Source organism: Sphingomonas sp. ASV193 (assembly GCF_040203355.1).
Lineage (GTDB): Bacteria > Pseudomonadota > Alphaproteobacteria > Sphingomonadales > Sphingomonadaceae > Sphingomicrobium.
Genome location: NZ_JBEHBW010000005.1, coordinates 55,085 through 167,407, shown reverse-complemented (window position 1 = coordinate 167,407; position 112,323 = coordinate 55,085). Strand labels below are relative to the sequence as shown.

The 112,323-nt window shown below is 70.0% G+C and carries 100 protein-coding genes, 1 tRNA gene and 1 pseudogene (2 of these 102 only partly in view); 46 read left to right on the top strand and 56 right to left on the bottom strand.

From position 1 onward, the window contains the following. Positions 1–731, bottom strand: partial view of a tryptophan halogenase family protein gene (locus tag ABDK56_RS10880; RefSeq protein WP_349808298.1) — the start only. Its footprint begins 778 nt before the window's first position; 731 of the gene's 1,509 nt are visible here — the first part of the coding sequence; its start codon is at positions 729–731; the stop codon falls past the left edge of the window. A gap of 123 nt (positions 732–854) precedes the next feature. On the opposite strand from ABDK56_RS10880, the gene ABDK56_RS10875 reads away from it, so the two are divergent. Continuing rightward, positions 855–1,853, top strand: a complete 999-nt coding sequence (locus ABDK56_RS10875; protein WP_349808297.1) for a glycoside hydrolase family 5 protein — start codon at positions 855–857, stop codon at positions 1,851–1,853. A gap of 6 nt (positions 1,854–1,859) precedes the next feature. Here ABDK56_RS10875 and ABDK56_RS10870 read toward each other — a convergent pair whose 3' ends face one another. The 4 genes from ABDK56_RS10870 to ABDK56_RS10855 all read right to left on the bottom strand — a co-directional run bounded on the left by ABDK56_RS10870 (position 1,860) and on the right by ABDK56_RS10855 (position 6,992). Further along, complete coding sequence (locus tag ABDK56_RS10870) at positions 1,860–2,705, bottom strand: aldose epimerase family protein (RefSeq protein ID WP_349808296.1); 846 nt, start codon at positions 2,703–2,705, stop codon at positions 1,860–1,862. A 14-nt stretch (positions 2,706–2,719) separates the two neighbouring features. Beyond that, positions 2,720–3,505 (bottom strand): IclR family transcriptional regulator, encoded by a 786-nt coding sequence (locus ABDK56_RS10865; RefSeq protein ID WP_349808295.1) that lies wholly within the window; start codon positions 3,503–3,505, stop codon positions 2,720–2,722. Positions 3,506–3,652: 147 nt separating this feature from the next. After that, positions 3,653–6,361, bottom strand: a complete 2,709-nt coding sequence (locus tag ABDK56_RS10860) for a TonB-dependent receptor (RefSeq protein ID WP_349808294.1) — start codon at positions 6,359–6,361, stop codon at positions 3,653–3,655. A 286-nt stretch (positions 6,362–6,647) separates the two neighbouring features. Then, the gene (locus ABDK56_RS10855; RefSeq protein WP_349808293.1) at positions 6,648–6,992 is read right to left on the bottom strand and encodes an L-rhamnose mutarotase; all 345 of its coding nucleotides are present in this window, start codon (positions 6,990–6,992) and stop codon (positions 6,648–6,650) included. 110 nt (positions 6,993–7,102) lie between these two features. Between ABDK56_RS10855 and lldD the strand changes: the two genes are divergently transcribed. After that, complete coding sequence (gene lldD, locus ABDK56_RS10850) at positions 7,103–8,236, top strand: FMN-dependent L-lactate dehydrogenase LldD (protein WP_349808292.1); 1,134 nt, start codon at positions 7,103–7,105, stop codon at positions 8,234–8,236. Between the two features lie 10 nt (positions 8,237–8,246). Here the strand turns inward: lldD and fucP are convergent, their stop codons facing one another. The 12 genes from fucP to ABDK56_RS10790 form a co-directional block, all read right to left on the bottom strand. Further along, entirely contained in the window at positions 8,247–9,512 is a 1,266-nt protein-coding gene (fucP, locus tag ABDK56_RS10845) for an L-fucose:H+ symporter permease (RefSeq protein ID WP_349808291.1), read from the bottom strand. A 25-nt stretch (positions 9,513–9,537) separates the two neighbouring features. After that, on the bottom strand, positions 9,538–10,290 hold the full coding sequence (locus ABDK56_RS10840; RefSeq protein ID WP_349808290.1) for an L-fucose dehydrogenase: 753 nt from the start codon (positions 10,288–10,290) through the stop codon (positions 9,538–9,540). Beyond that, a complete protein-coding gene (locus ABDK56_RS10835; protein ID WP_349808289.1) occupies positions 10,287–11,564 on the bottom strand; it encodes an L-fuconate dehydratase in 1,278 nt (425 codons plus the stop codon). The genes ABDK56_RS10840 and ABDK56_RS10835 overlap by 4 nt, the downstream gene beginning before the upstream one ends. Beyond that, positions 11,561–12,406 carry a fumarylacetoacetate hydrolase family protein gene (locus ABDK56_RS10830; RefSeq protein WP_349808288.1) on the bottom strand — a complete coding sequence of 282 codons (846 nt, stop codon included), beginning with the start codon at positions 12,404–12,406 and terminating at the stop codon, positions 11,561–11,563. Before ABDK56_RS10830 ends, ABDK56_RS10835 begins: the two co-directional genes overlap by 4 nt. A gap of 10 nt (positions 12,407–12,416) precedes the next feature. After that, entirely contained in the window at positions 12,417–13,157 is a 741-nt protein-coding gene (locus ABDK56_RS10825) for an SDR family oxidoreductase (protein WP_349808287.1), read from the bottom strand. A gap of 87 nt (positions 13,158–13,244) precedes the next feature. Further along, positions 13,245–15,167 carry an alpha-L-fucosidase gene (locus ABDK56_RS10820; RefSeq protein ID WP_349808286.1) on the bottom strand — a complete coding sequence of 641 codons (1,923 nt, stop codon included), beginning with the start codon at positions 15,165–15,167 and terminating at the stop codon, positions 13,245–13,247. Beyond that, on the bottom strand, positions 15,164–17,389 hold the full coding sequence (locus tag ABDK56_RS10815; protein WP_349808285.1) for a hypothetical protein: 2,226 nt from the start codon (positions 17,387–17,389) through the stop codon (positions 15,164–15,166). The genes ABDK56_RS10820 and ABDK56_RS10815 overlap by 4 nt, the downstream gene beginning before the upstream one ends. Before the next feature lie 26 nt (positions 17,390–17,415). Then, positions 17,416–19,743: a GH92 family glycosyl hydrolase gene (locus ABDK56_RS10810; protein WP_349808284.1), complete on the bottom strand. Its 2,328-nt coding sequence runs from the start codon at positions 19,741–19,743 to the stop codon at positions 17,416–17,418. After that, positions 19,740–21,176, bottom strand: a complete 1,437-nt coding sequence (locus ABDK56_RS10805) for a glycoside hydrolase family 125 protein (RefSeq protein WP_349808283.1) — start codon at positions 21,174–21,176, stop codon at positions 19,740–19,742. Before ABDK56_RS10805 ends, ABDK56_RS10810 begins: the two co-directional genes overlap by 4 nt. After that, entirely contained in the window at positions 21,173–23,668 is a 2,496-nt protein-coding gene (locus tag ABDK56_RS10800) for a glycoside hydrolase family 3 C-terminal domain-containing protein (protein WP_349808282.1), read from the bottom strand. The genes ABDK56_RS10805 and ABDK56_RS10800 overlap by 4 nt, the downstream gene beginning before the upstream one ends. Further along, a complete protein-coding gene (locus tag ABDK56_RS10795; RefSeq protein ID WP_502959295.1) occupies positions 23,665–26,250 on the bottom strand; it encodes a beta-mannosidase in 2,586 nt (861 codons plus the stop codon). The genes ABDK56_RS10800 and ABDK56_RS10795 overlap by 4 nt, the downstream gene beginning before the upstream one ends. Beyond that, entirely contained in the window at positions 26,247–28,499 is a 2,253-nt protein-coding gene (locus tag ABDK56_RS10790) for a beta-N-acetylhexosaminidase (RefSeq protein WP_349808281.1), read from the bottom strand. The genes ABDK56_RS10795 and ABDK56_RS10790 overlap by 4 nt, the downstream gene beginning before the upstream one ends. Before the next feature lie 116 nt (positions 28,500–28,615). On the opposite strand from ABDK56_RS10790, the gene ABDK56_RS10785 reads away from it, so the two are divergent. The 8 genes from ABDK56_RS10785 to ABDK56_RS10750 are packed head-to-tail and all read left to right on the top strand — an operon-like array spanning position 28,616 to position 40,062. Further along, on the top strand, positions 28,616–29,362 hold the full coding sequence (locus ABDK56_RS10785) for a copper homeostasis protein CutC (RefSeq protein WP_349808280.1): 747 nt from the start codon (positions 28,616–28,618) through the stop codon (positions 29,360–29,362). Then, entirely contained in the window at positions 29,359–30,390 is a 1,032-nt protein-coding gene (locus ABDK56_RS10780) for an SIS domain-containing protein (RefSeq protein ID WP_349808279.1), read from the top strand. Before ABDK56_RS10785 ends, ABDK56_RS10780 begins: the two co-directional genes overlap by 4 nt. Further along, positions 30,387–31,526: an N-acetylglucosamine-6-phosphate deacetylase gene (nagA, locus tag ABDK56_RS10775; protein WP_349808278.1), complete on the top strand. Its 1,140-nt coding sequence runs from the start codon at positions 30,387–30,389 to the stop codon at positions 31,524–31,526. Before ABDK56_RS10780 ends, nagA begins: the two co-directional genes overlap by 4 nt. Next, positions 31,523–34,048 carry a beta-galactosidase GalA gene (galA, locus tag ABDK56_RS10770; RefSeq protein WP_349808277.1) on the top strand — a complete coding sequence of 842 codons (2,526 nt, stop codon included), beginning with the start codon at positions 31,523–31,525 and terminating at the stop codon, positions 34,046–34,048. The genes nagA and galA overlap by 4 nt, the downstream gene beginning before the upstream one ends. After that, the gene (gene ptsP, locus ABDK56_RS10765; RefSeq protein ID WP_349808276.1) at positions 34,045–36,471 is read left to right on the top strand and encodes a phosphoenolpyruvate--protein phosphotransferase; all 2,427 of its coding nucleotides are present in this window, start codon (positions 34,045–34,047) and stop codon (positions 36,469–36,471) included. Before galA ends, ptsP begins: the two co-directional genes overlap by 4 nt. Continuing rightward, positions 36,468–38,168, top strand: a complete 1,701-nt coding sequence (nagE, locus tag ABDK56_RS10760; protein ID WP_502959300.1) for an N-acetylglucosamine-specific PTS transporter subunit IIBC — start codon at positions 36,468–36,470, stop codon at positions 38,166–38,168. The genes ptsP and nagE overlap by 4 nt, the downstream gene beginning before the upstream one ends. After that, positions 38,165–39,175, top strand: a complete 1,011-nt coding sequence (locus ABDK56_RS10755) for a glycosylasparaginase (protein WP_349808274.1) — start codon at positions 38,165–38,167, stop codon at positions 39,173–39,175. Before nagE ends, ABDK56_RS10755 begins: the two co-directional genes overlap by 4 nt. An 8-nt stretch (positions 39,176–39,183) precedes the next feature. Further along, complete coding sequence (locus ABDK56_RS10750) at positions 39,184–40,062, top strand: amidohydrolase family protein (protein WP_349808273.1); 879 nt, start codon at positions 39,184–39,186, stop codon at positions 40,060–40,062. Here ABDK56_RS10750 and ABDK56_RS10745 read toward each other — a convergent pair. Genes ABDK56_RS10745 through ABDK56_RS10735 form a run of 3 tightly spaced genes read right to left on the bottom strand, consistent with a single transcriptional unit; the run spans position 40,059 to position 43,371 of the window. Beyond that, the gene (locus ABDK56_RS10745; RefSeq protein WP_349808272.1) at positions 40,059–40,679 is read right to left on the bottom strand and encodes a 2-dehydro-3-deoxy-6-phosphogalactonate aldolase; all 621 of its coding nucleotides are present in this window, start codon (positions 40,677–40,679) and stop codon (positions 40,059–40,061) included. The genes ABDK56_RS10750 and ABDK56_RS10745 overlap by 4 nt on opposite strands. Continuing rightward, on the bottom strand, positions 40,676–41,566 hold the full coding sequence (locus tag ABDK56_RS10740; protein WP_349808271.1) for a 2-dehydro-3-deoxygalactonokinase: 891 nt from the start codon (positions 41,564–41,566) through the stop codon (positions 40,676–40,678). The genes ABDK56_RS10745 and ABDK56_RS10740 overlap by 4 nt, the downstream gene beginning before the upstream one ends. Before the next feature lie 8 nt (positions 41,567–41,574). Next, positions 41,575–43,371 carry an IlvD/Edd family dehydratase gene (locus ABDK56_RS10735; RefSeq protein ID WP_349808270.1) on the bottom strand — a complete coding sequence of 599 codons (1,797 nt, stop codon included), beginning with the start codon at positions 43,369–43,371 and terminating at the stop codon, positions 41,575–41,577. 66 nt (positions 43,372–43,437) lie between these two features. Here ABDK56_RS10735 and ABDK56_RS10730 point away from each other — a divergent pair, with 66 nt between their 5' ends. The 8 genes from ABDK56_RS10730 (at position 43,438) to ABDK56_RS10695 (ending at position 54,744) form a co-directional block, all read left to right on the top strand. Beyond that, positions 43,438–44,388: a Gfo/Idh/MocA family protein gene (locus ABDK56_RS10730; RefSeq protein ID WP_349808269.1), complete on the top strand. Its 951-nt coding sequence runs from the start codon at positions 43,438–43,440 to the stop codon at positions 44,386–44,388. A 207-nt stretch (positions 44,389–44,595) separates the two neighbouring features. Then, on the top strand, positions 44,596–47,619 hold the full coding sequence (locus tag ABDK56_RS10725; RefSeq protein WP_502959294.1) for a TonB-dependent receptor: 3,024 nt from the start codon (positions 44,596–44,598) through the stop codon (positions 47,617–47,619). A 108-nt stretch (positions 47,620–47,727) separates the two neighbouring features. Continuing rightward, positions 47,728–49,266 carry a tryptophan halogenase family protein gene (locus ABDK56_RS10720; protein ID WP_349808266.1) on the top strand — a complete coding sequence of 513 codons (1,539 nt, stop codon included), beginning with the start codon at positions 47,728–47,730 and terminating at the stop codon, positions 49,264–49,266. After that, on the top strand, positions 49,263–49,976 hold the full coding sequence (locus tag ABDK56_RS10715) for a SapC family protein (protein WP_349808265.1): 714 nt from the start codon (positions 49,263–49,265) through the stop codon (positions 49,974–49,976). Before ABDK56_RS10720 ends, ABDK56_RS10715 begins: the two co-directional genes overlap by 4 nt. Then, positions 49,969–50,991, top strand: coding sequence for a cupin-like domain-containing protein (locus tag ABDK56_RS10710; RefSeq protein WP_349808264.1), 1,023 nt, complete (start codon positions 49,969–49,971; stop codon positions 50,989–50,991). Before ABDK56_RS10715 ends, ABDK56_RS10710 begins: the two co-directional genes overlap by 8 nt. Further along, on the top strand, positions 50,988–52,469 hold the full coding sequence (locus ABDK56_RS10705) for a tryptophan halogenase family protein (protein ID WP_349808263.1): 1,482 nt from the start codon (positions 50,988–50,990) through the stop codon (positions 52,467–52,469). Before ABDK56_RS10710 ends, ABDK56_RS10705 begins: the two co-directional genes overlap by 4 nt. A gap of 8 nt (positions 52,470–52,477) precedes the next feature. Then, on the top strand, positions 52,478–53,530 hold the full coding sequence (locus ABDK56_RS10700; RefSeq protein ID WP_349808262.1) for a LacI family DNA-binding transcriptional regulator: 1,053 nt from the start codon (positions 52,478–52,480) through the stop codon (positions 53,528–53,530). After that, a complete protein-coding gene (locus tag ABDK56_RS10695) occupies positions 53,527–54,744 on the top strand; it encodes an MFS transporter (RefSeq protein ID WP_349808261.1) in 1,218 nt (405 codons plus the stop codon). Before ABDK56_RS10700 ends, ABDK56_RS10695 begins: the two co-directional genes overlap by 4 nt. Here ABDK56_RS10695 and acs read toward each other — a convergent pair. Continuing rightward, positions 54,730–56,679 carry an acetate--CoA ligase gene (gene acs, locus ABDK56_RS10690; RefSeq protein ID WP_349808260.1) on the bottom strand — a complete coding sequence of 650 codons (1,950 nt, stop codon included), beginning with the start codon at positions 56,677–56,679 and terminating at the stop codon, positions 54,730–54,732. The genes ABDK56_RS10695 and acs overlap by 15 nt on opposite strands. A gap of 60 nt (positions 56,680–56,739) precedes the next feature. On the opposite strand from acs, the gene ABDK56_RS10685 reads away from it, so the two are divergent. Together ABDK56_RS10685 and ABDK56_RS10680 are read left to right on the top strand one after the other, a co-directional pair. Continuing rightward, positions 56,740–58,143 (top strand): RNB domain-containing ribonuclease, encoded by a 1,404-nt coding sequence (locus ABDK56_RS10685; RefSeq protein WP_349808259.1) that lies wholly within the window; start codon positions 56,740–56,742, stop codon positions 58,141–58,143. Beyond that, a complete protein-coding gene (locus tag ABDK56_RS10680; RefSeq protein ID WP_349808258.1) occupies positions 58,130–58,654 on the top strand; it encodes a gamma carbonic anhydrase family protein in 525 nt (174 codons plus the stop codon). Before ABDK56_RS10685 ends, ABDK56_RS10680 begins: the two co-directional genes overlap by 14 nt. Here the strand turns inward: ABDK56_RS10680 and ABDK56_RS10675 are convergent. Further along, positions 58,651–59,010 (bottom strand): Rieske (2Fe-2S) protein, encoded by a 360-nt coding sequence (locus tag ABDK56_RS10675; RefSeq protein ID WP_349808257.1) that lies wholly within the window; start codon positions 59,008–59,010, stop codon positions 58,651–58,653. The two genes, ABDK56_RS10680 and ABDK56_RS10675, sit on opposite strands and share 4 nt — an antisense overlap. 101 nt (positions 59,011–59,111) lie before the next feature. Between ABDK56_RS10675 and ABDK56_RS10670 the strand changes: the two genes are divergently transcribed. After that, complete coding sequence (locus ABDK56_RS10670) at positions 59,112–59,831, top strand: CPBP family intramembrane glutamic endopeptidase (protein ID WP_349808256.1); 720 nt, start codon at positions 59,112–59,114, stop codon at positions 59,829–59,831. Here the strand turns inward: ABDK56_RS10670 and fahA are convergent. From fahA to hppD, 3 genes are read right to left on the bottom strand one after another with little or no spacing between them, the layout of a single operon-like run. Continuing rightward, a complete protein-coding gene (gene fahA, locus ABDK56_RS10665) occupies positions 59,828–61,129 on the bottom strand; it encodes a fumarylacetoacetase (protein ID WP_349808255.1) in 1,302 nt (433 codons plus the stop codon). The genes ABDK56_RS10670 and fahA overlap by 4 nt on opposite strands. After that, positions 61,126–62,400: a homogentisate 1,2-dioxygenase gene (gene hmgA, locus ABDK56_RS10660; RefSeq protein ID WP_349808254.1), complete on the bottom strand. Its 1,275-nt coding sequence runs from the start codon at positions 62,398–62,400 to the stop codon at positions 61,126–61,128. The genes fahA and hmgA overlap by 4 nt, the downstream gene beginning before the upstream one ends. After that, a complete protein-coding gene (gene hppD / locus ABDK56_RS10655; RefSeq protein WP_349808253.1) occupies positions 62,397–63,437 on the bottom strand; it encodes a 4-hydroxyphenylpyruvate dioxygenase in 1,041 nt (346 codons plus the stop codon). Before hppD ends, hmgA begins: the two co-directional genes overlap by 4 nt. A gap of 150 nt (positions 63,438–63,587) precedes the next feature. On the opposite strand from hppD, the gene ABDK56_RS10650 reads away from it, so the two are divergent. From ABDK56_RS10650 to pgl, 3 genes are read left to right on the top strand one after another with little or no spacing between them, the layout of a single operon-like run. Then, positions 63,588–64,334: an energy transducer TonB gene (locus tag ABDK56_RS10650; protein WP_349808252.1), complete on the top strand. Its 747-nt coding sequence runs from the start codon at positions 63,588–63,590 to the stop codon at positions 64,332–64,334. Between the two features lie 56 nt (positions 64,335–64,390). Further along, positions 64,391–65,848 carry a glucose-6-phosphate dehydrogenase gene (gene zwf / locus ABDK56_RS10645; RefSeq protein ID WP_349808251.1) on the top strand — a complete coding sequence of 486 codons (1,458 nt, stop codon included), beginning with the start codon at positions 64,391–64,393 and terminating at the stop codon, positions 65,846–65,848. 8 nt (positions 65,849–65,856) lie between these two features. After that, a complete protein-coding gene (gene pgl / locus ABDK56_RS10640; protein ID WP_349808250.1) occupies positions 65,857–66,558 on the top strand; it encodes a 6-phosphogluconolactonase in 702 nt (233 codons plus the stop codon). Positions 66,559–66,565: 7 nt separating this feature from the next. Here pgl and ABDK56_RS10635 read toward each other — a convergent pair whose 3' ends face one another. The 12 genes from ABDK56_RS10635 to ABDK56_RS10580 form a co-directional block, all read right to left on the bottom strand. Next, on the bottom strand, positions 66,566–68,566 hold the full coding sequence (locus ABDK56_RS10635) for a TonB-dependent receptor plug domain-containing protein (RefSeq protein ID WP_349808249.1): 2,001 nt from the start codon (positions 68,564–68,566) through the stop codon (positions 66,566–66,568). Positions 68,567–68,726: 160 nt separating this feature from the next. After that, positions 68,727–68,849: a hypothetical protein gene (locus tag ABDK56_RS10630; protein WP_349808248.1), complete on the bottom strand. Its 123-nt coding sequence runs from the start codon at positions 68,847–68,849 to the stop codon at positions 68,727–68,729. A gap of 73 nt (positions 68,850–68,922) precedes the next feature. After that, complete coding sequence (locus tag ABDK56_RS10625) at positions 68,923–70,560, bottom strand: M56 family metallopeptidase (RefSeq protein ID WP_349808247.1); 1,638 nt, start codon at positions 70,558–70,560, stop codon at positions 68,923–68,925. Next, positions 70,560–70,934 carry a BlaI/MecI/CopY family transcriptional regulator gene (locus tag ABDK56_RS10620; RefSeq protein WP_349808246.1) on the bottom strand — a complete coding sequence of 125 codons (375 nt, stop codon included), beginning with the start codon at positions 70,932–70,934 and terminating at the stop codon, positions 70,560–70,562. Before ABDK56_RS10620 ends, ABDK56_RS10625 begins: the two co-directional genes overlap by 1 nt. Positions 70,935–71,039: 105 nt before the next feature. Then, positions 71,040–72,671, bottom strand: coding sequence for an MFS transporter (locus ABDK56_RS10615; protein ID WP_349808245.1), 1,632 nt, complete (start codon positions 72,669–72,671; stop codon positions 71,040–71,042). 64 nt (positions 72,672–72,735) lie between these two features. Then, complete coding sequence (locus ABDK56_RS10610) at positions 72,736–73,191, bottom strand: DUF3833 family protein (RefSeq protein ID WP_349808244.1); 456 nt, start codon at positions 73,189–73,191, stop codon at positions 72,736–72,738. Beyond that, positions 73,188–74,237: an NAD(P)-dependent alcohol dehydrogenase gene (locus ABDK56_RS10605; RefSeq protein WP_349808243.1), complete on the bottom strand. Its 1,050-nt coding sequence runs from the start codon at positions 74,235–74,237 to the stop codon at positions 73,188–73,190. Before ABDK56_RS10605 ends, ABDK56_RS10610 begins: the two co-directional genes overlap by 4 nt. 18 nt (positions 74,238–74,255) lie before the next feature. Further along, positions 74,256–75,092, bottom strand: a complete 837-nt coding sequence (locus ABDK56_RS10600; RefSeq protein ID WP_349808242.1) for an HpcH/HpaI aldolase/citrate lyase family protein — start codon at positions 75,090–75,092, stop codon at positions 74,256–74,258. Then, complete coding sequence (locus tag ABDK56_RS10595; protein ID WP_349808241.1) at positions 75,089–75,541, bottom strand: MaoC family dehydratase; 453 nt, start codon at positions 75,539–75,541, stop codon at positions 75,089–75,091. The genes ABDK56_RS10600 and ABDK56_RS10595 overlap by 4 nt, the downstream gene beginning before the upstream one ends. Positions 75,542–75,572: 31 nt before the next feature. Next, positions 75,573–75,833: a hypothetical protein gene (locus tag ABDK56_RS10590; protein ID WP_349808240.1), complete on the bottom strand. Its 261-nt coding sequence runs from the start codon at positions 75,831–75,833 to the stop codon at positions 75,573–75,575. Between the two features lie 25 nt (positions 75,834–75,858). Continuing rightward, the gene (locus ABDK56_RS10585) at positions 75,859–78,162 is read right to left on the bottom strand and encodes a thiamine pyrophosphate-binding protein (RefSeq protein WP_349808239.1); all 2,304 of its coding nucleotides are present in this window, start codon (positions 78,160–78,162) and stop codon (positions 75,859–75,861) included. A 64-nt stretch (positions 78,163–78,226) separates the two neighbouring features. Next, the gene (locus ABDK56_RS10580) at positions 78,227–78,610 is read right to left on the bottom strand and encodes a winged helix-turn-helix transcriptional regulator (RefSeq protein ID WP_349808238.1); all 384 of its coding nucleotides are present in this window, start codon (positions 78,608–78,610) and stop codon (positions 78,227–78,229) included. Between the two features lie 99 nt (positions 78,611–78,709). Between ABDK56_RS10580 and ABDK56_RS10575 the strand changes: the two genes are divergently transcribed. Next, positions 78,710–79,252 carry an FMN-dependent NADH-azoreductase gene (locus tag ABDK56_RS10575; protein WP_349808237.1) on the top strand — a complete coding sequence of 181 codons (543 nt, stop codon included), beginning with the start codon at positions 78,710–78,712 and terminating at the stop codon, positions 79,250–79,252. 2 nt (positions 79,253–79,254) lie between these two features. Here the strand turns inward: ABDK56_RS10575 and ABDK56_RS10570 are convergent, their stop codons facing one another. From ABDK56_RS10570 to ABDK56_RS10555, 4 genes are all read right to left on the bottom strand, one after another. Further along, a complete protein-coding gene (locus tag ABDK56_RS10570; RefSeq protein WP_349808236.1) occupies positions 79,255–80,412 on the bottom strand; it encodes a GGDEF domain-containing protein in 1,158 nt (385 codons plus the stop codon). Positions 80,413–80,534: 122 nt separating this feature from the next. Continuing rightward, positions 80,535–81,818 carry a dihydrolipoamide acetyltransferase family protein gene (locus tag ABDK56_RS10565; protein ID WP_349808235.1) on the bottom strand — a complete coding sequence of 428 codons (1,284 nt, stop codon included), beginning with the start codon at positions 81,816–81,818 and terminating at the stop codon, positions 80,535–80,537. Continuing rightward, a complete protein-coding gene (locus ABDK56_RS10560; protein WP_349808234.1) occupies positions 81,815–82,843 on the bottom strand; it encodes an alpha-ketoacid dehydrogenase subunit beta in 1,029 nt (342 codons plus the stop codon). The genes ABDK56_RS10565 and ABDK56_RS10560 overlap by 4 nt, the downstream gene beginning before the upstream one ends. Then, positions 82,840–84,126: a thiamine pyrophosphate-dependent enzyme gene (locus ABDK56_RS10555; RefSeq protein ID WP_349808233.1), complete on the bottom strand. Its 1,287-nt coding sequence runs from the start codon at positions 84,124–84,126 to the stop codon at positions 82,840–82,842. Before ABDK56_RS10555 ends, ABDK56_RS10560 begins: the two co-directional genes overlap by 4 nt. A gap of 79 nt (positions 84,127–84,205) precedes the next feature. Between ABDK56_RS10555 and ABDK56_RS10550 the strand changes: the two genes are divergently transcribed. Next, a complete protein-coding gene (locus ABDK56_RS10550) occupies positions 84,206–84,475 on the top strand; it encodes a DUF3297 family protein (protein ID WP_349808232.1) in 270 nt (89 codons plus the stop codon). A gap of 11 nt (positions 84,476–84,486) precedes the next feature. On the opposite strand, the gene ABDK56_RS10545 is transcribed toward ABDK56_RS10550, so the two are convergent. Then, entirely contained in the window at positions 84,487–84,690 is a 204-nt protein-coding gene (locus ABDK56_RS10545; RefSeq protein ID WP_349808231.1) for a hypothetical protein, read from the bottom strand. A 236-nt stretch (positions 84,691–84,926) separates the two neighbouring features. On the opposite strand from ABDK56_RS10545, the gene ABDK56_RS10540 reads away from it, so the two are divergent. The 13 genes from ABDK56_RS10540 to hisIE all read left to right on the top strand — a co-directional run bounded on the left by ABDK56_RS10540 (position 84,927) and on the right by hisIE (position 94,585). Next, positions 84,927–85,067 carry a hypothetical protein gene (locus ABDK56_RS10540; protein WP_349808230.1) on the top strand — a complete coding sequence of 47 codons (141 nt, stop codon included), beginning with the start codon at positions 84,927–84,929 and terminating at the stop codon, positions 85,065–85,067. After that, positions 85,060–85,881 (top strand): PspA/IM30 family protein, encoded by an 822-nt coding sequence (locus tag ABDK56_RS10535; protein ID WP_349808229.1) that lies wholly within the window; start codon positions 85,060–85,062, stop codon positions 85,879–85,881. The genes ABDK56_RS10540 and ABDK56_RS10535 overlap by 8 nt, the downstream gene beginning before the upstream one ends. After that, positions 85,881–86,267 carry a PspC domain-containing protein gene (locus ABDK56_RS10530; protein WP_349808228.1) on the top strand — a complete coding sequence of 129 codons (387 nt, stop codon included), beginning with the start codon at positions 85,881–85,883 and terminating at the stop codon, positions 86,265–86,267. Before ABDK56_RS10535 ends, ABDK56_RS10530 begins: the two co-directional genes overlap by 1 nt. Continuing rightward, complete coding sequence (locus tag ABDK56_RS10525; protein ID WP_349808227.1) at positions 86,264–86,500, top strand: hypothetical protein; 237 nt, start codon at positions 86,264–86,266, stop codon at positions 86,498–86,500. Before ABDK56_RS10530 ends, ABDK56_RS10525 begins: the two co-directional genes overlap by 4 nt. Positions 86,501–86,583: 83 nt before the next feature. Continuing rightward, a complete protein-coding gene (locus tag ABDK56_RS10520) occupies positions 86,584–87,528 on the top strand; it encodes a cation diffusion facilitator family transporter (RefSeq protein ID WP_349808226.1) in 945 nt (314 codons plus the stop codon). A gap of 250 nt (positions 87,529–87,778) precedes the next feature. After that, positions 87,779–88,090, top strand: a complete 312-nt coding sequence (locus ABDK56_RS10515; RefSeq protein ID WP_349808225.1) for a YerC/YecD family TrpR-related protein — start codon at positions 87,779–87,781, stop codon at positions 88,088–88,090. Next, the gene (hisG, locus tag ABDK56_RS10510) at positions 88,080–88,970 is read left to right on the top strand and encodes an ATP phosphoribosyltransferase (protein ID WP_349808224.1); all 891 of its coding nucleotides are present in this window, start codon (positions 88,080–88,082) and stop codon (positions 88,968–88,970) included. Before ABDK56_RS10515 ends, hisG begins: the two co-directional genes overlap by 11 nt. Beyond that, entirely contained in the window at positions 88,967–90,262 is a 1,296-nt protein-coding gene (hisD, locus tag ABDK56_RS10505; protein ID WP_349808223.1) for a histidinol dehydrogenase, read from the top strand. The genes hisG and hisD overlap by 4 nt, the downstream gene beginning before the upstream one ends. Further along, positions 90,259–91,914 (top strand): histidinol-phosphate transaminase, encoded by a 1,656-nt coding sequence (gene hisC, locus ABDK56_RS10500; RefSeq protein WP_349808222.1) that lies wholly within the window; start codon positions 90,259–90,261, stop codon positions 91,912–91,914. The genes hisD and hisC overlap by 4 nt, the downstream gene beginning before the upstream one ends. Further along, positions 91,911–92,489: an imidazole glycerol phosphate synthase subunit HisH gene (gene hisH, locus ABDK56_RS10495; protein WP_349808221.1), complete on the top strand. Its 579-nt coding sequence runs from the start codon at positions 91,911–91,913 to the stop codon at positions 92,487–92,489. Before hisC ends, hisH begins: the two co-directional genes overlap by 4 nt. Next, entirely contained in the window at positions 92,486–93,205 is a 720-nt protein-coding gene (locus ABDK56_RS10490) for a 1-(5-phosphoribosyl)-5-[(5-phosphoribosylamino)methylideneamino]imidazole-4-carboxamide isomerase (RefSeq protein WP_349808220.1), read from the top strand. Before hisH ends, ABDK56_RS10490 begins: the two co-directional genes overlap by 4 nt. Continuing rightward, on the top strand, positions 93,192–93,956 hold the full coding sequence (gene hisF, locus ABDK56_RS10485) for an imidazole glycerol phosphate synthase subunit HisF (RefSeq protein WP_349808219.1): 765 nt from the start codon (positions 93,192–93,194) through the stop codon (positions 93,954–93,956). The genes ABDK56_RS10490 and hisF overlap by 14 nt, the downstream gene beginning before the upstream one ends. Further along, positions 93,932–94,585, top strand: coding sequence for a bifunctional phosphoribosyl-AMP cyclohydrolase/phosphoribosyl-ATP diphosphatase HisIE (gene hisIE / locus ABDK56_RS10480; RefSeq protein WP_349808218.1), 654 nt, complete (start codon positions 93,932–93,934; stop codon positions 94,583–94,585). The genes hisF and hisIE overlap by 25 nt, the downstream gene beginning before the upstream one ends. Here hisIE and ABDK56_RS10475 read toward each other — a convergent pair. The 6 genes from ABDK56_RS10475 to ABDK56_RS10450 all read right to left on the bottom strand — a co-directional run bounded on the left by ABDK56_RS10475 (position 94,555) and on the right by ABDK56_RS10450 (position 99,343). After that, positions 94,555–95,343, bottom strand: a complete 789-nt coding sequence (locus ABDK56_RS10475) for an inositol monophosphatase family protein (protein WP_349808217.1) — start codon at positions 95,341–95,343, stop codon at positions 94,555–94,557. The genes hisIE and ABDK56_RS10475 overlap by 31 nt on opposite strands. Before the next feature lie 22 nt (positions 95,344–95,365). Then, a tRNA-Thr gene (locus ABDK56_RS10470) sits at positions 95,366–95,441 on the bottom strand. Between the two features lie 17 nt (positions 95,442–95,458). Next, positions 95,459–96,307, bottom strand: coding sequence for a hypothetical protein (locus tag ABDK56_RS10465; RefSeq protein WP_349808216.1), 849 nt, complete (start codon positions 96,305–96,307; stop codon positions 95,459–95,461). Continuing rightward, on the bottom strand, positions 96,304–96,660 hold the full coding sequence (locus ABDK56_RS10460) for a hypothetical protein (RefSeq protein WP_349808215.1): 357 nt from the start codon (positions 96,658–96,660) through the stop codon (positions 96,304–96,306). The genes ABDK56_RS10465 and ABDK56_RS10460 overlap by 4 nt, the downstream gene beginning before the upstream one ends. Beyond that, on the bottom strand, positions 96,657–97,970 hold the full coding sequence (locus ABDK56_RS10455) for a mechanosensitive ion channel (RefSeq protein WP_349808214.1): 1,314 nt from the start codon (positions 97,968–97,970) through the stop codon (positions 96,657–96,659). The genes ABDK56_RS10460 and ABDK56_RS10455 overlap by 4 nt, the downstream gene beginning before the upstream one ends. 53 nt (positions 97,971–98,023) lie before the next feature. Beyond that, positions 98,024–99,343, bottom strand: a complete 1,320-nt coding sequence (locus ABDK56_RS10450) for a replication-associated recombination protein A (RefSeq protein ID WP_349808213.1) — start codon at positions 99,341–99,343, stop codon at positions 98,024–98,026. Between the two features lie 131 nt (positions 99,344–99,474). On the opposite strand from ABDK56_RS10450, the gene ABDK56_RS10445 reads away from it, so the two are divergent. Then, the gene (locus ABDK56_RS10445) at positions 99,475–100,077 is read left to right on the top strand and encodes a PadR family transcriptional regulator (protein ID WP_349808212.1); all 603 of its coding nucleotides are present in this window, start codon (positions 99,475–99,477) and stop codon (positions 100,075–100,077) included. Here ABDK56_RS10445 and ABDK56_RS10440 read toward each other — a convergent pair. Next, the gene (locus ABDK56_RS10440) at positions 100,074–101,264 is read right to left on the bottom strand and encodes a glycosyltransferase family 4 protein (protein ID WP_349808211.1); all 1,191 of its coding nucleotides are present in this window, start codon (positions 101,262–101,264) and stop codon (positions 100,074–100,076) included. The genes ABDK56_RS10445 and ABDK56_RS10440 overlap by 4 nt on opposite strands. 76 nt (positions 101,265–101,340) lie before the next feature. Between ABDK56_RS10440 and ABDK56_RS10435 the strand changes: the two genes are divergently transcribed. Genes ABDK56_RS10435 through ABDK56_RS10425 form a run of 3 tightly spaced genes read left to right on the top strand, consistent with a single transcriptional unit; the run spans position 101,341 to position 102,684 of the window. Beyond that, positions 101,341–101,853, top strand: coding sequence for a DNA-deoxyinosine glycosylase (locus tag ABDK56_RS10435; protein ID WP_349808210.1), 513 nt, complete (start codon positions 101,341–101,343; stop codon positions 101,851–101,853). Then, positions 101,850–102,146, top strand: a complete 297-nt coding sequence (locus ABDK56_RS10430; RefSeq protein ID WP_349808209.1) for a hypothetical protein — start codon at positions 101,850–101,852, stop codon at positions 102,144–102,146. The genes ABDK56_RS10435 and ABDK56_RS10430 overlap by 4 nt, the downstream gene beginning before the upstream one ends. Positions 102,147–102,198: 52 nt before the next feature. Next, the gene (locus ABDK56_RS10425) at positions 102,199–102,684 is read left to right on the top strand and encodes a sterol desaturase family protein (RefSeq protein WP_349808347.1); all 486 of its coding nucleotides are present in this window, start codon (positions 102,199–102,201) and stop codon (positions 102,682–102,684) included. 79 nt (positions 102,685–102,763) lie between these two features. Here ABDK56_RS10425 and ABDK56_RS10420 read toward each other — a convergent pair. The 3 genes and pseudogenes from ABDK56_RS10420 to crtY form a co-directional block, all read right to left on the bottom strand. Then, positions 102,764–103,576 (bottom strand): annotated as a pseudogene (locus ABDK56_RS10420) (phytoene/squalene synthase family protein); the annotation flags it as partial. Next, a complete protein-coding gene (locus tag ABDK56_RS10415) occupies positions 103,573–105,033 on the bottom strand; it encodes a phytoene desaturase (RefSeq protein WP_349808208.1) in 1,461 nt (486 codons plus the stop codon). The pseudogene ABDK56_RS10420 and the gene ABDK56_RS10415, both read right to left, overlap by 4 nt. Then, on the bottom strand, positions 105,030–106,172 hold the full coding sequence (crtY, locus tag ABDK56_RS10410) for a lycopene beta-cyclase CrtY (RefSeq protein WP_349808207.1): 1,143 nt from the start codon (positions 106,170–106,172) through the stop codon (positions 105,030–105,032). The genes ABDK56_RS10415 and crtY overlap by 4 nt, the downstream gene beginning before the upstream one ends. 47 nt (positions 106,173–106,219) lie before the next feature. Here crtY and ABDK56_RS10405 point away from each other — a divergent pair, with 47 nt between their 5' ends. Beyond that, entirely contained in the window at positions 106,220–107,020 is an 801-nt protein-coding gene (locus ABDK56_RS10405; protein ID WP_349808206.1) for a sterol desaturase family protein, read from the top strand. After that, positions 107,001–107,348, top strand: a complete 348-nt coding sequence (locus tag ABDK56_RS10400; protein WP_349808205.1) for a DUF2141 domain-containing protein — start codon at positions 107,001–107,003, stop codon at positions 107,346–107,348. Before ABDK56_RS10405 ends, ABDK56_RS10400 begins: the two co-directional genes overlap by 20 nt. Here the strand turns inward: ABDK56_RS10400 and bchO are convergent. Genes bchO through ABDK56_RS10380 form a run of 4 tightly spaced genes read right to left on the bottom strand, consistent with a single transcriptional unit; the run spans position 107,345 to position 112,071 of the window. After that, a complete protein-coding gene (gene bchO / locus ABDK56_RS10395) occupies positions 107,345–108,211 on the bottom strand; it encodes an alpha/beta fold hydrolase BchO (protein WP_349808204.1) in 867 nt (288 codons plus the stop codon). The two genes, ABDK56_RS10400 and bchO, sit on opposite strands and share 4 nt — an antisense overlap. Positions 108,212–108,213: 2 nt before the next feature. Then, positions 108,214–109,755, bottom strand: a complete 1,542-nt coding sequence (locus ABDK56_RS10390) for a VWA domain-containing protein (protein WP_349808203.1) — start codon at positions 109,753–109,755, stop codon at positions 108,214–108,216. Continuing rightward, positions 109,752–110,753: a magnesium chelatase ATPase subunit I gene (bchI, locus tag ABDK56_RS10385; RefSeq protein WP_349808202.1), complete on the bottom strand. Its 1,002-nt coding sequence runs from the start codon at positions 110,751–110,753 to the stop codon at positions 109,752–109,754. The genes ABDK56_RS10390 and bchI overlap by 4 nt, the downstream gene beginning before the upstream one ends. A gap of 46 nt (positions 110,754–110,799) precedes the next feature. Next, on the bottom strand, positions 110,800–112,071 hold the full coding sequence (locus tag ABDK56_RS10380; protein WP_349808201.1) for a DUF3422 family protein: 1,272 nt from the start codon (positions 112,069–112,071) through the stop codon (positions 110,800–110,802). A gap of 171 nt (positions 112,072–112,242) precedes the next feature. On the opposite strand from ABDK56_RS10380, the gene ABDK56_RS10375 reads away from it, so the two are divergent. Next, positions 112,243–112,323: the beginning of a c-type cytochrome gene (locus ABDK56_RS10375; protein ID WP_349808200.1), read on the top strand. The gene runs 468 nt beyond the window's last position; the window shows 81 of its 549 coding nt (coding positions 1–81); its start codon is at positions 112,243–112,245; the stop codon falls past the right edge of the window.

Genomic DNA, 112,323 nt, shown 5'->3' with positions numbered 1-112,323 from the left:
CGGTCGCACGGCAGCCAGCGGCTCCAATCCTCGAACGGGACCCCGAGCGCCTCGCCGAGCAACAGGCTGCGAAACCCCGAGCAGTCGACGAACAGGTCGCCGCGAAGCGCGCGTCCGTCGTCGAGCGTCACCGCGGTCACGTCGCCGCTCTCGCCGTCGCGCGCGACCTCGACGATCCGTCCTTCGATTCGCTCGACTCCGAGCGGGCTCGCATAGTCGCGCAGGAAGGCAGCGTAGAGCGCGGCGTCGAAGTGAAAGGCGTAGGCGATCGCGGCGAGCGGCGAGCCGGGGTCGGGCGCGGGATGCGAGAAGCGGTCGCGCGCGGCGGCGGCGGCCGACATGCTGTACGCCTCGAGCGGTCCGACGCCCGGATCGCGCTCGTGCTTGAGCCAATGCTGGTAGAGCGGCAGTCCCTCGAGCGGGTAGCCGATCTGGCCGAACTGGTGGAAGTAGCGCTCGCCCGGCCGGACCCAGCCATCGAACTCGATTCCCAGCTTGTAGCTCGCCTTGGTCGCGGCGAGGAAGGCGGGCTCGTCGATCCCGAGCGAGCGGTTGTATTCGAGGATCGGCGGGATCGTCCCTTCGCCGACGCCGACCGTGCCGATCGCGTCGGACTCAACCAGCACGATCCGCCGCCCGCGCCCGACGAACCGCGCCAGCGCGGCGGCGCTCATCCAGCCGGCGGTGCCCCCGCCGACGATGATGATGCGACGGATCGGATACTCGCTCATCGGCGGTTGCTGGGCAGGGGAGGGGTCGGCGGCGTCACGGCGTAAAGTCATGAAACGAGGCGGGGCTTGACGCAAGCGATTGCGATAGCGCTATCATGACAGCGCAAGAGGGAGCCCAACGTCATGCGTCGTTCGATCGTCAACCGCCTGTGGGTCGCGCTCGCCGCCGCGGCCGCGCTGCTGCCTGCCGTGCCGGCCGCCGCCGCGCCCGCCTCCTTTTCGCGCGGGGTCAACGTGCTCGGCTACGATCCCTATTGGGACGAGGGCGGCACGCCGCGATTCCAGTGGCGCCACTTCGCCGCGATCCGCCGCGCGGGGTTCGATCATGTGCGGGTCAATCTGCAGGCGTTCCGCCACATGGATGCCAAGGGGCAGCTATCGGCCGACTGGCTGCGCAAGCTCGACCGGGTGGTCGCCGAAGCGCGCAAGGCGGGGCTGTCGGTGATCCTCGACGAGCATGACTTCAACCGCTGCTCGGACGACATCGAGCAATGCCGGGCGCAACTGACGTCCTTCTGGGCGCAGGTCGCGCCGCGCTATCGCCGGCAGCCCGCCTCGGTCGCGTTCGAACTGCTCAACGAGCCGCACGACAAGCTCAACGGCGAGCCGTGGAACGCGTTGCTCGCCGATGCGCTCGCGGTGGTCCGCAAGACCAACCCGACCCGCACCGTGATCGTCGGCCCGACCCACTGGAACTCGCTTGCCGACCTTGACCTGCTGCGCCTGCCCGAACGGGACCGCCACCTTATGGTGACCTTCCACTATTACGAGCCGTTCCGCTTCACCCACCAGGGTGCGGGCTGGACCGACCTCAAGACGCTTCGCGGCGTGACGTGGGGCAGCGCCGAGGACCGCGCGGTGGTATCGCGCGACTTCGACAAGGTCGCGGCGTGGGCCAAGGCGCACGGGCGGTCGATCTACCTCGGCGAGTTCGGCGCGTACGACGGCAGCGGCACCCCGACCGATCTTCGCGTCGCCTACACTGCGACCGTCGCCCGCGCCGCCGAGGCGCATCGCTTTGGCTGGGCCTATTGGCAGTTCGACGGCGATTTCATCGTCTGGGACATGAAGCAAGACGGCTGGGTCGTGCCGATCCGCGACGCGCTGCTGCCGCCGCGCTGAGCGAAATCAGTCGAGCAGGTCGAACCGTGCCTCCCAGCGCGCGGTCGCGCCCGGCGACACGACCTCGTCGAAGTCGCCCTTGGCGAAGGCGTTGGGGCGGTGGCTCTGCGGCTCGACGCAAAAAAAGTCGCCGCCGACCGGGGCATAAAGCTGGAAACCCGCAAGCCGCGACGCGTCGATCCGCAGGCGTCGCCCGGTCTCCAGCCGCAGCGTCGCCGGACGCGACGTCGCGTAGAAATGGTCGGTGAAGGGAAGGGTCGACACCGCCACCGGGCGGCCGCCGCGGAAGCGGTCGTCGTCGACCATGCCGATCGGCAGCGCGTCGGCATCGATCTCGGTCCGCCGGTCGGCGTCCAATTCGACCGTCGCGTTGCCGCTCGGGAAATAGGGATGGACCCCGAAGCCGACGGGCATCGCCTGCTCGCCGAGATTGGTCAGTTCGAAGCCGATGCGAAGGCCGTGGTCCGACAGCGACACGGCCTCGGTCGCGATGAACGGCCACGGCCAGCCCGACCCGTCATGATCGAGCCGCAGCACGGCGCGATCGCCGGCCACCTCGACCGCCGTCCACGCCCGTCGCCACCCGACGCCGTGGAGCGCGTGCGGCGGCGAGACGGGGTCGTCGGGAACGACGATCTCGCGCCCTTCGAAGGCGAAGCGGCCGCGCGCGATGCGGTTGGCGAAGGGGAGGAGAGGGAAGCAGGCGGTGTCGAGGATTGCCGGCGTGGCGGGGGAGGGGCGGAGCACGGGTACGCCGTCGACGTCCCACGACAGGATGGTGCCGCCGTTGGCCGGGGAGAGCGACAGTCGCGCCGTCCCGCTGGCGAGGTCGATCCGGGCGGAGCCGCTCACCGGCCGAGCCGTCCTCAGATGCGGGCGTCGTTGAGCACGAGCTCGGCCGACAGCTTGCTCGCCGCCTCGCGCAGGTGGACGCCGACGTCTTCGATCGACATTTGCGCGACCTTCATCTTGACGAACGGGACGCTGAGCGACGCCGCGGCATGATCGCCGCGGAGCACCGGGGCGGCGAGGTCGGTGACGCCCTCGGCGAAATTGCTGAGCTGCTGGAGATAGCCGTCGCGGTGGACCTCCTTCGCGCGCTGCCGGAAGGCGGCGAGATCGGCCTTGGAGGGCTTCGGATCGAACCCTTCTTCCCACTTCTTCTGCAGGTCGGGTGATTGGAAGGCGTAGAGCATCAGCCCAGAGGCGGTCAGGTGGAGCGGGCGATGATGACCGACGCGGACCGAGAAGCCGATCTGTTCGCGCGATTCCATCCGCGCGACGACGACCATGTTGCTGCCCGACGGGATGACGAGATGGCACGACTGGCCGATCTTGCCGGTCAGCTCGCGCATCACCGGAAGCGACAGTTCGACCAGGTTGCGCACAACCGGGCGCCCGAGCCCCAGCTCAAACAGGCGCGTGGTCAGCGAATAGCCGTCCGAGCCCTGTGCGACCATGCCGCGCCGCTCGAGCACCTGGATCATCCGGAACAGCTCGCCGGTCGACCGGCCGAGCCGCTGGACGATCGCGCTGAGCGACAAAGGTTCGCTTTCGGCGGCGAGCAGCTCGAGCACGTCGAGCCCCTTTTCGAGCGCCGGTGCCCGGTAGAGTTCGCCGCCCTTTGCACCGCCGACGGCCTTACGACCCATGAACGTCTCCTGGTTTGCGCGACCCTTATCGCCTGCGCCGGTCGATGACCAGAAGGCGGTCCGATGCGGCGGTCGCCAAGGTTCGAAAAAAATGCCCCGCCATCACGTGGACGGCGGGGCAGTCGGAGGGACTTGTCGGCCCGGCGCCTACATCTTGATCGTGGCGCTGAGCGAGAAGACGCGGCCGTTCTTGTAGATCGAGGTCGGCGCGTTCGGGGTCGAGGAATATTGGTAATAGGTCTCGTCGAGCAGGTTCGACGCCGCCGCGGTCAGGCTGAGGTTGCCGTTGATCGCGTAGGACACCTGCGCGTCGAGCTGCTGGTAGGCCGCGGTATAATCCTCGGACTGCTGGCGCCCGAAGCGATAGAAATATTTCGAGCGACGGTTGTAGCTGACCCGAGCCTGGAACGGACCGCTCTCGTAGAAGGGCGAGATCTGGACCGTGTTGCGCGACAGGAACGGCAGGCCGGTCGCCGCCGGGGTCTGCGCATCGGCGAAGGTGTAGGACGCCTGGATGCCGAAGCCGGCGTAGATGTTGGCGTTGCCCGAGATCGAGAAGCCGGTGACCTTCGCCTTGCCGCCGTTGATCGGCCGCGAGATGGCATAGTTGAGCGTCTGCCCGGTGATCGGGTTGGTCAGCTCGGTATCGACCGTCTGGTTGCCGACGTAGTTCGAAATGTCGCGGTAGAAGACTTCGCCCGCCAGATAGCTCGACGGCGCGAAATACCATTCCGCCGACAGGCCGAAGTTGGTCGCGAGATAGGGCTTCAGGTCGGGATTGCCGCCGCCGCCGCTGAGCGTCGTGTCGTCGAGCGACAGATAGCCGGCAAGGTCCGAATAGCGCGGGCGCGCCATGACCTTCGCCGCGGAGGCGCGAAGCACGACGTTGGTCCCCGCGTCATAGGCGATGTTGACCGACGGCAGCAGGCGGGTGTCCGAGTGGTTGGACTGGACGAGGTCGACGATCGAACCGCTCTGCGCGTAATAGTTTGATTCGTCCTTGGTGTTGACCAGCCGCGCGCCGATGTTGCCGCGGATCTTCCCGGCCTTGAAATTGCCCTGGATATAGGCGGCTGCGACTTTTTCGCGGACGAGCCAGTAATCGCCCTTCGACAGGCCGCGGTCGTCGGTGAAGTTGCCGTACTTCTGCAACGTGGCGATGATCGCGTCCTTGTCGAGACCGACGAACGGCACCCCGTTGCCCGACGTTCCCAGCCCCGCGTAGAGGCTGCTTGGCCGGGTCGTGTAGCCGAGGTCGGCGACGGTGAAGTCCTGGTTGGTGAAGATCGCGTTGCTGTAGGTCGTGTTGCTGTTGTCGTGCGCACTGTAGCGCGCGCCGAACAGCAGCTTGTCGAACGGCCCGACCGCGATGTCCTTGGCGACGTTCGCCTCGCCGAACCATTCCTTGTCGACGGTGAAGCCCGACTGGGTCGGGATGCCGCCGATCTGGCGCCCGTAGAAGGTGCGGCCGTCGGTGGCGGTGATGTTCTCGCCGCCGTTTGCGGTATAGTTGCTGACGAATTGCGAGGCATCGCTCGCCGGGTTGGCCCAGTTGACCGTGGTCGACTGGCCGTTGGCCCCCGCGGTGAACCCCTGCTGGGTGCGGAAGTCGAGCAGATATTCGGGGTCCTTGCCGCCCGAGGCTCGGGTGTAGCCGACGTTGCCGGTGATGTCCCAGCCGTAGGGGTTGTACTGGTAAGCCAGCGAATAGGTGTCGTTCTTGATCCGCGTACGGCGGTAATAGGTGTCGAGCTCGCCGGTCGAGCCCTTCTGCCCGGCCGGGATTCCGGCGAAGGTGGCGCTGGTCACCAGCCCGCCGCCGAACTGCGCCGAGATGAGCCGCGAGCCCTCGTAGCCGTAGGTGTAGATCGAGTTTGAGATGTTGTCGTAGTTGCCGCGGATCAGCAGCGCAGTGCCGGTCAGCGTCAGATGATCGGCGGGCCGCACCTGGAGCGCGCCGTTGAAGCCGATCCGCTGGCGCTGCTGGCGGAAATATTCCCGCGCCAGGAACGAGGCGAAGCGTGACGAGGAGAGTTCGGCGCGCTCGGCATCGGTGAGCTGCGCGGCGGTCTTGCCGTTGAAGGTCGCGGTCGCCGGCGCGTTGGCGAGCAGCGCATCGCCGGTACGATACCAGTAAACCGCGACGCCCGCGCGGCTGAGCTGTTCCTTGTCGTAGTTCGCGGCGAGCAGGATGCCGATCGTGTCGTTGCTGTTCTTCCAGCTGTAGAGGCCGGCGCCGCGGATGCTGCCGCGCTTGGCGCGGTCGTTGTAGTCGTAGCCGAGGTTGAAGCGGACGGTGTTCGCCTTGAGGTCGAGTGGCTTGCGGGTGACGACGTCGACGCTCGCACCGATCGCGCCTTCCTGCAGGCGCGCCTCGGGGGTCTTGTAGACGATCGCCTGGCTGATGATCGCGGGCGAAAGCAGCGAATAGTTGAAGGTGCGGCTCGACCGGTCGGACGGGTTGCCGCCCCAGTCGGCCGAGGCGACCGAGTGGCCGTCGATGGTCAGCCGATTGAGCGCGGGCTCGACCCCCGCGATCGACAGCTGCTCGCCCTCGCCGAACTGGCGGTCGACGGTGACGCCGGGAAGGCGGGCGAGCGAGTCGGCGACGTTCGCGTCGGGCATCTTGCCGACGTCTTCGGCGCTGATCACGTCGACGATCGAATCGGCGCGGCGCTTGGTCGTCGCCGAATCGCGGAGGCTGCGGCGGATACCGGTGACGACGACTTCGTCGCCGCTGCTCGACTTGGCCGGATCGGTCGCCTGCGCGGCGGTGTCGCCGCCGGTCTGCGCGAGCGCCGGAACGCTCGTCAGCGTCAGCGCGGTCCCGATCAGCAAAGTGGTCCTGAAATTCATCGCGTGCCTCCCCCAAGGTTGTCGATCCGAGGGACGGCGGGCGGCCGGGCGACGGATCGCTGGCATCGAAATCTTCGAGCCTTCGCATGGGTTAATCCTAAAAATCATGCCATGCAAGCTTCATGAAAAAGATTTTGCATATAAAAAATCGGAACGCGAAATGCGTAATTTTATGCGCGCGTTGGCAGCGCCCCGCGACACGTGCGATGTCCCTTGTTGTGGCGTGCGGGATCAGGAGGGGAGGCGCCGCGGCGCGGCGCACTTCAGGCCGGTATGGCGGCCGCGCTTATTGCGCGTCGAGCGAGAAGATCTCGGTCGCGCGTTGCCACTTGCCGCGCGACGGGTCGGCCGCGATCGGCTGCTGGAAACGATCCATCAGCGCTTCCCATCGCTGCACGACCGGGTTCGCCGAATCGGCTGCGCCCTTCGCGGCGAAATCGAAATCGTCGTCGGCCTCGACCAGCATCACCAGCCGGGTGCCGAGCCGGTGGATCGTCATCGACTGGATCCCCGATTGGCGTATCGAATCGACGACCTCGGGCCAGACCTTTCCCGCGGCATGATGCGCCTCATATTCCGCGATCAGCGCCGGGTCGTCCTTGAGGTCGAGCAGCAGGACATGGCGTCGCATCGTGGTCTCGTCGTTCGTGCCGGTGAAAGTCGATTCACCTTGCCAGTGCCCGGCGGCTTCGCCAAGCCATCGCCCATGACGCATCGAGCGAGCGGCTGGGCATTTTCGCGATGAGCGCGGTCGCGCCCGGCGAATTTCGCGCCGCGGCGAAGCGCCGCCTGCCGCGCTTCCTGTTCGACTATCTCGACGGCGGCGCCTTCGCCGAGTCGACGCTCGCGCGCAACGTCGCCGACCTCGAGCGGATCGCGCTTCGCCAACGCGTTCTTCGCGACGTGTCCGACGTCGATCTGTCGGCCCGGTTTCTTGGCCAGTCGCTTGCTCTTCCGGTCGCGCTCGGCCCGGTCGGGATCGCCGGCATGTACCGGCGGCGCGGCGAGGTGCAGGCGGCGCGCGCGGCGCACGCGGCGGGCATTCCCTTTTCGCTGTCGACCGTGTCGCTCTGCCCGCTCCGCGAAGTGACCGCCGGGGCGCCGTCGGGACGGACCTGGTTCCAGCTCTACGTCATCCGCGACCGCGGCTTCATGCGCGAGCTACTCGGCGCGGCGAAGGATAGCGGCGCCTCGACCTTGCTGTTCACGGTCGACATGGCAGTCCCCGGATCGCGCTACCGCGACCGCCGCTCGGGACTGGCCGGGCGCGGCGCGGGCATGCGTCGCCTGCTCCAGGCGGCGAGCCACCCGGGCTGGGCGTGGGACGTCGGGTTGAACGGCCGCCCGCACCTGCTCGGCAACCTCGCGCCGGTGCTCGGCGAGGCGAGCGGGCTCGGCGACTACATGGGCTGGCTCGGGGCCAATTTCGATCCGAGCGTCCAGTGGCGCGACCTCGACTGGATCCGCGAGATCTGGGACGGACCGCTGGTAATCAAGGGCGTTCTCGACCCCGCCGACGCGCGTGACGCCGCCGCGTTCGGGGCCGACGGAATCGTCGTGTCGAACCATGGCGGTCGCCAGCTCGACGGCGCGCTGTCGAGCGCCGCCGCGCTTCCCGCGATCGCCGAGGCGGTCGGCGACCGGCTGACCGTGCTGGCCGACTCGGGGGTCCGCTCGGGGCTCGACGTGGTGCGGATGCTCGCGCTCGGCGCGAAGGGCGTGCTGCTCGGCCGGCTATGGGTCTATGCGTTGGCCGCGGAGGGCGAGCGCGGGGTTGCGCGAATGCTGTCGATGATCGCCGAGGAGATGCGGGTGGCGATGGCGCTGACCGGGGTGCGCACCGTCGGCGAGATCGACTCGCGCCTCCTCGCCTGACAACGCCCGCCTAGCGGCTCTCGCCGGCGACCTCGTCGATTCGGCGCGCGCCGAGTGCGAACGCGAGGATCACCAGGAACGCCGCCGCGGGCACCAGCATCGCCATGCCGATCCCCGCCGAGTCCGACACGCGTCCCATCAGCGCGGTCAGCGCCGCGCCGCCGATGATCGCCATCACCAGCAGCGACGCGCCCGCGCGGCGAAGCGGCCCCAGCCCGTCGATCCCGAGCGCGAAGATGGTCGGGAACTGGATCGACATGAAGAAACTCGCGGCGACCAGCATCAGCAATCCCGGCCGTCCCCCGACCAGCGCCGCGGCTAGCGCGAGCAGGAGGCTGATCGCGGCGAAGCCGGCGAGCAGCCGGCGCGGGGCGATCCGGCTCATCAGCGCGGTGCCCGCGAAGCGGCCGACGCTGAACAGGCAGAGGCTTGCGAAAAGATAGTTGGACGCGTCCTGTTCGAGCAGCCCGGGCACGTTGGCCTGCGCGTAACGGATCGTATAGCTCCAGATCCCGACCTGCGCGCCGACGTAAAAGAATTGGGCGAGCGTCGCGAACAGCAGGTGGCGATGGCGGAACACCTGCGCGAAAGGCACCGGCGCGGCTTCGGCCTCGGCCAGCGCGTGGCCGGGGAAGCGGATCAGCGCCGCCGCCAGCGCGAACGCCAGCACTACGAGGCCGATGACGAGGTAGGGCGTCTGCACCGCCATCACCGATTCACGGTAGAAGGCTTCGCGCGCGGCCGGGTCCATCGCCGCGACCGCCGCATCGTCGCGGGCGATGTGCGAGAGGATGAAATATTTGCCGACCAGCACGCCGACCAGCGTGCCGACCGGGTTGGCCGCCTGCGCGAAATTGAGCCGCCGGGTCGCCGTCTCTGGATCGCCGAGTTCGATCATCAGCGGGCTCGCCGAGGTCTCGAGAAACGCCAGCCCCGCCGCGATCACGAACAGCGCGACGAGGAAATAGGCATATTGGCCGAGGTGCGCCGCCGGATAGAATAGCAGCGCGCCCGCGGCGTAGAGCGTCAGCCCGATGACGATCGCCGCCTTGAACCCCCGCCCGCGCGTGACCATCGCGGCGGGAACCGCGAACAGGAAATAGCCGAGGTAGAAGGCCTGCTGGACGAAGCTGGTTTCGAAATCGGAGAGGGTGAACGCCTTCTTGAACTGCGCGATCAAGATGTCGTTGAGGTTGTTCGCCATCCCCCACAGGAAGAACAGCGACACGGTGAGCGCGATCGCCGGGGCGAAGCGGCGGGACGAACGGTCGGTCATCGGGCGCGTCTCCATCGACAGGCGATCAGCCGAGCGCGCGGTCGAGGTGGACGTAGCCGCCGTCGACGAACAGCCATTGGCCGGTGGTATGGCCGGCGCGCGCCGACAGCAGGAACAGGATGGTGTCGGCGACCTGCGCCGGGCTGGTCATCTCGCGGTGCAGCGGGATGTTCGCGGTGATCGCGCCGCGCTTGGCCTCGGGATCGGGGAAGCTGCCCAGCCAGCGCTCGTACAGCGGGGTCGCGACTTCGGCCGGGACGACCGCGTTGACTCGTACCCCGTCGGCGACGAGGTCGACCGCCCATTCGCGGGTGAGCGAGAGGATCGCGCCCTTGGCGGCGGCATAGGCGCTGGTCGATCCCTGCCCGGTCAGCGCGGTCTTCGACGCGACGTTGACGATCGCGCCCCGGCTGGCGCGCAGCGCATCGGCGGCGTGGTGCGCCATCGCAAAATAATGGACGAGGTTGCCATCGAGCGAACGGCGGAAGTCGGCCGGGCTGCGGTCGAGCCCGACTCGGTCGTTGGCGCCGGCATTGTTGACCAGCCCGTCGATCCGCCCGAACTTCTCCAGCGTCCGGCCGACCGCGTCGGCGCACAGCCGGTCGTCGGACAGCTCGCCGATGATCGTCAGTGCGGAGCGGTCCTCGCCCGCCGGCGGTTCGCGGCAGACGTTTACCGGCAGCGCGCCTTCGTCGGCCAGCCCGGCGATCGCCGCCGCCCCGATGCCAGAGCTTCCGCCGGTCACGATCACGACGTTGCCGGCGAGCTCGAGATTCACGCGACGTGCCTGAAGTCGTACAGCGTCTCGGGCCGCATCTCGATCGAATAGCCGGGCCTTTTGGGCGGCATGTAGGCGGCGTTTCGGATCACGCACGGCTCGAGGAAATGCTCGTGCAGATGGTCGACATATTCGATGACCCGTCCCTCCATCGTGCCAGAAAAGCAGATAAAGTCGATCATCGACAAGTGCTGGACATATTCGCACAGCCCGACCCCGCCCGCGTGCGGGCAAACCGGCAGGTCGAACCTGGCGGCGAGCAGCAGGATGGCGAGCGCTTCGTTGACCCCGCCCACCCGGCAGGCGTCGAGCTGGACGATGTCGACCGCGCCGCTCGCCATGAACTGCTTGAACATGATCCGGTTCTGGCACAGCTCGCCGGTCGCGACCTTTACCGGGGCAATCGCTTCGCGGACCGCCTTGTGGCCGAGGATGTCGTCGGGGCTGGTCGGCTCCTCGATGAACCACGGCTCGGCGAAGCGCAGCGCGTTGACCCATTCGATCGCCTGGTCGACGTCCCACACCTGGTTGGCGTCGATCATCAGCGTCCGGTCGGGGCCGATCACCTCGCGCGCGATGGTCACCCGGCGGATATCGTCGTCGAGGCTCTGCCCGACCTTGAGCTTGAGAAAGTTGAACCCTTGCCCGACCGCTTCGTGCGCGAGGCGGCGGAGCTTGTCGTCCGAATAGCCGAGCCACCCCGCCGAGGTGGTATAACAGGGGTAGCCCTCGGCCTCGAGCCGGGCGATCCGCTCGGCCTTGCCGGCCTCGCGACTACGGAGCAGCGCAAGCGCCTCGTCGCGCGTGATCGCGTCGGTCAGGTAGCGAAAGTCGATCGCGTCGACGATCTGTTCGGCGCTCATCTCGGCGACCAGCCGCCATACCGGCTTTCCCGCCGCCTTCGCCCACAGGTCCCAGATCGCGTTCACCACCGCGCCGGTGGCGAGCGCCATCACCCCCTTGTCGGGACCGACCCAGCGAAGCTGGCTGTCGCCGGTGAGGTGCGCCCACATCTTGCCCGGATTGTCGCGTATCCAGTCGAGGTCGAGCCCGACGACGAGGTGGCGCATCGCCTCGATCGCGGCGACGCACAGCTCGGTGCCGCGACCGATGGTAAAGGTCAGCCCGTGGCCCGACAGCCCCGGATGCTCGGTCTCGAGGATCACATAGGCGGCCGAATAGTCGGGATCGGGATTCATCGCGTCCGACCCGTCGCGATCGACGCTGGTCGGGAAGCGGAGGTCGAAGGTCCGGAGGGAAGTGATCGTGGTCATAGCGCCTGGACGATCCGTTGCCGTTGTTCGCCGAGCCCGTCGATTCCGAGCCGGACGGTCTGGCCTTCGCGAAGATAGGTCGGCGGCTTCTGCCCCAGCCCGACGCCCGGGGGCGTTCCGGTGGAGATGATGTCGCCGGGGTGAAGCGTGCAGAAGCGGCTGACGTAGGCCACCAGCTCGGCGACGGTGAAGACCATCGTCGCGGTGCTGCCGTCCTGGAAGCGATGGCCGTCGACCTCGAGCCACAGGTGGAGCGATTGCGGGTCGGGCACCTCGTCGCGGGTCACCAGCCACGGGCCGATCGGGCCAAAGGTGTCGCACCCCTTGCCCTTGTCCCAGGTGCCCCCGCGTTCGAGCTGATATTCACGTTCGGACACGTCGTTGACGACGCAATAGCCCGCGACATGGTCGAGCGCCGCCTCGACCGGCACGTTGCGCGCGGCATCGCCGATGATGACGCCAAGCTCGACCTCCCAGTCGGTCTTGTTCGATCCGACCGGGATCTCGATATCGTCGTCGGGGCCCTGGATCGCGCTGGTCCACTTGCCGAACACGACCGGTTCGGCGGGAACCTCGGCGCCGGTCTCGGCGGCGTGGTCCGAATAGTTGAGCCCGATACAGACGAACTTGCCGCTGCCCGCGACGCACGCGCCGATGCGCTCGGCGGCCGGGACGATGTCGAGCGAATCGAGGTCGAGCGCCGCGATCTCGGCAAGCCCGGCGCGGGTCAGGCGATCGCCCGCCAGGTCGCCGATCACGGCGGGGAGCGCACGCCGGGTCCCGTCGGGATGGACGATGCACGCGCGTTCCGCGCCCTTGCCGCCGCAGCGCATCAATTTCATCGCCGCCCCCTCAATTGACCCAGCCGCCGTCGACGACGTTGACCGAGCCGGTGGTGAACGCGGCTTCGTCGCTCGCGAGATAGGCGATCAGCGCGGCGACTTCCTCGGGCCGGCCGAGCCGCCCCATCGGCTGGCGCGCGACGAAGGCGTCGCGAGTCGCCTCAACGGTCTCGTGGCGCGCCTCGGCCTGCGCCGACACGCGTTCGCGCAGCGACGGCGTGTCGACCGTGCCGGGGCAGACGCAGTTGCAGCGCAGTCCCCTGGCGACGAAATCGGCCGCGATCGCCTTCGTCATCCCGATCACCGCGGCCTTCGATGCGCCATAGGCGAAACGGTCGGGAACGCCCTTCACGCTGGACGCGATCGACGACATGTTGACGATCGCGCCGCCGCCTCGTTCTAGCATCGCGGGGATGAATGCCCGGCACAGCCGGTACATCGCGGTGACGTTGAGGTCGAACGAGCGCGCCCAGTCGGCCTCGTCGCAGTCGAGGATCGACCCGGCCGCGACATAGCCGGCGATATTGGCGAGGACGTCGATCGGGCCGGTTTGCGCTGGCAGCGCGGCGATCGCGGCCGGGTCGGTCAGGTCCATCGCCAGCCGCTCGACCCCGCCGATCGAGGCGAGCGCACCCGCGTCGCGGTCGAGCGCCCAGACGGTCGCGCCCTCGTCGCGAAGCCGCTCGGCGAGCGCTCGGCCGATGCCGTTGCCCGCAGCCGTGACCAGCGCGATTTTCGACGTGAACCGCATGAACCTCCCCTTGCCGTGACCATCGACCGAAACTTTTCATCAGTCAACACGATTTTATATTTACGAATAGACGCTGCCGCTGGTGCCTCATCCGGCCCGGATTCCCGCGATCCCCGCAATCGCCAGCCGCGCCGCCGGGACCGCGGTCGCGTCGAATGCAAAGCGCAGGAAGCGCGCGTTGACGGGCGCGCCGAAGCGGATTCGCTGGGTCGCCAACGCATAGGCGATGTTGGCGAACTCGCCGCTCGCCACCGCATGCCAGCGCGTCCCGTCGACGCTCGCCTCGACCCGGTAGCCGCGCGGCGGGGCGGCGCCGTCCATCACGTGGCGCGACGGGGTCAGGCTGAACCCGTCGAGCGCTTCGACCCGCCCGAGGTCGAAGGCGACGGTCGCCGGGTGGCCCGGCGTCGGGGCCGGCGCGGCCCAGATCGTCCCCGCGTCGTCGTCGAGCAGCGCCTGTGCCCCCGGGGCGCTCGCCGCGACGATCCGCCAGTCGCGCGCGGCCAGCACCGTCGGGTCGCGCGTGACCACCGGCGCGACGGGGACGGGCGCGACCGAGCGGAACAGCGCGAACTCGCCGATCGCCGGGCAGGCGCTGCCCTCGACGATCCGCAGGCGGACCCGGCGCGGTGCGATCGGCGCGGGCAGGCGGATGATGCGCTGCGCCGAAATGCATTGCTTGTCGGCGAGCTGGGTCCAGCGCCCGTCGATCTGCGCCTCGAGGACGAACCGCGTCACCCGGATCCCGAGCGGAAGATATTCGCGCAGCCGGATCGTGTCGAACCGCGTCCCCGGCGCGAGCTCGAGCGTCAGCGTCGGCGTCACCACCGCGTCGGGAGTGGTCCAGTAGGTGTCGCGATTGCCGTCGAGCACCCTCGCTGGCGAATGCGCGGCGTCACGGACCGCGCTGGCGGTCGCCACCGCGCGCCGGGCGAGGTCGGTGGCGAAGGTGGCGCGGATTGAATCGCCGAAGCTTTTCAGCGTGGCGACGTCGTGGTCGGCGATCCGCCCGCGCTTGTCGGGGGGCAGGTTGAGGTTGAGGTTGGTGCCCCGTCCGACCGACTCGTCATACAGCCCCACCAGCCGTTCGGGCGACTTGACCTTCGAATCCTCGTCGGCGTGGTAGAACCAGCCGGGCCGGATCGACACGTCGGTTTCGGCGGGCCACCACAGCGCCGCGCCGCGCACGCCCGAATTGCCGTATTTCTCGTCATAGGGCTCGTTCGGCATGGTCGGCCAGCACGGGTCGCCCGCCACCCCGTCCTCGTTCCCAACCCAGCGGATGTCGGCGCCGAGCGGGTCGAAGGTGCACGCCATCGGCTGCAGCCGGTGGACCAGCGCGACGATCGAGGGCCAATCGTAATAGCGCGGCGCGTCGATCTTTCGCGTTTCGCGCGCGCCGCCATAATAGCCGTCGCCGCCGTTGGCGCCGTCGAACCAGACCTCGAACAGCTCGCCGTAGCGGGTCAGCAGCTCGGTCAGCTGCGCGCGGTAATAGGCGACATAGGCCGGACGGCCATAGTCGGGATGGTTGCGATCCCACGGCGAGAGATAGACGCCGAACGGAATTCCGCCGCGCCGGCACGCCGCCGCCATCTCGCCGACGATATCGCCCTTGCCGCCGCGGAACGGCGAGTTGCGGATGCAATGCTCGGTCAGCCGGGTCGGCCACAGGCAGAAGCCGTCATGGTGCTTGGCGACCAGGATCAGCCCGTTGAGGCCGCCCGCCTTGGCCGCCGCGACGATCTGGTCGGCGTCGAAATCGGTCGGGTTGAAGAGGCGCGGGTCCTCGTCGCCATAGCCCCATTCCTTGTCGGTAAAGGTGTTCATGGAAAAATGCATGAAGGCGTAGGCCTCGCGTCCGTGCCAGCGCCATTGGCGCGCCGACGGCACGGCGCCCGACGGCGCCGGATCGACCCCGCGGCGGCCCTTGCGGACCCGCGCGATCGACGGCGTCGCCGACAGCGCGAGGCTGGAGGCGACGAGGTGGCGGCGGCTGATATCGGTCACGGGGTTACTCCTTCGGGGATTAGCCAGACTTCGGCGACCTGGTGCCCGCGCCCGCTGCCGCCCATGCCGGGCGGGCGGGTCCAGGCGAGGTCGAGCGTGCCGCTCGCCGTCGCCGCGCGCGGCACCGCGACGGCGACGGTCTCGGGATTCGCGGCACGCGCGCGGAACGGGTGGAGCGCGATCCGGCCGTTGGCGACCAGCCGCATCGGCAGCGCGTAGTCCTCGCCCGCCCAGGTCGCTTCGAGCCGGTAGGCGCGGCGCGGGTCGAGCCCCTCGTAATGCAGCCGCAGCGGCGCGTCGTAGAGCGATTCGGCGTAGCTGATCTCGGACATCCGCCAGCCGTCGGCGGGGGTGCGGTCGGCGATCCCGTCGATCGCGGTGCGAAAGCCCTGCGGGTCGTCGTCCAGCCCGACGCCGCGCACGAGGTGCGGTTCGTGCTCGGGGTCGCCGAGGTCGTCGTACAGCGCGCCCTCGGCCAAGCGCGCGCGGTCGGCGAGGCGGGCGAGCGCGGCGCGATCGCCGCGGGCGGCGACGATTCGCGGGGTGAGCCACGCCCGGTCGTCGAGCGGCACGTCGACTCGGTCGAGGTTGGCGCCGCGCTCGACCGCCGAGGCGCCGTAGAGCGGGATGCTGAGCTGGAGCCGCGCCGTGTCGAACAGCCGCCGCGCGAGCGCGAACAGGCGGGCGCGGAGCGCGGCGGCGCGGGCGGGATCGGGGACTCGGTAGGCGGCGAGCGCGGCCTCGGCATCGCCGCGGCGAAGCGCCTCTGTCGCTGCCGCGTCGCGCGCGCGCGCCGCGACGAGCCGCGCGCGGACCAGCGCGTCGTAGACCGCGCGATAGCGCAGGCTGTCGGCCCGCCATCCCTCGCCGCCCAGCCGATCGATCGCCGCCAGCGTCGGGCCGATCGCCTCGTTCGCCGCGGGGTCGCCGATCCAGTTGCGTTCGAGCGCGAAGGTCGCCTCGCCTGCCGCGACGTCGCCGACCACCGACCGGCCGTAATCGGCCATGACGGCGTGCGGATCGGCGTCGGGGGTCCAGCCGAGCCGCATCCACAAATACTGGTTGGCGTCGTCGTTGACTCCTTCGGAGTAAGTGACGAAGCCGCTCGTCAGCGGGGCGAGGCGGCGGAAGATGCGGGTAAAGGCGGCCGGGCGCGGATCGATCGGCTCGCGCCCCTCGGTCAGCGCGAAGGCGGGGCTCCAGCGGTCGACCGGAAATTGCGCGTGCATCGTGTGCGCAATGTCGGGGTAGAGCTGGACTTTACAGGCGCGAGGGATGCGGGCGCGCTGGACGGGAAGCGGGTCGCGCGACTGCGGCCCGACGAAAATGCCCGACAGCCACGCCGGGCGGCGGTCGAGCTCGGCGTAAAAGGCGGTGTAGCCCGCCGCGTCGAATCCCTGCGTCGACAGCCACACCGTGCTCGCCGGGTTCGCCTGCCGCGCGACCGCTGCGGCGCGGCGCGCGACCGCGAACAACAGCGGCGGCGGCGTGTCTCCGGGATCGCCGCCGGGAATGTAGAGCGCGTCGACCCTCGGCAGCGCCTTGAGCAGCGCGCCGAGCCGCGCCATCTCCACCGTGACCGCCGGCGTCGCGCGATAATCGCCCAGCAGCGGGTAGTAGAGCGCGAAATCGATCCCGAGCCGGTGCGCGATCCGCCCGATCCCCGCCAGCGTCGGGACTGGCGGGGCGGGGAACAGCGGGCTGGTCGCCGCGTCGTCGGACAGCGGGGCGATGACCTGCACCCCGCTCGCGCCCCACAGCGCGAGGTCCTCGATCCGCCGCCGAAACATCGGCAGCGTCCACGCATCGTAGCTGTTGTTCTTCGCGCGGTAGCCGATCTGGGTCAGCCGCGCCGCATAGGTGGGGCTTGCATCAACCGGGCCCGCGATCGCCAGCGTCCCAGGCTCGCGCCACGCCCGAAGCGCCCAGCCCGAGCCATAAACGAGTCCTCGGGTCGAGCTTGCGGCGATCACCGTCGCCGGCCCGACGCGGCGCACGGCATACCCTTCGCGCGGCATCGCGCGCGGCCGCGTTGCGGGCCATCGTCCCCGAAGCGACGGCGGCAGCGCCGACGCGACGTTCGCGAGCGGGGCGACGACCAGCATGTTCACGCATCGCCGGCGCGGCATCGCTTGTCCCCGCCGCTCCGACAGGCGGGCGGCGAGCAGGTCGGCGGCGATCTCGCCGCCCGGGCCCGCGACGACGCACTCGACCCGTGCCATCGCCGCCGTCGGAGGCGCGGCGGCGATCACACCGGCGGGCGGTCGAACGAGGGCGGACGGTCGGCGGCCGCCCGGCCGAATTCGCGGTTGGGGGCGTCGCCCATGACGAAGCGCAGCGTCCCGCCCTTCACCAGCGTCGCATGGTCGATCCAGCTTCGACGCCACGGCTCGCCGTTCCAGTTGACGCTCTGGACGAAGGGCCGGTCGGGGGCATTGCCGACCGCCTCGACCACCAGCCGCTTGGTTCCAAGCCGCACCTCGGCGCGGTCGAACAGCGGGCTGCCGAAGACGTAGACGGTGCTGACCGGATCGACCGGGTAGAAGCCGAGCGCCGACAGGATGTACCAGGCGCTCATCTGCCCGCAGTCGTCGTTGCCGATGATCCCGTCGGGGTCGTTCTTGTAGAAGCTGGTGCACAGCCGCCGCACCAGCGCCTGCGTTTTCCACGGCGCGCCGACATAAGCGTAGAGGTAGGGCGCGTGCTGGTCGGGCTCGTTGCCGTGGGCATATTGGCCGAGCATGCCGCTGATGTCGGGGGGCGCATTGGCGGGCAGCGTCGAGGGCGCGCTGAACAGCGCGTCGAGCTTCGCCTCGAACTTCGCGTCGCCGCCGAAATGCGCGATCAGCCCGTAGATGTCGTGCTGGTTTAGGAAGGTCGCCTGCCAGCCGTTCGCCTCAGTGTAATCGCGCCACCAGGGTTTCGGCATATGCCCCAGCTGGATCGGGTCGTAGGGCGTCCACCAATGGCCGTCGTCGAACCGCGGCCGCGCGAAGCCGATCGAGGCGTCGATCACGTTGCGCCAGTTGCCCGACCGCGCGCGAAGCCGCCGCGCATCCTCGCTCGCGCCGAGCGCCGCGGCGATCGTCGCCGCGGCATAATCGTCATAGGCATATTCCTGGGTCCGGCTGACGCTCTCGAAAAAGAGGTCGGCCGGGACATAGCCCTTGCGATCATAAACCCCGCGTCCGAGCATGTTGTCCGAGCCCTCGTCGGCAAGGTCGAAGCTCTTGCGGCGGATCACCGGCCAGGCGGCGGCATAGTCGGCGGGGATTCCCTTGGCCTGCGCCTCGGCGAGCACCGCGACCCCGTGCCAGCCGATCATCGTGTTGGTTTCCTTGGCCTGCAGCGGCCACACCAGCGGGCCGAACGGCGACTGATGCGTCTGGCGGATCATGTCGTCGACCAGCAGCTTCGCGCGCTCGGGCGCGACCAGCGTGAACAGCGGGTGGAGCGCGCGGTAGGTGTCCCACAGCGACCAGGTGCTGTGCGCCGCGCCGCCCGCGGGAACCCGGTGGACCGACCCGTCCATCCCGACATAGCGCCCGTCGACGTCCGAAAAGAGCGTCGGCGACAGCATCGCGTGGTAGAGCGCCGAGGCCATGATGACCCGCTGGTCGGCGCTCGACCCCTCGACCCGGATGCGGTCCGACATGTCGGACCATTCGCGCCTGGCGGCGGCGCGAACCCGGTCGAAGTCCCAGTGCGACGCCTCGGCCTTCAGGTTCGCGCGCGCGCCCGCCACGTCGACCCCCGACAGGCCGCAGCGGACGAGGATCGGCGCGCCCCCCGCCTCGTCGAAATGGAGCACCATCTTGAGCCGGTTGCCCGCGACATGCCTCGTCCCGGCGGGCTGCTCGACATCGTCGTCGCCGTAGAAGGTAACGCGGTCGGGCCGGCGCGACAGCTGCATCGCGAAGAAGATCTTGCGGCCCTTCGCCCAGCGGAACACCTGCCGCCCGCCGGTGATCGTTCCGTCGGGGTGGAGGGTCAGCTCGGCGTTGCGGATCAGCGGCGGGTCGTCGGACTTGTCGAGCACGAGGTGCGACAGGTCGATCAGCAGGTGCCCCGGGCCGCGCGGATAGCGGTAGCGGTGCCAACCGGTGCGCGCTGTCGTCGTCAGCTCGGCGCGTACCCCAGACGAGAGGTCGACGCGGTAATAGCCGGGCTCGGCGTGTTCGCCGCTGTAGGTCTGGCGGTAGCCCTGGCCCGGGTCCTTGAGCGGACCCGGCAGCAGCTTGACCGGCCCGCCCGTCGGCACGACCAGCACGTCGAGCATGTCGCCGATCCCGGTCCCCGACAAATGGGTGTGCGAGAAACCCATGATCGAGCCGTCGCTGTGATAGTAGCCCGAACAGGTTTCCCACCGCTCGACGTCGGTGTCGGGACCGAGTTGCACCATCCCGAACGGTAGCGTCGGTCCCGGGTAGGTGTGGCCCTCGCCGCCGGTGCCAACGAACAGGTTGGGGCGCGCGGCGGGCGGCATCGGCTTCGCCCAGTCCGGGCGGGCGAGGGGCAGCGCCGCGATCGACGCCGACGCGGACGACAGCAGGCCCCGGCGCGTCAGGCGGATCATGCGAACGACTCCTGCAGCAGGTGCGGGCGCCTGGCGGCCAGTTCGACGACCAACTCGCCGAACAGGCCGTTGGCCCAGGCGAACCACGGGCGGGTGAAGGTAGCGGGCGAATCCTTGGCGTAGGTTTCGTGGATGAAGCCGGTGTCGGCGTCGGTGTCGCGGATCTGGCGAAGGCAGGCGCGGATCGTCGCCTCGTCGCCGGTCGAAAAGGCGCGAACCAGCACCGACATCGGCCAGATCAGCCCGAAACCGGCGTGCGGGCTGCCCAGCCCGTCGCCGTAGCGGCCGCGAATGTAATAGGGATTGCGATCGCTCCACGCCGCCGCCGCGCTGCGCTGCCACAGCCCCTCGTCGCCGTCGGGGACACAGCCGAGAAAGCGCAGGCCCGACAGCGACATCTCGCTCGAATCGTCCATGAAGATGGCGTTGCCGAAGCCGTCGACCTCATAGGCCCAGACGGTCTCGCCGCTGGCCAGCCGCATCGTCCCGTGCGCGCGCACCGCCGTCGCCACCTCGTCGGCCAGCGCGGCGGCATCGCGGGCGAGCGCGTCGTCGTGGCGGATCGCCGAAGCCATCGCCGCCAGCTCGCGAAGCGTCGTCACCGCGAACAGGTTGGCGGGGATCGACAGGCCGAACAGCGTCGCGTCGTCGGACGGGCGGAAGCCCGAGTTGATCAGCCCGACCGCGCGGGTCGGGTTGCCCGTGCCCCACAGCAGGGTCTCGGTCGGCTGGTTGGCGGTGCGCCGGAACCGGTACGGCCCGTCGCCCGCCTTGCGCTGCTGCTCGCGGAAAGTGCGGACGATCGCGCGCCCCGCCGCGGCCCAGGTCGAATCGAACGGCGCGGCATCGCCGGTGGCGCGCCAGTAGGCGGAGCCGAGCCGGATCGAGTAGCAAAGCGAATCGATCTCCCACTTCCGCTCGGCCACCCCGGGGCGCATCTCGGTCTCGTCGGTCTGCGCCCAGCCGAGCGAGGTCTTCGCCGACGGGTCTTCCATGAAGGCGTTGGCGTAGGGATCGATCAGCACCGAGCGCGCGTGGCGGCGGACCAGCCCGCGGAACAGCGCGGTCAGCGGCGCGTCGTTCTTCGCCAGCCCGAGATAGGGCCGCAGCTGCGCCGAGGAATCGCGCAGCCACAGGCACGGGATGTCGCCGGTGATGACGAACCCGTCGTCGGCGGTGACCCGCATCACGGTCGTGTCGAGCGTGTTGGGGAAGCAGTTGCCGAACATCCAGCGCAGCTTCGGGTCGGCGATCCGCGGCGACACGCGCGCGATCAGCCGCTCGACGGCCGGGCTGCGATAGCGGCGCTGGCCCGCGGGCGGACGCTTGCTGGCGAAGGCGGAAGGCTTCGCGAGGGCGGGCGCGGCGGCGAGGGCGGGCGCGGCAGCGATCGCTCCTCCGAGCGCGAGCAGGCTTCGCCGGTCGATCGTCATTTGGGTAGCTCCTGCGCGGCACCGGTGAGGGTGAATTCGCTCCACTGGCCCGGCCCGTCGCCGGGCGGTCCGTCGCCGACCCACAGCCGGTAGGTGCCGGGAACGACGCGGCGGACGCCCGCGCGGTCGACCGTGCTCATCATCCGCGGCGAAATCGCCAGCACGATGCGCGCGGCCTCGCCGGGGCCGAGCGAGCGGCGCGAAAAGGCGGCCAGCTGGCGCTGGAGCATCGGGTCGGTCATCGCCGGCGCCTCGGTCGACGCGGGCGGCACGAGATAGGCCTGCACCACGCGCTCGCCCTTGCGCGCGCCGGCGTTGCGAAGCGGGACCTCGACCGCCAGTGAAGCCCCGACCGGAAGGCGCGCGGCGTGGGTCGCGCCGCCGATCGCGATTTGTGCGAAGCTGAGGCCGTGCCCGAATGCCCACTCGGGCTTGCCGGTGAAGAAGCGGTAGGTGCGTTCCTTCATGCCATAATCGACGAAGGCGGGAAGGTCGGCGGTCGCGGCGTAGATCGTCACCGGCAGCCGCCCGCCCGGGTCCTCGTCGCCCGCCAGCACGTTGGCGATCGCGGTGCCGCCTTCCTCGCCCGGATACCAGGCGTAGAGGATCGCGTCGGCGCGCACGTCGCCGAGCGCGACCGCGCTTCCGGCGGTGACGACGACCACCAGCGGCTTGCCGGTCGCGGCGAGCCGGTCGAGCAGGCGGCGCTGCGCGGCGGGAAGCGCGACATCGGTGCGGTCGCCGCCCGCGAAGCCGGGCGCCTCAACGTGAAGCGCCTCGCCTTCGAGATCGGGCGACAGGCCGACCACGGCGACGGTGACGTCCGACGCGCGCGCCGCCGCCTCGGCCTCATTGAGCAGTGCGTCGGCGGGCGCGCGCCATTCGAGCCGCAGTCCCTCGTCGCCCCCGAAATGGTCGAGATCGACCGCGATCGGCAGCGGCCCGGTCGCATCGACGGTTAGCCTGAGCGGCTGGTCGCCGATCGTGCCGCCGACCAACTTTCCGCCGACCGACAGCGCGATCCGATCGTGCGGCGGGCAGGCGTGCCAACAGGCGGTACCCGACAGCAGTAGCTCGTAACGGCCGGGGGCGGGGGGTACGAAGCGCCCGCGCCACTGCTGGCGGAAAGGGGCGGTGCGGGTGAAGTCGAGGTCGATCGTCCGCGCGATCGTCGTCGCCCCAGCCTTGCCGTCGCGCGTGACGGTCGTCGCCAGTCCGCTCGCCCCGTCGCCCTGAAGCGCGGTTTCGGGAAGCAGCACCGGCACCCCGTCGACCAGCGCCGACCCCTGCGCATAGCGCACCGCGCCGAACCGCTTGCGGATTCCCGCCAGCGGGGTCACCGGGTCGATCGCGGTGCCGTGGTAATTGGCCTCGAGGATGTTGAGGTCGTCGGCATCGGCCCCGACCACCGCGACCCGCTGTGCCTTGAGCGGCAGGATCGCGCGGTCGTTTTTCAGCAGCACCAGCGATTCGACCGCGGCGCGACGCGCGAGCGCGCGGTGCGCGGGCGAGTCGATCGCCTCGGCGCCGATCCGGTCCCATGCCGAGGGCGCGAGTAGCGCGCGCCGCATCGCCACCGCGCGCCCGAGCGCAGCGTCGATCCGGCGCTCGCTCACCAGCCCGAGCCGAACCGCCCGCGGCAGCGCCGCATAGGCCGAGCCGCAGTTGAGGTCGGTCCCGCCGTTGAGCGCGGCGGCGGCGGCGTGCGCCGCGTCGGGCTGGCTATGGTGGAACAGCCAGATGTTCGACACCGCGTCGCAGTCGGACACGGTCAGCCCGGTAAAGCCCCAGTCGCGCCGTAGCCGGCCGGTCCACAACGACTCATTCGCGCACACCGGCGTGCCGTGGATCGCGTTGTAGGCGCACATGACCGACCGCGCCTTGCCCTCGGTAACCGCCATGCGGAAGGCGGGAAGGTAGGTCTGTTCGAGATCGCGCGGGCTGACGTCGACCGAGAAGCTGTCGCGCCCCGCCTCGGGGCCCGAGTGGACGACGAAATGCTTGGCGGTCGCGATCGTCTTCGGATGGAGCGGGTCGGGGCCCTGAAGCCCGCGGATGAAGCCGACCGCGAGGCTGCCGGTGAGGAATGGGTCCTCGCCATAGGTTTCCTGCCCGCGCCCCCAGCGCGGGTCGCGGAAGATGTTGATGTTGGGCGACCAGATAGTGAGCCCGCCGAACAGCGGCGCCCCGTCGCGCCCGTGCCCGATGTTCCACTTGGCGCGTGCCTCGGTCGCGACCGCGTCGCCGACCTGTTCGAGCAGCGCCGGGTCCCACGTCGCCGCCAGCCCGATCGCCTGCGGGAAGACCGTCGCCGCGCCGTTGCGCGCGATCCCGTGCAGCCCCTCGCTCCACCAGTCGTAGGCGGCAAGCCCGAGCTTGGGGGAGGCCGGCGCCTCGTTCTGGAGCTGCGCCGCCTTTTCATCCAGCGTCATCGGCGGCAGCGGCGGGCTCGCCGCGCCCAGCAGCAGGCTCGCGGCGAGCGGCCCGATCATTGCGGCCCCAGCGTCGAGACGCGAAGCGCGCGCGCCAGCGCGGCGGCGTCGGCGGCGCTGTCGACCGCGATCGTCCGCGTTTCGCCGGGCAACAGGTCGAAGCCATTGTCCGACGGGTGCGCGGGAACCGTCCCGAACGACAGCCCGACCGCGCGGGCTAGCCGCTGCGCGGTCAGCGTCACCGACTTGCCCTGCCAGCGTACCGTCAGCCCCGGGGAGGGATAGGCCATCTGGCGCGGGCGAAGCCGTTCGACCACGAGGCGGCTGACGGTCCTCCCGTCGATCTCGAGCGCGGCGACGGCATAGCTCGATTGGGGCGGCGCCGATCCGAACAGCGCGGCGTCCGACGGCTTGGCCACCTCGGTCGCCGACAGTGGCGGCAGGGTGACGTCGTGCGTTTCGTCGTGGAGCGTTCGCCCGTCCATCGTCATCGCGGTCAGCCGCCAGCGCGCGGCGATCGGCCGGGTCGAATCGGACAACAGGCTGATCTTCGTCGCGCCGTCGCGATGCTCGGCGACGATCGCCTGCGGGGCGAAGAAGCGGCGGGCGTTATATTGCAGCAGCTTCCACTGGCCGTACCAGTCGATGCTCGCCCAACTGATCGCGGGCCAGTCGTCGTTGAGCTGCCAGAACAGCGAGCCCATCGTCGTCGGGCGGCACGCGCGGTGGTGCCGCGCGGCGAGCCCGATCGCCTCGGCCTGCATCGCCTGGCTCAGATAATCGAGGTCGGCGAAATCGCGCGGCTGACGATAATAATCCTTGAGGTAGAACAGGATCCGCGAATTGCCCTCGCCGGCCAGGAATTTCTGGTGCGCCTTCATCACCGGGCTGTCGCTCGTGAGGTCGGGCGTCCCGGCGAAGCGGGCGACGGTCGACAGGTCGGGCATCCCCTGGAAGCCATATTCGGACATGAACCGCGGGCAGGCGTCGGTGTAATTCTCGATCGGTTTCGATCCCGACCACACGTCCCAATAGTGGCGGTCGCCGCTGGCATCGGTGTCGACCGGCCCGTCGTAATCGGTCGAGGGCGAGCCCGGCCAATAAGGCACGCCGATATCGTTGGTCAGCACCGCGTCGCGAAGCACCCGGTCGAACAGGACGGTCATTCCGGTTGCGACCTGTTCCTGCGCGTCAGGTCCGATCGCCTTGGCGAAATCGCGCCGGTCGGACCAGTTGGCCCAGCCGCTCAGCACCTCGTTGCCCCCTGTCCAGATCACCAGCGAGGGGTGCGCCTGAAGCCGCGCGACCTGCTCGTCCGCCTCGGCGGCGACGCTCGCGCGATAGGCGGCGTCGGGCGGCGGAACCGCGCCGCCGAACATGAAGTCTTGCCACACCATCAGCCCGAGCTCGTCGGCGATGTCGTAGAAGCGATCGTCGGGATAATAGCCGCCGCCCCACACGCGGACCATGTTCATGTTGGAATCGCGCGCGTCGGTCAGGATTCGCCGCTCGGTCGCCGGGTCGACTCGCGAGGGGAAGACGTCGAACGGGATGACGTTGGCGCCCTTCATGAAGATCGGGATGCCGTTGATCTTAAGGCCGAACGCCCCTCCGCCGCGGATCAGCTCGACCGTTCGCAGCCCGGTGCGGCGCACGATCGCCTGCCCGCCGTCGAGCCGGGTCGAAACGGTGTAGAGCGGCTGCGCGCCATAACCGGCGGGCTGCCACAGGCGCGGCCGGTCGATCGTCAGCGGCAGCGATACGATATTGCTGCCCGCGACCAGCGCGGCGCGGCGCGCCGCACTCCAGCGGCGCCCGTCGGGACCGGTCACCTCAACCGCGACATCGGCCTCGCGCGGCGCGTCAGCGACGACCGTCGCGCGCACGGTCAGGCGTGCCTCGGCGGCCGAGACCGCTTCCTGGTCGACCAGCGCGCGGTCGAGCCGCGCCGAATCCCATGCCTCGAGCCGGACGTCGCGCCATGGGCCGATCGCCACGATCCGCGGTCCCCAGTCCCAGCCATAATGATACTTCGGCTTGCGAATATAAGGCGAGGTCTGCTTGCCCTTCGGCTCGTCGCCGAACGCGCTGTCATATTCGCCGGGCAGCGGGCTGGCGGTCGCCAGCACCATCGGCTGCAACTTGCGAATCGGCGAGGCGAAATCGATCTCGATGACGTTCGCGCCCGCGTGAAGCAGCGGCTTGGCGTCGGCGCGACAGCGGCGGTGGGCGTTGTCGACGCTCAGCAGCGCGCGGCCGTTGACCCGCACCGTCGCGAAAGTGTCGAGCCCGTCGAACACCAGGTCGAGGTGATCGCGGCGCAGGCTCGCCGGGTCGATCGTCAGCGTCGTTCGATATTGCCAGTCGGTCAGCCCCGCCCACTGGATCGCCGCCTCGTTGGTGCCGAGAAAGGGATCGGGGACGATGCGCGCGCGAATGAGGTCCTGCTGGACCGTGCCGGGGACGATGGCCGTTAGCCAGCGCGCGGCAGCGGGGTGCGCGGCGACCATCGCCTTGTCGGCGGGGTCGATCCGCACCTGCCAGCCGCGATCGAGCGGGGTCGAGGTCAGCGGCGCAGCAAGTGCGGACAGCGGTGTAAACAGCGGCGCGATCAGCGCGGCGGCGAGCAGCAAAACCCTCACTTCAGGTCGACCGATCCGACCGCGTAGATCGGCCCCGACACCGGCGCGGTGAAGGTCATGCACAAATCGCCGTCGGCTTGTCCGGCAGGGAGCGCGCCGTCGAAGCTCAGCTGGTTGGGCGCGCTGGCCGGGTCGGGCAACGGGAAGGTCGCGATCGGCGGTCCCGCGCAGCCCGCGGCGCGAACGACCAGCTCGCCGAACCGGGTCGCCGGGTAATAAGCTTTCAGCTTGTCGAAATCATGCGCCAGCCCGAGGTTGCGCGGCAGCCGCCCGACCGCGACATGGAACGCCGAGGCGACCGACAGCGGCGCCGCTTTCCACACGAGGCAAAGGTCCTTGAAATTGCTGTCGTAGGCCGGCGCGAAGCCGGGGGCGTCGGGGGTGATCCCGAAGCGAAGCTCGATCCCACCGCTGCATGCCGACAGCTCGTTGGTGTCGGCGTGGAGCCAGCTCGCGCGGTCGGCGCGATAGGCGCGCGGGTTCGACAGGTGGATCCCGTCGCGTCCGAAGGCGGCGGCCTTGACCAGCGTGCCCGCGCGCAGGCTCAGCGGCCCGGTATAGGCGCGCGACCGCGAGGTCGGATCGCTGCCGTCGGTCGTGTAGCGGATCGTCCCGTGCCCGGTCTGGTTCGACAGGCGGACGCTCGCCCGCCCGCGTCGCACCGCGTCGGCGCGGCTGCCGTCGAGGCCGTAGGCGACCGCGAAGGCGCTGTCGGCGGCGGGCATTCCCTCGCGCCGCCAGCGTTCGACCTGCGGTTCGAGCCGGCCGAGAAAGGCGGGGAAGTCGCGCGCCGCGCGCGGCGACCACACCCCCTCGGCGAACGCCGCGAGGCGGGGAAAGGTCGCCCACCACACCCGCTCCGGCGTCACCAGATATTCGGACCAGGCATTGGCCTGCGCGCCGAGCACATGGCCCTGGTCCTGCGGCGCGATCCCGGCGGGCATCGCGTCGTAGCCGTAGATCGTCTGCAGCGTCATCGCCGGGTTGGCGGGGCGCATCGGCGGTTCGCCCGGAAGCCACCCCTGGATGTTGTCGAGGTAGAGGATCGGGGCGGGCGACAAGATCACGTCGTGGCCTGCCTTCGACGCGACGATCGCGCCATTCTCGCCCTGCCACGACATCACCACCGCCGACCGGGGCAGGTCGCCGCCATTCAATATCTCGTCCCAGCCGATCAGCCGCCGTCCGCGCGCGCGGAGGTAGGCGTCGAAGGTCCGGATCAGCGACGACTGCAGCGCATCTTCGCTCTTGATCCCCTCGCGCTTCATCAGCGCCTGGACGCGCGGGCTTCGTTCCCACTGGTCCTTGACGGCCTCGTCGCCGCCAAGGTGGATGTAGGGGCCGGGGAAGATGGTGAGCAGCTCGTCGAGCACCTGTTCGACGAAGCCGACTCCCGCGGGGCCGGGATCGAGCAGGTAGGGGTTGACCCCCCAGTCGCCCGATACCGGCGGCCGGTCGCCGAACACGCCTAATTCGGGGTAGGAGGCGACGATCGCCTGCGCGTGGCCGGGCAGGTCGATCTCGGGGACGATGGTGATCGCGCGCGCCTTGGCATAGGCGACGAGGTCGCGCAGCTGGTCCTGCGTGTAATAGCCGCCGTAGCGCGGGCCGGGCGCGGCGCTTCCGGCGGTCGGCTCGCTGCGCCACGCGCCGATCTCGGTCAGCTTGGGATAGCGCTTGATCTCGACCCGCCAGCCCTGGTCGTCGGACAGGTGGAGGTGGAGCATGTTGAGCTTGAGCGCGGCCATCTGGTCGATCGTCCGCTTGAGCGCGTCGATCGGCTGGAAGTGGCGCGCGACGTCGGCCATGTAGCCGCGCCACTTGAAGCGCGGCTGATCGACGATCGTCAGCGCGGGAAGCGTCACCGGGCGGCCGTAGGCGGCGTCGGGGCTCAGCAGTTGCGCCAGCGTCATCGCGCCGTGGACCAGCCCGGCATCGCCCGACGCGGCGATCTCGACTCCCGCCGGCGCCACGGTCAGGCGATAGGCCTCGGGATCGGCGATGGCGGAATCGCGGACGAAGCGGATCGCCCCACCGCCGCCGCCGCGCAGCGCCAGCCCACGATCGGTCCGCGCGCGCCCCGCGAGCAGCGCCGCCGCATTGGCTTCGCCGGGATCGCTTGCCGCGATCGCGGTCGACGAATCGACAGTGAAGGCGCCGCCGTGCATCACGACCTGGGACGGGGCGGGGACGAGCGGGAGCGGCGCCGGCGAGGCGCCCGCCGCGAGGAGCGCGAGAAAAGCGATCATGAGCGCAGGCCCCCTGACATGCTGGCTGGCAATATGGTCATTAACGCCTCACAAGAAGGACCGGTCAAGCAACGTTAGCGTTTGCGCTTATGAAAAAATACTGCAAATATGAATAAATGCTCGAACATCGGATAGCGCTCGAAATCTGCGTCGACTCGCCCGCCGGGATTGCTGCCGCCGTTGCCGGCGGCGCCGACCGGCTCGAGTTGTGCGACGCGCTCGAGACCGGCGGGCTGACCCCGTCGCCGGGGCTCGTCCGACACGGGCTCGAAAGCGGCCGCGCGGCGCACGCGATGATCCGTCCGCGCACCGGCGGCTTCGTTTACGACGAGGACGAGCTGGCGGCGATGCTCGTCGATGCCGCCGCGCTTCGCGATGCCGGGGTGACCGGGGTGGTGATCGGCGCTGCGAAGCGCGACGGCACGCTCGACCTCGACGCGATTGCCCGGCTTCGCGATGAGGCGGGACCGGGAATGAAGGTGGTCCTCCACCGCGTCATCGATCTCGTTCCCGACCGGCTCGCGGCGGTCGATCAGGCGTGCGCGCTCGGCCTCGACGGCATTCTCTCCTCGGGCGGGGCGCTCGGCGCGCCCGATGGCGCGGAAATGCTCGCCCGGATGGTGCGCGTCGCGGGAGACCGGCTGTGGATCATGGCCGGGGCGGGTGTTCGCGCCGACAATGTCCGCGCGCTGGTCGAGGCGACCGGGGTCGTGAACGTCCACGGCTCGGCCTCGAAGCAGGTCGGCGCGATCGATCCCGATCTCGCGCGGCTCGGCTTCCAGTCGGTCGCGCCGCGAACCACCGACCGCGACGAAGTGGCCAGAATCCGCGCGATCCTCGATTCGATGGGCGCGGCACGATGACCGACGCGGTGACCCTTGCCGGCCCGACGCTGATGGCGCGCGAGACCGCCGAATCGCCCGCGGTGGTCGAACGCCAGCTGCGCGCCAATCACGCCGCGCTGCGCGAGGTCGGCGAACAGCTTCGCGCCGCGCCGCCGCGCTATGTCGCGACCTGCGCGCGCGGCACCTCGGACCATGTCGCGACTTATGCCAAATATCTGATCGAGACGATGGCGGGGGTGCCGGTGATGTCGGCCGCCCCGTCGGTCGCCTCGCTCTACGGCAAGCCGCTCCAGGCCGACGGCGCGTGGGTGATCGCGATTTCGCAATCGGGCCGCAGCCCCGACCTGCTCGACACGGTGGGCGGGCTCGCCAGCGGCGGCGCGCGGACGATCGCGCTGGTCAACGACGAGTCCTCGCCGCTCGCCGAGAGCGCCGACATCGTCCTCCCGCTCCACGCCGGGCCCGAGCGCGCGGTGGCGGCGACCAAGTCGTGCATCGCTTCGCTCGCCGGGGTCGCGGCGCTGGTCGCCGGCTGGACCGGGGACGAAGCGCTCGGCGAGGCGCTCGACGCGCTGCCCGCGATGCTCGCCGGCGCGCTCGCGCTCGACTGGAGCCCGGCGCGCGTCGCGCTCGTCGAAGCGACGCAGATGTTCGTCCTCGGGCGCGGGCTCGGCTTCGGCGTCGCGCAGGAAGCGGCGCTCAAGCTCAAGGAAACCTGCGGGATCCAGGCCGAGCCGTTCAGCTCGGCCGAGGTCCGCCACGGGCCGATGCGGATCGTCGAGCCGGGCTTCCCGATCCTCGGTTTCGCGCAGGGCGACAGCGCGGGGTCCGACGTGGTCGCGACCGCCGCCGAGTTCGGTGCGCGCGGCGCGCTGGTCCGGCTCGCGACGAAGACGGGCGATTTGCCGGTCGTCGCCGGCCATCCGGCGCTCGAGCCGATCGCGATGCTGATGAGCTTCTACCCGATGGTCGAGGCGCTTTCGCGGGATCGCGGACACGACCCCGATTCGCCGCCCAGCCTCGCCAAGGTGACCTGCACGCGATGAGGATCGCGATCGTCAACGGCGCGGTGGTGACGGCGGGCGGGGTGCTCCCCGCGGCGACGATCGACATTGCCGGCGGGCGCATCGCGGCGATCGAGACGGCGGCGGCGGGCGATGCCGACGCGCATCTCGATCTCGACGGCGGGTGGCTCGTTCCCGGCTTCGTCGACGCCCAGGTCAACGGCGGCGGCGGCGTGCTGTTCAACGACCGGCCGAGCGTCGAAGGCATGGTCGCGATCGCCGAGGCGCACCGCGCCTTCGGCACCACCGCGCTGGCGCCGACGCTGGTGAGCGAGACGGTCGAGGTCATCGCCGAGGCGCTCGACAGCCTCGATTCGGCGATCGAGCAAGGCGCCGAGGGGATTGTCGGGGTCCATGTTGAAGGGCCGATGCTCAACCCGGCGCGCAACGGCACTCACGACCGCGACCGGCTGCGGCCGATCGGGCCCGACCTTGCCGAGGTGCTGACCAAGCGGCGTCGCGGCAGGGTGATGGTCACGCTCGCGCCCGAAATGGTGAGCCCGGCCGATATCGCCGGCCTCGTCGCCGCCGGGGTGATCGTCAGCGCCGGGCACAGCGAGGCCGACGCCGCGACGGTGCGGGCCGCGCTCGACGCCGGGATGACCGGTGTCACCCATCTCTTCAACGCCATGCCCCCGCTTCGCCAGCGCGAGCCGGGGGTGGTCGGCGTCACGCTCGACGACCCGCGCCCGTGGAGCGGGCTGATCGTCGACGGCGTTCATGTCGCTCCCGAAGTGCTCCGCCTCGCGCGAAAGGCGCGGCCGCTCGACCGGCTGATGCTGGTCACCGATGCCATGTCCTCGGTCGGCGCGGCAGAAAAGAACTTCACCCTCCACGGCCAGCCGATCGAGGTCCGCGACGGCATCTGCCGAAACCCTGACGGGACGCTCGCCGGGTCCGACCTCGACATGGCGAGCGCGTTCGCCAACGCCTGCGCGATGATGCGGGTCAGCCCGCCCGAGGCGGCGGCGATGGCGGCGACCAACCCCGCCGCCTTCCTCGGCCTCGGCGCGACCCACGGGTCGATCGCGCTCGGCGCGCGCGCCGACTGGGTGGTGCTCGATGCCGCGCTCGGGCTGCGCGAGACTTGGCTGGCGGGGCGGAGGGTCGCGCCGTGAGGCTCGACCGCCGCACGCTCCTTGCCGGAAGCGCCGCGGTCGGCGCCGTCGGGCGCGCGGGCGCGGCGCGGTTCGATCCGGCGAGCCCGCCCGCCGGGGCGCTGCCGATGCCCCCGGTCGCGCCGGGGCTGTCGATGCTGCCCGGCAATCCCGACCCGAGCCGGCTGCTGATGGACGAGGGCTGGCGGTTTCACGAGGGCGAGGTCGCGAACCCCGCGCTCGCCAGCCACGACGCGACCTACCTCAGCGTCAAGGCCGGCAATGCGCAGGGCGCTGCGGCTCCCGATTATGACGACAGTGGGTGGCAGGCGGTGCGGCTGCCGCACGACTGGGCTTCTTTCCAGCCGTTCGTCGAAGGGGCGAACCCGAGCCAGGGCTATCGCCCGCGCGGGATCGGCTGGTATCGCCGGACCTTCCGGCTGGACCCCGCCGACGACGGCAGGAAGCTCGAGCTCCAGTTCGGCGGGATCGCGACCCACGCGACGATCTGGGTCAACGGCAGCGTCGTCGCGCGTAATTTCTCGGGCTACAACAGCCTTTATGTCGACCTGACCCCGTTCGCGCGGTTCGGCGACAAGCTCAACACCATCGCCGTCCGGGTCGACGCGCAGGCGATGGAAGGCTGGTGGTACGAAGGCGCGGGGCTGTATCGCCACGTCTGGCTGGCGAAGCGCGCGCCGCTGTCGATCGTCACCGACGGGATCCACGCCGACCCCCGCCATGACGGCGGCGAGGCGTGGCGGGTGCCGGTCACGGTCACGCTCGAAAATGTCGGGCCGGCGGCCGCCCCGGCAACGGTCGAAGCGGTGCTTCGCGATCCGCGCGGACAGGTGGTGGCCGAAGGACGCGCGACGGCGACGGTGGGATCGCTCGACCGGGGCGAGGCGGCGATCGCGCTGTCGCTCACGTCTCCGTCGCGCTGGTCGATCGAGCGCCCGACGCTTTATTCGCTCGAGGTCGTGGCTTCAGATGCCGCGGGCAACCGCGACCGGCGGACGCTCGCGGTCGGTTTTCGCACCATCCGCTTCGACGCCGCCCAAGGGTTCTTCCTCAACGACCGCCCGGTCAAGCTCAAGGGCGTGTGCGTCCACCAGGACCATGCGGGTGTCGGCACGGCGATGCCCGACGCGCTGGTCGCATGGCGGCTTAGCCGGCTCAAGGACATGGGGGTCAACGCGATCCGCTGCTCGCACAATGCGCCCGCGGCCGAGTTCCTCGACCTGTGCGACCGCTTGGGCTTCGTGGTGATGGACGAGAACCGCCAGTTCGACCCCGCGCCCGAGACGCTCGCGCAGCTCGAATGGATGGTCCGCCGCGACCGCAATCATCCCAGCGTCATCCTGTGGTCGGTATTCAACGAGGAGCCGATGCAGGGGACCGAGGCCGGGGTGCAGATGGTCCGCCGCATGGCGCACGCGGTCAAGGCGCTCGACGACAGCCGCCCGGTCACCGCGGCGATGAACGGCGCCTTTTTCGACCCGGTCAACGTGATGCAGGTCGTCGATGTCGGCGGGTTCAACTATTACCAGGGCGACTACGACCGCTTCCACGCGCTGAACCCGCACAAGCCGATCACCAGTTCGGAGGATACCAGCGCGTTCATGACCCGCGGCGCCTTCGCCAACGACCCGTCGGCGCACGTCATCAGCAGTTACGACACCGAGGCGGCGGACTGGGGCGCGACCCACCGCGCGGGGTGGAAGGCGATCGCCGAGCGGCGGTTCGTCGCTGGCGGATTCGTGTGGACCGGGTTCGACTATCATGGCGAGCCGACCCCCTATGCGTGGCCGACCATCGCCAGCTTCTTCGGGGCGATGGACCTGTGCGGCTTTCCCAAAACCGCGTTCGACATCCATCGCGCCAACTGGGTCGACGATGCGCCGGTGGTCTCGATCGCCCCGCACTGGAACTGGACCGGGCGCGAGGGGCAGCCGGTCAAGGTGCTGGTGATGTCGAACGCCGAACGAGTGACGCTGACGCTCAACGGCCGCGTGATCGGCAGCGCGGCGGTCGACCGGCTGATGGGCAACAGCTGGGACGTGCCCTACGCCCCCGGCACGATCGAGGTTCTCGCATGGCGCGGGGGGCGGATCGTCGCGCGCGCCGCCGAGATCACCACCGGCGCGCCGGTGGCGCTTCGCCTGACCCCCGCGCGCGACCGGTTGGCGAGCGACGGCGAGGACGCAATGACGATCACGGTGGACGCGGTCGATTCGAACGGGCGGCACGTTCCGACCGCCAACCTGCACGCCGACTTCGCGATCGGCGGGGGCGAGATCATCGGCGTCGGCAATGGCGACAACAACAGCCACGAGCCCGAGAAGGGCCAGCGCCGGTCGCTGTTCAACGGGCTGGCGCAGCTGATCGTGAGGGGGGACGAGGGGATGAAGCCGCTTTCGCTGACCGCGACCGCGCCGGGGCTTCGCCCCGCGCGGCTGACGATCGCGCGCGCCGCGCGACCCGCGCCGCCGAAGGTCGCGACCGTCGTCAGGCCGCGCGGCGCGGCGAAGGGCGCATCATGAGCGAGGGCGGATTCCTCCTCGCCCCGCTCGACGGCTGGGCCGTGGCGCTCGAGCGGGTGCCCGACCCGGTGTTCGCCGGAAAGATGCTGGGGCAGGGGATCGCGATCGACCCGACCGGCGCGATGCTCGTCGCGCCGTGCGCGGGTGAGGTGCTGACGATCCACGCCGGGCGCCACGCGCTGACGCTGCGCAGCGACGACGGGGTCGAATTGCTGATCCACATCGGGATCGACACGGTCGAGCTCGGCGGCGACGGCTTCGCGCCGCTGGTCGCCGAGGGAGCGCGCGTCGCGGCGGGCGATCCGCTGATCCGCTTCGACCTCGACCGCCTCGTCCAGCGCGCGCCTGCGGTGGTCACCCCGATCCTCGTCACCGGCAAGGGCATCTCGGTCGAGCCGCTGGCGTCGGGCCGGGTCGCGGCGGGCGAGCCGTTGCTTCGCTGGACGCGGGACGCGGCGCAGGCGGAGGCCGAGGCCGGGGGCGATGTCGTGACGCGCCGCGCCACCGTCGCGCTGCCGCACGGAGTCCATGCCCGGCCCGCGGCGCGCATCGGGGCGGCGGCGAAGGGCTTTGCCATCGTGCTGGCGCGCGGCGACAAGCAGGCGCCCGCCGACAGCGCGGTGCGGCTGCTCGGCCTCGCCATCGCCGCCGGCGACGAGATCGTGATCAGCGGCTACGGCGCGGGGGTCGAACGGGCGCTCGACGCGATCGCCGCGATCCTCGGCGAACATGAGATCGACGAGCTGGCGAGCGAGCCGCCGGCCCCAGGCGGAACGCTTCCGGCGGCAACCGGCGGCACGATCCTGAATGGCGTTCGGGCCGCGCGCGGGATCGCGTTCGGGCTGGTCCATCGCCTCCAGGCGGCGCAACGCGTCGGCGACGATCAGGCGGGCGACCCGCTAACCGAGCAGCACCGGTTCGACGCGGCGCTCGACGCGGTCCGCGCGCGCCTGCGCGCGAACGGGGGGGTGTTCGAAGCGCAGGCGGCGCTGCTCGAAGACGACGAACTCGTCGCCGCCGTCCGCGCGGGGATCGACGCGGGGCACAGCGCGCCGGCGGCGGTTCGCGCGGCGCTCGGCGCGGCCGCGGCAAGCCTCGAGGCGAACGGCAATCGACGCATCGCCGAACGCGCCGCCGACGTCCGCGACGTCGAACGCCAGCTGGTGAGCGACATGACCGGTGCGTCCGCGCCCGCCGCCGCCGAGGTCGCGCCCGGCTCGATCCTGCTTGCCGACGAGCTACTTCCATCCGACGTCGCCGCGCTCGATCCCGCACGGGTCGCCGGGATCGTGCTGGCGCGCGGCGGCCCGACCTCGCACGCCGCGATCATCGCCGCGGGCAAGGCGATCCCGATGGCGGTGGCGTTCGGCGATTCGCTCGCGACCATCGCCGACGGCACGCTCGTGGGGCTCGACGCCGACCGCGGCACGCTTGAGGTCGATCCGCCGGGCGAGCGGGTCACTGCCTATCGCGAGGCGCTCGCCGCGCGCGCGGAGTCCCGCGCCAGCGCGCGCGCCGCCGCGGCGAGCCCGTGCCGCACCGCCGACGGGCAGCGGATCGAGCTGTTCGCCAATCTCGGCGGGCTCGCCGATGCCGAGCTGGCGGTGGCCGAGGGCGCCGAGGGGTGCGGGCTGCTGCGCACCGAATTCCTGTTCCTCGACCGCGCGTCGCCGCCGACCCGCGAGGAGCAGCGCACGCAATATCAGGCGATCGCCGACACGCTCGGCGAGCGGCCGTTCGTCATCCGGCTGCTGGACATCGGCGGCGACAAGCCTGCGCCCTATGCGCCGATTCCGGCCGAGGAAAATCCCGCGCTCGGCCAGCGCGGGATCCGCTTCGCGCTCGCCAACCCCGCGCTGCTCGACGACCAGCTCGCCGCGATCCGCGCGGTCGTCCCCACGGGGCGTGCGCGGATCATGGTGCCGATGGTGTCCTCGGTCGACGAGCTTGACGCGGTGATCGAGCGGGTCGGCCCGGGCTTCGAGGTCGGGGTGATGATCGAGACGCCCGCCGCGGCGATGATCGCGCCCGCGCTGTCGCGCCGCGCCGCCTTCCTGTCGATTGGGACCAACGACCTCACCCAATATGCGCTGGCGATGGACCGCGGCAACGCGGCGATCGCCGCCTCGCTCGATTCGCTCCACCCGGCGGTGCTCGCGCTGATCGCCGCCACCTGCCGGGGCGCGTCAACTAGCGGGATCCCGGTCGCGGTGTGCGGCGATCTTGCCGCCGACCCGCTCGGCGTGCCGCTGCTGATCGGGCTGGGCGTCACCGAATTGTCGGTCCCGGCGGGGCGGCTCGGCGACACGCGCGCGGCGGTCGCGCGGCTGTCGCTCGCCGACGCGCGCGCGCTCGCCGGGCAGGCGCTGGACTGCGAGAGCGCCGCGGCGGTTCGCCGGCTGGTCGAGGAGCGCGGATGGTGAAGTCGCCAATGAATTTCCTCCAGGCGCTCGGCCGCGCGTTGATGCTGCCGATCGCGGTGCTCCCGGTCGCGGGGCTGCTGCTGCGGCTCGGCCAGCCCGACATCGCCGCGCTCGTCGGCCCGCACGTCGCCTTCCTCAGCGCGGCTGGCGGGGCGATCTTCGACAACCTCGGCCTCCTGTTCGCGATCGGGGTCGCGACCGGCTTCGCGCGCGATGGCAATGGCGCGGCGCCGCTGGCGGGAATCGTCTGCTTCCTCGTCGCCACCCACGGCGCGCAGGCGCTGCTGACCGTCCCGCCCGACACTGCCAAGGGGCTGGCCGACGATGTCGCCGCGACGGTCAACGCCGCCTGGTCGACTGCCGCGATCCACAAGTTCGACGTGCCGGTCGGTATCCTGTCCGGGATCGTCGGGGGGCTGTTCTACAACCGCTTCGCCGAGCTCAAGCTGCCGTCCTATCTCGCCTTTTTCGGCGGGCGGCGCTTCGTCCCGATCGTCAGCGGGTTCGCCGGGCTGGCGCTCGCGGTCCCGCTCGGGCTGACCTACGGCCCGGTCAACGCAGGGGTCGACGCGCTCAGCCAGTTGGTGGTCGCGGCGGGGGGCTGGGGACTGTTCGCGTTCGGCGTGCTTAACCGGCTGCTGATCGTCACCGGGCTCCACCACATCCTCAACAACGTCGCCTATTTCGTGGTCGGCGACTGGCACGGCACCACCGGCGACCTGCGCCGCTTTTTTGTCGGGGACCCCACCGCGGGCGCGTTCATGTCGGGTTTCTTCCCGGTGATGATGTTCGGGCTGCCCGCCGCCTGCCTCGCCATGTACCACGAGGCGCTGCCCGAACGGCGCAAGGCGGCGGGGGGCCTGCTGCTCAGCCTCGCGCTGACCTCGCTGCTGACCGGGGTGACCGAGCCGATCGAGTTCAGCTTCATGTTCGTCGCGCCGCTGCTCTACGCGGTCCACGCGGTGCTGACCGGGCTGGCCGAAGTGGTCATGAACCTGCTCGGGGTGCGGCTCGGCTACAGCTTCTCGGCGGGGCTGTTCGACTATGTGCTCAACTACAACAAGGCGACCCGCCCGCTGCTGCTGATCCCGGTCGGGCTGGCCTACGCCGCGCTCTACTACGCGATCTTCCGCTTCGCGATCCGGCGCTGGAACCTTGCGACGCCGGGGCGTGAGCGGGTCGTGGCCGATGCGCCGGTCGCCGACGCGGCGGCAGAGAGCGATCGCGGCGCGGCGTTCGTCGCCGCGCTCGGGGGCTCGGCAAACCTAGCGAAGGTCTCGGCCTGCACCACCCGCCTCCGGCTCGAGGTGGTCGACCAGGCCGCCGTCGACGAGGCTCGGCTCAAGGCACTCGGCGCGATCGCCTTCATCCGCCCCTCGCCCAACGCGCTCCAGATCGTGCTCGGGCCGATCGCCGACGCGGTCGCGCTCGACATCGATGCGGCGCGCGGGCGTCCTGCCGCGGTCGCGGCGGTCGTCCCGGTCGCCCATGCGCCGAGGAGGGCCGAACTTCCCCAATCGCTCGTCGACAATCTCGGCGGGGCGGACAATGTCGTGACGGCGCAGCGGTTCGCCGGGCGCTGGCGGGTCGTCGTCGCCGATCGCGGCCGGGTCGGCGACGGCTGGCCACCGGCGGTGCGCGACGTGGCCTGGCCGGGCGACGAGGTGGCGCATATCCTGGTGGAGGACGAGCAATGACGATCACGCGGCGAACCCTCATCGGCGGCGTCGCCGCGAGCGGCGCGGCCGCGGCCACCGCGCGACGCCCGGCCCGCGCGCGCGTCGCGGCGAGCGGCCCGGTGATCCTGTCGACGTGGGACTTCGGCGCCGCCGCCAATGCCGCCGCCTATGCCCGGCTGATGGCCGGCGGCTCGCTGCTCGAAGCGGTCGAGGCGGGGACGCGCGTGCCCGAGGCCGATCCCGCCAACCATTCGGTCGGCTTTGCCGGCAACCCCGACCGCGACGGGGTGGTGACGCTCGACGCGGTGATCATGGACGACGACGGCAATACCGGCGCGGTCGCCGCGCTCGACCACACGATGCACGCCATCTCGGTCGCGCGCGCGGTGATGGACAAAACCCCGCACGTGCTGCTGGTCGGCGAGGGCGCGACCCAGTTCGCGCGCGCGCAGGGCTTTCCCTACCAGAAGATGCCGACCCCCGAGGCCGAGGCAAACTGGCGCGAATGGCTCAAGACCTCGCGCTACCAGCCGGTCGCCAACAGCGAGAACCGCCGCGGCGGGGCGCTCAACCACGACACGATCGGGCTGCTCGCGCGCGGCGCCGACGGGCGGCTGGCGGGGGCGTGCACGACCTCGGGCATGGCGTTCAAGATGCATGGCCGGGTCGGCGATTCGCCGCTGTCGGGCTGCGGCCTGTTCGTCGAGCGCGGGGTCGGCGCGGCGACTTCGACCGGGGTCGGCGAGGAAGTGATCCGCATCGCCGGGACCGCGCGGGTGGTGAGCTCGATGCGGCACGGCCTGTCGCCCGCCGCCGCGTGCGAGGAAGCGTGCCGCCACATCCTGAAGCTTCGCGGCGGCAAGCTCGACGGGGCGCAGGTCGGCTTCCTCGCGCTCGGCCACGACGGGCGGGTCGGCGCCTTCGCGCTGCTGCCCGGCTTCACCTATGCGCTGACCGACGCGGCGGGGCGGACCAGCGTCCACCCGGGGCCGAGCCTGTTCAAGACCAGCACGCCCGCGGGCTAGGCCGCACGATGGGTCACGCGGACGGGGCGGACGAGCGGCCACCGGCGCGGGCGGCGCTGATCGACGCGCACCAGCATTTCTGGCGGCTCGACAATCCGGGCCACCAGTGGCCGGGCGAGGCGGAGGCGGCGATCTGCCGCGACTACCTCCCCGCCGACTTCGCGGCTGAGACCGCCGGGCTCGGCGTCGCGGGAAGCATCCTCGTCCAGGCGCAGCCGACCGATCGTGACACCGACTGGCTGCTCGACCTCGCCGAGGCGGATCGCGCGATCCTTGGCGTCGTCGGCTGGGTCGATTTCGCCAGCCCCGACGCGCCGCGCCGGATCGCCGACCTCGCCGCCCGGCCGAAGCTAAAGGGGCTGCGGCCGATGCTCCAGGCGATCGACGATAGCGCGTGGGTCCTGCGCGACGCGGTCGCGCCCGCGGTCGCGGCGATGTACGAGGCTGGGCTATGCTTCGACGCACTCGTCCAGCCGCGGCACCTGCCCGCGCTCGCCGCCTTCGCGGCGCGCTGGCCCGGCTTGCCGATCGTGATCGATCATGGGGCCAAGCCTCACGCGGCGGCAGGAACGCTCGATCCGTGGCGCGACGACATGGCGCGGCTCGCCGACGCGGGGTGCTGGTGCAAGCTATCGGGGCTGCGGACCGAACAGGCGCCCGGCCAGTCGGCGGACTCGCTGGCGCCCTATGTCGATGCGCTGCTCCGCCTGTTCGGGGACCGGCTTATGTGGGGCAGCGACTGGCCGGTGCTGCACATGGCCGGGGATCGCTATGCCGACTGGCTCGGCGAAGCGCGGCGGCTGGCGGGGGCGGCGGACGCGGCGCGGCTGTTCGGCGGGGCGGCGGCGGCCTTTTACGGCGTCGCGCCGATGCGCGAGGCGCCCTAACGCATCGCCGAAACGAAGCGCGCGGCGGCGGAGCCGACCTCGTTGGCGCCTTGCCCGGGCCGGTAGAGTGCCGAGCCGAGCCCGAACCCGTCGGCCCCGGCGGCGCGCCACGGGGCAAGCGTGTCGGGGGTGATCCCGCCCACCGCGAGCAGCGGCACCGATCGCGGGAGCACCGCGCGCTGCGCCTTGAGCACCGCCGGGCTGGCCGCCTCGGCGGGGAACAGCTTGAGCGCGTGCGCGCCCGCGCGGAGCGCCTCGAACGCCTCCGACGGGGTGAAATAGCCGGGCATCGAAACCATGCCGGCGCGAACGCTTGCTTCGATCACCGCGGCATCGGTGTTGGGCGAGATGACGAGCTGGCCGCCCGCGTCGCGGACTCCCTCGACCGCGTCCGCCGACAGCACCGTTCCCGCGCCGACCAGCGCACGCCCCGCGAACCGCCGCGCGAGGCGGGCGACGCTGTCGAGCGGGTCGGGCGAGTTGAGCGGCACCTCGATGATCGTGAACCCCGCGCCGACCAGCGCCTCGCCGATCGCTTCGACCTCGTCTGGGCGGACCCCGCGCAGGATCGCGACCAGCGGACATCTGGCGAAAGCCGAATCGAAGGCGACGGTCATCGGCTGAGCTCCCATATTCGCCTCATCCCCGCGACGAAGGCGGCATTGCTGTCGACATGGACGACCTCGACTCCGAGCGCGCGTAGCGCGGCGCCATAAAGCGATCCGAGCGCGGCGTCGGCGAGGAGGTGGACCGGGCCGTCGCCCGCATGGGCGCGGCAGTCCGCCCCGATCAGCAGGCCGCTGACGAACGAGGCGACCCCCTCGCGCGGGCGGCGGCCGAGCAGGACCGCGGGGCGCGAAGCGAACAGCGCGGCGAGCAGGTCGCCTTCGGCGGCAGCGCGCACGCCCTCGTCGAAATGCGCGTCGGCCTCGACGGGGGCGATCATGTCGCGCCCGATCAGCGAATGGTCGCGCATCATCGCGAACATCTCGCCGGTCATCGCGGTGGTGAAGGAGGCCAGCGCGCCGCCCGCCATCCGCGCCCACTTGCAATGGGTCCCCGGCTGGCAAAGCCGGGCGTCGGCGGGGGCGAGCCCGGCGTGGACCGCGCCGAGGAACTGCACTTCCTCGCCACGCATCACGTCGGCGGGGTCTGCCTGCGCGACGCCGGGGACGATCGAGGTGCGCGGGTCGATCCAGATGAGCGCTTCCGCAAGCCGGTCGAGCCGTGCCGGCAGGTCGACATAGCCCGCGTCGCGCCACCCGAGGCTCGACCCGACCATCCCGCCGAGCAGCATCGGGTGATCGCCGACCCGCGCGCGGATCGCCGCGACCTCGCGCGCATAGTCGTCGCCGGAGAGGCTGGTGACGCCGCGCGAGTCGGCGCTCGCGACCGGCTCGCGATCCTGCTCGACGACATGGATGCGGCGGTTGGTGGTGCCCCAGTCGACCGCGATCAGCGGGGTCGGTGTCGCCTCATATCCAGGCCGGTGCGTAGTCGGCATCGCGCGAGTCAGTGGCTGTCGCGCGGCAGGCCCTTCGCCGCGATTCGCTGGAACGGGATCGCCTGCTCGATCACCGCGCCGCGGTCGAGCTGGCCGACCGTGTCGCGGTGAATCTGCTGCCACGGGGTCTGCGAGGCGGGGATCGGGTAGCCCGCCTCGGCCAGCGCGGCGCGGCGGGCGGCAATGTCGTCGTCGGCGAGTAGCAACTCGACCCGGCGCGCGGGGAGGTCGACGCGCAGCCGGTCGCCGTCGCGCAAGATCGCGAGGTTGCCCCCCGCTGCCGCCTCGGGGGCGGCGTTGAGGATCGAGGGGCTGCCCGACGTCCCCGACTGGCGCCCGTCGCCGATGCACGGGAGGTGGTGGATCCCGGCACGGATCAGCGCGGCGGGCGGACGCATGTTGACCACCTCGGCGCTACCCGGATAGCCGATCGGCCCCGCGCCGCGCATGACGAGGATCGTCTCGGCGGTGATCCCGGTCGCCGGGTCGTCGATCCGCCGGTGATAGTCCTCGGGCCCGTCGAACACCGCGACCGGCCCTTCGAATACGCCCGGCCGTTCGGGGTCGGACAGGTAGCGCGAAGCGAATTCGTCGGAGATCACCGACAGCTTCATCACCGCGCTGTCGAACAGGTTGCCGCTAAGCACGGTGAGCCCGGCGGCGGGCTTGAGCGGGTCGGCGAAGGGGCGGATCACCGCGGTGTCGCGGATCGCGTGACCGTCGAGATTCTCGGCAATCGTTCGCCCGTTGGCGGTTGGCGCGCTGCCGTCGATCAGCCCCTCGGCGAGCAGCTCGGCCATCACCGCCGGAACGCCGCCTGCGCGATAATAATCCTCGCCCAGATAGTCGCCCGCGGGTTGCAGGTTGACGAGCAGCGGGACGTCGCGCCCGTGCGTCTCCCAGTCGTCGAGCGTGAGCTCGACCCCGGCGTGGCGGGCGATGGCGTTGAGGTGGATCGGGGCATTGGTCGAGCCTCCGATCGCCGAGTTGACCTTGATCGCGTTGAGGAACGCCGGCCGGGTCAGGATGGTCGAAGGCCTGCGGTCGGCATGGACCATATCGACGATCGTCCGGCCGGTCTCGTAGGCGCACTGCTGGCGATCACGATAGGGCGCGGGGATCGCCGCCGAGCCGGGGAGCGACATGCCGAGCGCCTCGGCGAGCGAGTTCATTGTCGTCGCGGTGCCCATCGTGTTGCAAAAACCGGTCGACGGCGCCGACGAGGCGACCATCTCGACGAAGCCGCGATAGTCGAGCTTGCCCGCGGCGAGCAGCTCGCGCGCCTGCCACACGATCGTTCCCGATCCCACCCGGCGCCCTTCGAACCAACCGTTGAGCATCGGCCCGACCGACAGCGCGATCGCGGGGAGGTCGACGCTCGCCGCCGCCATCAAGGCCGCCGGGGTCGTCTTGTCGCAACCGATGGTCAGCACCACCCCGTCGAGCGGGTAGCCGAACAGCACTTCGACGAGGCTGAGATAGGCGAGGTTGCGGTCGAGCCCCGCTGTCGGGCGCTTGCCGGTTTCCTGGATCGGGTGGGTCGGGAATTCGAGCGGGATCCCGCCCGCGTCGCGGATTCCGTCGCGCACCCGTTCGGCGAGGACGAGGTGGTGGCGGTTGCACGGGGTGAGATCGCTGCCGGTCTGGGCGATGCCGATGATCGGGCGGCCCGACTGCAGTTCCTCGAGCCCGAGGCCGAAGTTCAGGTAGCGCTCGACATATAGCGCGGTCATGTCGGGGTTTGCCGCGTCGTCGAACCAGGCACGGCTTCGCAGGCGCGGCGGATCGGGGGGCGCTTTCGTCATCCTTCGCTGTCCCACCTGCCCATATCTGCGTTGTGCGCGCCGCCCGATCGGCCTAGCCTGATTTATATGACAATTACGGCAGCCCGCGCGGCGACTCAAGGATCGATCGACATCGCCCTGATCGGACTCGGCAAGATCGCGCGCGACCAGCATGTCCCGGCGATCGCCGCCGATCCGCGTTTCCGGCTGGTCGCGACGGTCGATCCGCACGCGCGGCTCGACGGGGTGGCGGGGTTCGGCTCGCTCGACGGGCTGATTGCCGACGGCCCCCCGCTCGAGGCCGTAGCGATCTGCACTCCGCCGGCGATCCGTGCCGGTCTCGCGCAGCGCGCGATCGCGGCGGGCTGGCACGTGTTGCTCGAAAAGCCGCCGGTTGCGAAATCGAACGAGGCCGCGGCGATCGAGCGGCAGGCGGCCGCGGCGGGCGTCACGCTGTTCGCCGCATGGCATTCGCAGATGGCGGGCGGAGTCGCGCCCGCGCGGGCGTGGCTGGCGGATCGCGCGGTGACATCGCTCGATCTCCAGTGGCGCGAGGACATTCGCCGGTGGCATCCGGGTCAGGACTGGCTGTTGGCGGCGGGCGGCTTCGGCGTGTTCGACCCGGCGATCAACGCCTTTTCGATCCTGACCGCGATCCTAGCCTCGCCGATCGCGATCGACGCGGCGCGGCTGATCGTCCCCAGGGGGCGTGACGAGCCGATCGCGGGGGAACTCAGCTTGCGCATCGGCGATGCGCCGGGCCGCGCCAGCCTCGACTTCCTTTACGAAGGCGCGCCGCGATGGGAGATCGCGATCGAAACCGCGGCGGGGTCGCTGCGGCTTTCGGACGGCGGCCAGCGGATCGCGGGCGAGGGGATCGGCGAGGTCGATGCGGTCGCAGAATATCCGGCCCTCTACAGCCGCTTCGCCGACCTCGTCGCCGCGCGCGAGAGCGAGGTCGACCTGGCGCCGCTCCTCCTGGTCGAGCAGGCCATGCGGTGCGCTGCAATCGAGCCGGGTCCGCACTTCGACTGGTAGGGCTGCCCGGGTCCAGTCCGCCCGCGCCACCGTTAACGTCCCGCGAGGCAAGTCGCCCGGGACGTCCTCCCTCGCTGTCATCGAACTGATGCAAGCATGTCACGCCGCGCCGGAATCGCGCGCGGCACGATTGACAGAGTGAACGTTCACAATCATCACCTTCGCAACCGCCATCAGAGCGGACCGAATTCAGTGGAGGGGAAATCGATGATTGGCGATCGTGCGCTGTTGAATCTTGCCGTGGGCGTTTCGGCCCTGGCCCTTGCGGCGCCTCAGGCCGCGCTCGCTCAGGCGCAGGCGCCCACGCCGCCGGTCGCCGATCCGAACGCCCCGGTTTCCGACCCGACCGCGACCCCGGCCGAGGCGAGCGCGCAAAAGGAAATCGTCGTCACCGGCATCCGCGGCTCGCTGCGCAAGTCGATGGACATCAAGAAGAACGCCCAGGGCGTGGTCGATGCGATCTCGGCCGAGGAAATCGGCAAGTTCCCCGACACCAACCTCGCCGAGTCGCTGCAGCGCATCACCGGCGTGTCGATCGACCGGTCGAGCGGCGAAGGCTCGACCGTCACCGTCCGCGGCTTCGGGCCCGAATTCAACCTCGTCCTCCTCGACGGTCGCCAGATGCCGGCCTCGGGCCTCGGCGACTGCTGCTCGGCCCCGGCGTCGCGCAGCTTCGACTTCGCGAACCTCGCGTCCGAAGGCATTGCCGCGGTCGAAGTCTACAAGTCGGGCCGCGCGAGCCTGCCGACCGGCGGCATCGGCTCGGCGATCAACATCGTCACCCCGCGGCCGCTCGACCGTCCGGGCCTGCGCGGCTCCTTCTCGGTCAAGGGCGTTTACGACACCTCGCGCTTCCGCGGCCTGCCGATCACGCCCGAAGTCTCGGGCATCTTCAGCGACACCTTCGCCGACAACCGCATCGGCATCCTGTTCACCGGCTCCTACCAGCAGCGCAAGGCGAGCGTGTCGCAGTTCAGCGCCGGCTGGCGCGAGGGCTATTCGGGGGCGGAAAACAACTGGGAGTCGCTCGCGCAGCCCGGTGACCCGCGCTACGCCAACATCACCAACCGCCCCGGGCCGACCGACATCTACCAGGTGCCGCAGAACGCGGGCTACGACTTCACCAACCTCACCCGCACCCGCATCAACGGGCAGCTGGTGCTCCAGGCGCGCCCGGTCGACAACCTGACCGCGACGGTCGACTACGTCTATTCGCAGAACACGATCGACGCGCGCACCAACAGCATCGGCGTCTGGTTCAACGGCAACGACACGACCAGCAGCTGGACCGACGGTCCCGCCGCCGGCCCGCTGTTCTATTCCGAGCATTTCGGCCAGGGGGAGAACAAGGATCTCGCGATCACCGGCGCGGTCGCCAAGAACCGTTCGATCAACCGCTCGCTCGGCGGCAACCTCGCGTGGAAGGCCAACGGCCTGCGCCTGACGCTCGACGCGCATCATTCGACCGCGGAAAGCAAGCCGACCTCGCCCTACGGCAGCAACATCGCGGTCGGCACCGCCATTTACGGCGTCCAGAACCAGAAGATCGACTTCACCTCGGACATGCCGGTCATTTCGGTCAGCATGTACCCGGGCTCCGAAGTCACCGCGTCGAACATCCGGCCGGCGGGCAACGCGTTCCGCAACGCCTACATGAAGGACACGATCAACGAGGTCGCGTTCCGGGGCGGCTACGACTTCGACAGCTCGTTCATCAAGAGCCTCGACTTCGGCGCGACCTATACCGAGAACAAGGTGCGCTCGGCCTACGGCTTCATCCAGAACGACACGTGGGGCGGCACCCTGTCGGCGGCGAACACCCCCGACACGCTGTTCACCCCGACCCCGCTTCCGCCCGATCTCGCCGGCATGTCCGGTTCGAACAATCCGGCGATCATCCCGGGCTATTTCCAGATCGACACCAACGGGCTGATCCAGCTTCTCAACGAAAAGATCGGAATCTGCTCCGCGACGACCGGCCCGGCGGGGAGCTGCCTTGCCGCCTACACCGTCGACCGGCGGATCAAGGAGCGCACGCTGGCGCCCTATATCCAGTCGACCAGCAGCTTCGACCTGCTCGGAAACCAGGCCAACCTGCGTCTCGGCGTCCGTTATGAGACCACCCGCGTCAGCTCGACCGCGCTGACCGGCGTTCCGGGTGGAACCCGCTTCACCGGCGGCAACGAAATCTCGATCCTCCAGGGCAGCGGCTCGCAGTTCCTCACTACCAAGGGCCGCTACCACAACTGGCTCCCGGCGATCGATTTCGACATGTCGCCGATGCGCAACGTGAAGCTGCGCGCCTCGTACAGCCACACCATCACCCGCGCCGACTATGCCTCGCTCGCGGGCGGCCTGACCGTCAACTCGCCGGCGCGCCCGGACGGCGGCGGCACCGGCGGCAGCGGCAACCCCAACCTCATTCCCTACAAGTCGAAGAACATCGACCTGTCGGCCGAGTGGTATTACGGAGCGTCGAGCTACGTCTCGGTGGGCTATTTCCACAAGACGGTGAGCAACTTCATCGCCAACACGACGACGCAGCAGCCGGCGTTCGGCCTGACCAACCCGGCAAAGGGCCAGGCGTATCTCGCCGCGGTCGCCGCGCTCGGGCCGAATGCCAGCTTCGCCGATATCCTGGCCTATGTTCAGACGCACTTCCCGTCGGCCTTCTCGCCGGGTCCGAACGCGTCCGATCCTTATACCGGCGGCGGGATTCTCGGCCTTGCGTCGGACCCCGCGTTGATCTTCACGCTGACCACGCCGGGGAACAGCGACCGGGTGGCGCACGTCCACGGCTTCGAATTCGCGGTCCAGCACAACTTCTGGGACACCGGGTTCGGTACGATCCTGAACTACACGATCGTCAAGAGCGATACGAAGTTCGACAATACGCTCGAATATCGCACGACGCAGTTCGCGGTCCCGGGGGCGAGCAACAGCGCCAACGCGGTGCTGTATTACGACAAGAACGGGCTGCAGGCGCGTATCGCCTACAACTGGCGCCAGGGCTTCCTGGCGGGTTACGGCTTCGACCCGTTCTACGTGAACAGCTATGGCCAGTTCGACGCCAGCGCGAGCCTCGAGGTGCGCAAGGGCTTCACCATCTTCGCCGACGGCATCAACATCACCGGTGCCGACCGCAAGGGCCATATGCGCAACGCGAACATCGTATACTTCGCGCAGCCCGGACACCCGCGCTACTCGCTCGGGTTCCGCTACAACTTCTGATCGCGATCGAGCCGGAAACGGCCCGGTCGTCGCGCCTGAGCCGTCCCGGCCCCTCCGGGGCGGCTCTTGGCGTTGGGCCACGAGGGAATTTGCGCTAGGCGTCAGGCGATGAGCAGCCCAGTCGAACGCGTCGTGATCGTCGGTGGCGGTACCGCCGGCTGGCTGTCCGCGGCGACGCTCGCCGCGTGGAGCCGCCAGCCGGGCAACCCGCGACTGGCGATCACGCTGATCGAGGCGCCCGACATTCCGACCATCGGGGTCGGCGAGGGCAGCTGGCCGACGATGCGCGCGACCCTCGCGGCGATCGGCATCTCCGAGACCGAATTCCTCGCCGCGTGCGATGCCTCGTTCAAGCAGGGTTCGCGATTCGATGGCTGGGCCACCGGCGCGGCGGGCGACAGCTATCTTCACCCGTTCACCCCGCCCGCGCTCGCCGACGCGCGGCAGCTGGTCGCGGGCTGGCGGGCGGTCGGCGCCGATCGGCCGTTCGCCGAGGTCGTCACCGCGCAGGCCGCGCTGAGCGCGAAGGCGCTCGCCCCGCGGCAGGGCGAGATCGCCGATTATGCCGGGGCGGTGAACTATGGCTATCACCTCGATGCGGGCAAGTTCGCCGCGCTGCTTCGCGACCATGCGGTCGGGCGGCTCGGGGTGAATCACCTCGCCGACCGGATCGTCGCGGTCGACGGCCCGCGCGGCGAACGGATCGACGCGGTCCGCACCGCGTCGGGCGCCTGCATCGCGGGCGACCTGTTTCTCGACTGCAGCGGGCTTCGCGGGCTGCTGATCGGCGATCATCTGGACGGCGGCTGGGTCGACCGGTCGGACGTGCTGCTTAACGACCGCGCGCTCGCCGCGCAGGTCCCCGCGCCCGACGGGCCGATCGCCTCGCAGACGGTCGGGACCGCGCACGAGGCGGGATGGCTGTGGGACATCGCGCTGCCCAGCCGGCGCGGAATCGGCTGCGTATACTCGTCGCGCTTCATCGACGACGAGGCCGCGCGCGCGATCCTCGACCGATATGTCGGCAAGCAGGTTCCTGGCGCGCGCGACTATCCGGTGCGCCGCATCGAGTTTCCGACCGGCCACCGCGCGCGCTTTTGGGTCGGCAACTGTCTCGCAGTCGGGCTGTCGGCCGGGTTCATCGAGCCGCTCGAGGCCTCGGCGATCGTGCTGGTCGAAGTGTCGCTTCGCGCGCTGACCGAGAGCTTCCCGCGCACCGCCAAGCAAATGCCATTCCTGGCGAGCCGGTTCGATGCGCTGTTCGCGATGCGCTGGGCGCGGATCGTCGAGTTTCTCAAGCTCCACTATGCGCTCTCGACGCGCGAGGAACCCTACTGGCGGGCGCAGCGCGCGCCCGCCTCGATTCCCGACCGGCTCGCCGGGCTGCTCGCGCTGTGGTCCGACCAGCCGCCTTCGGCGTCGGACCTGCCGCTGGCCGACGAGATGTTCCCGGCGGCAAGCTATCAATATGTCTATTACGGGCTCGGCGGGGCCGTTCCGGCGGGGCTGCCCGATGCCTCGGCGGAGACGATCGAGGCGCTCCGCCGGGTCGAGCAGCGCGCCCGCGCGCTCGCAGCGGCGATGCCGAGCAATCGCGACCTTCTCGGCCACGGCCAACCCATCATTTCGCAAAGGGCGGTATCATGAGCAACCACGCGATCGTCGACGCCGCCGCGCACCGCGAGCTGCGCGTCCGCACCGAGCCGAGCGAGGCGATGGGCGACGCGGTGATGTCCTGCTTCACCGTGCCCGACGAGTTTCGCCGCCTGCAGAACGAGTTCCCGATCCTGTTTCGCCGCGACGCGACCAGCCGGGCGCTGTCGGCCATTGTCCTGATGGGGTTCGAGGCGGGGGAGAACCTCTACTTCGACCAGGGCCAGTGGCGCGCGCGCAACCGGCCGATGGCGCTCGCCGTCCCGCCGTTCCTCGTCGGACGCGGCGCGCCCGACAGCGACCAGCTCCAGCTCCACATCGACCTCGATCACCCGCGCGTGTCGCGCGATGGGGCCGGGACCCGCCTGTTCGACGACGGCGGACGGCCGACCGCGCTGGTCGAGGAAACGATCGCGCTGCTCGGCGCGCTCGACGGCGGGCATCGCGAGGCGGGCGCCTTTTACGCCGCGCTCGATCGCCACCAGCTGACCGAATCCTTCGCGCTCGACGTCGAGCTTGCCAGCGGGGCCAAGCACCGCATGGTCGGGTACGAGATGATCGCCGAGGAACGGCTCGCCGCGCTCGACCCCGCGGTGCTCGGCGAGCTCAACGCGGCGGGCCAGCTCGAGCCGATTTTCATGGCGATCGCCTCGCTCGCCAACCTCACCAAGCTGATCGAGTGGAAGAACGCGCGCAATGGCTGATGCCGCGAGCCCGACAATCGCGGTCGCAGCGATCGCGGAGGAGGCGCTGTCGGCCGCCGACCTCGACCGGCGGCTGAGGGGCGCGCGCGAGCCGTTCGTGGTGCGCGGACTCGCAGGAGACTGGCCGCTGGTCGCCGCCGGACGGGAAGGGCCGGCGGCGGCGGCACGCTATCTCTCGGCCCGGGCGCGCGATCGCAAGTTCACGGTCAGCATCGGCCAGCCCGGCGGCGGCGAGCGGCTGTTCTACGATTCGGCGATGGGGCTCAATTTCCGCGTCGCGCAGGGGCCGCTCGGGCCGATCCTCGACGGGATCGTCGCCAACGCCGACAAGCCCGACGCGCCCGCGGTCTACCTTGGCTCAGTCGACATGGCGGCCTATTTCGACGGGCTGGCCGAAGCAAACCGCGTGCCGCTCGGCGAGCGCGCGCCGCTCGAAAGCATCTGGATCGGGGGGCGCACCCGTGTCGCGGCGCATAACGACGTGCCCGACAATCTCGCGGTCTGCGCGGTCGGGCGGCGGCGCTTCACCCTGTTCCCGCCCGACCAGTTCGCCAACCTCTACCTCGGCCCGCTCGAGCATACGCCCGCGGGGCGCCCGGTCAGCATGGTCGATTTCCGCGCGCCCGACTTTGCCGCCCACCCACGCTTTCGCGACGCGCTGCGCCACGCGCGGGCTGTCGAACTCGAGCCCGGCGACGCCCTGTTCATCCCCTCGCTGTGGTGGCACCACGTCGAGGCGCTCGCCCCGTTCAACGTGCTGGTCAACTACTGGTGGCGCGACGCGCCGGCCTTTCTCGGCAAGCCCGAGGACGCGCTCAACCACGCGATCCTGGCGATTCGCGACCTGCCGGCCGACGACCGCGCGACGTGGCGCACGCTGTTCGACCATTATGTGTTCGACAATGACGGGGTCGCCGAACACCTGCCCGAGGAAGCGCGCGGCGTGCTCGCCCCGCTGACCCCCGAAACGGCGGGGCAGATCCGCGCCTTTCTGCTGCGGAGCCTGTCGCGATGAGCCGCTGGCCGATGCGTCGAATCGTGATCGCCGGGGGCGGCACCGCGGGGTGGATGGCGGCGGCCGCGCTCGGGCGCACGCTCGGCCCGATCGCCGAGGTCACGCTGGTCGAAAGCGAGGCGATCGGCACGATCGGGGTCGGCGAGAGCACGATCCCGCCGATCGTCACCTTCAACAACCTGCTCGGCATTAACGAGGCCGAGTTCATGCGGGCGACCGGGGCGACCTTCAAGCTCGGCATCGAGTTCGACAATTGGGGACGTGACGGCGACCGCTATTTCCACAGCTTCGGGACCGCCGGAAAGGACCACTGGAGCGCGGGCTTCCAGCATTTCTGGCTCGAAGGTCTGGACCGCGGGCACGACGCGCCGTTCGACGATTACAGCCTCGAATCGAAGGCGGCGATGGCGCGGCGATTCGCGCACCTCCCCGACAACGGGCTCAACTACGCCTACCAGCTCGATTCGGCGCGCTACGCGGCGTTCCTGCGGGCGATGGCGGAAAAGGACGGGGTGCGCCGGATCGAGGGGCGGATCGCCGAGGTCGAGCGCGAGGGCGAAAACATCGCCGCGATCCGGCTCGACGATGGCCAGCGGATCGAAGGCGACCTGTTCCTCGACTGCACCGGGTTCCGTGCGCTGCTGATCGGGCAGACGCTGGGCGTCGGCTTCGAAGACTGGAGCCATTGGCTGCCGTGCGACCGGGCGATCGCGGTCCAGACCCGCTCGGTCGAGCCGGCGGTGCCGTTCACCCGCGCGATCGCCCACGACGCGGGCTGGCGCTGGCGGATCCCGCTCCAGCATCGCACCGGCAACGGCATCGTCTATGCCAGCCGCTATCTCGACGACGAGGCGGCGCTCGAGCGGCTGCTCGGCGATGTCGAGGGCGAGCTGCTGACCGAGCCCAACCGCCTGCGCTTCCTGACCGGGGTGCGCCCGGCGCAATGGTCGGGCAACTGTATCGCGATCGGCCTGTCGGGCGGGTTCATCGAGCCGCTCGAATCGACCGCGATCCACCTCATCCAGCGCGCCGTCCTGCGGCTGATCCGGATGCTGCCGATGGGCGAAGTCAGCCCGCGCGACGTCGCCGAGTTCAACGACCAGCAAGTCACCGACTATGTGCAGATCCGCGACTTCATCATCCTCCACTATTGGGTGACCGAGCGGCGGGATTCGCCCTTCTGGCGGCATGTCGGCGAGATGGAGATTCCGGGCAGCCTCGTGCAGAAGATCGAGCTGTTCCGCGAGACCGGCCGGGTGTTCCGCAAGAACGAGGAGCTGTTCCAGGAGAATAGCTGGACCCAGGTGATGATGGGGCAGGGGATCCGCGCAAGGAGCCATCACCCGATCGCGACCAAGCTCGACGATCGCGAGCTTGCCGGGCTGCTGTCGATGATCCGCGACGGGATCGGGCGGACCGTCGGCTCGCTCCCTTCGCACGCCGATTATGTCGCGCGCTATTGCGGCGCGGCGGACTGAGGCCGGTCATGGGACGTCGCAGGCAGCAGGTCACCATTCGCCATGTCGCAGCCGATGCGGGCGTCAGCCTGCAGACGGTCAGCCGGGTCATCAACAACGAGCCCAACGTCCGCCCCGAGATGCAGCAGCGCGTCCAGGCGTCGATCGACAAGCTCGGCTATGTCCCGTCGATCGCGGCGCAGCGACTGAGCGGTTCGCGCTCCTACATCATCCTCGCGCTCAACGACCGCGACCGCACCATCGCCGACTGGCGCGAGCGGCAGGGCACCGACTGGGTCGACCAGATGCTGCTCGGCGGGATGCTCAAGGGCGCCGAATATGGCTACCGCCTGATCTTCGAGCTGGTCGATACCCAAGACGACCATGTCGAGCGCGAGCTTCGCGCGACCATCGCCTCGCTCCAGCCCGACGGGGTGATCCTGACCCCGCCGCATTCGGAGAACAAGCAGATCACCGACCTGCTGCACGAGGCGGGGATCGTGTTCGCGCGAATCGGCTCGGTCGCGCCGGGGCCGGGGATCGCGATGACGATGGACGACCGAGGCGCGGCGGCGCTGGCGACCGCGCACCTCGCCGACCTTGGGCACCGCCGGATCGGGCTGATCGCGGGGTCGAGCGAATATTCGCTGAGCGGGTGGCGGATCGACGGGTGGCGCGAGGAGATGGCGCGGCGTGGCCTCGCCGACCATGCGCTGCTCGAACAGGGCGACTTCAGTTACGAATCGGGCGAACAGGCCGCGCGTCGGCTGCTCACCCGCGCCGAGCCGCCGACCGCGATCATCGCCAGCAATGATCGCATGGCACTGGCAACGATGGCGGTGGCGGCGGAGATGGGGATCGCGGTTCCCGACCGGCTGTCGGTGGTCAGCTTCGACAATACGCCGATCGTCGCCTTCAGCCAGCCGTCGCTGACCGCGGTCGACCAGCCGGTCGCCGAGACCGCGTCGCTGGCGATGGAATCGATCATCCGCTGCCTTCGCGGCGAGCCGGTTCCGGACGAACCGCTGGTGGTGCCGTCGCGGCTGGTCGCGCGTCAGTCGACCGCCGGCCCGGCGCGATGAACCTGCGGGCCGATCCCGCGGACGTCGCCGAACCGACGCGCCAGCCGACGCTGTTCCTGCTGCTTTACGCGCTCGCCTGGGCAGGCGGGGCGGTCGCCTACGTCCCGTTCCTGACCATATTGCTGCCCGCGCGGATCGAGCTGATGACCCCCGAGCCGGTCCGCTGGCTCGCCTACATGTCGTTCACCGGGGCGATCGCGGCGAGCGTCGGCGGGGTGGTGTTCGGCTGGCTTAGCGACCTCAGCGGGCGGCGCGTGCCTTGGATCGCGGTCGGCCTGCTGGTGACCGTCGGCCTGCTCTCGCTGGTGCCGCTCGCGACCAGCCCATTGTCGCTGCTCGTCCTGATCGTCGTCTGGCAACTGTCGCTCAACATGATGCTCGCCCCGCTCGCGGCGTGGGCGGCGGATCAGGTCCCGCCCGCCCAGCTCGGGTCGCTCGGCGGGCTGCTCGCCTTCTCCCCCGCGCTCGGGTCGGCGGCTGGCGCGCTGGTCACCATAAGCGGGCTCGCCAGCCCCGACGGACGGCTGTTCCTCGTCGGCGTGCTGGTCGTGCTGTGCGTCGTCCCGGCGCTCGCCGCGGCGGGCACCGCGCGCGACGTCGCGCCGCTGCTCGACCGGCAGGCGACCGAGACGTCTCGCCCGCGATCCCGGATCGTCGCGATGTGGATCGCGCGGGTACTGCTGCAGATCGCCGAGGCGGCGCTGTTCGCCTATCTCTATTTCTATTTCCGTTCGATCGACCCGGCGAGCGATACCGGGTCGGTAGCCCGGCTGTTCAGCGTCGTCGTCGGGACCTCGGTCCCGGTCGCATTGGTGGTCGGCCGCTGGTCCGATCGCCACCACAGGCCGATCGCCCCGCTGATCGGCTGCGCGCTGGTCGCCGCCACCGCCCTCGGCGCAATGGCGCTGGCGAGCGGCGTGACGCAGGCGACCGCGGCCTACGTCGTGTTCGGGGTCAGCGCGACGGTGTTCCTGTCGCTACACTCGGCGCAGACCTTCCGCGTGCTCGGTCGCGGCTCGCACGGGCGCGACCTCGGGCTGTTCAACCTGACCAATACCGCGCCGTCGCTGATCATGCCGTGGCTCGCCGCCTCGATCATCCCGAGCTTCGGCTATTCGACGCTGTTCGGCCTGCTCGCGATCTTCGCGCTCGGTTCGGCGGTGATCCTGCTGCTGCTGGTCCACCGCAACCGGCGCGGGTCACGCCCCGGCTGAGCCCGGCCGGTTGGCAAGCAAATTGTCGACCACCGACGGGTCGGCCAGCGTCGAGGTGTCGCCGAGGTTGCCGGTATCGTTCTCGGCGATCTTCCTTAAAATCCGCCGCATGATCTTGCCGCTGCGGGTCTTGGGCAGGCCGGGGGCGAACTGGATCACGTCGGGGGTCGCGATCGGCCCGATTTCCTTGCGCACCCATTGCACCAGCTCGCGGCGCAGCGGCTCGTCGCCCTCGGTGCCAGCGTTGAGCGTGACATAGGCGTAGATGCCTTGGCCCTTGATGTCGTGCGGCATGCCGACCACCGCGGCCTCGGCGACTTGCCTGTGCGCGACGAGTGCGCTTTCGACCTCGGCGGTGCCCATGCGGTGCCCGCTGACGTTGATCACGTCGTCGATCCGCCCGGTGATCCAGTAATAGCCGTCCTCGTCGCGGCGGCAGCCGTCGCCGGTGAAATAGGTGCCGGGATAGGTCGAGAAATAGGTCTGGAAGAAGCGCTCGTGGTCGCCGTAGACGGTGCGCATCTGGCCCGGCCAGCTGCGGGCGATGACCAGGCTTCCGGTCGCGGCGCCCTCGAGTGGCTCGCCCTCGCCGGTCAGAAGCTTCGGCTCGACCCCGAACATCGGCAGCGTCGCGCTGCCTGGCTTGGTCGGGATCGCGCCCGGCAACGGCGAGATCATCACCCCGCCGGTCTCGGTCTGCCACCAGGTGTCGACGATCGGGCAGCGACCCTCGCCGACGACGCGGTGATACCATTCCCAGGCTTCGGGATTGATCGGCTCGCCGACCGTGCCCAGCAGTCTCAGCGAGGCGCGGCTGGTGCCGGTCACGAATTCGTCGCCCTCGCGCATCAGTGCGCGGAGCGCGGTCGGCGCGGTATAGAAAATCTCGACCTTGTGCTTGTCGATCACCTGCCAAAAGCGCGAGGCATCGGGGAAGTTGGGGACGCCTTCGAACATGACGCTCGTCGCCCCGTTGGCGAGCGGACCGTAGACGATGTAGCTGTGCCCGGTGACCCAGCCGACGTCGGCGGTGCACCAATAGACCTGGCCGGGGCGGTAATCGAACACGTACTGGAAGGTCATCGCGGTCCACACCGCATAGCCGCCGGTGGTGTGGAGCACGCCCTTGGGCTTCCCGGTCGATCCCGAGGTGTAGAGGATGAACAGCGGGTCCTCGGCGCCCAATTCCTCGGGCGGGCAATCGGCCGACTGCGCGTCGAGCAACGTGTCCCAGTCGATATCGCGACCGTCGACGAACCCGACCTCGGCGCCGGTGTGGCGGAGCATGAGCACGCGCTCGACCCCCGCGCAATGCTTGAGCGCCTCGTCGACATTGGCCTTGAGCGGGACCGGCTTGCCGCCACGCCGGCCTTCATCGGCGGTGATCATTAGCTTACTGTCGCAATCCTGGATGCGACCCGCCAGCGCGTCGGGCGAAAAGCCGCCGAACACCACCGAATGGACCGCGCCGATCCGCGCGCAGGCGAGCATCGCCACCGCCGCCTCGGGAACCATCGGCAGGTAGATGGTGACCCGGTCGCCCTTCGCGACGCCGAGCGCCTTCAGCGCGTTGGCGCAGCGGCAGACGAGTTCGTGCAGGTCGCGGTAGGTGAGGGTGCGGCCCTCGGCGTCGGGCGAATCGGGTTCCCAGACGATCGCGACGCTGTCGCCGCGGGTCGCGAGATGCCGATCGAGGCAGTTGGCGGCGAGATTGAGCGTCCCGTCGGCGAACCAGCGGATACCAAAGTCAGCCTCGTCGAAGCTGCTCTCGTCCACCTTGGTGAATGGCCGCATCCAGTCGATCCGCTTCGCCTCGTCGCGCCAGAAGCCGTCGGGATCGGCGAGCGAGCGGGCGTGCATCGCGTCGTAGCGCGCGCGGTCGACCAGCGCATCGCGCGCCCATTGTTCGGGAACCGGGTAAACTGCATCGGCCATGGGGCGCTCCTCTCGGCGCGACACTAGCGCCTCGGCACGGAATGGATATAGCCGCTGGCCATGAAGACGCTGGTCGATCCCGCCAAGCTGCTGTCAGAAGGCCTCGCGGCGATCCGCGCGCAATATGACGTCCCCGCCGCCTTTCCCGACGCGGTGCAGGCCGAGGCCGAGGAGGCGGCGAAGCGCGTCCCCGGCGCCGACCATGCCGACCGCACCGGGGTCGACTTCGTCACGCTCGACCCCGCGACCTCGCGCGACCTCGACCAGGCGTTTGCGATCCAGGCGGCGGGAAGCGACCTGATCCTGTCCTACGCGATCGCCGACGTCGGCTTCTTCGTCGACGACGGCTCGGCGCTCGATACAGAGGCGTGGGCGCGCGGCGAGACGCTCTACCTGCCCGACGGCAAGGCCGGACTCTACCCGCCGGTGCTGAGCGAGGGCGCGGCGAGCCTGCTGCCCGACGCGGCCAAGCCCGCAATCGTCTTCGCGGTGCGGGTCGCGCCCGACGGCACCGCGAGTCTCGACGGGGTCGAGCGCGCGGTGATCCGCAGCCGCGCGAAGCTCGCCTACGACGCGGTCATCCCCGACCAACTGCCGCGGGGCTTCGCCGAGCTGTCGAAGCGGGTGATGGTCGCCGAGGCCGCGCGCGGCGCCGCCCGCGCCGACCCGCCCGAGCAGGAAGTGGTGCCCGACAATGGCGGCTACCGCCTCCAATTCCGCCCGCACGAGGCGAGCGAGGACGACAATGCCTCGCTGTCGCTTGCCTGCAACCTTGCGGTCGCGAAGCTGCTCGCCGTTCATCACACCGGCCTGTTCCGGGTGATGCCCGAGCCGTGGGACAGCGCGGTCAAGCGGCTTCGCCATACCGCGCAGGCGTTCGGGATCGACTGGTCGAAGGACGAGACGCTCGACGCGCTCAAGCGCCGGCTCGACCCCGCCGATCCCAAGCAGGCGGCGCTGATGCTCGCGATCCGCAAGGCCAGCCCGGGCGCGAGCTACGCGGCGTGGAAGGACGACGCCCCGCCGTGGCACGCGGCGATGGCGGCGGCCTATCTTCACTGCACCGCGCCGCTGCGCCGGCTGGGGGACCGTTACGACTGCCTCGCCGCGCTCGCGCTGGCGAACGGCAAGCCGGTGCCTGACGCGGTGCAGGCGGCGTTCGCGCGGCTGCCCAAGGCGATGGCGCGCGCCGAGAACAAGGGCAATGCGGTCGACAAGGCGGTGATCGATCTCGCCGAGACGGTCGCGCTCGAAGGCCACGAGGGCGAGACTTTCGGCGCGGTGGTGACCGACGTCGACGACCGCGGCACGCGGATCCAGCTGTGCGACCAGCCGGTGGTCGCGCGGATGGCGCTTGCCGGGGCCGCGCCCGGGCAGGCCCTGACGGTGCGGCTTGTGAGCGCCGACCCGGCGACCCGCGAACTTCGCTTCGAGCCGGAAGGGGCCGCCGATGCCGCTGTATGAGATCGGCGGCAAGGCTCCGACGGTTGGCGCAAACGCCTGGGTCGCGCCGTCGGCCGAGCTGATCGGCGCGGTGACGCTCGGCGCCGAGGCGAGCGTCTGGTTCGGAGCCGTCATCCGGGCCGACAACACGACGATCGAAATCGGCGCGGGGACCAACATCCAGGAAGGGGTGATGGGCCACAGCGATCCCGATGCGCCGCTGACGATCGGCGCGGGGGTGACGATCGGCCATCACGCCGTCCTTCACGGCTGCACGATCGGCGCGGACTGCCTGATCGGGATGAACGCGGTGATCCTCAACCATGCGACGATCGGCGCGGGCTCGATCGTCGGTGCGGGGGCGCTGGTGACCGAGGGCAAGAGCTTTCCCGCGGGGAGCCTGATCGTCGGGGCGCCCGCGCGCACGGTGCGGACGCTCGATGCCGGGGCGATCGACCTTCTGCGCGCCTCGGCCCGGCTGTACCGCGACAAGGCGCGGCAATATGCGGCGGGACTGACGCGGGTCGGCTAGGCGGTCACGATCGTCCCGTCCTCGACCCGCACCGGCCAGCGGGTCAGCGAGCGTCCGACGCACGGGCCGCCGACGCATCTGCCGCTGTCGATCTCGTACAGCGCGCCGTGCCAGCTGCACTCGATGAAGGCGCCGTCGTCGGTGAGATATTGGTCTAGTTGCTGGGCCAGCGGCAGCGCCATGTGCGCGCAGCGGTCGATATAGCCGTGCACCGCCCCGCCGCGTCGGACGACGAAGCCGTGGAACCGTCCTGCCTTCATCTCGATCACGAAGTTGCGCGCCTTGCCGTCGGCGATCAGGTCGAGCGGGCCGAGGCGGATCCCGGGCGGGGTGGAGGACAGCGGGGCGGACGACATCGGGCCGCGATAGCGCCGCGTCGCGCGCGGGGCAAAGACCCTTGCCGCCGGCCGCGCGCCCGCTAAGAGCGCAGCGAAATCCGGGGGGGAAATAGGCAATGGTGGATCTGGCGGCGACGATCGCGCTGCAACTGGCGATCGTCGCGCTCGTCGCGGGCGCGTTCCGGCGCGGCGGGCGGGCGATCGATTACCGCTGGTTCGCCGCGGTGATGGCGGCGGTGGTGGCCTATTTCCTCGTCATCGTGGTCGGTTCGGAAGCGCAGGACCTGATCCCCGCGCTGTCGGGCCTCAAGTGGAACTGGGTTGGCAAGGCGATCGCCATCGGCTTCAGCCTGCTGCTCATCCTCGGCTGGATCGGGCGCGAAGCGGCCGGGCTCCGGCTTCGCCAGGCGGCGGGATCGGCGCTGCCGTGCCTCGTCGTCGTCGCCGCGATGTGCGCGCTGTCGTGGGGCGCCGAGGCGTGGGCGAACGACGGGCGCGACCTGTCGCTCGAACGGCTGGCGTTCCAGGCGACGATGCCCGGGATCGACGAGGAACTCTTCCTGCGCGGCGTGCTGCTCGCCTTGATGGTCCGGGCGGTCGGCCCGTCCGATCGCCGAGGCGGGGCGCCGTTCGGGCTCGCCGAAGCGCTCGTCACCCTGTTCTTCGCGCTCGGCCACGGGGTGGCGGTGGCCAGCGGACAGCTTCATGTCGACGCGCTGGCCTTTTTCCTCACCGGCGTGCTCGGCGCGGGGCTGGCGTGGCTACGGACCCGGTCGGGCTCGCTCGCCTGGCCGATCGCCGCGCACAACCTCGTCAATTTCGGCAATAGCTTTTTCTAGCCGCCCAATCCCTCGACCCGGCCCGACACCCAGCCGAAGCCGATCGGCACCGCCCCCGGCGCTTCGCAACGTGCCGACAGCGTCAGTTCGTCGCCGTCCTCGAGGAAGCTGCGGGTCTCGCCGCTTGGCAACGTGATCGGCGCCTTGCCGCCCTGCGAAATCTCGAGCAGCGAGCCGAGTCCGCGCGGATCGTCGGTCGACAATGTGCCGGTGCCGATCAGGTCGCCGGGCTGGAGGTTGCAGCCGTTCGAGGCGTGATGGGTGACGATCTGCGCCGCCGACCAGTACATCGCCGACGCCGCCTCGCCCTCGCTGAGCACGTAGGGAGGAAGGCTGCGATCGCGCATCTGTTGCGTGACGAGAACCGTTTCGAGCCTGATGCCCAGCGCGCCGCGCTCCGCCGGGTCGGCGAGGTAGGCGAGCGGCGCGGGGTCGCCTTCGGGGCGCGGCGGCATCGGCCGCATGAACGGCGCGAGCGCCTGCGGCGTCACCACCCACGGCGAGATCGAGGTCAGGAAATTCTTGGCGAGGAACGGACCGAGCGGCTGGTATTCCCACGCCTGCAGGTCGCGCGCCGACCAGTCGTTGAGCAGGCAGTAGCCGGCGATATGGCCGGCCGCCTCGCCGATCGGGATCGGCTCGCCGAGCGCATTGCCCTTGCCGATGAAGATGCCGAGCTCGAGCTCGTAGTCGAGCCGCCGCGACGGGCCGTATTCGGGCGCGTCGGCGTCGGGTGCCTTGCGCTGCCCCATCGGCCGGACCACCGGGGTCCCCGACACGCGCACCGAGCTGGCCCGCCCATGATAGCCGATCGGGACGTACTTATAGTTCGGCAGCAGCGGATTTTCGGGGCGGAACTGCTTGCCGACGTTGGTGGCGTGGTGGATGCCGACGTAGAAGTCGGTGTAGTCGCCGATGTGCGCGGGCAGGTGCATCGTCGCCTCTGTGACCGGGACCAGATGCTCCTCGACCTTGGCCTTGGCCTGCGGATCGCTGAGCAGTTCGGACAGCCGCAGGCGTAGCGCGCGCGCGTCGCCCAGACCGTGTCCGAACCAGGCGTTGAGCGCGGGAAGCGACAGCGCGAGCCGCCAATGCTCGTCGAGCAGCGCGCTCTTCGCCAGGCTCTTCAAGTCGAGAATGCTCTCGCCGATCGCGACGCCGATGCGCTTGTCGGCCTCCTGCCGGTCGGTCGAAAAGACGCCGAACGGCAGGTTCTGGATCGGGAACAGCGGGTGGCCGTTCGCGCTCTCGACCCAGCTGATCCGCTTCGGGTCGTGGCTGTCGTCGAACGCGCTCATCGGGGCAGCTCCGCCTTGGGGAAATCAGCCCAGCAAGCGTCGTAATCCGGCTGCGCGCGGTCGAGCGCGAAGCGGGTCGGACGATAGGGCCAGCAGCTTTCGACCATGAAGGCCATGGTGTTGTCGATCTTGTGCGGCTTGAGCTCGGCTTCGCTCGCCTTGCGCCACGCCTCGACGTCAGGGCCGTGCCCGCTCATCAGGTTGTGGAGCGACAGGCCGCCGGGGGCAAAGCCGCCCTCCTTCGCGTCGTAGGCGCCGTGGATCAGCCCCATCGCCTCGCTCATCACGTTGCGATGGAACCAGGGCGGGCGGAACGTGTCCTCGCCCACCATCCAGCGCGGGGGGAAGATCACGAAGTCGGCGTTGGCGCGGCCGGGCGTCTCGCTCGGCGAGGTGAGGACGGTGAAGATCGACGGATCGGGATGGTCGAAGCTGACCGTCCCGATCGTGTTGAACCGCGCCAGCTCGTAGCGATAGGGGGCAAGATTGCCGTGCCACGCGACGACATCGAGCGGCGAATGGTCGAGCTTGGTCGACCACAGGCTGCCAAGATATTTCTGGACGACCTCGTGGTCGCCGTCGACGTCCTCATAGGCCGCGACCGGGGTTTCAAAGTCGCGCGCGTTGGCGAGGCCGTTGCTGCCGATCGGGCCGAGCTCGGGCAGGCGGAAGGGCGCGCCGTGATTCTCGGCGACGTAGCCGGTGGCGGTCCCGTCGACCTCGACCCGGAATTTCACCCCGCGCGGGACGACGCCGATCCAGCCGGGGGCGAGCTCGAGCAGCCCTAGCTCGGTTCGGACGCGAAGCGCGCCCGCCTGCGGGACGATCAGCAGCTCGCCATCGGCATCGACGAACACCCGCCGCTCCATCGAGCGGTCGGCGCGGTAGAGGTGGATCGCGACCCCGGTAAGGTCGGCGGGGTCCCGGTTGGCCATCATCGTCACCAGCCCGTCGACGAAGTCGGTGCCGGCGGGAAGCTCGGGCGGGTCCCAGCGGAGGCGATTGGGCGGAAGCGGTTCGCCGACCGTCCCCGGCGCGAACAGGTTCGCGCCGTCGTAGCGCGCGTAGGGCGGGTGGTCCGCCGTCGGCCGCATCCGGTAGAGCCAGCTGCGCCGGTTCTCGTGCCGCGGCGCGGTGAAGGCGGTGCCGCTGAGCTGCTCGGCGTAAAGCCCGAACGCCGGCTTTTGCGGGCTGTTGCGCCCGTGCGGAAGCGCGCCCGGCACCGCCTCCGTCGAAAAATGCCCACCGAAGCCGGTCAGATAGTCGCTCACGCGTCGACCTTGATAACGCCGCGGCGGATCTGGTCGAGCTCGATCGATTCGAACAGCGCCTGGAAATTGCCGTTGCCGAAGCCTTCGTTGCCCTTGCGCTGGATGATCTCGAAGAAGATCGGGCCGAACAGGTTCTCGGTGAAGATCTGCAGCAGGATGCCCTCGTCGCCGACGCTGCCGTCGATCAGGATGCGGTTCTTCTTGAGCCGCTCGACATCCTCGCCGTGGCCGGGAACGCGCTTGTCGATCAGCTCGAAATAGGTCTCGATCGTGTCCTGCAGCCTGACGCCGCGGTCGCGCAATTTCTCGACCGTCTCGTAGATGTTCGAGGTCGACAGCGCGAGGTGCTGGATCCCCTCACCGCCATATTCGCGCAAATATTCCTCGATCTGGCTGTTGTCGTCCTGGCTCTCGTTGAGCGGGATTCGGATCGCGCGGTCGGGGGCGATCATCGCCTGCGAGAACAGCCCGGTGGCCTGCCCCTTGATGTCGAAATATTTCTGCTCCTCGAAGTTGAACAGCGTCTTGTAGAAGTCCGACCACACCGACATCTGCCCGCGCTGGACGTTGTGGGTGAGATGGTCGAGCAATTCGAGCCCGACATTGTTCTTCGCCTCGGCCTCCTCCCAGCCGGGGAACTCGGCCCAGTCGGCATAGGGGTCGCTGCCCTTGGCGATGAAATAGAGGTAGGAGCCGCCGATCCCCTTGATGACGGTATCGTCCTCCTCGGTCGGCTCGGCGCCGTGCGAGAGCGCCCAGTCGAGCGCCTCGGCGGGATCGTCGACGCGGAACGCCATCGCGCTGGCCGAGGCGCCGTGGGCGTTGCGAAAGGCGGCGACGCGCCCGTCGGCATCGCGGTTGAGCATCAGGTTGATCCCGCCCTGCTTGTAGCGGGTGATGTTCTTGGTCGGGTGGCGATGGGTGGGGACGAAGCCCAGCTGCTCGAACTGGCGGGCCATTGCCGCGGGGTCGGGCGAGGTGAATTCGCAGAACTCGAACCCGTCGAGGCCGAGCGGATTGTCGGCGCTGACCGTCATCGATGCACACTCCTGAATTGCCTGTGTCGTCGGGTCAGGGCCATGCGCGTCCGGCGTCGGCGGTGCAAGTCCCGCGCGACCGTCACGGCGACCGCCGCGCCGGGACGATCGTTTCGGAACCGGTCGCAAAAACGCGGCGTTCTTCGCGGCGTGTACCGCTCCGAGACCCGCCCCGCCGATCGAATCGCGACCATCGCCGGGATTGGGCTGATCCATGTCGGCATCATCCTCGCGCTGCTCAACCTGACCGGGACGATCGACCTCACCACGCCGCAGCCCAACCTCAAGATCTTCGACGTCAAAGAGGTTCCGCCCCCGCCGCCGTTGACCGAGCCGCCGCCCAAGCCCGCCGCCGCGCAGAAGCCCAGGCCGAAGGACGAAGCGGGCCGCGCCGCGCCCGAGAACCTCAAGAGCCAGGCGGCCGAGATCAAGCGCCCCGACCCGGTGGTCAAGCTTCCGGTCAAGCCCCCGGTCCAGACCGCGCCGACCCCCGCCGCTGGGGTCCAGCCGACGCAGGGCGCGGGGCAGCGGCCGGGCCCCGGGACCGGGGCGGGCGGGGCCGGCAACGGCACCGGCGCGGGCGGCAACGGCAACGGCAATGGCGGCGGGGGCGGCGGCATCGCCAGTCCCAGCCAGATCCTGCGCAAGGTGTCGGGACGCCAATATCCGCCGCAGGTGCAGGCGCGCTGGCCGCGCGACGGGCGGATCTTCACCCGGCTGCGGATCGAGGCCGACGGGCGCATCAGCCAGTGCGACGTCATGCGCTCGTTCGGCGACCCTGTCGCCGACCAGTGGACCTGTGCGCTGCTTCGCCAGAACGCGCTGTTCCGCCCCGCGCTCGACCGCAGCGGACGCCCGGTCGCGTCATGGTTCGGCTATGTCCAGGCGCCTTATTGACCGCGAATCGCATTTAGCCCGTTGCACCGCAGCGAACGCGGGTTAGGGAAGGCGACATGACCGCGATCACCGTTTCCACCCTGCTGCTGTTCGGCGCGACCGGCGACCTGTCGCACCGCATGCTGCTTCCCTCGCTTTACGGGCTCCACGTCGACGAATTGCTTCCCGCCGATCTCAAGATCCTCGGCACCGCCCGGTCCGAGCTCGACGACGCGGCCTTCCAGCAGTCGGGGCTCGAGGCGCTGGCGCAATATGTGCCGAAGGATTTCTACGACGAGGCCAAGGCGAAGGAGTTCGTCAAGCGGCTCGGCTACGTCACGCTCGACGCGACGCAGGACGAGCATTTCGACGAATTGTCGAAGCGGATCGACGCGTCCAAGGGGCTCGCCATCTTCCTGTCGACCGCCCCGTCGCTGTTCGAGCCGATCATCGAGGGGCTGAAGCGGGTCGGGCTGACCGGCGAGACGGTGCGCATGGCGCTCGAAAAGCCGCTCGGCAGCGACCTCGCCTCGAGCCGCGAGATCAACGACGCGGTCGCCTCGGCCTTTCCCGAGGAGCGCACCTTCCGGATCGACCATTATCTCGGCAAGGAAACCGTCCAGAACCTGCTCGCGCTGCGCTTCGCCAACTCGATCTTCGAGCCGGTGTGGAACGCGGCGCATATCGACCATGTCCAGATCACCGTCGCCGAGACGGTCGGGCTGGAAAGCCGCGCAGGCTATTACGACGGCGCGGGCGCGCTTCGCGACATGGTTCAGAACCATATCCTCCAGCTCGTCGCGCTGGTGGCGATGGAGCCGCCCGCCGACTTCGACGCGACCGAGATCCGCGACGAAAAGGTCAAGGTGCTGCGCTCGCTCCGCCCGATGACCAAGGAGACGGTCGGCAAGTCGCTGGTGCTCGGCCAGTACGGCAAGGGCATGGCCGACGGCGAGAAGGCGGCGTCGTACGTCGAGGAGCTCGGCAAGCCGTCGAGCACCGAGACCTTCGCCGCGCTCAAGCTCAACATCGACAACTGGCGCTGGGCCGATGTGCCCTTCTACATCCGCACCGGCAAGCGGCTGCCCGAGCGGACGACCGAGATCTACATCCAGTTCAAGTGCGTCCCCCACTCGATGTTCGCCAAGATGGGCGCGGTCGCCAAGCCCAACAAGCTGTTGATCTCGATCCAGCCCGACGAGACCATCTCGATGATGGTGATGGCCAAGACCCCCGGCCTCGACCGCGACGGCATCCGCCTGCGCGAAGTGCCGCTCGACCTGGGGCTCGCCAACGCCTTCGCCGACACGCGCAAGCGGATCGCCTACGAACGTCTGCTGCTCGACCTGATCGAGGGGCGACAGATGCTGTTCGTCCGCCGCGACGAGGTCGAGGCGCAGTGGACCTGGGTCGACGGGGTGCGCGCGGCGTTCAACGCGGCGGCGATGGACGTGGCGACCTATGCGGCGGGAACCTGGGGCCCGTCGGCCTCGATCGCCCTTACCGAGCGAGACGGAAGGCAATGGCATGATTAAGGTGGGGCATGATTGAGGCCGAATGGTGGGACTATGACTCGGCCGAGGAAATGGCCGAGGCGGTCGCGGGCGACGTCGGGTTCATCATCGAATCGGCGGTCGAGGCGCGGGGCGAGGCGCTGCTCGCGCTCGCCGGCGGATCGACCCCCGGCCCGATCTACCGCAAGCTGGCCGAGGCCAAGCTGCCGTGGAAGCGGGTGACGATCATTCCCGGCGACGAGCGGCTGGTGCCGCTTCAGGACAAGCTCAGCAACGCGCGCGCGCTCGCCGAGACTTTCCTGAAGTCGGGCGCGCGGGTGGTGCCGGTGACCGGCGACATCGCCGACTACCGGCTTGCCGGGAACAGCGCCGACGCGCGGCTCCAGGATCTCAAGTGGCCGCCCGACCTCGTCTGGCTCGGTATGGGCGGGGACGGGCATACCGCCTCGATCTTCCCCGGCCCCGATTACGAGGACGCGCTCAATGCTCCAAAGGCGCGGCGGATGGTCGGGGTGATGCCCGATCCGCTGCCGCCCGAGGCGCCGATGGCGCGGGTCACGCTGACCCGCGCGGCGATCCTGTCGGCGCGGACGCTGATGATCGTGCTGACCGGCGAAGCCAAGAAACAGTTGCTGGAGGGCGCGATCGCCGACGGCCAGTCGTCGCGCTACCCGATCGGCCGCGTGCTGGCCGAGGCCGAACAGCCGATCGACATCCACTGGTGCCCCTGAACGCCGGCTAGAACGACCGCTTGAGGTCGAGCCGGAAGATCGGCCCGATCTTGACGTTCTCGCGCTCGATGAAGGCGATCGGCGACCGGTCGCGATAGCCCTGGTAGACGGTGCGGTTGAAGAAATGCCGCCCGGGCGCGAGGACGTTGATGACGTCGGCGCGAACGGTGAAGCCGAGCAGGTCCTTGTGCTCGACGAACAGGCTGGTGAAGACCGGGCCTTCCCATTCGTTGCCGACCTCGTTGAGGTAATAATAGGGGTAGGCTTTCTGGAAATCGACCTCGGCGCCCCACGCGATCTTGCTGTGGGGCACGTCGTGACGCAGCGAGACGCTGCCCGACCAGTGATTGTCGCCGCTGATCGGCCGCATCTGGTGGGTCAGCGGGTCTTCGACCCGGCTGTGCGACCATGAAATGTCGACGTCGACCTTGGCCCCGCGCCAGCCCGCCGGGTCGAGCTGGAAGGTGCTGATCGTCTCCGCCCCATAGCGGGACGCGCGCGGGAGGTTGCCGATCGCCTGCCCGCCGTCGGGGGTCGGGATGATGTCGACGATGTCGTCGATCCGATCGTAGAACAGCTTGAGCCGGGTCTTGCCCCAGCGGCCGAGGTCGCGCCCCGCCTCGCCCGCGATCTCCCACGTCTGCGGCGGGACGAGGTCGGGGTTGCCCGCATTCTCGCGGTCGGCGGTGAGGTTGGGCGAGGCGAGGAAGTCGCCGAACCGGATCTGGCCGACCTGGCGGCTGACCTTCAGCGCCGCGTCCCAGCCCTTGGCCGGGCGCCAGGCCAGCGAAATGCTCCCCTTCGGACGGAAGAAATGGCGCGCGGGCAGGTCCCCGTCGAGCCGCGCCAGTCGCGACACCTCGGCCCCGGCGACGAGCTGCAGGTCGAGCTTGTTCGACAGCGCGCGGCTAAGCGTCGCGGTCGCCTCGTAGCGATGCTCGTTCACCCGCCCGCTGCCCGCGGCATAAGCGACCGGGGTGAACGTCCCGTCGGGCGCGAGCGTGTCGAGCGTGCCGGTGAGGTCAAGCGTGTTGACCGCGCGCTCGGCGGTCACCAGCCAGTGGTTGGGGCCGGTGGCCCAGCCATATTCGGCGCGCGCCACCGTTTCGCTCGACCGGCCGTCGCTGAAGAAGCGGATGCCCTGGTCGGGCGCGCCGCTGTCGAAGCGCGTGCGCTGAACGGTGAGGTCGGGGTCGTGTTCGAAATGGCGGACGCCGATCAGCTTGAGCCGCCCCGGCCCGAGCGCGAATTCATAATCGCCGTTGAAGTCGACGGCATAGCCCTTGACCGTCTCGTGGGTGTCGCGGGTGCGGTTATCGCCGTCGCTGCGAATGCGGCGCTCGTTGAGCCCGAAGACCGTCCAAAAGGGCGTGTAGGCGGCGGAGAAATTGCCGACCGACGAGCCCGGCCCGTCGATCTTGAACTTGCCGGTGAATACCGGGTGGTCGTTGTCCGAATAGAGCCGCAGCGTCCGTGCTTCGACCAGCTGACCGTCGGCGTCGTAGATATTGTCGCCCGGGCCGCCGAACGCGCCGCGATTGGCCTGGCTGTTGACCGACAGCGTCGCTTCGACCGGGCCGAAGGTCTTGGTGACACTCGCCGAGCCGCGATAGAGGTTCGGGTGCGCGTAATAGGGGCGCAGGTCGACGCGATATTCGACCTGCCCGTGCGCGCCGCCGCTCTTCCTAACGATGACGTTGGCGACCTGTCCGCTGAGCCCGGCGATGCCGAGCGAGGCGGCGTCGACGATCTCGATCCGCACCACCGAGGCGGCGGGGACGTTCTTGAGGTCGGCGATCGCGCCGCCCGACTTGTTGGCGACCCGCTGCCCGTCGATCAGCACATTCTCGCTCGCCTGGCCGAGCCCGCGATCGCTGCTCGCCTGCTGGAGCGAGAAGCCCGGCAGCTCGGTGATCATGTCGTAGGCGGTCTTGGGCGCGAACCGGGCGAAGTCGGCGGGGGTGAAGACGTGCTTCTCGACTGGCGCGGTCTCGGCGCTGGCGGGCATGGCGGCTAGGCAGAGAGCCGCCGAGGCGAGAAGGATGGAAGCGGACGAGCGCATAAAAAACCCCTGTGTATTATTCGTGTAAGACACCGGATCGAGGGCGAACGCGAGCGGCGTTCGACGATCCGACGAACGGCACCGGCAGGCCGGCGAGCGGCGGCGATCAGACGATGGTCGGCTGGGCGTAGGCGAGCGGCGCGAGCCGGAGGTCGCGGGGGAGGCAGGCGCTGCTCACCGCGATCGCGGCGGACAGCAGGGCGGCGGCGAGAATCAGGCTTCGGGTCATCGACATTCTCCAGGCAAGCCGGGGGCGTCGCCCGCGGCATGGCGGGCCGGGCACCGGGCGATTTCGGGTGGGACTAGCGGTTCGGGATCGGCGGGACGGGCGGCGTTGGCGGAACGGCGCGCAGCGCCTGCATCGCCTGCCGCCGGGCGCGATCGCCGATGATCGAGGGGCTGCACCGTCCCCCGCTCTCGCGCACCATGTCGCCGTCGACCCCCGCCGCGACCATCCCGGTCAGCGTCCCGATCGGGATGTTGCGGCAGCCCGCGGCGGCGAGGTCGGCGATGGCGTCGGCGTCGACCCCCGCGGCGATCGCCCCGACCGCCTGGCCGACGCTGAGGTCGCGATAGCCCGCGCGCCACAGCTCGCGCAGCGTGTCGCCGTCGCCGTCGACCGCGCGCAGGCTGAATAGCGCCTGGTCGGGGGCCGAGGCGAAGGGCGGATAGGCGCGGACGATCTCGCGGCGGTAATCCTCGTCGACGATCGGCGCACCGCGCATCGCGTTGCCGACCGCGTCGCGGGTGTAGGCGGCGAGTTCCTTGCCGTTGACGGTGACGTGGGGATTGTCGGGCGGACCGTCGATCGCGACCGCGTCGACCCCGCCGTCGGCGAGCGCGGCGCGGTCACGCGGCGCGAGCTGGGCGACGTCGGTGCTTACCGCGACCCGGGGGAGCGGCGTGACCGGCCGCGCCGCCGCGACCGGCGTCTCGGCCTTTTTCGGGGTGAGCGTCAGTGCGGCGAGCGGGGCGACGCCGAGCAGCGCGACCAGCGCGCCGGTTACCGCCCAGCGCGCTTCCATCCGGGTGCGCGGCAGGCTTCGGTCGAGCACCCGGTGGACCCGGCGACCGAGCGAGCTCTTGCCCGGGGCGACCCCATGCGCGGCGAGCATCGCCGCCTTGCAGTCGTGGCGCGCGGTGTGGACCAGCAGCGCGGCATAGTCGGCGCCCGCGACGTTGGCGGCGAGCACCGCGTCGTCGGCGGCTTCCTCGCGCAACTGGTGGGCGTCGCGCACCAGCAGCCACACCAGCGGGTTGAACCAGTAGAGCGCGGTGACGAGGCGGCCGAGGATCAGCTTGGCCCAGTCGGACGAGGCGACGTGGGCGAGCTCGTGGGCGATGATCGCCTCGGCCTCGCCGGTGCGGGTCACCGCCTCCTCGCTGAGCAGGATGACGGGGCGGGCGAGGCCCCAGCTGATCGGCGAGGGCAGGGCGTCGCTGACCAGCAGCGCCGCGCCGCTCTTGAAGTTCATTCGGTGCTGGGCGTGGGCGAGCGCGCTGAGCCATTGCGGCTCGACGATTACCCGCGCCTTCGCCCGCAGCGCGAACAGGCGAACGACCGCGACCAGCGTGACCGCGGCGAGCAGCGCGGCGGGAAGCAGATAGGCAAGCAGGCCCCAGTCAATGTCGAGGCTCGCCGGCGCGAACGGCGGGGCGGCGATCCGCTCCGCCACCCGCGCGGGGACATGCGCCGGGACGACGACGGCGGCGGCGGCCGGGACGTCGGCCACCGCCGCCTCGCTGCCGAGCAGGCGGGTCTCGATCGCCAGCGTCGGCAGCAGCAGGGCGGTAATCGGCATGATCAGCAGCGCGCCCAGCCCGGCATGGGCGAGGAAGCTGCGCTGCGCGGCGGAGGCGCCACGCATCAGGCCGAGGAGGGCGAGCGTCACGCCCGCGACGAGCAGCGACTTGACCGCCAGCGACAGGACCAGGCTCATCACTTCGTCTCCTTGCGGGCGCGGGCGATCATCGCTTCGAGCTCGTCGAGCTCGGCGGCGTCCATCTTTTCGCTCATGCCGAGCAGCGCGCTCGCCGCGCTGGCCGCCGAGCCGTTGAAAAAGGTGCGGACGATCGCGCTCAGCGCGGTCTCGCTCGCCTTGGTCTCGGGCAGCGTCGGCGAATAAAGATAGCCGCGATCGCTGTCCTGGCGCGCGACCGCGCCCTTGTCCTCGAGCCGCTTGAGCATCGCGCGGACCGCCGAGCCCGACAGCCGGTCGGGCAGCGCCTCGCACAGGTCGGCGACGGCCATCGGCCCCCGCTGGTAGAGCAGGTCGACGATCTGGCGCTCGCGCGGCGGCAACTGGTTCAGCATGCGAATCTCCTCACGCTACATTTGTAGTGTGCTACATTTGTAGCGCCGGCGCAAGAGGCAGAATTGCGCTCAGGCCGGTCTTTCGACGAACCGACGAACGGCGGTTCAGCTAATCGATTCGCCGCTCGTCTCGCGCACCAGCAGCAGCGTCACCGCCACGCTGATCGCGGTGAAGATCACCGAATACCACAGGCCCGCGTAAGGGTTGCCGGTCGCGGCGACGATCGCGAAGCTGGTCACCGGCAGGAAGCCGCCGACCCAGCCGGTGCCGAAGTGATAGGGCAGCGACAGCGCGGTGTAGCGCACGCGGGTCGGGAACATCTCGACCAGCGCGGCGGCCTGCGGGCCGTACAGCGCGGTCGCCGCGACGACGAACAGCAGTAGCGTGCCGACCAGCTTGACCCAGTCGATCGCCGCCGGATCGGCCGACTTGGGATAGCCCGCGCCCGCCAGCTCGGCGTTGATCGCGTCGGCGGCCTTGGTCTTGGCCGCCTTGACCGCCGGGCCCGGCTGGCCGCTCGCCCCGGCGACCGGCACAGCGACGCTTCCCGCCAGGACGCGGGTCTGGCCGTCGGCCGAGGCGCGGGTCGAATAGCCGATGCCGCGCGTCACCAGCGCCGCCTTGGCAAGGTCGCAGGCGCTGCTGAACTTGGCGGTGCCGGTCGGATCGAACTGACTCGAACAGGTCGCGGGGTCGGTTTCGACCACCACCGGGGTGGTGCGCTGCGCGACGGCGAGCGCGGGGTTGGCGGCCTCGGCGATCCAGTGCGAGCCGGGGAAATAGAGCAGCAGCGCGAGCAGCATCCCGCCGACCATCACCGGCTTGCGCCCGAGCCGGTCGCTCAGTGCGCCGAACAGGACGTAGAGCGGCGCGCTGGCGAGCGTCATCACGATCAGCAGCATGTCCTTGGTCGCGCCGGGCAGGCCGAGCGTCTTTTCGAGGAACACCTGCAGGTAGAAAAAGGTGAAGTACCAGACCGCCCCCTGCGCGCACATGATCCCGAAAAAGGCGATCAGCACCTGCCGCAGGCTCCTGGGGTCGGCGAAGGCCTCGCGCAGCGGGGTCTTGGTGGTCGCGCCTTCCTCGCGCAGCTTGGCGAAGGCCGGGCTCTCGTTCAGCGTGGTGCGCATCCACACGCTGATCGCCAGCAGCACCGCCGAGAAGAGAAAGGGGATCCGCCAGCCCCACGCGCCGAACGCGTCCTCGCCGACGAGGCTGCGGGTGACGAAGATCACCAGCAGCGCGGCGAGCAGCCCGAACGAGGCCGAGGCCTGGATCCACCCGGTCGCTGCCCCGCGCTTGCGGTCCTCGGCGTGCTCGGCGACGTAGATCGCAGCGCCGCCATATTCGCCGCCCAGCGCGGTGCCCTGGCAGATTCGCAGGACGATCAGCAGGACCGGGGCGAGCAGCCCCGCCATCGCATAGGTCGGAAGCAGCCCGATCGCGAAGGTCGCCCCGCCCATCAGGCTGACGGTGACGAGGAAGGTCGCCTTGCGGCCGACCCGGTCGCCCATCGCGCCAAACAGGATCGCCCCCAGCGGGCGGAAGGCGAAGCCGACCGCGAACAGCGCCAGCGCGGCGACCAGCGCGGGGGTCGGGTCGAGCCCGGCGAAAAATATCTTCGAAATGATCGGGGTCAGCGACCCGAAGATGAAGAAGTCGTACCATTCGAACGCGGTGCCCGCGCTGCTGGCGGTAATGACCCGCGCCATCGACCCGTTGCCGGTGCCGGCCATGCTTCGTCCCCCGAAATCCTCGTTTGCCGCGACCCTAGCGAGCCGCGCGGGGCAGGCAAGCGGGTCAGCGCTTGAAGATATATTCGCGCATGTTGGCGACGACGAGACCGAGCTTGCGGATGGTCATGCGATTGTCGACCGCCTTCCCGCTGGGCATCGGGGTCAGATACTGGTCGACGTCGAGCCCGCCCTTCATCCTGTACTTGATGTGCAGCGAGGGGCCGTCGATCCACGCCGCCACCGGCCCGGTCGCGTCGGTCAGCGTCCCGACATAGCGATTGGTCCCTGCGCGCCGCAGCCGCCAGTAGCGGATCCGCGGCGGCTGGCCTTCCTCGGCGATCCGCTGGGTCAGCGTCAGCATCCCCGTCCGGTCGACCCGGCCGAGGCTGTCGACCTTGACGTCGTGGGTCGACTTCAGGATTTCCTTGAGCTGCCCGTCGCCGTGGGTGCGCCCGGCGAAGAAGCGGATCGGGTCGAACGGCGCCGCCTGCCCGGCGAGGAGCAGCGCAAGCGCGATCATAGCCCGCGGCTCATGTCGATGACGAAGCGGTAGCGGACGTCGTTCTTGAGCAGCCGCTCGTAGGCGTCGTTGACCTCGTTCATGGCGATCGTCTCGCACTCGGGATAGACGTCGTTGGCGGCGCAGAAGTCGAGCATTTCCTGCGTCTCGGGAATGCCGCCGATCGCCGATCCGCCGACCGCGCGGTTCCAGAAGATGAGCTGCGCGCCGGTGAATCCCGGCATCGGGTTCAGCGCGCCGACGATCACCATCCGCCCCGACCGCCCGAGCAGGTTGAGGTAGCCGTCGATCTCGTGGCTGACCGGGATAGTATTGAGGATGAAGTCGAACCGCGTCGCCGCAGCCTTCATCTGTTCAGGATCGGTCGACACGATCACGTCGTGCGCGCCGAGCTTGCGCGCGTCTTCGCCTTTTTCCGGTGTGGTGGTGATCATGGTGACGTGCGCGCCGAGCGCGGCGGCGATCTTCACCCCCATGTGGCCCAGCCCGCCGAGGCCGATCACCGCGACCTTGCTGCCCTTGCCGACCTTGTACTGGTGAAGCGGCGAATAGGTGGTGATGCCCGCGCACAGCAGCGGCGCGACGCGCGCCTCGTCCATGCCCGCGGGCACCTTGCAGACGAAATGGTCGCGAACGACGATATGATCCGAATAGCCGCCCTTGGTCATCTCGCCGGTGTGCCGGTCGGGGCTGTTGTAGGTCTGGGTGCAGCCCTGTCGGCAGAAGACTTCCCAGCCCTCGGTGCATTGGTCGCATTCCATGCAGCTGTCGACCATGCAGCCGACCGCGACCACGTCGCCGACCTTGTGCTTGGTAACCTCAGGTCCAACGTCGGTCACCCGGCCGACGATCTCGTGCCCCGGGATGACGGGGTATTTGGTGCCATGCCAGTCGTTGCGCGCGGTGTGGAGGTCGCTGTGGCAGATGCCGGCATAAGTGATCTTGATCGCGACGTCGGTCGGGCGGAGGTCGCGCCGTTCGAAATCGATCGGCTTCAAGGGCTGGTCGGCGGCGTCGGTTCCCCAACCGCGGGCTTGCGTAGGCATGTGGGTCGTCCCCCTTGGCTAGATGGATCGTGACAGAACGCGCCGGGCCTGAATCAGATGCGGCCGGTCGACCATTTTCCCGCCGACCGACAGCACGCCCGCATCGGGGGCGGCGGCGAAGGCGTCGACGATGGCCTGTGCCTCGGCGACCTGATCGGCGCTCGGCGTGAAGGCGGCGTTGATGATCGCGACCTGCGCCGGGTGGATCGCCAGCTTGCCGGTGAAGCCCTCGGCGGCGGCGGCCTCGGCTTCGGCGCGCAGGCCCTCTTCGTCGCGGAAGTCGGTGAACACGCCGTCGACCGGCTGCGCCCCGGCGGCGATCGCGCCCGCCAGCGTCAGCGAGCGGGCGAGGCGATAGGTGAAGGCGAGGCCGCCGTCGGCGCCGAGCTTCGACGACGCGCCGAGTGCCGCGCTCAAATCCTCGGCGCCCCAGCTCATCGCCGCGAGCGGCGCCCTGGTGTCGCGATAGCTGAGCAGCCCGAACAGGCTCGCGGCGGTCTCGGTGACGATCGCGTGGATCGGGATGTTGCCGGTGCGGTGGGCAAGCTCGGTGACGTCCGTCCCGCTCTCGGCCTTGGGCAAGACGATCCCCTCGATGTCGCCGCGCGCGATGAGGTCGAGGTCGAGCCGATGGTCCTCGGTCCGAAGCGGGTTGATCCGCACCCACCAGCGCGGGCCGCCCTCACGCTCGTCGAGCGCCTTGAGCAATTCGCGCGCGCCCGCCTTGCGGTCGGGCGCGACGCTGTCCTCGAGGTCGAAGATCAGCGCATCGGCGTCGGAGGCGATCGCCCTGGCGACCTTTTTCTCGCTGTCCGCGGGCACGAACAGCCAGCTTCGCGGCGGGGCAAGGGTCACGCCGGGCGCTTCCGGAGCAGCGCCGATCGTTTCATCGTGCACACCGTCTCGCCGCGCTGGTTGATCGCGCGATGCTCCCAAGTGACGATCCCCGCGTCGGGCCGCGACTTGCTCTCGCGCAGGCCGGTCACCTCGCTTTCGCAGGTCAGCGTGTCGCCGACGAACACCGGCTTGGGAAAGCGCACCTCGTCATAGCCGAGGTTGGCGACCAGCGTGCCGAGCGTGGTGTCGGCGACCGAAACCCCGACCAGCAGCGAAAAGGTGAAGCAGCTGTTGACCAGCGGCCTGCCGAACTCGCTTTCCCTGGCCGCCTCGTGGTCGAGGTGGAGCGGCTGGGGATTGTGGGTCAGCGTCGAGATCAACAGGTTGTCGGTCTCGGTGACGGTGCGGGTGATGTCGTGGCGGAGGCGATCGCCAACCTGCCATTCGTCGAAGAAGCGTCCAGCCATGCCCCGGCCCTAGGCCAGCGCGTGCGCCGCCTCAAGCGGCCTTGGCGAGCTTTGCCTTGAGTTCGCACATGCCGATCGCCTCGACCGCCTCGCCCTGGTCGGCGGCGCGGACGACCGCGGCGATATGGCCGAGCATCTGGCCGACGATGTCGACCGCCTGGAGGCACAGCCCGTGGCGCGAGATGACCGCGAAGTCGCTCGCCAGCTCGTCGCCCATCATCACCAGCATGTCGCGCGCGTGGTCGAGCTCGGCGGCGAGCAGCAGGTCGAGTTCGGTCGGCATCCGGTCCATCGCGCCGACGCTAGCGCGGCGAAGCTTAAGAAGCGGTCAACAACAGCTCGGCCGCGGCCTCGGCGATCGCCGCCCCGTCAAGACGGTAGGCGGCGTAGAGGTCGGGCAGGCTGCCGGTCTGACCGAATCGCTCGATCCCGAGCGGCGCGACCCGCTGCCCGAGCACCCCGCCGAGCCAGCTTAGCGAGGCGGGGGCGGCATCGCACAGCGTGACCAGCCCGGCCGTGCGGGGCAGCGCCGACAGCAACGTCTCGACATGGCTCGGCGTCCGGTTTCCGGACCACCGTTTCGCCTGCGCCGCGGTCCAGCCGCGGTGAAGCAAGTCGGGCGAGGTCACCGCGAGCAGCCCGAGCCCGGGCACGTCGGCGCGCAGTTCCTCCCACGCCGCCAGCGCCTCGGGCATCAGCGCGCCCATCGCGACGATCGCCGCCTCGGCGTCGGGCGAAGGCGGGTGAAGCCAGTAGCCGCCCGCCAGCGCCCCCGCCTTCCACCGCTCGTCGGTCCGCGCGACCTGCGGCACCGAGCGCGTCGAGAGGCGGAGATAAGTCGATTCGCCGGCGGGGTCGTCGATCAGCCGGAACGCTTCTTCCATCATCGCCGCAAGCTCGTCGGCATAGGCGGGCTCGTAGTGGCGCAGGCCCGGCTGGCCCATCGCGATCAGCGGCGGGTTGATCGACTGGTGCGCCCCGCCTTCGGGACCCAGCGTCACGCCCGATGGGGTCGCGACGAGGAGGAAGCGCGCGTCCTGGTAACAGGCGTAGTTGAGGCTATCGAGCCCGCGCGCGATGAACGGGTCGTAGAGCGTCCCGATCGGCGCGAGCCGGGTGCCGAACAACTCGCCCGACAGGCCGAGCGCGGCGAGCATCAGGAACAGGTTCGATTCGGCGATGCCGAGTTCGAGGTGCTGGCCGGTGAGACTCGCCGCCCATTTCTGCGCGCTCGGAATTTTCGCCGCGGCGAACACGTCGGCGATCTCGCGCCGCTTGAACAGCCCGCGCTGGTTCACGAAGCCGCCGAGGTTGGTCGAGACGGTCACGTCGGGGCTGGTGGTGACGATGCGGTCGGCGAAGTCGCTGCCCGACTTGGCGAGGTCGAGCAGGATCCGCCCGAACGCCGCCTGGGTCGACTGCTCTTCGCCCTGCGGCGCGGGGATCGCGGGGACCGCGAACTGGCCGAAGCCGCGCGGCCGCTTGTCGCGCGCGATCCGCGCCCCCGCGATCAGCGCTTCGACCCCCGGCCGTTCGTTGTCGCCGACCCCTGCCAGCGCTTCCCACTCGGCGCCCTCGGCAATCCCGAGCGAGTCGCGAAAGGCCGCCATCTGGGTCGGGTTCATCAGCCCGGCGTGATTGTCCTTGTGACCGGCGAAGGGCAGGCCGTAGCCCTTGATCGTATAGGCGAGGAACATCGTCGGGACGTCGTCCTGGGCCGAGGCGAAGGCGTCGACCAGCGTCTCGAGGCAATGGCCGCCGAGGTTGGTCATCAGCCGTTGCAATTCGTCGTCGCTTCGCCGCTCGACCAGCGCGCTCGCCGCGGGCACCTCGGCCAGCAGCCGCGCGCGCCACGCCGTCCCGCCGAGATAGGTCAGCGCGGCATAGTCGGCGTTGCTCGCGGCATCGATCCACGCCTTGAGCGCGTCCCCGCCCTTCTCGGCGAACGCCGCGCGCTGGAGCGCGCCGTAGCGAAGCGTCAGCACCCGCCAGCCGCAGCTTGCGAAAATCTCGTCGAACCGGCCGAACATCCGGTCCTCGGTGGTCGCGTCGAGGCTCTGGCGATTATAGTCGACGATCCACCACAGGTTGCGGACGTCGTGCTTGGCGCCCTCGATCATCGCCTCGTAGATATTGCCCTCGTCGAGCTCGGCATCGCCGATCAGCGCGACGAACCGCCCCCGGTCCTCCTCGGCGAGCCAGCCCTTGGCCGAGAGATAATCCTGCACCAGCGACGCGAACAGGGTGATCGCGACGCCAAGCCCGACCGAGCCGGTCGAGAAGTCGACCGGAATCCGGTCCTTGGTCCGGCTGGGATAGCTTTGCATCCCGCCGAAACCGCGGAAATTCTCGAGCTGCTCGCGGCTCTGGGTGCCCATCAGATAATGGATCGCGTGGAGCAGCGGTCCGCCGTGCGGCTTGACCGCGACCCGGTCGTTGGGGCCGAGCGCGTCGAAATAGAGCGCGGCCATGATCGCCGCCATCGATGCCGACGACGCCTGGTGGCCGCCGACCTTCAGCCCGTCGACGCTGTCGCGGACATGGTTGGCATGGTGGATCGTCCAGCTGGCGAGGAAGCGCAGCCGCTGTTCGAGGAGATTGAGCGATGCGAGGTCGGCCATCGCCGGCGCTTAGCCGAGCGCAGGCCGCCTGCCTACTGCGGGGTAATGCGGGCGAGCGGCGGGTCTATTCGGGATCGTGAACCGCGTCGTAGCGCGCCTGCGCGGCGCGAATGCAGTCGATATGCGCCATCGCCCACGTGCCAAGACCCTGCACCGGCTCGCGCAGCGAGATGCCGAGCTCGGTCAGTTCATAGTCGACCCGCGGCGGGATGGTCGGGGTGACGGTGCGGGTGACCAGCCCGTCGCGTTCGAGGTTGCGCAGCGACAGCGTCAGCATCCGCTGCGAAATCCCGTCGATCGCGCGCTTAAGCTCGGAAAAGCGCTTCGGCCCGTTCGACAGCAGCATGACGATCAGCATGCTCCACTTGTCGCCGACCCGGTTGAGCACCGGGGTGACCGACCGGCACACCGGCCCGTGGATCGCGGCCTCCTCGGCAAGTGTGGGCACATTGCTGTGCCCTGGTGACAAATTTTTGCGTTCTTGTGCGGCGTCCATCGGCAGTTACTTAAAGCGTCCCGGTAACAAATCAATACCAAGGACCGAACGATGACCATCCTCCACATCGACAGCAGCATCACCGGCGACGACAGCGTCTCGCGCAAGCTCACCGCCGCGACCGTCGAGCGGCTTCTCGCGGCCGACCCGTCGGCGACCATCGTCCGCCGCGACCTTGCCGCCGAACCGCTCGACCACATCTCGCTCGCCGCCTTCGCCGATACCAGCGTGGTCGACGAATTCCTCGCCGCCGACACGGTGGTGATCGGCGCGCCGATGTACAATTTCTCGGTCCCGAGCCAGCTCAAGGCGTGGATCGACCGGGTGTCGGTCGCGGGCAAGACCTTTCGCTACACCGACAGCGGGCCCGAGGGGCTGGCGAAGGGAAAGCGGGTGATCATCGCCGTGTCGCGCGGCGGCTTCTACGCGATCGAGCATGCGTGGGAGCATGTCGAAAGCTACCTCACCGGCCTGTTCAACTTCTTCGGGATCGAACCCGAGTTCGTCCATGCCGACGGCGTCAATTATGGTCCTGAACAGCGCGAGGCGGGGATCGAGAAGGGTCTTGCCGAGGTCGAGGCGCTCGCCGCCTGAGGTCAGGCGCTGTGGCGGACGGGCGGGTCGCGCTCGTTCGCCGCGGTGCCAAACAGGGTGACGCAGTCGCGCCCCTGCTGCTTGGCGCGGTAGAGCGCGCGGTCGGCGCGAACCGCGATGTCGCGGAACGAATCCGACGCCCGGTAGCTCGCGACCCCGAAGCTGGCGGTTAGTCGCGTGCGGTCGACTTCGGGCAGCGTGGCCGAAGCATAGGTGCGGCGGATCTGTTCGGCCAGCGCCTGCGCCTCGACCAGGCTCTTGCCCGGCAGCAGCAGCGCGAATTCTTCGCCGCCCATCCGCCCGCTCACCGGTGCCGCCGCCGCGCACAGCTGCGCGAAGCGGCGCAGCGCGACGTCGCCCGCGGGATGGCCGAAGCTGTCGTTGATCGCCTTGAAATGATCGAGGTCGCAGACGACCAGCGAGCCGTGGCGGACCGGTTCGTCGTCGACCGCCTGCTCGAACGCGAGCCGGGTCAGCAGCCCGGTCAGCCCGTCGCGCTTCGACGTTTCGCGCAGCGTGTCGATATGGCCGCCGAGGTCGCGCGCGATCGTCCCGAATACGAGCAGCGGGACGTAGAAGCTCGACGTGGTGAGCAGCAGCAGGTTGAGCCACGGGCTTGCGGCCGACGGAAAGGCGTGGCCGCCGTCGAGCAGGCTCGGGTAATAGGGGAAGCGGACCACATGCGTCGCGGCATGGACCACGAGCCCCGCGATCATCGCGCGTTCGGGCCAGCCGCGCCGCCGCCGCACAACTGCGACCAGGACGTCGAGAACGATCAGCAGGCCGGCAATCTCGAACGGCACGCACTGCAGGACCGGCGTCGTCACCCCGGTGGCGATCAGCAGCAGCGACAGGCCGATCAGCGAAGCGGCGGCGGCGATGAGGATGTTCCCCTGCCGTCCGGCACCGACCACCAGCCGCATCGCCAGCGATATGGTGAACAGCGCGAACGGCTCGAACAGCGCGAGGAGTAGGAACGCCGCGCGCCCGGTGCCGCCGTCGCGGAAGACGACCGTCGCGACCGTTCCCCCGATCAATCCGGCGGCGAGCCAGACCAGCGCCACGTGACGGCGGGCGAACTGGTGACCGATCACCGCGAGCACGCCGAGCGCGCCGAACAGGATCGCGACGACCGCGTAGAAATCGACGTCAACCGACACGGTCACTCTTCCCCCGGACCCCTACGCGCCCATGCATGGCAAAGTGCGTATAGTTCGACAAGGTAAATGGCGCGTCTACGCCGTACGTCGGCGCCGCCGCGCTCCTGCCGCCGCCCGCGCGATCAGGCGCTTAGCAGCCGGATCGGATGCTCGATATAACCCTTGAGCGCCTGCAGGAAGTTCGCCGCGTCCCAGCCGTCGACGACCCGGTGATCGCAGCTCAGCGAAAGGTTCATCACCTTGCGCGCCTCGAGCTCGCCGTCGACGATCACCGGGATCTCCTGGAGCTTGTTGACCGCGATGGTGGCGACCTGCGGCGGGGCGATCACCGGGGTCGAGGCGATCCCCCCCATCGGCCCGAGCGAGCTTATGGTGAAGGTCGGGCCGCTCAACTCCTCGCGGCTCGCCTTGCCGGTGCGCGCCGCCTGGCTCAGGCGGGCGATCTCGCGTGCCAGCTGCCACACGCTCAGGCCCTCGGCGCCACGGATGACGGGAACCATCAGCCCGCCGTCGGTCTGGGTGGCGACCCCCATCGCGACGCTGCCGTGGCGGGTGACGACATTCGCGCTGTCGTCATAGGTCGCGTTGATCATCGGGAAGTCGGCCATCGCCTTGGTCAGCGCAGTGATCAGGAACGGGAGCAGCGTCAGCTTCGGATTGCCGCCCCGGTCGCGGTTCATCATCGCCCGCGTGTCTTCGAGGTCGGTGACGTCATATTGTTCGACCAGCGCGAAGTGCGGGATCCGGCGCTTGGCTTCCTGCATATTCTCGGCGATCTTGCGGCGAAGCCCAACCACCTTGATCGTCTCGTCCTGCCGCGGCGCCGACGAACGGTGGCTGACCCTCCCGCCATTGTAGAGCAGGTAGGCGTCGAGGTCGGCATGGCGGACGCGGTCCGACGCGGTCTTCACCTGCGCGAGGTCGATGCCGAGGTCGCGCGCGCGCTGGCGCACCGCGGGGGACGCCAAGGCCTTCGCCTGCGACTGGGGCGCGGCGGGTTCTGGCGTGGACGCGGGCGCAGGGGAGGGCACCGAGGTCTGGGCCGCCGGCGCGGTCGCGGTTACCGGCAGTTCCTCGGCCTGTTCGGCGGTCGGCTCGGCCAGACCGTCGGCGAGCGGCTGCTCGGCTTCGGTCTCGGCCGCGTCTGGTTCGGAGGCAGCCTCGCCCGCGGTCTCGATCTCGACCAGCACGCTGCCGATCGCGACCATGTCGCCGACCTCGCCCGCCAGCTTGGTGACCGTCCCCGCGACCGGGCTTTCCATCTCGACCGTCGCCTTGTCGGTCATCATGTCGGCGAGCTGCTGGTCCTCGCCGACCTGGTCGCCGACCTTGACGTGCCAGGCGACGATCTCGGCCTCGGCGATGCCTTCGCCGATGTCGGGAAGCTTGAACTTGTAGGTGCTCATGCGGCCATGACTTTCTTGAGCGCGGTCTTCATCCGGATCGGGCCGGGGAAGTAGATCCATTCATAGGCGTGCGGGTAGGGCGTGTCCCAGCCGGCGACCCGGCCGATCGGCGCCTCGAGGTGGTAGAAGCAGCGTTCCTGCACCAGCGCGGCGATCTCGGCGCCATAGCCGCCGGTCTTGGTCGCTTCCTGGACGATCAGGCAGCGCCCGGTCTTCTTGACGCTTTCCTCGATCGTCTCGATGTCGACGGGGACGAGGGTGCGAAGGTCGATCACCTCGGCGTCGATCCCGTTCTCCTCGACCGCGGCGAGCGCGACGTGGACCATCGTGCCATAGGCGAGCACGGTCACCGCCTCGCCCTCGCGCACCACCTTCGCCTTGCCCAGCGGGACGGTGTAAGGGCCGTCGGGCACCGCGCTTAGCGGGTGCTTCGCCCATGGCGTCACCGGCTTGTCGTGGTGTCCGTCGAACGGGCCGTTGTAGATCCGCTTGGGCTCGAAGAAGAGCACCGGGTCGGGGTCGGCGATCGCGGCGAGCAGCAGCCCCTTGGCGTCGTAGGGGTTCGACGGGATCACCGTCTTGATCCCCGCGACATGGGTGAACAGCCCCTCGGGCGACTGGCTGTGGGTCTGGCCGCCGAAGATGCCGCCGCCATAAGGGCTGCGGATGACGAGAGGCATCGTCCATTCGCCCGCGGTGCGGTAGCGCATCTTGGCGACCTCGCTGACGATCTGGTCGTAGGCGGGGTAGATATAGTCGGCGAACTGGATCTCGATCAGCGGCTTGAGGCCATAGGCCGCCATCCCGACCGCTGTGCCGACGATCCCGCCTTCGGAGATCGGCGCGTCGAACACGCGGGTCTTGCCGAACTCCTTCTGCAGCCCGGCGGTGGCGCGGAACACCCCGCCGAAATAGCCGACGTCCTCGCCATAGACGATAATGTCGGGATCGGCCGCCATCGCCACGCGGTGCGCGTCGTTGATCGCCTCGATCATGTTGCGGTTCTTGGTCGCGGGGTCGCTCATTTGGGTTCATGCCCCAGATATTCGCGCGCCTCGTCGAGCGAGAGTTCGCGCTGTTCGGCAAGGTGCCAGGGCGTCTCGGCATAGACGTCGTCGAACATCGAGGCGATGTTGTCGAAGCCCTGGTTGGGGAGGATCCCGACCTTTTCCGATTCTTTTTGCGCGGCACGGACCGTGGCGTCGATCTCGGCGTCGAGCGCGGCGTCGCGCGCCTCGTCCCATTCGCCGAGGCCGACGAGGTGAGCCTTCAACCTCGCGATCGGGTCGCCCAGCGGCCAGGCGGTCGCCTCGTCGCGCGGGCGATAGCCGCTCGGATCGTCCGAGGTCGAATGGCCCTCGGCGCGATAGGTGAAGAACTCGACCAGCGTCGGCCCCTTGTTGCCGCGCGCGCGCTCGGCCGCCCAGCGGACCGCGGCATAGACCGCCAGCGCGTCGTTGCCGTCGACCCGAAGGCCCGCCATGCCATAACCGACCGCGCGGCTGGCGAAGGTCGCCTGCTCGGCCCCGGCGATGCCGCTGAAGCTCGAGATCGCCCACTGGTTGTTGACCACCGCGAGGATCACCGGCGCCTGGTAGACGGTGGCGAAGGTCATCGCGCAGTGGAAGTCGCCCTCGGCGGTCGCGCCGTCGCCGATCCAGCCCATCGCAATCCGGCTGTCGCCCTTGATCGCGCTGGCCATCGCCCAGCCGACCGCCTGCGGATATTGGGTGGCGAGGTTGCCCGAAATCGAGAAGAAGCCGTGGGCCTTGTCCGAATACATGATCGGCAGCTGGCGACCCTTCAGCGGATCGCCGGCGTTCGAATAGATCTGGTTCATCATCGTCGCCAGCGGATAGCCGCGCGATACCAGCAGGCCCTGCTGGCGATAGGTCGGGAAATGAATGTCGTCGCGGTCGGTGGCGAAGGCGGCGGCGACCGCGATCGCTTCCTCGCCGGTGCATTTCATGTAGAAGCTGGTCTTGCCCTGCCGCTGTGCGCGATACATCCGGTCGTCGAATACCCGGACCGTTTTCATGTCCTTAAGCATGGTGCGAAGCGTGTCGGGGTCGAGCCGCGGGTCCCACGGGCCGACCGCCTTGCCCGCCTCGTCGAGCACGCGCACCAGCGCGGTCACCAGCGGAAACGTCTCGCGCGCCTCGCACGCCGGGTCGGGGCGGGGCGCCGCGCCCGCGGGGGGCACCGCGATCGTCGAGAAATCGGGCGCGTCGCCGGGCCGGTACGGCGGCTCGGGCACGTGCAGCGCAAGCACTGGGCGGTTGGCGCGGATAGGATCTGGATCAGCCATCGGGGTCGGCGCTTAAAGCGCTGTCCGCGCGGCGGCAATGGTTTGACGATGCTGCACTGCGGCGGGTAGGGGCAGGGGCATGACCGACAAAAACGACACCCTTCCCGACCGTCTCAGTCTCAACCCGAAGAGCGAGTTTTTCGACATGGAGACGCTCGAAAAGGGCGTCGGGATCAAGTTCAACGGCGCGGAAAAGACCAACGTCGAGGAATATTGCGTGTCCGAAGGCTGGATCCGCGTCGCCGCCGGCCGCAGCCTCGACCGCTTCGGCAACCCGATGACGGTCAAGCTGAGCGGCAAGGTCGAACCCTATATCAAGGGCGACGACGCGGGATCCCCCGAAGACTAGGTGGTGTCCGGCTAGATCGCGCCGCGCCGCGCCTGCCCCTTGTCGTAGGCCTTTTTCGCCAGCCAGCCCGCGCTTAGCGCCAGCCCGAGCGGGCCGAACAGGCGGCGCGCCACGACCGGGGCCGCCGCGCCGATCACCGCGCCCTTGACGCCGTCGTCGCCGTACCGTTGCGCGATCTTGTCGCCAACGACCGCACCGAAAATCTTGCCAAGCATGTCATTCTCCCTCGAATTTTCGTTCGGCGGATGAAGCGCGCGACCTGGCTGGCAGGTTCCCGCCGACGAGTTGGCAAAAGCGGCCAACCGATGGTGGGAAAATCCGCCAACCGCGCCCGGCTTCCCCGCCCGCAACCGTCGGAATTGGCGGAAAAGAGGGATTGGCACGGCTCATGAATTGTTGGTCGCATGGTCCGCCGGGATGTCCCGGCAGGCCGTGAAAAGGGAGACCAACAATGTTTTCGCGCAAGTTCAACGACCAGATGCTGGCCATCGTCGCCGCTTTCCTGGTCAGCTCGGTGGCGGTCGGCTCGGCGGTGCTGCCGGGTACCGCGGCCCTGCACTCGAACGACAGCGAGATCGTCACCTATGCCTGATCTCGAGCCGCTCAATGATCGCGGGACGGTGACCGTCCCGGCGACGGTCATCGGCCGGGTCGAGCGGATCGACCCGGCGGGCGACATTCGCCGCGCGGCGCCGTCCGACGGACGCCCCCTCGCGGGCATCCTGTCGGGCCCGATCTTTACCCGCACCCGCGACATCATCGCGGCGAACATGACCGAGCTGCTCGACCGGGCCGAAGACCCGGCGCGGATGATCCGGATGATCATCGTCGAGATGGAAGAAACGCTGTCCGACGTCCGCGCCACCGCCGCCCGTTCGATCGCCGACATGAAGGAGATGCGGCGCGCGTGCGATCGGCTCGACGACATGCAGGCGAGCTGGGCCGACCGCGCCCAGCTGGCGCTCGAGCGGGGCCGCGAGGACCTTGCCCGCCAGGCGCTGGTCGAAAAGCGCAAGGCGGCCGATCTGGTCGAGGGCATCCATGCCGAGATCGCGCAGATCGAGACCGTGCTGAAGGGCTATGAGGCCGACATCCAGCGACTCCAGGCCAAGCTGGCCGAGGCGCGCGCCCGCCAGCAGTCGATCGCGATGCGGATGGAATCGGCGATGAGCCGGGCGAAGACCAGCGAACTGCTCAACGGCCACCGCGCCGCCGACGCCTTCGCCAAGTTCGACCTGCTCGAACGCCGAGCCGACCTCGCCGAGGGGATGGCCGACGCGCTGGGGATGACCGGGCCGAAAAGCCTCGAGGAGGAAATTGCCGAGCTTCGCGCCGCCGACGCGGTCGATGCCGAGCTCGAATCGATGAAAGCCGCGCTGGGCGACAGCGCCAAAGGAGGGAAGTGATGAGCCGTTATTCGCTGGATCGCCGGGACAAGAAGCTGGCAGGCGTCGCCTCGACGCTGGGCGACATGTTCGCGATCGATCCGACCTTCGTCAGGATCGGCTTCGTCGCGGTGGCGCTGATGGTCAGCTTCAAGCTGGCGCTGGTCGCCTATCTCGCCGCCGGGCTCTATCTCCACTTCGCCAGGCGCGACGCGCTGAAGCGCGGCATCGACCGGACCCGCGACCGTTTCGCCGACTTCGGCCGGCCGCGGCGGACTTCGATCCGCGAGATGCGCGACAGCTTCGACGCCAACGACTGGCGGATGATGGCGATCGACCACCACCTAGCGACCCAGAACGACGAACTCGCGCGTGAGATCGAGAAATTGCGGGAGAAGCAGGCATGACCGACCCCATCAGCATTGCCCTTACCGGCGCCAGTGCGCTGGCGATTACCGGGGCGAGCGCCTTCGCCGGGCTCCGTGCGTGGCGTCAGTGGCTCGACTACAAGCGGCTCGAGCTCGCCGCGCACCGCGACGGGCCGCTGCCGCAGCCCGCGACGGCGGGGCGGATCGAGCTGGCCGACCTTCGCGAGCGGGTTCGCAAGCTCGAGGCGATCGCCGCGGGGATCGACCTCTAATCAAGGCAATCGCGGGCCCTGATATATCGGGCCAATTGCGCGGCGGCAGTTGACCCGCCGCCGCGCCCCGCTACCCCCGGGCCATGGGACACGCGCACGCTCAGTCGCCCGGGCATGGCCATTCGCACGGGCACGGCCACTCGCACGGCCACTCCCACGGGCACGCGCATGGCGGCGAGGGCGGCTACGGCCGCGCCTTCGCGATCGGCATCCTGCTTAACGGCGGCTTCGTGGCGGTCGAGACGGTCTACGGCTTCCTCGCCAATTCGACCGCGCTGGTCGCCGACGCCGGGCATAATCTCAGCGACGTGCTCGGGTTGATGCTCGCGTGGGGGGCGGCATGGCTGTCGGGGCGCAAGGCAACCCCGCGCTTTTCCTACGGGTTCAAGAAAAGCTCGATCCTCGCCGCGCTCCTCAACGCGATTCTGCTGCTCGTCGCGATCGGCGCGATCAGCGCCGAGGCGGTGCGCCGTCTGTTCGAGCCCGAGGCCTCGTCGGGCGGGACGGTGATGGCGGTCGCGGCGGCGGGGATCCTCGTCAACGGCGTCACCGCCTGGCTGTTCGCGCGCGGGCGGCACGGCGACATCAATATTCGCGGCGCCTATCTGCACATGATCGCCGACGCGGCGGTGTCGGCGGCGGTCGTGGTCGCCGGCTTCATCATCACCCGCACCGGCTGGACCTGGGTCGATCCGCTAGTCAGCCTCGCGGTGTCGGCAGTGATCCTGAAATCGGCATGGGAGTTGATGATCGAATCGACCACCATGACCATGGCCGGGGCCCCGCGCGACGTTCAGCCCGAGGCGGTGCTGTCGGCGATCGAGCGGCTGCCCGGCGTCACCGGCGCGCACCATCTCCACATCTGGCCGATCAGCACCACCGAGACCGCGCTAACGGTCCACCTGATGGTCGAGGAAGGGGTCGATCGCGACCTCGTCATCCGCAAGGCCGACGCCTTCGTCCACGAACTGTTCGGGATCAGCCACTCGACGATCCAGGTCGAGACGGCGGGGAAGGGCTGCGCCTGAACGCGGCCGACGGCATATAAGCGCGGCCGGCGCATAAAAGATAAGCCCCGGCTACCGAAGTAGCCGGGGCTCCATGATCCGCCTCCGAAGAGTTGGATCACGCTTGCATAACGGCCCTGCGCGCGGTTGGTTCCGGCCCCTCGAACCTTTTTCGAAATTTATTCGGAATGGTCCTTCTGTCGCATCGCGGGTTGACAGCGCGCCCTCGCGGCCTATTTTGTTACAGCGTAATAATACAATGAGACGAACGATGATCCAGCCCTCGCGGGACATGGCGCGGTTGACCGCGGACCTGTCCCAAGCCCTGATGACCCCGCGCGACGAGGCGCAGATGACCGCCTTTCTGCGCGACCTGTGCACCCCGACCGAGCTTCGCGCGCTGGCCGAGCGGTGGCACGTGGCGCGGCTACTCGACGGGTCCGACCTGTCTTATCGCGACATCCACGACGCGACCGGGGTCAGCACGACGACGATCGTGCGGGTCGGGCGCTTCCTCCGCCACGAGCCGAACCTCGGCTATCGCCGCGCGATCGACGCGATGGAGGCCGCCAATGTCGGTTGACCGCAGCCGCCTTCACATCGCGCTCCAGCGCTCGGGCCGCCTGTCCGAACTGAGCCGCGACCTGCTCCGCGACGCGGGCCTGAGGATCGAGACGAGCAAGAACGCGCTGACCGCGCGCGCCGCCAACTTCCCCGCCGACCTGATGTTCGTCCGCGACGACGATATCCCGACCTTTGTCAGCGACGGGGTGTGCGAGTTCGGCATCGTCGGGCAGAACGTCCTCCACGAATTCGCCGCCGGGACCAGCGAGCCGGGGTTCGAGGTGCTCGCCGAGCTCGGCTTCGGCCAGTGCAGCCTGCGCATCGCGGTGCCCGAGCGCGAGGGGTATGACGGGCCGCGATCGCTCGCCGGGCAGCGGATCGCGACCTCCTATCCGCGGCTGCTTCGCGAATGGCTCGACCGGAAAGGCGTCGCCGCCGACGTGGTCGAGATGAGTGGCGCGGTCGAGCTCGCCCCCCGACTCGAAATCGCCCAGTCGATCTGCGACCTCGTATCGACCGGGGCAACGCTCGAGGCCAATGGGCTGCGCGCGGTCGATACGGTGCTCGACAGCCAGGCGGTGCTGATCCGCAGCCGCCGCCCACTCGACGAGGCGCGCGCGGCGATCGCCGACCAGCTGCTCGGCCGGATCGAGGGGGTGATCGCGACGAAGGGATCGAAATATATCATGCTGAACGCCAGCAGCGACGCGCTCAAGGGGATCGTCGCGTTGCTGCCGGGGGCCGAAGCGCCGACGGTGCTCCCGCTGCACGGGCGACCGGGCCATTTCGCGGTCCATGCGGTGTGCCAGGAATCGGTGTTCTGGGACACGCTCCAGAAGCTCAAGGCGGCGGGCGCCTCGGCGATTCTCGTCGTCCCGATCGAAAAGATGATGATGTGAAGCGGCTGGTCTGGAACACGCTCGGCACGGCCGATCAGGCGGCGGCGCTGGCGCGGCCCGCGCAGCGCGACGATCGCACGCTTCAGGACGGGGTGCGCGATATCGTCGACGCGGTCCGCAGCGGCGGCTGGGAGGCGCTTTGCGAAATCGCCCAGCGGATCGACCGCGCCGTGCCGCGTCTCGTCGAGGTCGCGCCGATCGCCGCCGCGGCGCGTGCGTCGCTCCCCGCGGCCGAGGTCGAGGCGGTCGGCTACGCGGTGGCGCGGGTGCGCGACTTCCACGTCGCCAGCCGCCCCGCCGATTTCGCGATGGACACCGCCCCCGGGGTGACGGTGCGCAAGCTGTGGCGGCCGATCGACCGGGTGGGCCTCTATGTCCCCGGCGGCGCGGCCCCGCTCTTCTCCTCGCTCATCATGCTTGCCCTGCCCGCGATCGCGGCGGGCGTGCGCGAGCTGGTGGTGGTCACCCCGCCGCGCGCCGACGGGTCGCTCGACCCGCTGATCGCGCTCGCCGCCGAAGAATGCGGGATCGGGTCGATCTGGACGGTCGGCGGGGCGCAGGCGATCGCCGCGCTCGCCTTTGGCGTGGGCGAGATCCCGCGCGTCGACAAGATTTGCGGGCCCGGCAACGCCTGGGTGGCCGAGGCGAAGCGACTGGTCGCCGGCCTTCCCGGCGGCCCCGCGATCGACATGCCCGCGGGCCCGAGCGAGCTGATGGTGATCGCCGACGCGACCGCCGATCCGGGGCTGGTCGCCGCCGACTTGCTGAGCCAGGCCGAGCATGACCCGATGGCGCAGGTGCTGCTCGCGACGACGTCTGCCGACCTGCTCGATGCGGTCGCGGCCGAGCTCAATCGCCGCTGCGCAGCGCTTCCGCGCCGCGAGATCGCGGCGGCCTCGCTCGCTAACGCGCGGCTGGTCGAGGTCGGCTCGCTTGCCGACGCCGCGGCGATCGCCAATGCCTATGCCCCCGAACATCTCGCGCTCGCGGTCGCCGACCCCGAGGCGCTCGTGCCGCTGATCCGCAACGCCGGCTCGGTGTTCGCCGGCCCGCTCGCGGCCGAGACGTTCGGCGACTATCTCGCCGGATCGAGCCATGTCCTGCCGACCGACGGGGCGGCGCGGGCGTGGGGCGGCGTGTCGGTCCTCACATTCCTGAAGGCGATGACGGTGCAGACCGTCACTCCCGCGGGGACTCGCGAGATCGCCGCCCGGGCCGCGCTGCTGGCGCGGATGGAGGGGCTCGAGGCGCACGCACAGGCCGCCGACGCCCGGCTGGAGGCGCTGGCATGAGCGCGCTCGCCCAGCGCCTCGCGCGCCCCGAGATACTGGCGCTCGAACCGTTCGACATCGCCGCCAACGCCGCCGCCGCCGCGCCGCAGGCGATCAAGCTCGATTCGAACGAGAATCCCTATCCGCCGCTGGTCGAGGGCGCGATCGCGCAAAGCGTCAATCGCTACCCCGAACCGCAGCCCGCCGCGCTCAAGGCGACGATGGCCGCGCTGTACGGGGTCCAGCCCGCCAACCTCGTCATCACCCGCGGCGCCGACGATGCGATCGACATGCTGATCCGCGCCTTCGTCCGGCCGGGGATCGACGGGGTCGCGGTCGGGACACCCTCCTTTTCCGCTTACGCCCATTTCGTGAAGGTCCAGGGCGGGCGCGTGATTGAGGTCCCCCTCGATGCCAATTTCGACTTCGACGCGGACAGCTTTCTCGCCGGCGTGGCGGGCGAGGCGAACCTCAAGATCGCCTTCATCTGCACCCCGAACAACCCGACCGGGAACGAGGTCGACCCCGCCGAGATCCTCAGGGTAGCCGATGCGCTGCCCGATACCATCGTCGTCGCCGACGAAGCCTATCTTGACTTCTGCGCCACCCCGAGCCTCACGGACGAGGCGATGGCGCGGCCCAACCTCGTCGTGCTCAAGACGCTGTCCAAGGCCTATGGGCTGGCGGGCGCGCGGGTCGGCTGCGCGATCGGCGAGGCGGGGCTGATGGCGATCGCCGCGCGCGCGCTTCCCCCCTATCCGCTGCCGAGCCTGTCGGCCGACGCCGCGCTGGCCGCGCTGTCGCCGTCGCGGCGCGCGGTCCACCTCGAACGGATCGAGCGGTTGAAGGCCGATCGCGAGCGACTCGCGGGGCTGCTGGCGACCTCGCCGATCGTCAACCGGGTGCGCCCCAGCGGGGGCAATTTCCTGTTCGTCGAGGTCGACGATGCGCCCGCGCTGGCGGACAAGCTGCGCGGGCTCGGCATCCGGCTTCGCTTCCGGCCGAACGCCGCGCCTGGCGGGGTGCGGATCACGATCGGCACCGACGCCGAGAACGAGGCGCTGCTGCGCGCGTTCGGGATAGCGGTCGAGGGCCGTCCGTCGCGCCGCGCCGACGTCGTCCGCGATACCAAGGAGACCGCGATCGCGGTAGCGGTCGACCTCGACCGCGCGGGCCCGCGCCGGATCGCGACCGGCATCGGCTACTACGACCATATGCTCGATCAGGTCGCGACCCACGGCGGGTTCAGCCTGCTCGTGTCCTGCGACGGCGATCTCGAGATCGACCCGCACCACAGCATCGAGGACACCGCCATCGCGCTCGGCAAGGCGCTCGCCGGGGCGCTCGGCGACAAGCGCGGGATCCGCCGGTTCGGCTTCGCGCTGCCGATGGACGAGGCCGAGGCGCAGGTGCTGATCGACCTGTCGGGTCGCAGCTACGCGAAATTCGAAGGCACGTTCGAGGCGGCGCAACTCGGCGACTATCCGACCGAGATGACCCCGCACGTCTTCCGCTCGCTGGCCGAGGGGATGGGCGCGGCGATCCACGTCAAGGTCGAGGGCGAGAACGACCATCACAAGACCGAGGCCTGCTTCAAGGCGTTCGGGCGCGCGCTGCGCGACGCGATCCGGGTCGAGGGCGAGGCGCTGCCGAGCACCAAGGGCGTGCTGTGAAGCTGGCGATCGTCGATCTCGGCTACGGCAATATCGGTTCGATCGCGCTGGCGTTCGAGCGGCTCGGCGTGTCCGCAAGCCTGACCGCCGACCCCGCGGCGCTCGCGGGTGCGGATCGCGTCGTGCTACCCGGCGTCGGCGGGGCGGGGCACGCGATGGCGCGGATCGAGTCGCTCGGGCTGGCCGACGTGCTGCGCGGCCTGACCCAGCCCGCGCTCGGCATCTGTCTCGGGATGCAGCTGCTGTTCGACCGCAGCGCCGAGGACGGGGTCGACTGTCTCGGGCTGATCCCCGGCGAGGTGCGCGCGCTCGACCCCGCGCCGGGTCGCCCGGTCCCGCACATGGGGTGGAGCCGGGTCGAGGCGGTCGGCGAGGCGACTGGCCTCGCCAGCGGCGACTATGTCTATTTCGCGCACAGCTATGCCTGCGCCGACGGCCCCGCGACGATCGCGCGCGCCGACTATGGCGTGGCGATCCCGGCGGCGGTGCGGCACGGCAACTGGACCGGCGCCCAATTCCACCCCGAGCGATCGGCGGCGGCGGGCGCGCGCTTCCTGCAGGCGTTCCTGGCATGATCCTCTATCCGGCGATGGACCTGATCGGCGGTTCGGCGGTGCGGCTGCGGCAGGGCGATTTCGACGCGGTCACCCGCTACCCAACCGCGCCCGCCGAAGCGCTCGACGCCTTCGCCGAGGCGGGGGCGGCGTGGGCGCACCTCGTCGATCTCGACGGGGCGAAGGCGCGCGAGCCGCGACAGCACGCGCTGATCGCCGAACTGGCGCGAGGCTCGCGCCTCTCGCTCCAGGTCGCGGGCGGGTTTCGCGAGACCGACCAGCTCGCGCGGATGTTCGACGCGGGGGTCGCGCGGGTGGTGATCGGCAGCCTCGCGGTTGAACGGCCCGAGCTGGTCAACGACTGGCTCGACCGCTTCGGCGCCGAGCGGATCACCCTGTCGCTCGACGTCCGGCTGGTCGATGGCGAGCCGATGGTGTCGACCGCGGGCTGGACCCGCGACAGCGGGCGCAGCCTGTGGGACGTCGCGACGGCATTTCCGGCGGCGCGGCACCTGCTGGTCACCGACATCGGCCGCGACGGGATGATGGCAGGTCCGAACTTCGACCTTTACCGCCGTATCGGCGAACGGCTGCCCAAGGTCGCGGTGCAGGCGTCTGGCGGGGTGTCGTCGCTCGCCGACCTCGACCGGCTCGACACCGCCGGGGCGATCGTCGGCAAGGCGCTGTGGGACGGCGCGTTCACGCTGCGGGAGGCGCTCGCCCATGCCCGCGCGTAGGATCATCCCCTGCCTCGACGTCAAGGACGGGCGCGTGGTCAAGGGCGTCCAGTTCCGCGACCACCGCGACGCGGGCGACATCGTCGAACAGGCGATGCGTTATCGCGACGAAGGCGCCGACGAACTCGTCTTCTACGACATCACCGCCAGCGCCGAGGGACGCGCGCTCGACCTCGATTGGATCCGGCGGATCGCGCGGGTGATCGACATCCCGTTCGCGGTCGCGGGCGGGATCCGCACCCGCGACCAGGGCGCGGCGTGCCTCGAGGCGGGGGCCGACAAGCTCTCGATCAACTCCCCCGCGATCGAGCGGCCCGAGCTGATCGAGGAGCTGGCGCGCGACTTCGGCAGCCAGTGCGTCGTGCTCGGCGTCGACAGTTTCGAAGCGGGCGGCGACTATTTCGTCAAGCAATATACCGGCAGCCCCGACGCGATGCGCGACAGCGGGCGGCGGACGCTCGATTGGGTGTGCGAGGCGACGGCGCGCGGGGCAGGCGAGATCGTGCTTAACTGCATGCGCAACGACGGGGTGCGGACCGGCTACGACATTCCCCACACCCGCGCGGTGATCGAGGCGGTCGCGGTGCCGGTGATCGCGTCGGGCGGGGCGGGGTCGCCCGACCATTTCCGCGCCGCGTTCGAGGCGGGAGCGAGCGGGGCGCTCGCCGCGACCGTGTTCCACGACCGGCTGATCGCCATCCCCGCCCTCAAGGAGGAGCTCGCGTCATGCGGGATCGAAATGCGCCGCTGACCGCGGCGGACCTGCCCGCGCTGGCGTGGGACAAGATGGACGGGCTGCTTCCCGCCGCGGTGCAGGATGCCGGCTCGGGGCGGCTGCTGATGCTAGGCTACATGGATCGCGCGGCGCTGGCGGCGACGCTCGACAGCGGCTTCGTCACCTTTTTCAGCCGCTCGAAGGGGCGGCTGTGGCAGAAGGGCGAGACCAGCGGCAACCGGCTCTCGCTGGTCGCGATCAACGAGGATTGCGACGGCGACGCGCTGCTGGTCGCGGCGCGCCCCGAGGGCCCGACCTGCCATACTGGCGCCGCGAGCTGTTTCGGCGGCGATGCGCCCGCGGGGCCGGGCTGGCTGGCCGAGCTGTCGGGAATCGTCGCCGCGCGCGCCGCCTCGAACGATGAAGCGAGCTATACCCGCAAGCTGATCGACGCCGGGCCGGCGCGGATCGCGCAAAAGGTCGGCGAGGAAGGAGTCGAGATCGCGCTTGCCGCGGTCACTCGCGACAAGGAAGGGCTGGGCGAGGAGATCGCCGACCTGCTCTATCACCTCGCGGTGCTGATGGAGGTGCGCGGGCTCGGCTGGGACGAGGTCGTCGCGGTCCTGAAGGCGCGTCACGCCAGCAGCGCGCGCGCCTCCTCGTAAAGCTCGCGGGTGGCGGCGGCGATGACCCGCCCGCCGTCGAACCCGTCGCCGCCGGCCCAGTCGGCAAACACCCCGCCCGCGCCGCGCACGACCGGGATCAGCGCCTGGTAGTCGAACGGCTTGAGCCCGGTCTCGACGACGAGGTCGAGCGTCCCCGCCGCCAGCCGGGCATAGGCATAGCCGTCATGGCCGTAGCGGACGGTCTTCGCGCGGTTCGCGATGCGGTCGAGCGCCGCGCGCGCCTCGCCCTCGAACAGCGCCGGGTCGGTGGTCGAGAAGCGCGCCTCGGCGAGAGTCGCGCAGCCGCTGGCCGACAGGCGGGTGCGCGCCTCGCCAGCCACCAGCCACGCCGCGTCGCCGTCGCCGACGTAGGTTTCGCCGAGCACCGGCGCGTCGATCAGCCCGACCATCGGGCGCTCGTCATTCAGGCAGCCGATCAGCGTCACCCAGGTCGGCAGCCCGCAGATGAACGAGCGGGTGCCGTCGACCGGGTCGAGCGACCAGCACCAAGGTCCCTCGCCACGCCGGTCCGGCCATTCCTCTCCGCGGATCGCGTGGCCCGGATAGCGCGCGGCGATCGCCTCGCGGATCGCGCGCTCGGCCTCGCGATCGGCCTCGGTCACCGGGTCGAACGCCCCGCCGCCCGCCTTGTTGTCGGCCGCCAGCCCGGTGCGGAAACGTGGCAGCGTCTCGTCGCGCGCGACCCGCGCGAGCTCTTCGGCGAAGGCGATCAGGGCGGCGGCATCGGGGTCGGTCACTGGGCCTCCGTCGGCGCGTCGATGGTGCCGGATGCAGGATTCGAACCCGCGACCTTCGGTTTACAAAACCGCTGCTCTACCGACTGAGCTAATCCGGCGCGGCACGTCCCATGCGTCAGACGATGCCGAAGGTCCAGCCCTCGGTCGCGGCGATCGCCGGGGTCAGCCCGGGCGGGTCGAAGGCCTGGGGGTCGGAAAGGTGCGCGCGCATCGCGGCGGCGGTGACCAGCGCGTCGGTCTGGTGATCGCTCAATGCCCCGCCCCCGCGCCACGGCGGGCTGCCGAGTGCGACGAGCGCGCGGTTCAGCTCGGCGCGGGTGCGGATTTTCTGCCCCGGAAGCCCGGCGTTGCGGATGGCGATGCGGGTGTAGATCTCGACCACCGCGCTTTCGCCGGAAGCGAGCGTGTCCATCGGCCAGATCGCGACCCGGCCGTCGATCCGGTGGAGCAGCCGCATTCCGGCGAAGCTCGCCTTGGCGACCTGCGCCGCGCCGATCGCGTCATAGGCCGAGGCGGTCTTGCGCCCGCCCATCCGGTTCAGCTGCTGGTCGCACTGGCGGAAATGGACGAAGTCGGCCTTTTTCCCGTCGGCGATGCCGAAATAGAAGTGTGGGCGGTGGCGCTGTTCGAGGAAACTCGCCGCGCCGAGGTCCTCATCGTCGCACGCCGCCTCGACATAGGCCCAGAAGGCGCGCGCACGCTCGGGGACGCCCGCCTCGCCGGGCAGATAGGCGCCGCGCTCGACGAACGGCGGGGCGAAGCTGAAGTCGAACCCGAACAGCGTCGGCGCCTTTTCGGCCTCGCGCAGCAGCCAGTCGGCGACCTCGGTCCGCGACCAGATGTGCCCGGCGCGGACCAGCCGCGGCGCGGCCTCGCCCCATGCTTCGGCGAGGGCGATCCCCTTGTGCTTGCCGCCCTTCGCCCCCGACCAGTCGATCGCGACGGTGCGCGCGAAGCGAGTCACTTGCGCCTGCGCGCCGCGACCGGTTTCTTCGCGGCGGCGAGGTCGTGGGCGCGCCTGATGGTCGCCTTGACGCGCTCCGGGTCGGCGCTGGCGTAGCGGACCAGCAACCCGTCCCATCCCTCGTAGTGGGGGGTCTGCCAGAAGGTGGCGGGGTCAGTCTCGAACAGCAGCCGCTTGCTGTCCTGGTCGATCGCCAGCACGAAGCTGTCCGCCTCGCGCCCCTGCGACAGGAAGGCGCGGCCGTTGGCGGCGACCTTGATCGCCGGACCACCATAATAGGTCGACAGTTCGGTTCCCGGCAGCGTGAGCGCGAAGCGGACCAGCGTGTCCCAGCTGTCGATCGGCCCCGTCACACCAGCGGCGGCTGGCTGTCGTCGTCCTTCGGCGCGGGGGTCGCTCGGATCCGCGGGGGGACGCGCGGCATCGGCGGCGTCGCCGGCCCGCCGCGCTGCCAGTTCTCCAGCGTGCGCGCCGCGAAGTCGCGCCCGCCAAGCCCGAAGGCGATCGCGGTCGCGACCGCCGCCGAACCGAGGATCAGCCCGAACGCCAGCATCACGATCTGGTCGGCCAGCCCCATGAAGGTCAGCCCGATCGCGGTGAACAGCGCGACGATCGCATATTTGACGATCGTCTGGGCATAGGTGCCCTCGCCGGTCGAGCTGCCGACGAGGTTTGACAGGATTCGGGCGAGGAACAGGCCGACGACGATGATGACGGTGCCGAAGATTACCTTGCCGCCGAGCTCGGTGACCTGGAACAGCAGCGCGGCGGTCGAATCGCCGCCAACCTTTTGCGCCGCCTCCATCAGCCCGACGATCAGCACCGCGGTCATCGCGATCGAGCCGAGCAGCCGCGAGGCGCTGGTGGTCGCGGGCAGCACGCCGAGTGCGCGCACGCTCTGGTCGAAGCCAAGACCGGGCAGGATCTGTTCGATCAGCGTCTTGACCCAGCGGCCGATGACGAAGGCGAAGGCGATGATGATTACCGCCGCCAGCACCTGCGGGATCGCCTGTGCAATGGTCTGGAGCATCGCCACCGCCGGGTCGGCGATCGCCGAGATGCCGAGCGCCTGCAGCGCGGCGATCGAGGCCGAGATGATGATCAGCGCCGAAATGGTCAGCCCGACCGCGTGGGCGATGCTGCTACGCGCCGGCGAGACGCCTTCGCCGACCGTGCCCGCTGAGTCGACCGCCAGCGGGGCGTCGGCCATCTTGAGCCCCGCGCGGCCTGCCAGCCGCTCGAGGTTGAGCGCGCCGAGAAACGCCTCGATCACATGCCGCACGATCCGCGCCAGGATCAGCCCGGCGAAGAAGATAAGCCCCGCCGCCAGCAGGTGGGGGATGAAGGCGAAGACCTCGTTGGTCATGGTCGTGACCGGGGTCAGCACCTCGCTCAGCCCCAGCGGCTGGAGCGCCGCGACCAGCCCGACCAGCCACACCAGCCAGTAGGCGAGCCGGCCAAGCTCGGTGCCGATGCTGTCGCCGCCGACCCCGGGGTGGCGCTTGAGCACCGGCAGCCGGTCGACCGCCTTGGCGACACCCCACTGCACCGCCTTCGCGACGAAGTAAGTGACCAGCAGGATCGCCAGCGCGAACAGGACCTTGGGCCCCCAGGTCATGAGCTGGGCCTGCCAGTAATCGGCGGGCGGCTGGGTCTGGTACATCGTCGGTCCCCTCGAAAATTATGCCGGGGACTCTAGCGGCTGGGGCGGGGGCCTCAAGCGTCCGATTGGCGAATTTCGCGGCGGCGCTCGTCCCAATATTTCAGCCGCTCGGCGATCTTCGCCTCGAACCCGCGCTCGCTCGGCTTGTAGAGCGTCGCCGGCGCCATCTCTTCGGGCCAGTAGTTCGCGCCCGAAAAACCGCCCTCGGAGTCATGGTCGTAGGCATAGCCCGCGCCATAGCCGAGCTGCTTCATCAGCTTGGTCGGGGCGTTGACGATGTTCATCGGCGGCATCAGCGAGCCGGTGTCGCGCGCCGCGCGCCACGCCGCGCCCTGCGCCTTGTAGGCGGCGTTCGATTTGGGCGCGGTGGCGAGGTAGAGGCAGGCCTGGACGATCGCCAGCTCGCCCTCGGGCGAGCCGAGGAAGTCGTAGGCGTCTTTGGCGGCGAGGCATTGCACCAGCGCCTGCGGGTCGGCGAGGCCGACGTCCTCGCTGGCGAACCGGACGAGGCGGCGGAGCACGTAGAGCGGCTCCTCGCCCGCCACCAGCATCCGCGCGAGATAGTAGAGCGCCGCCTGCGGGTCGGAGCCGCGAAGGCTTTTGTGGAGCGCCGAGATGAGGTTGTAGTGCCCCTCGCGGTCCTTGTCGTAGACCGCGACCCGACGCTGGAGCAGCGCGGCCAGCCCCGCCGGATCGAGCGCGTCGGGAAGGTTCAAATCGAGCAGCGTCTCGGCCTGGTTGAGCAGGAAGCGCCCGTCGCCGTCGGCGCTCGCGACCAGCGCGGCGCGCGCGTCGGCGGTCAGCGGCAGCGATCGCCCGGCGGCGGCCTCGGCGCGGTCGAGCAGGGTGGTCAGCGCGCGCTCGTCGAGCCGGTGGAGGATCAGTACCTGTGCGCGGCTCAGAAGCGCGGCGTTGAGCTCGAAGCTGGGGTTCTCGGTGGTCGCGCCGACCAGCGTGATCGTGCCGACCTCGACGAACGGCAGGAAACCGTCCTGCTGCGAGCGATTGAAGCGGTGGATCTCGTCGACGAACAGCAGGGTGCGGGTTCCGTTGGTCGCGGCGGCCTTGGCCTCGGCGAACACCTTCTTGAGGTCGGCGACGCCCGAGAATACCGCGCTCAAGGCGACGAAGCGAAGCCCGACCGCGTCGGCGAGCAGCCGCGCGATGCTCGTCTTGCCGGTGCCGGGCGGCCCCCACAGCACCATCGAGGCGAGCTTGCCCGCCGCGACCATCCGCCCGATCGCGCCCTCGGGCCCGGTGAGATGCTCCTGCCCGACGACTTCGACCAGCGCGCGCGGGCGAAGCCGGTCGGCAAGCGGCGCGTCAGCGCTCGCGGCGGATGAATCGGTGGTCTCGGGAAACAGGTCGGCCATCGCTTCCGAAGATAGGGCGTGCGGCTGTGCACCGGAAGGGCGACGCTGCTCGCTACAAAGATATCCAAAAGATATATCTTGACCGTTCACCGACAAGATATATCCTAGACGCATCGAAAGAAGGAGAATTCATGTTTCGATTTTCACACGGAGGCGGCCATCGCCCCCACCACGGCGGCCCGCGCGGTCGCGGTCCCGAGTTCGATCCCGAGCGCTTCCTGCACTGGGTCGAGCGGCTCAATGCCGGCGAGCGCGGACGCGGTCACGGCCGCAGCCGACGCATGTTCGACGGCGGCGAACTCCGGCTCGTCCTGCTGAAGCTGATCGCCGACGAGCCGCGCCACGGCTACGACCTCATTCGCGCGATCGAGGCGATGACCGGCGGGGCCTATGCGCCGAGCCCTGGCGTGGTCTATCCGACGCTGACCCTGCTCGACGAAATGGGTCTCATCGAGGAACAGGCGAGCGAGGGCGCGAAGAAGCGGTTCGCCGCGACCGAGAGCGGCCGCGCCGAGCTCAAGGAAAAGGCCGAGGAGGTCGCCGAGCTGATCGCCCGGCTGACCGCGGTCGGGGAGGAGCGCCGTTCGTCGCCCCATCGCCAGCTCCACCGCGCGATGGAGAACGTTCGCAACGCGCTTCGCCACCAGCGCGCGCAGGGAATGTCGCCCGAGAGGGTCGAGGCGATCGTCGACCTGCTCGACGAGGTTGCCAAGAAGATTGAGCGGCTCGGCTAGCGAAGCCGGGGTGGCGCGTTGCCGAAACGCGACTTGAGCCGCTCGCGGCGCGCCACCAGCCGGATATAGTTGCGAAGCACCGCGTCGTTGATCGAATCCCAGTCGCGGTCCTTGGTATAGTCGAGCCCCGCCTCGCCGTGCGCGCGCCGCACCTCGGGCGCGGCGGTGTAATGGAGCAGCGCCTCGGCGAACCCCTCGACCTCCTCGGGATCGACCAACGTCCCGGTTACTCCGTCGAGCACGAGGCTCTGCGCACCGGTGGCGATCGCCGCGACGACCGGCAGGCCGCACGCCATCGCTTCCTGCGTCACATTCCCGAACGCCTCGGTAATCGAGGGATTGAAGAAGACGTCGGCGCTGGCCAGCGCGACCGCCAAATCGGTGCCGACCTGATGCCCGGCGAATACGGTGTCGGCGGGCATGTGCGCCTTGAACCAGGGCAGCGCCGGGCCATCGCCGATGACCAGCGCGCGCACCCGCGCGTCTCGCACCTGCGCCGCCTGGATCGCGGCGGCGAAGACATCGAGCCCCTTTTCCATCACCACCCGGCCGAGGAAGGCGATCATCACGTCGCCCGCGCCGATGCCGTGCGCCGCGCGCCACGCTTCGCTGCGGCGGTCGGGATTGAACTGGTCGCGGTCGACCCCCCGGCTCCAGATGCCGATGTCACGGCTCATCCGCTGTGCGCGCAGGATCGCGGCGGTCGATTCGGCCGGCGCCATGATCGCGTCGCAGCGGCGGTAGAAGCGGCGGAGCAGCGCACGCACCGCGGGCTCGAACAGCTCGAGATGATAATATTTGAGGTAGGTTTCGAACCGGGTGTGGACCGACGCCATCACCGGGATGCCGCGCTCGCGCGCCCAGCTGACCGCGCGATGCGCGACGATGTCGGGGCTCGAGACATGGACGATGTTCGGGGCGAACGCCTCGAGATCGCGCCGCGCCTCGCCGCTGAGCGAGATCGGGACGCGATATTCGGCGCGCCCGGGGATCGCGACGCTCGGCACGTCGACGAGGTCGCCGGTCGGCGGAAAGGCCGGATGCTCGACCACCGGCGAATAGACGCGCACCGCCGCGCCCTGCCGAAGCAAATAGCCGACCAGCCGGTTGAGCGCCTGGTTGGCGCCGTCGCGGACGTAGTTGTAATTGCCCGAGAAGAGGGCGATGCGAAGGTCGGACGGCTCCATGGCGGCGGGGGTCTTAGCCGGAGCCTCGCCCAAACGCCATCGGCTGCTGTCGGGGGCGGGAGACGAAGACGCGGCGATGATCAAACGATCGATGGACCCGGTCGGCGCGCCCAAGCCGGTGCTGCTGATCCTCGGCAGCCTGCCGGGGGAGGCGTCGCTCGCCGCGCAGCGCTATTATGCCCATCCGCAGAACCAGTTCTGGCGCCTGCTCGGCGGCGCGATCGGCGAACCGCTGGCGGCGCTCGACTATGACGCAAGGCTCGCCCGGCTCGCCGATCGCGGGATCGCGCTGTGGGACGTGGTCGGCGCGGCGCGGCGGGAAGGCAGCCTCGACGCCGCGCTTCGCGAGGTCCGGGCGAATCGGCTGGCCGACTATATCGCGGCCCATCCCACGATCGCCGCGGTCGGCTTCAACGGCGGCACCGCGGCACGGATCGGTCGCCGGGCGCTCGCCGGTGTGCCGCTCGCCATGCTCGACCTGCCGTCGTCGAGCCCCGCCTTCACCCGCCCGTTCGCGTGGAAGGCGCAAGGCTGGGCGCCGCTCGGCGCGCTTGCGCTTCCCGCCCGAGACGCCACATTGGCGCCATGAGCGACATCATCGAATCCGACGGCGACGACGACGAACGCCAGCTGACGATGGTCGACGAGGCGCTGGTCGCGGGCAATATCGCCAATACCAACGGGCTGCTGGTGATCCTCGCCAAGCTGGTGGCGAAGGGGATTTTCGACGCCGACGACCTCCACGCCTTTTCGGACAGCTATTCCAAGCCGCTCGACCATGAGAACATGCGCGAAAATGAGCTGATCGGGCAGATGCAGGACCAGATGGAGGCGACGCTGGCGCAGCTGATGCACTTCCTCAGCGACAGCAAGGGCGAGTGAGCCAGTGGCGTGGGTTTACGGGATCGCGGTCGCGCTGGCGACGGTCGCCTTCATGGAAGGCTTCGCCTACGTCGTCCATCGCTGGGTGATGCACGGCCGGCTCGGCTGGGTCCTCCACGAAAGCCACCACCGGCCGCGCACCGGGATGTTCGAGTTGAACGACCTCTACGGCGTCATTTTCGCGCTTCCCTCGATCGCACTGATCTGGATGGGGGTGCAGGAAGGCTGGGGCTGGCCGGCCACCGCGATCGGCGCGGGGATCGCGGGCTATGGCGCAATCTACTTCGGCTTCCACGACGTCATCGTCCATCGCCGCCTCGAGACCGGCTATGTGCCGCGCTCGTCCTACATGAAACGGATCGTCCAGGCGCACCGGCTCCACCATGTGGTCGAGAGCCGCGACGGGTGCGTCAGCTTCGGTTTCGTCTGGGCGCCCCCGGTCGAGGCGCTGAAACGCGAGCTTGCGGCGAGCGAGGCGGCGCGGCTTCGTCGGCCACGCGGTCCAGCGGCGGACGCGTCCACAGCCCTTCGCGGCTGACCCTTGGCGCGGGCAGGAAGCCCTCGCCCAGCGCCTCGATCACCAAAGCCAGCTTCTCCGCCTTGCCGATGCTGATCCGCTGGTCCCACGCCCGCGGGCCGAGCGCGACCGCGCGGGTCGCCACCTCGCCGTAAATGCCGGCCGCCGACAGCACCGCCCAGCGGCTGCGGATCGGCAGCCGCGCGGCGCCGACCTTGCTTGACCGGCGATAGAGGTCGGCGCGATCGGCGAGCCGGCGGGTGAGGTCGGCCAGCGCCTGGCGATGCGCGGGATCGGTCAGGTCGGCGCCCGCCAGCCCCGCCTCGGCCAGCCAGTCGGCGGGGAGGTAGCAGCGCCCGATCCGCGCATCGTCGACGATGTCGCGCGCGATGTTGGCAAGCTGGAAGGCGATGCCGAGGTCGCTCGCGCGGTCGAGCGTATCGTCGTCGGCGGGATTTACCCCCATCACGATCGCCATCATCACCCCGACCGCACCCGCGACCTGGTAGCAGTAGCTGAGCAGATCCTCCTCGTTCGCGGGCGACCAGCCCGCCGCGTCGCGCGCGAAGCCGGCGAGGTGGTGGTGGGGCAGGGCGGCGGAAATCGCGCACTCGGCGGCGACCAGCCGAAGCGCCTCGAACGGGACCAGTTCGCTCGGCTTTCCCGCAAGCGCCGCGTCGGTCCGCTCGCGCAGGAAGGCGAGGCGCGCGGCGGGGTCGTCGATCGGCCGCGCGTCGTGCCCCAGCGTCTGGCCGTCGGTAATGTCGTCGCACGCGCGGCACCAGGCGTAGAGCAGCCAGCTCCGCTCGCGCGTCTCGCGGTCGAAGATCTGGCTGGCGAAGCGGAAGCTTTTCGACCCTTCCGCGATCGTCTTGCCCGCCGCCTCGACCAGCGCGTCCCGCTCACCACTCATGCAAGCATCAGTCCCGCGGTGGCCTCCGCCGACCCGATCACCCCGGGAATGCCCGCGCCGGGGTGGGTCCCCGCGCCGACGAAATAGAGGTTGGATATGTCGTCGTCGCGGTTGTGCTGGCGAAGCCATGCCGACTGCCACAGCACCGGCTCGAGGCTGAACGCGCTGCCGAGGTGCGCGGCGAGGTCCGACTGGAAATCGTCGGGGGCGTAGTGGAAGCGGGTGCGCACGCGGCTGCGGATGTCGGGGATCAGCCGTTGTTCGAGCGTGTCGAGGATCGTCTCGGCATAGCGCTCGCCTTCCGCTTTCCAGTCGACCGGCGCCTTGCCCATGTGCGGCACGGGGGCGAGCGCGTAGAAGGTCGAATGGCCCGGCGGTGCCATCGACGGGTCGGTCGCGGTCGGATGGTGGAGGTAGAGCGCCGGGTCGGGGGCGAGCCGCCCGTTCGAATAGATGTCGCTAAGCAGCCCGCGATAGCGCGGCCCGAACAAGATCATGTGGTGCGGGATGTCGGGGAAATTGCCTTCAAGCCCGAGGTGGAGCACGAACAGCGAGGGCGACCAGCGCTTGCGCTTGAGCGCCTTCAGCCGCTTCGCGCCCGCCTCGCCAAGCATACGGTAGGTGGCGGTGAGGTCGGCGTTCGAGGCGACCGCCTCGGCCTCGCCGCGCCAGCCCGATTGGGTTTCGACCGCGGTCGCGCGACCGTTAGCGACCTCGATCCGCGCCACCGGGTCGCCCAGCCGCACTTCGCCGCCGAGCCGCTCGAACAGCCCGACCATCGCCGCGACCAGCCGGTTGGTCCCGCCGCGCGCGAACCAGACGCCGCCGTCGCGTTCGAGCTTGTGGATCAGCGCGTAGATCGAGCTGGTGGTCATCGGGTTGCCCCCGACCAGCAGCGTGTGGAAGCTCAGCGCCTCGCGCAAATGTTCGTCGCGCACAAAGGTTGAGACGATCGAATAGACCGATCGCCAGGCCTGGTAGCGCGCCAGCGCGGGCGCGGCCTTTAGCATGTCGGAGAAATGCAGGAACGCCTTGGTGCCGAGCTTCTTGTAGCCTTCGCGCCAGACGCCTTCGGAATAGGCGAGGAAACGGCGATAGCCGACGACGTCGTCGGGGTTGAGCGCGGCGATCTGGGCGTTCAGCCGCGGCTCGTCGTTGGTATAGTCGAACCGCACCCCGTCGGGCCACGACAGCGCGTAAAAGGGGTCGATCGGAAGCAGCTCGACGTCCTTGGCCATGTCCTGCCCGCTCAACCCCCATAGCCGCTTGAGGCAATCGGGGTCGGTGATCACGGTCGGACCGGCGTCGAAGGTATGGCCGTCGCGCTCCCAATAGTAAGCGCGCCCGCCCGGCTTGTCGCGCGCCTCGACCAGCGTGGTCTGGACCCCCGCCGACTGGAGGCGGATCGCCAGCGCGAGCCCGCCGAACCCGGCGCCGATGACAATCGCGTCCTTCATGCGGCGAAGATCGCGTGGAGCGCGCGCGGGATCGACACCGGCGGCTTGCCGGCGAGCGTGCGGAACTTGTCGAACGCGGTCGAGCGGCCCGAATACATCCGCTCGATCAGCGGTTCGGGGAGGCGGTAGAAGCGTTGGAGGACGCGGTAGCGCTGGTCTGGGCGCGCCGCGCGAAGCAGCAATCGGGTAAGCATCCGGTCGAAACGGCCTTGTCGCCAATGCGTTGCAGCGCGCGCGCGGCTTGCGGCGCCGAGCCGCGAGTCGAGCGGCGCCTCGCTGGCCAGCCAGCCGGCGAAGCGCACCGCGTCGGGCAGCGAATAGCTGGTCAGCGGGTGGAAGAAGCCGCCGCGCACCCCGGCGCGCGCGACCCGGTCTTCGGCGGGCCAGAAACGGTCGAAATCGCCCCCGGTCAGCACCGGAAGCACCCCCTGCTCGGTGCGCCCGCGCGCGCTCACGCGCCACCCCTGCGCGGCGGCATAGGCCTCGAGCCGCGCCTCGATCCCCGCGACATCGAGCGCCGGGTCGTCATGGTAATAGGTGTCCTCGACGAATAGCTCGGTCGGCGAGAAGGGAAGCAGGTAGACGAAGCGATAGCCGTCGTCCTGGTCGACCGCCGCGTCCATGATGACCGGCTCGGCGACCCCGTGACCGGCGGGAACGGTCAGCGACCGGCCGACGAATTTCTGCCAGCCGCCCTCGATCCCCGCGACCGGCCCGGTCAGCCCGCGCGCGTCGAGCACCGCGTCCGCGCTCAGCGTCTCGCCATCGTCGAGCGTCACGCGCTCGGGGCTCGCCGCGATCGCCGCGCCGCGCACCACCTCGACCTCGGCGCCGCGCACCGCCGCGTCGAGCCGTTCGCTCTCGATCGTGCGGTAAGGCATCACGATCCGCCGCCGGTGGGTCGGGAAGCGGACCGAGTAGGCGGGCCAGCGGTACGCGACCAGCGGATCGACCAGCGCATGGCCGTCGCGGTTGAGGTCGCTGTCGAAGAAGCTCCACAAATGATTGCCGCCGATGCTCGTCCCGGGCTCGACGATCCGCACCCGGACCTCGGGCCGTTTCGCCGCCAGCGCCAGCGCGCACAGCCCCCCGGCCAGCCCGCCGCCGAGGATGATCAGGTCGGGAGGGGCGGCGGCCATCGAGTCCCGCTCTAGCCGCGCGCGGCGCGCCCGCCTAGACTGGATGCGTGATCCTGGCCGTCCTTCTCTCAGCGCTGGCGATGAGCGCGATCGTCGCGGTCCGCTACGCGATTACCAGCGGGCTGTTCGCCTGGCTGACCGAGCGGCGCGTGCCCGGCCGGCTGGCGGGGCAGGGGCCGCAGATCCGGCGCGAGATTGGCTGGAGCCTCGCCTCGGCGGCGATCTACGGCATCCCTGCGGGCGTCGTCGCGTGGGGCTGGCAGAACCGCGGCTGGACGCGGATCTATGCGGACGTCCACGCCTTTCCGCTGTGGTGGATGCCGGTCTCGGTGCTCGCCTATCTGTTCGCGCACGATACGTGGTTTTACTGGACCCACCGGCTGATGCACCGGCCGTGGTGGTTCAAGCGGATGCACAGCGTCCACCACGACAGCCGCCCGCCGACCGCCTGGGCGGCGATGAGCTTCCACCCGTGGGAAGCGCTGACCGGCGCGGTGGTAATCCCGGCGCTGGTGTTCCTCGTGCCGATCCACGTCACGATGCTCGGCCTGGTGCTGACGGTGATGACGGTGATGGGGGTCACCAATCACATGGGCTGGGAGATGTTCCCCCGCGCCATCGTTCATGGACCGTTGGGAAAGTGGCTGATAACCGCCAGCCATCATGAGCTTCACCACCAGAAATATCGCTGCAACTACGGCCTCTACTTCCGCGTCTGGGACCGGCTGTGCGCGACCGACCAGGGGCTTGGCGCGTTCGCTCTGCCTCGCGCTCGCCACGCTGCCGCTGGTCGGGGCGGCCCCGGCGCCGGCGCTGCTGTCGGTGAACGTGGCGGGGCTGCGCGATAGCCGCGGGCAGATCATCCTCTGCCTGACCCAGCGCCAGCAGTTCATGAAATGCGACGACGATCCGGCGCGGATCAGCCGCAGCTTTCCCGCCAGTCGCGCCGGGCAGGTCGAGACGATCGCCCTCGCGCCCGGCGAATGGAGCCTGCTGCTGGTTCATGACGAGAACGGCAACGGCAAGCTCGACACGTGGATGGGGATCCCGAAGGAAGGCTTCGGCTTCTCGCGCAACCCGCCGATCCGCTTCGGCCCGCCGAGTTACGACCAGGTTCGCTTCGGCGTCGCCGCCGACGGCGCGCAGCAGCGGATCATGGTCAAATATTTGATCTAGCCGAGCGCCTCGGCGATCATCCGGGCGGCGGCCTCGGGGTCTTCCTCGTGCGCGAGATGGCCGAGCCCGGGCCAGTCGACGAGGCTCGCCGACGGTAGGCGCGACACCGCGGCGGCGACCGAGTCGCGACCGATCGCGGTGTCGCCCGCGGCATGGACGAACAGCGCCGGGTTGGCGATGCCGGGCAGGCGGCGGTCGAGCGCGCCGAGGTCCCAGTTGGCCATCATCTCGAGCGTCCCCGCGCAATGGCCCGCATTGCCGAACAGCGTCTCGTAACAGCGCAGCCCGGCCCGATCGATCGTCGAGCCGGTCGCGCGCGCCAGGAAACGCTCGGTCTCCCCCGGGGCCCGCGCCCGCGCCGCGAACAGCGCGGGGGCGACGGGGTTGAGGAACAGCAGCTTCGCCATCGTCGGAAACATCCGCGCGGCGAGCCCGGCGAAGGGCGTCACCGCCGGGTTGAGCCCGACGATCGGCTCCGCGAGCCGCCCATCCGCGGCCAGCTCGAGCGCGATCGCCGCCCCCGCCGAATGGCCGGCCACCAGCGCCGGCTCGACCGCCAGTTCCTTTAGCAGGTCGCCGATCGCCTCGGCCATGCCCGGAAGCGTCAGCCCGCGGCGAGGTCGTCCCCTGGTGAAGCCATGGCCTGGCAGGTCGGGGGCGATGACGGTGAAGCGCCGCGCCAGCCGCGGAATCACGCCCCGCCAGCTATGCGCCGAGGCCCCGGTGCCGTGGACCAGCAGGATGGCGGGACCCTTGCCCATCGCCTGCACGTGCCAGCGAAGCCCCGGCGTCGCGACGAAGCGGCTCGCCTCGCGGAGCGGCCAGTCGCGCCCCTCGACGTCCCAGCGAAGCGCGCCCGCCATCGTCAGGCGGCCGCCACCGCGCGCTCGATCGCCGCGGCATCTGCGCCGGGCAGCGGCAGGTAACGCGCCGCCATCTGGCTCGCCAGCCGCTCGGCCTCGGCGCGAGGACGCGGGGCGATGTCGATAAGCAGCGCTCCGACCCCCGACCGGGCGAGCGCCTTCGCCGCGCCTTCGGCATCGTCGCGGGCGCGCACGCGGCCCGCCGACCCGTCGATCGCGATGTTCGCGCCGCCGTCGGTCAGGAACACCGCCAGCGGCGACTTGCCCTGCGCCCGTGCGCCCTCGGCGAGCTGGCGGGTCAGCGCGATTCCCGCCGCGAGCGGCGATCCGCCACCGCCCGGTAGCGCGCCGAGCAGCCGCCGCGCGCGGGTGAGCGAGCGGGTCGGGGGCAGCAGCAGCTCGGCCCCGGTCCCGCGAAAGGCGATAAGCGCCACCTCGCTGCGGGTGACGTAGGCCTGCGCCAGCAATCGTTCGACCGCGCCCTTGGCGTCGGCGAGCCGCGCCACCGCGGTCGAGCCAGAGGCGTCGACGCAGAAGATGGTGAGCTGAGCCGCGCGCTGGTCGAAGCGGCGGATTCGAAGATCGTCCTTGCGGATTCGCAGAGATGACGAGGTCGCCCCGCGCAGCCGCTGCCACGGCGCGGCGGCGCGGATCGTGTCGACCAGCGCGAGCCGCGCCCCGCCGCGCGGCAGCCCCGGGCGCGATCCCTTCGGCCGCCCGCGAGTCGCTGAACGCGCCTTGGCCCCCGCGCCGCTGCCGCGCGCGCGGCGAAGCGTGCCGCCCGACAGCTGGGCGAGGAGGCGCGGCGGGATGGCGGCGGCGGTCGCGGCGACCAATCGCTCGCCCGCCTCGTCGGACCCGTTCGATTCGTCGGCGTCGCGCTCGCCCTCGGCGGAACCGGGCTCGGGCGGCGGCGGGGGTGCGGGCTCGGGCAGCCGGATCGCGCGCGGGGCGAGCACCAGCCGCGCCGCGGCCGCGAGATCGCCCGCTCGGGCGACCCGCGCCGCGAAATTGAGCGCGCGCACCGAATCGATCCCGAACGCGGCGGCCAGCGCGGCGATCGCCGTGAACGGCTCGTCGGTCGGCGAGGTTTCGTGGTGCGGCTGTTCGTCGGCGTCGAGGTCGAGATGGAAGGCGAGCCGGTCGAGCAGCGCCGACGCCACTGCCTCCTCCTCGCCAGTGCCGTCGTCGAGCAGGATCAGCAGCGGCGCGCCCGGCGCGTCGAGCCGCTGCGCGAGCTGCCCGGCCAGCGCGGAGTCGAGCCGCTCGGCCATCGGCACGACGATGACGCCGCCCTCGGCCTGCTCAAGCAGCCCGGTTTCGCGAACCGGGCGCCCGCTCGACAGGCTGGCGGCAAGGTCGATCCCGCCGGTCAGCCGTTCCTGGTCGATATGCGGCGGCAGCCGTCGCCACGGCGCGTCGGGCGGAAGCAGCGCGCGCAGTTCCGCCAGCCATTCGTCGCGCCCCGCGCCGCGAAGCACCGCGCCGCCGAGGCCCGGCGTGCCGGCGAGCAGTCGCATCGCCAGCCGCGCGTCGGGGTTCACCCGAACAGCTCTTCGCTCGCCCGCTCGATCCGCGCGGTCGAGCCGGTCTCGTCGAGCACATCGCGGCGGAGCCGGTGGCGAAGCGCCATCGGCGCGACCGCGAGCAGGTGCTTGCGCGCAACCGCCTTCGCGCCCTTGAGCGCCGCCAGCGCCCGCGCCGCGCGCATCAGCGTCAGCTCGCCGCGAAGTCCGTCCGCGCCGACCGCCGACGACAGCCGCGCCGCATCCTCGAGCACCGCGCGCGGCACCTCGAGCGTGGCGATCGCTTTTTGCCCGCGCGCGATCTGGTTGAGCACCTTGCGATCGTCCGCCGCCCACCGCTCGGCGAACGCCGCCGGGTCCTGCTCGAAGGCGGCGCAGCGTTCCATGATCGCCACCCGCTGGTCGATGTCGTCGGGGGTGCGCACCTCGACCGACAGGCCGAACCGGTCGAGCAGCTGGGGGCGAAGCTCGCCTTCCTCGGGATTGCCGCTGCCGATCAGCACGAAGCTCGCGCGGTGGCGCACCGACAGGCCCTCGCGCTCGACGACATTCTCGCGGCTGGCGGCGACGTCGAGCAGCAGGTCGACGAGATGGTCCTCGAGCAGGTTGATCTCGTCGACGTAGAGGAAGCCGCGGTGCGCCTTCGCCAGCAGCCCCGGCTCATAGGCCTTTTCGCCGAGCCGCAGCGCGCGTTCGAGGTCGAGCGCGCCGAGCACCCGGTCCTCGGTCGCGCCGAGCGGCAGGTCGACGAACGGCACCGGCTGCTTGCGGCTCTTGGTCGAATGACAGGGGTCGGGGCAGCTGCCCTCCTCGCCAGGCGCGCAGCCGAAGCGGCAGCCTTCGACTACCGCGATCGGCGGGAGCAGCGCGGCGAGCGCGCGCGCCGCGGTCGACTTGCCGGTGCCGCGATCGCCGAACACCATCACCCCGCCGATCGCGCGGTCGACCGCCGCGATCAGCAACGCCAGCTTCATCTCGTCCTGGCCGACGATCGCGGAAAAGGGAAAGCGCACCATGCGGCGGCGAGACTGGCCGAGGCGGCGTCCCCCGACAAGCGGAAAGTCAGTCGTCGCGATGCTCGCGAAGCAGCCGCTTCTTCATCGCCAGCATGACGAGTGCGATGACCGCGACCAGCGGGATCACCGCGAGCGCGAGGATCGCCTCGGGCCGCGCCGGAAGCCGGTCCTCGGGAACGCCGTGGAGCAGGTAGGACAAGAGGCCGACAAGGTAGTAGCTGAGCGCCACCACCGACAGCCCTTCCACCAGCTGCTGGAGCCGGAGCTGCATCGAGGCGCTGCGCTCCATCGAGCGCAATTGCTGCGCATTCTGGTTTTCGATCCGCGTCTCGATCCGCACCCTGAGCAGCGACGACAGTTGCTCGGCCCGGACCGCGAGCCGTTCGAGCCGGTTGACCGTCGCGATGCAGGTCGCGATCGCGGGGCGGAAGCGGCGCTGGGTGAAATCGGCGAGCGAGGCGAAGCCGTCGACCGGCTCGCCCTTGAGCTGATGAAGCCGTTCCTCGACCAGCTGGGCATAGGCGCGGGTCGCGTCCATCCGGAAATCGATCGCCGCCGAGATGGTCGCCAGCTCGAGCGACAGCTCGCTCAGCGAATTGAGCAAGGCGTCGTCGCGCTCGTCGGGCTTCGATACCCGGTCGGCGAGCTCGCGCAGCCGCGCCTCGGCGGCGTCGAGCTGCGGCCAATATTGCTGCGCCAGCGGCAGCCCGAGCAGCGCGCGGTTGCGATAATTGCCGAGCTCCTGCAGTCGCTGCACCTGCCGCGTCAGGTCGCGCGGGTCGGCCCCGTTGGCGGCGACCACCAGCCGCCCGAACCCGTCCTCCTTCAGCCGGAAGTCGGACCACATGCGGATCGGCCCGGCGAGCCGCGAGGACACCAGCTCGTCGTCGTGTAGGTAGATTCGCGGCAGCACCTGTTCGGCCTCGGCATCGTCGGCGACCAGCCAGATGCGCACGCTGCGGATCACGTCGCCGGGAAGCGACTGCGCCCATTTCAGCGCGTCCGACAAATCGGGGCGCGAATGGGGATCGAGGAAGTCGGCCGCGCCGGCGCCCTCGCAGAACAGGGTGACGCTGCTCCCCTCGCTCTGCTTTTCCCAAGTGAAGTGAAGCCCGGGACCGAGCGAGCCTTCGCGGTGCGAGGCGAGCGCGGGATCCTGCTGCCGCGCCTTCGCGTCGACCGCGCGAAGTTCGGACTCGCGCTCGGCGGGGGCGACCAGCAAAACCCACTGCACGACGAGGCTGGGAACGGTCAGCGTCGGCCAGCGGCGAAGGTGCATTTCGCTGACCGCCCGCGCCCTCAGATCATGCTCGCGCATCCGCCCGCCTTTCGACCGTTTCGGCACGGCCAAGATAGCGCCGAATCCGGCGCCGGGACAGCTGCAGCAAAATACGAAATTTTCTGTCTTGGCGGCACGAATTCCTGCGCTAGGAGTTGGGGCCGTTACGAGTCCCGCAGGGACTGTCGTGGACAGGGAAAGGGAGAGAGCATGCTCAGCACCAAGACATTGGTAGGATTGGCGGGGATGACCGCGCTGCTCGCCGCGTGCGGCGGCGGAGACAAGAGTGCC

Excerpts from the sequence above, each read along its gene's own strand:
- ABDK56_RS10445 (WP_349808212.1), top strand. The coding sequence starts at position 99,475 with ATGTTTCGATTTTCACACGGAGGCGGCCATCGCCCCCACCACGGCGGC.
- ABDK56_RS10545 (WP_349808231.1), bottom strand. The coding sequence starts at position 84,690 with ATGCTTGGCAAGATTTTCGGTGCGGTCGTTGGCGACAAGATCGCGCAA.
- ABDK56_RS10415 (WP_349808208.1), bottom strand. The coding sequence starts at position 105,033 with ATGAAGGACGCGATTGTCATCGGCGCCGGGTTCGGCGGGCTCGCGCTG.
- ABDK56_RS10575 (WP_349808237.1), top strand. The coding sequence starts at position 78,710 with ATGACCATCCTCCACATCGACAGCAGCATCACCGGCGACGACAGCGTC.
- ABDK56_RS10710 (WP_349808264.1), top strand. The coding sequence starts at position 49,969 with ATGGCTGATGCCGCGAGCCCGACAATCGCGGTCGCAGCGATCGCGGAG.
- ABDK56_RS10735 (WP_349808270.1), bottom strand. The coding sequence starts at position 43,371 with ATGACGAAAGCGCCCCCCGATCCGCCGCGCCTGCGAAGCCGTGCCTGG.
- ABDK56_RS10855 (WP_349808293.1), bottom strand. The coding sequence starts at position 6,992 with ATGCGACGCCATGTCCTGCTGCTCGACCTCAAGGACGACCCGGCGCTG.
- ABDK56_RS10520 (WP_349808226.1), top strand. The coding sequence starts at position 86,584 with ATGGGACACGCGCACGCTCAGTCGCCCGGGCATGGCCATTCGCACGGG.
- ABDK56_RS10530 (WP_349808228.1), top strand. The coding sequence starts at position 85,881 with ATGAGCCGTTATTCGCTGGATCGCCGGGACAAGAAGCTGGCAGGCGTC.
- ABDK56_RS10440 (WP_349808211.1), bottom strand. The coding sequence starts at position 101,264 with ATGGAGCCGTCCGACCTTCGCATCGCCCTCTTCTCGGGCAATTACAAC.
- ABDK56_RS10675 (WP_349808257.1), bottom strand. The coding sequence starts at position 59,010 with ATGTCGTCCGCCCCGCTGTCCTCCACCCCGCCCGGGATCCGCCTCGGC.
- acs (WP_349808260.1), bottom strand. The coding sequence starts at position 56,679 with ATGGCCGATGCAGTTTACCCGGTTCCCGAACAATGGGCGCGCGATGCG.
- bchI (WP_349808202.1), bottom strand. The coding sequence starts at position 110,753 with ATGGTGCGCTTTCCCTTTTCCGCGATCGTCGGCCAGGACGAGATGAAG.
- ABDK56_RS10720 (WP_349808266.1), top strand. The coding sequence starts at position 47,728 with ATGAGCAGCCCAGTCGAACGCGTCGTGATCGTCGGTGGCGGTACCGCC.
- ABDK56_RS10515 (WP_349808225.1), top strand. The coding sequence starts at position 87,779 with ATGATCCAGCCCTCGCGGGACATGGCGCGGTTGACCGCGGACCTGTCC.
- ABDK56_RS10745 (WP_349808272.1), bottom strand. The coding sequence starts at position 40,679 with ATGACCGTCGCCTTCGATTCGGCTTTCGCCAGATGTCCGCTGGTCGCG.
- ABDK56_RS10560 (WP_349808234.1), bottom strand. The coding sequence starts at position 82,843 with ATGAGCGACCCCGCGACCAAGAACCGCAACATGATCGAGGCGATCAAC.
- ABDK56_RS10490 (WP_349808220.1), top strand. The coding sequence starts at position 92,486 with ATGATCCTCTATCCGGCGATGGACCTGATCGGCGGTTCGGCGGTGCGG.
- ABDK56_RS10740 (WP_349808271.1), bottom strand. The coding sequence starts at position 41,566 with ATGCCGACTACGCACCGGCCTGGATATGAGGCGACACCGACCCCGCTG.
- ABDK56_RS10555 (WP_349808233.1), bottom strand. The coding sequence starts at position 84,126 with ATGGCTGATCCAGATCCTATCCGCGCCAACCGCCCAGTGCTTGCGCTG.
- nagA (WP_349808278.1), top strand. The coding sequence starts at position 30,387 with ATGAGGATCGCGATCGTCAACGGCGCGGTGGTGACGGCGGGCGGGGTG.
- ABDK56_RS10525 (WP_349808227.1), top strand. The coding sequence starts at position 86,264 with ATGACCGACCCCATCAGCATTGCCCTTACCGGCGCCAGTGCGCTGGCG.
- fucP (WP_349808291.1), bottom strand. The coding sequence starts at position 9,512 with ATGACCGACCGTTCGTCCCGCCGCTTCGCCCCGGCGATCGCGCTCACC.
- ABDK56_RS10535 (WP_349808229.1), top strand. The coding sequence starts at position 85,060 with ATGCCTGATCTCGAGCCGCTCAATGATCGCGGGACGGTGACCGTCCCG.
- ptsP (WP_349808276.1), top strand. The coding sequence starts at position 34,045 with ATGAGCGAGGGCGGATTCCTCCTCGCCCCGCTCGACGGCTGGGCCGTG.
- ABDK56_RS10625 (WP_349808247.1), bottom strand. The coding sequence starts at position 70,560 with ATGAGCCTGGTCCTGTCGCTGGCGGTCAAGTCGCTGCTCGTCGCGGGC.
- ABDK56_RS10630 (WP_349808248.1), bottom strand. The coding sequence starts at position 68,849 with ATGACCCGAAGCCTGATTCTCGCCGCCGCCCTGCTGTCCGCCGCGATC.
- ABDK56_RS10695 (WP_349808261.1), top strand. The coding sequence starts at position 53,527 with ATGAACCTGCGGGCCGATCCCGCGGACGTCGCCGAACCGACGCGCCAG.
- ABDK56_RS10785 (WP_349808280.1), top strand. The coding sequence starts at position 28,616 with ATGCTCGAACATCGGATAGCGCTCGAAATCTGCGTCGACTCGCCCGCC.
- ABDK56_RS10875 (WP_349808297.1), top strand. The coding sequence starts at position 855 with ATGCGTCGTTCGATCGTCAACCGCCTGTGGGTCGCGCTCGCCGCCGCG.
- ABDK56_RS10725 (WP_502959294.1), top strand. The coding sequence starts at position 44,596 with ATGATTGGCGATCGTGCGCTGTTGAATCTTGCCGTGGGCGTTTCGGCC.
- ABDK56_RS10585 (WP_349808239.1), bottom strand. The coding sequence starts at position 78,162 with ATGGCCGACCTCGCATCGCTCAATCTCCTCGAACAGCGGCTGCGCTTC.
- ABDK56_RS10595 (WP_349808241.1), bottom strand. The coding sequence starts at position 75,541 with ATGGCTGGACGCTTCTTCGACGAATGGCAGGTTGGCGATCGCCTCCGC.
- hisIE (WP_349808218.1), top strand. The coding sequence starts at position 93,932 with ATGCGGGATCGAAATGCGCCGCTGACCGCGGCGGACCTGCCCGCGCTG.
- bchO (WP_349808204.1), bottom strand. The coding sequence starts at position 108,211 with ATGGCGGGCGCGCTTCGCTGGGACGTCGAGGGGCGCGACTGGCCGCTC.
- ABDK56_RS10680 (WP_349808258.1), top strand. The coding sequence starts at position 58,130 with ATGCCGCTGTATGAGATCGGCGGCAAGGCTCCGACGGTTGGCGCAAAC.
- ABDK56_RS10615 (WP_349808245.1), bottom strand. The coding sequence starts at position 72,671 with ATGGCCGGCACCGGCAACGGGTCGATGGCGCGGGTCATTACCGCCAGC.
- ABDK56_RS10540 (WP_349808230.1), top strand. The coding sequence starts at position 84,927 with ATGTTTTCGCGCAAGTTCAACGACCAGATGCTGGCCATCGTCGCCGCT.
- ABDK56_RS10590 (WP_349808240.1), bottom strand. The coding sequence starts at position 75,833 with ATGGACCGGATGCCGACCGAACTCGACCTGCTGCTCGCCGCCGAGCTC.
- ABDK56_RS10755 (WP_349808274.1), top strand. The coding sequence starts at position 38,165 with ATGACGATCACGCGGCGAACCCTCATCGGCGGCGTCGCCGCGAGCGGC.
- ABDK56_RS10705 (WP_349808263.1), top strand. The coding sequence starts at position 50,988 with ATGAGCCGCTGGCCGATGCGTCGAATCGTGATCGCCGGGGGCGGCACC.
- ABDK56_RS10430 (WP_349808209.1), top strand. The coding sequence starts at position 101,850 with ATGAGCGACATCATCGAATCCGACGGCGACGACGACGAACGCCAGCTG.
- ABDK56_RS10865 (WP_349808295.1), bottom strand. The coding sequence starts at position 3,505 with ATGGGTCGTAAGGCCGTCGGCGGTGCAAAGGGCGGCGAACTCTACCGG.
- ABDK56_RS10550 (WP_349808232.1), top strand. The coding sequence starts at position 84,206 with ATGACCGACAAAAACGACACCCTTCCCGACCGTCTCAGTCTCAACCCG.
- hisG (WP_349808224.1), top strand. The coding sequence starts at position 88,080 with ATGTCGGTTGACCGCAGCCGCCTTCACATCGCGCTCCAGCGCTCGGGC.
- hisF (WP_349808219.1), top strand. The coding sequence starts at position 93,192 with ATGCCCGCGCGTAGGATCATCCCCTGCCTCGACGTCAAGGACGGGCGC.
- ABDK56_RS10825 (WP_349808287.1), bottom strand. The coding sequence starts at position 13,157 with ATGCGGTTCACGTCGAAAATCGCGCTGGTCACGGCTGCGGGCAACGGC.
- ABDK56_RS10790 (WP_349808281.1), bottom strand. The coding sequence starts at position 28,499 with ATGATCGCTTTTCTCGCGCTCCTCGCGGCGGGCGCCTCGCCGGCGCCG.
- ABDK56_RS10715 (WP_349808265.1), top strand. The coding sequence starts at position 49,263 with ATGAGCAACCACGCGATCGTCGACGCCGCCGCGCACCGCGAGCTGCGC.
- ABDK56_RS10805 (WP_349808283.1), bottom strand. The coding sequence starts at position 21,176 with ATGACGATCGACCGGCGAAGCCTGCTCGCGCTCGGAGGAGCGATCGCT.
- hisC (WP_349808222.1), top strand. The coding sequence starts at position 90,259 with ATGAGCGCGCTCGCCCAGCGCCTCGCGCGCCCCGAGATACTGGCGCTC.
- ABDK56_RS10750 (WP_349808273.1), top strand. The coding sequence starts at position 39,184 with ATGGGTCACGCGGACGGGGCGGACGAGCGGCCACCGGCGCGGGCGGCG.
- ABDK56_RS10860 (WP_349808294.1), bottom strand. The coding sequence starts at position 6,361 with ATGAATTTCAGGACCACTTTGCTGATCGGGACCGCGCTGACGCTGACG.
- ABDK56_RS10780 (WP_349808279.1), top strand. The coding sequence starts at position 29,359 with ATGACCGACGCGGTGACCCTTGCCGGCCCGACGCTGATGGCGCGCGAG.
- ABDK56_RS10835 (WP_349808289.1), bottom strand. The coding sequence starts at position 11,564 with ATGACCACGATCACTTCCCTCCGGACCTTCGACCTCCGCTTCCCGACC.
- ABDK56_RS10435 (WP_349808210.1), top strand. The coding sequence starts at position 101,341 with ATGATCAAACGATCGATGGACCCGGTCGGCGCGCCCAAGCCGGTGCTG.
- hppD (WP_349808253.1), bottom strand. The coding sequence starts at position 63,437 with ATGACGGTCAGCGCCGACAATCCGCTCGGCCTCGACGGGTTCGAGTTC.
- ABDK56_RS10830 (WP_349808288.1), bottom strand. The coding sequence starts at position 12,406 with ATGAAATTGATGCGCTGCGGCGGCAAGGGCGCGGAACGCGCGTGCATC.
- crtY (WP_349808207.1), bottom strand. The coding sequence starts at position 106,172 with ATGGCCGCCGCCCCTCCCGACCTGATCATCCTCGGCGGCGGGCTGGCC.
- ABDK56_RS10685 (WP_349808259.1), top strand. The coding sequence starts at position 56,740 with ATGAAGACGCTGGTCGATCCCGCCAAGCTGCTGTCAGAAGGCCTCGCG.
- zwf (WP_349808251.1), top strand. The coding sequence starts at position 64,391 with ATGACCGCGATCACCGTTTCCACCCTGCTGCTGTTCGGCGCGACCGGC.
- ABDK56_RS10800 (WP_349808282.1), bottom strand. The coding sequence starts at position 23,668 with ATGATCGGGCCGCTCGCCGCGAGCCTGCTGCTGGGCGCGGCGAGCCCG.
- ABDK56_RS10730 (WP_349808269.1), top strand. The coding sequence starts at position 43,438 with ATGACAATTACGGCAGCCCGCGCGGCGACTCAAGGATCGATCGACATC.
- ABDK56_RS10425 (WP_349808347.1), top strand. The coding sequence starts at position 102,199 with ATGGAAGGCTTCGCCTACGTCGTCCATCGCTGGGTGATGCACGGCCGG.
- ABDK56_RS10380 (WP_349808201.1), bottom strand. The coding sequence starts at position 112,071 with ATGCGCGAGCATGATCTGAGGGCGCGGGCGGTCAGCGAAATGCACCTT.
- ABDK56_RS10565 (WP_349808235.1), bottom strand. The coding sequence starts at position 81,818 with ATGAGCACCTACAAGTTCAAGCTTCCCGACATCGGCGAAGGCATCGCC.
- ABDK56_RS10815 (WP_349808285.1), bottom strand. The coding sequence starts at position 17,389 with ATGGCACGGGTCGAGTGCGTCGTCGCGGGCCCGGGCGGCGAGATCGCC.
- ABDK56_RS10610 (WP_349808244.1), bottom strand. The coding sequence starts at position 73,191 with ATGATCGCGCTTGCGCTGCTCCTCGCCGGGCAGGCGGCGCCGTTCGAC.
- ABDK56_RS10810 (WP_349808284.1), bottom strand. The coding sequence starts at position 19,743 with ATGATCCGCCTGACGCGCCGGGGCCTGCTGTCGTCCGCGTCGGCGTCG.
- fahA (WP_349808255.1), bottom strand. The coding sequence starts at position 61,129 with ATGAGCGCGTTCGACGACAGCCACGACCCGAAGCGGATCAGCTGGGTC.
- pgl (WP_349808250.1), top strand. The coding sequence starts at position 65,857 with ATGATTGAGGCCGAATGGTGGGACTATGACTCGGCCGAGGAAATGGCC.
- ABDK56_RS10635 (WP_349808249.1), bottom strand. The coding sequence starts at position 68,566 with ATGCCCGCCAGCGCCGAGACCGCGCCAGTCGAGAAGCACGTCTTCACC.
- ABDK56_RS10620 (WP_349808246.1), bottom strand. The coding sequence starts at position 70,934 with ATGCTGAACCAGTTGCCGCCGCGCGAGCGCCAGATCGTCGACCTGCTC.
- ABDK56_RS10605 (WP_349808243.1), bottom strand. The coding sequence starts at position 74,237 with ATGCCTACGCAAGCCCGCGGTTGGGGAACCGACGCCGCCGACCAGCCC.
- ABDK56_RS10455 (WP_349808214.1), bottom strand. The coding sequence starts at position 97,970 with ATGTACCAGACCCAGCCGCCCGCCGATTACTGGCAGGCCCAGCTCATG.
- ABDK56_RS10450 (WP_349808213.1), bottom strand. The coding sequence starts at position 99,343 with ATGGCCGACCTGTTTCCCGAGACCACCGATTCATCCGCCGCGAGCGCT.
- lldD (WP_349808292.1), top strand. The coding sequence starts at position 7,103 with ATGAGCGCGGTCGCGCCCGGCGAATTTCGCGCCGCGGCGAAGCGCCGC.
- ABDK56_RS10700 (WP_349808262.1), top strand. The coding sequence starts at position 52,478 with ATGGGACGTCGCAGGCAGCAGGTCACCATTCGCCATGTCGCAGCCGAT.